At 59.9% G+C, this 115343-nt stretch carries 98 protein-coding genes and 3 tRNA genes (1 of these 101 running past the window's edge); 62 read left to right on the top strand and 39 right to left on the bottom strand.

All coding sequences use genetic code 11. The features are described from left to right. On the bottom strand, positions 1 to 175 hold the 5' end (the start) of the coding sequence (locus C8D82_RS03825; protein WP_133245049.1) for a tyrosine-type recombinase/integrase. The gene continues 1121 nt to the left of window position 1, outside the view; 175 of the gene's 1296 nt are visible here — the first part of the coding sequence; the start codon lies at positions 173 to 175; its stop codon lies beyond the left edge, outside the window. A gap of 164 nt (positions 176 to 339) precedes the next feature. After that, positions 340 to 424 (bottom strand) — tRNA-Leu (locus tag C8D82_RS03820). Positions 425 to 599: 175 nt separating this feature from the next. Between C8D82_RS03820 and C8D82_RS03815 the strand changes: the two genes are divergently transcribed. The 17 genes from C8D82_RS03815 (at position 600) to C8D82_RS03735 (ending at position 17820) form a co-directional block, all read left to right on the top strand. Beyond that, the gene (locus tag C8D82_RS03815) at positions 600 to 1523 is read left to right on the top strand and encodes a hypothetical protein (protein ID WP_116882946.1); all 924 of its coding nucleotides are present in this window, start codon (positions 600 to 602) and stop codon (positions 1521 to 1523) included. A 14-nt stretch (positions 1524 to 1537) separates the two neighbouring features. Further along, the gene (locus C8D82_RS03810) at positions 1538 to 2767 is read left to right on the top strand and encodes a hypothetical protein (RefSeq protein WP_116882945.1); all 1230 of its coding nucleotides are present in this window, start codon (positions 1538 to 1540) and stop codon (positions 2765 to 2767) included. Further along, positions 2764 to 3378 (top strand): hypothetical protein, encoded by a 615-nt coding sequence (locus C8D82_RS03805; RefSeq protein WP_116882944.1) that lies wholly within the window; start codon positions 2764 to 2766, stop codon positions 3376 to 3378. Before C8D82_RS03810 ends, C8D82_RS03805 begins: the two co-directional genes overlap by 4 nt. Continuing rightward, the gene (locus tag C8D82_RS03800; RefSeq protein ID WP_116882943.1) at positions 3375 to 4115 is read left to right on the top strand and encodes a hypothetical protein; all 741 of its coding nucleotides are present in this window, start codon (positions 3375 to 3377) and stop codon (positions 4113 to 4115) included. Before C8D82_RS03805 ends, C8D82_RS03800 begins: the two co-directional genes overlap by 4 nt. Positions 4116 to 4162: 47 nt before the next feature. Beyond that, entirely contained in the window at positions 4163 to 6547 is a 2385-nt protein-coding gene (locus tag C8D82_RS03795; RefSeq protein ID WP_116882942.1) for a secretin N-terminal domain-containing protein, read from the top strand. A gap of 1 nt (position 6548) precedes the next feature. Then, positions 6549 to 8153 carry a GspE/PulE family protein gene (locus C8D82_RS03790; RefSeq protein ID WP_116882941.1) on the top strand — a complete coding sequence of 535 codons (1605 nt, stop codon included), beginning with the start codon at positions 6549 to 6551 and terminating at the stop codon, positions 8151 to 8153. A gap of 15 nt (positions 8154 to 8168) precedes the next feature. After that, positions 8169 to 9371, top strand: coding sequence for a type II secretion system F family protein (locus C8D82_RS03785; RefSeq protein WP_116882940.1), 1203 nt, complete (start codon positions 8169 to 8171; stop codon positions 9369 to 9371). Between the two features lie 30 nt (positions 9372 to 9401). Further along, on the top strand, positions 9402 to 9818 hold the full coding sequence (gene gspG, locus C8D82_RS03780) for a type II secretion system major pseudopilin GspG (RefSeq protein WP_116882939.1): 417 nt from the start codon (positions 9402 to 9404) through the stop codon (positions 9816 to 9818). A 6-nt stretch (positions 9819 to 9824) separates the two neighbouring features. Then, a complete protein-coding gene (locus C8D82_RS03775; RefSeq protein ID WP_116882938.1) occupies positions 9825 to 10379 on the top strand; it encodes a pilus assembly FimT family protein in 555 nt (184 codons plus the stop codon). A gap of 1 nt (position 10380) precedes the next feature. Beyond that, positions 10381 to 10839, top strand: coding sequence for a type II secretion system protein (locus C8D82_RS03770; RefSeq protein ID WP_116882937.1), 459 nt, complete (start codon positions 10381 to 10383; stop codon positions 10837 to 10839). Beyond that, the gene (locus C8D82_RS03765) at positions 10811 to 11518 is read left to right on the top strand and encodes a PulJ/GspJ family protein (protein ID WP_165832811.1); all 708 of its coding nucleotides are present in this window, start codon (positions 10811 to 10813) and stop codon (positions 11516 to 11518) included. Before C8D82_RS03770 ends, C8D82_RS03765 begins: the two co-directional genes overlap by 29 nt. Next, positions 11518 to 12504: a hypothetical protein gene (locus C8D82_RS03760; RefSeq protein WP_116882935.1), complete on the top strand. Its 987-nt coding sequence runs from the start codon at positions 11518 to 11520 to the stop codon at positions 12502 to 12504. The genes C8D82_RS03765 and C8D82_RS03760 overlap by 1 nt, the downstream gene beginning before the upstream one ends. Before the next feature lie 11 nt (positions 12505 to 12515). Further along, complete coding sequence (locus C8D82_RS03755; RefSeq protein ID WP_116882934.1) at positions 12516 to 12884, top strand: hypothetical protein; 369 nt, start codon at positions 12516 to 12518, stop codon at positions 12882 to 12884. A gap of 74 nt (positions 12885 to 12958) precedes the next feature. Then, positions 12959 to 14671 (top strand): hypothetical protein, encoded by a 1713-nt coding sequence (locus tag C8D82_RS03750; protein ID WP_133245048.1) that lies wholly within the window; start codon positions 12959 to 12961, stop codon positions 14669 to 14671. Next, entirely contained in the window at positions 14668 to 16353 is a 1686-nt protein-coding gene (locus C8D82_RS03745) for a hypothetical protein (protein WP_116882932.1), read from the top strand. Before C8D82_RS03750 ends, C8D82_RS03745 begins: the two co-directional genes overlap by 4 nt. Further along, a complete protein-coding gene (locus C8D82_RS03740; RefSeq protein WP_116882931.1) occupies positions 16340 to 17092 on the top strand; it encodes a class I SAM-dependent methyltransferase in 753 nt (250 codons plus the stop codon). The genes C8D82_RS03745 and C8D82_RS03740 overlap by 14 nt, the downstream gene beginning before the upstream one ends. After that, a complete protein-coding gene (locus C8D82_RS03735; protein WP_116882930.1) occupies positions 17071 to 17820 on the top strand; it encodes a glycosyltransferase in 750 nt (249 codons plus the stop codon). The genes C8D82_RS03740 and C8D82_RS03735 overlap by 22 nt, the downstream gene beginning before the upstream one ends. 78 nt (positions 17821 to 17898) lie before the next feature. Here the strand turns inward: C8D82_RS03735 and C8D82_RS03730 are convergent, their stop codons facing one another. From C8D82_RS03730 to C8D82_RS03710, 5 genes are all read right to left on the bottom strand, one after another. Further along, positions 17899 to 20814, bottom strand: a complete 2916-nt coding sequence (locus C8D82_RS03730; RefSeq protein ID WP_165832810.1) for a GH39 family glycosyl hydrolase — start codon at positions 20812 to 20814, stop codon at positions 17899 to 17901. 17 nt (positions 20815 to 20831) lie between these two features. Then, positions 20832 to 21557, bottom strand: a complete 726-nt coding sequence (locus tag C8D82_RS03725; protein ID WP_116882928.1) for a DUF1559 family PulG-like putative transporter — start codon at positions 21555 to 21557, stop codon at positions 20832 to 20834. Positions 21558 to 21581: 24 nt separating this feature from the next. Continuing rightward, complete coding sequence (locus C8D82_RS03720; protein ID WP_116882927.1) at positions 21582 to 22907, bottom strand: FAD-dependent oxidoreductase; 1326 nt, start codon at positions 22905 to 22907, stop codon at positions 21582 to 21584. Beyond that, positions 22904 to 23962 (bottom strand): substrate-binding domain-containing protein, encoded by a 1059-nt coding sequence (locus tag C8D82_RS03715; RefSeq protein ID WP_116882926.1) that lies wholly within the window; start codon positions 23960 to 23962, stop codon positions 22904 to 22906. Before C8D82_RS03715 ends, C8D82_RS03720 begins: the two co-directional genes overlap by 4 nt. An 889-nt stretch (positions 23963 to 24851) precedes the next feature. Continuing rightward, on the bottom strand, positions 24852 to 25847 hold the full coding sequence (locus tag C8D82_RS03710; protein WP_116882925.1) for a glycoside hydrolase family 130 protein: 996 nt from the start codon (positions 25845 to 25847) through the stop codon (positions 24852 to 24854). A gap of 419 nt (positions 25848 to 26266) precedes the next feature. Between C8D82_RS03710 and ilvB the strand changes: the two genes are divergently transcribed. After that, positions 26267 to 27952, top strand: coding sequence for a biosynthetic-type acetolactate synthase large subunit (gene ilvB / locus C8D82_RS03705; protein ID WP_116882924.1), 1686 nt, complete (start codon positions 26267 to 26269; stop codon positions 27950 to 27952). Here the strand turns inward: ilvB and C8D82_RS03700 are convergent. Beyond that, a complete protein-coding gene (locus C8D82_RS03700; RefSeq protein ID WP_116882923.1) occupies positions 27942 to 30497 on the bottom strand; it encodes a GH116 family glycosyl-hydrolase in 2556 nt (851 codons plus the stop codon). The two genes, ilvB and C8D82_RS03700, sit on opposite strands and share 11 nt — an antisense overlap. A gap of 109 nt (positions 30498 to 30606) precedes the next feature. Between C8D82_RS03700 and C8D82_RS03695 the strand changes: the two genes are divergently transcribed. The 4 genes from C8D82_RS03695 (at position 30607) to C8D82_RS03680 (ending at position 34441) form a co-directional block, all read left to right on the top strand. After that, positions 30607 to 31428 carry a helix-turn-helix domain-containing protein gene (locus tag C8D82_RS03695; RefSeq protein WP_133245047.1) on the top strand — a complete coding sequence of 274 codons (822 nt, stop codon included), beginning with the start codon at positions 30607 to 30609 and terminating at the stop codon, positions 31426 to 31428. Between the two features lie 68 nt (positions 31429 to 31496). Then, the gene (locus C8D82_RS03690) at positions 31497 to 32045 is read left to right on the top strand and encodes a hypothetical protein (RefSeq protein ID WP_116882921.1); all 549 of its coding nucleotides are present in this window, start codon (positions 31497 to 31499) and stop codon (positions 32043 to 32045) included. Between the two features lie 211 nt (positions 32046 to 32256). After that, positions 32257 to 33687: a TolC family protein gene (locus C8D82_RS03685; RefSeq protein ID WP_116882920.1), complete on the top strand. Its 1431-nt coding sequence runs from the start codon at positions 32257 to 32259 to the stop codon at positions 33685 to 33687. 76 nt (positions 33688 to 33763) lie between these two features. Next, positions 33764 to 34441 carry a SanA/YdcF family protein gene (locus C8D82_RS03680; protein ID WP_116882919.1) on the top strand — a complete coding sequence of 226 codons (678 nt, stop codon included), beginning with the start codon at positions 33764 to 33766 and terminating at the stop codon, positions 34439 to 34441. Here C8D82_RS03680 and miaA read toward each other — a convergent pair. From miaA to C8D82_RS03655, 5 genes are all read right to left on the bottom strand, one after another. After that, positions 34432 to 35334, bottom strand: coding sequence for a tRNA (adenosine(37)-N6)-dimethylallyltransferase MiaA (gene miaA, locus C8D82_RS03675; protein ID WP_116882918.1), 903 nt, complete (start codon positions 35332 to 35334; stop codon positions 34432 to 34434). The two genes, C8D82_RS03680 and miaA, sit on opposite strands and share 10 nt — an antisense overlap. Next, the gene (locus tag C8D82_RS03670) at positions 35324 to 36769 is read right to left on the bottom strand and encodes a hypothetical protein (protein ID WP_116882917.1); all 1446 of its coding nucleotides are present in this window, start codon (positions 36767 to 36769) and stop codon (positions 35324 to 35326) included. The genes miaA and C8D82_RS03670 overlap by 11 nt, the downstream gene beginning before the upstream one ends. 106 nt (positions 36770 to 36875) lie before the next feature. Further along, complete coding sequence (locus tag C8D82_RS03665) at positions 36876 to 37046, bottom strand: 4Fe-4S binding protein (protein ID WP_116882916.1); 171 nt, start codon at positions 37044 to 37046, stop codon at positions 36876 to 36878. A gap of 124 nt (positions 37047 to 37170) precedes the next feature. Further along, positions 37171 to 39267 carry a glycoside hydrolase family 3 N-terminal domain-containing protein gene (locus C8D82_RS03660; protein WP_116882915.1) on the bottom strand — a complete coding sequence of 699 codons (2097 nt, stop codon included), beginning with the start codon at positions 39265 to 39267 and terminating at the stop codon, positions 37171 to 37173. A gap of 25 nt (positions 39268 to 39292) precedes the next feature. Next, on the bottom strand, positions 39293 to 39799 hold the full coding sequence (locus C8D82_RS03655; protein WP_116882914.1) for a phosphoribosyltransferase: 507 nt from the start codon (positions 39797 to 39799) through the stop codon (positions 39293 to 39295). Between the two features lie 136 nt (positions 39800 to 39935). Here C8D82_RS03655 and C8D82_RS03650 point away from each other — a divergent pair, with 136 nt between their 5' ends. Next, the gene (locus C8D82_RS03650; RefSeq protein ID WP_165832809.1) at positions 39936 to 40901 is read left to right on the top strand and encodes an RluA family pseudouridine synthase; all 966 of its coding nucleotides are present in this window, start codon (positions 39936 to 39938) and stop codon (positions 40899 to 40901) included. Positions 40902 to 40907: 6 nt separating this feature from the next. Here C8D82_RS03650 and C8D82_RS03645 read toward each other — a convergent pair whose 3' ends face one another. Further along, complete coding sequence (locus tag C8D82_RS03645; protein ID WP_116882912.1) at positions 40908 to 42074, bottom strand: helix-turn-helix domain-containing protein; 1167 nt, start codon at positions 42072 to 42074, stop codon at positions 40908 to 40910. A 121-nt stretch (positions 42075 to 42195) separates the two neighbouring features. Here C8D82_RS03645 and C8D82_RS03640 point away from each other — a divergent pair, with 121 nt between their 5' ends. The 3 genes from C8D82_RS03640 to C8D82_RS03630 are packed head-to-tail and all read left to right on the top strand — an operon-like array spanning position 42196 to position 46095. Continuing rightward, a complete protein-coding gene (locus tag C8D82_RS03640; RefSeq protein WP_116882911.1) occupies positions 42196 to 42927 on the top strand; it encodes a prepilin-type N-terminal cleavage/methylation domain-containing protein in 732 nt (243 codons plus the stop codon). Between the two features lie 10 nt (positions 42928 to 42937). After that, on the top strand, positions 42938 to 45058 hold the full coding sequence (locus C8D82_RS03635; RefSeq protein WP_116882910.1) for an alpha-amylase family protein: 2121 nt from the start codon (positions 42938 to 42940) through the stop codon (positions 45056 to 45058). Further along, complete coding sequence (locus C8D82_RS03630) at positions 45055 to 46095, top strand: DUF4434 domain-containing protein (protein ID WP_116882909.1); 1041 nt, start codon at positions 45055 to 45057, stop codon at positions 46093 to 46095. Before C8D82_RS03635 ends, C8D82_RS03630 begins: the two co-directional genes overlap by 4 nt. A gap of 92 nt (positions 46096 to 46187) precedes the next feature. Here the strand turns inward: C8D82_RS03630 and C8D82_RS03625 are convergent, their stop codons facing one another. Beyond that, the gene (locus C8D82_RS03625) at positions 46188 to 47555 is read right to left on the bottom strand and encodes a hypothetical protein (RefSeq protein WP_116882908.1); all 1368 of its coding nucleotides are present in this window, start codon (positions 47553 to 47555) and stop codon (positions 46188 to 46190) included. Between the two features lie 71 nt (positions 47556 to 47626). Then, positions 47627 to 48409 carry a YdcF family protein gene (locus C8D82_RS03620; RefSeq protein ID WP_165832808.1) on the bottom strand — a complete coding sequence of 261 codons (783 nt, stop codon included), beginning with the start codon at positions 48407 to 48409 and terminating at the stop codon, positions 47627 to 47629. A 252-nt stretch (positions 48410 to 48661) separates the two neighbouring features. Here C8D82_RS03620 and fusA point away from each other — a divergent pair, with 252 nt between their 5' ends. Next, a complete protein-coding gene (gene fusA, locus C8D82_RS03615; RefSeq protein ID WP_116882906.1) occupies positions 48662 to 50677 on the top strand; it encodes an elongation factor G in 2016 nt (671 codons plus the stop codon). Between the two features lie 52 nt (positions 50678 to 50729). On the opposite strand, the gene C8D82_RS03610 is transcribed toward fusA, so the two are convergent. Genes C8D82_RS03610 through C8D82_RS03595 form a run of 4 tightly spaced genes read right to left on the bottom strand, consistent with a single transcriptional unit; the run spans position 50730 to position 56190 of the window. Further along, a complete protein-coding gene (locus tag C8D82_RS03610; protein WP_116882905.1) occupies positions 50730 to 51482 on the bottom strand; it encodes a carbohydrate-binding family 9-like protein in 753 nt (250 codons plus the stop codon). Beyond that, positions 51479 to 54343, bottom strand: a complete 2865-nt coding sequence (locus tag C8D82_RS03605) for a DNRLRE domain-containing protein (protein WP_116882904.1) — start codon at positions 54341 to 54343, stop codon at positions 51479 to 51481. Before C8D82_RS03605 ends, C8D82_RS03610 begins: the two co-directional genes overlap by 4 nt. 19 nt (positions 54344 to 54362) lie before the next feature. Continuing rightward, the gene (locus C8D82_RS03600; protein WP_116882903.1) at positions 54363 to 55097 is read right to left on the bottom strand and encodes a type II secretion system protein; all 735 of its coding nucleotides are present in this window, start codon (positions 55095 to 55097) and stop codon (positions 54363 to 54365) included. Between the two features lie 13 nt (positions 55098 to 55110). After that, entirely contained in the window at positions 55111 to 56190 is a 1080-nt protein-coding gene (locus tag C8D82_RS03595) for a substrate-binding domain-containing protein (RefSeq protein ID WP_116882902.1), read from the bottom strand. A gap of 237 nt (positions 56191 to 56427) precedes the next feature. On the opposite strand from C8D82_RS03595, the gene C8D82_RS03590 reads away from it, so the two are divergent. After that, entirely contained in the window at positions 56428 to 56949 is a 522-nt protein-coding gene (locus C8D82_RS03590; RefSeq protein ID WP_116882901.1) for a DUF2062 domain-containing protein, read from the top strand. A 7-nt stretch (positions 56950 to 56956) separates the two neighbouring features. Here the strand turns inward: C8D82_RS03590 and C8D82_RS03585 are convergent, their stop codons facing one another. Continuing rightward, a complete protein-coding gene (locus C8D82_RS03585) occupies positions 56957 to 57427 on the bottom strand; it encodes a hypothetical protein (protein ID WP_116882900.1) in 471 nt (156 codons plus the stop codon). Positions 57428 to 58007: 580 nt separating this feature from the next. On the opposite strand from C8D82_RS03585, the gene C8D82_RS03580 reads away from it, so the two are divergent. From C8D82_RS03580 to C8D82_RS03545, 8 genes are all read left to right on the top strand, one after another. Further along, positions 58008 to 58460 carry an LA_2272 family surface repeat-containing protein gene (locus C8D82_RS03580; RefSeq protein WP_133245045.1) on the top strand — a complete coding sequence of 151 codons (453 nt, stop codon included), beginning with the start codon at positions 58008 to 58010 and terminating at the stop codon, positions 58458 to 58460. Positions 58461 to 58482: 22 nt separating this feature from the next. Continuing rightward, on the top strand, positions 58483 to 59220 hold the full coding sequence (locus C8D82_RS03575; protein ID WP_116882898.1) for an LA_2272 family surface repeat-containing protein: 738 nt from the start codon (positions 58483 to 58485) through the stop codon (positions 59218 to 59220). Between the two features lie 25 nt (positions 59221 to 59245). Beyond that, positions 59246 to 59521, top strand: coding sequence for a hypothetical protein (locus tag C8D82_RS03570; protein ID WP_116882897.1), 276 nt, complete (start codon positions 59246 to 59248; stop codon positions 59519 to 59521). Further along, a complete protein-coding gene (locus tag C8D82_RS03565) occupies positions 59521 to 60930 on the top strand; it encodes a DEAD/DEAH box helicase family protein (RefSeq protein ID WP_116882896.1) in 1410 nt (469 codons plus the stop codon). The genes C8D82_RS03570 and C8D82_RS03565 overlap by 1 nt, the downstream gene beginning before the upstream one ends. After that, complete coding sequence (locus C8D82_RS03560) at positions 60924 to 62156, top strand: DUF790 family protein (RefSeq protein WP_116882895.1); 1233 nt, start codon at positions 60924 to 60926, stop codon at positions 62154 to 62156. Before C8D82_RS03565 ends, C8D82_RS03560 begins: the two co-directional genes overlap by 7 nt. Beyond that, positions 62153 to 62965 carry an ABC transporter substrate-binding protein gene (locus tag C8D82_RS03555; protein WP_116882894.1) on the top strand — a complete coding sequence of 271 codons (813 nt, stop codon included), beginning with the start codon at positions 62153 to 62155 and terminating at the stop codon, positions 62963 to 62965. The genes C8D82_RS03560 and C8D82_RS03555 overlap by 4 nt, the downstream gene beginning before the upstream one ends. A 147-nt stretch (positions 62966 to 63112) precedes the next feature. Continuing rightward, positions 63113 to 63191: transfer RNA gene (locus C8D82_RS03550), tRNA-Pro, on the top strand. A gap of 355 nt (positions 63192 to 63546) precedes the next feature. After that, positions 63547 to 64818, top strand: coding sequence for an alpha-L-fucosidase (locus tag C8D82_RS03545; protein WP_116882893.1), 1272 nt, complete (start codon positions 63547 to 63549; stop codon positions 64816 to 64818). Between the two features lie 6 nt (positions 64819 to 64824). On the opposite strand, the gene C8D82_RS03540 is transcribed toward C8D82_RS03545, so the two are convergent. Beyond that, complete coding sequence (locus C8D82_RS03540) at positions 64825 to 65706, bottom strand: PocR ligand-binding domain-containing protein (protein WP_116882892.1); 882 nt, start codon at positions 65704 to 65706, stop codon at positions 64825 to 64827. A gap of 158 nt (positions 65707 to 65864) precedes the next feature. Here C8D82_RS03540 and C8D82_RS03535 point away from each other — a divergent pair, with 158 nt between their 5' ends. Beyond that, positions 65865 to 66968 carry a phosphotransferase enzyme family protein gene (locus C8D82_RS03535; RefSeq protein ID WP_116882891.1) on the top strand — a complete coding sequence of 368 codons (1104 nt, stop codon included), beginning with the start codon at positions 65865 to 65867 and terminating at the stop codon, positions 66966 to 66968. A gap of 2 nt (positions 66969 to 66970) precedes the next feature. Here the strand turns inward: C8D82_RS03535 and C8D82_RS03530 are convergent, their stop codons facing one another. After that, a complete protein-coding gene (locus C8D82_RS03530; RefSeq protein ID WP_116882890.1) occupies positions 66971 to 67879 on the bottom strand; it encodes a sulfite exporter TauE/SafE family protein in 909 nt (302 codons plus the stop codon). Next, complete coding sequence (locus C8D82_RS03525; protein ID WP_116882889.1) at positions 67876 to 68649, bottom strand: alpha/beta hydrolase; 774 nt, start codon at positions 68647 to 68649, stop codon at positions 67876 to 67878. The genes C8D82_RS03530 and C8D82_RS03525 overlap by 4 nt, the downstream gene beginning before the upstream one ends. A gap of 89 nt (positions 68650 to 68738) precedes the next feature. Between C8D82_RS03525 and C8D82_RS03520 the strand changes: the two genes are divergently transcribed. Next, positions 68739 to 69365, top strand: coding sequence for a GntR family transcriptional regulator (locus C8D82_RS03520; RefSeq protein WP_165832807.1), 627 nt, complete (start codon positions 68739 to 68741; stop codon positions 69363 to 69365). On the opposite strand, the gene C8D82_RS03515 is transcribed toward C8D82_RS03520, so the two are convergent. Further along, complete coding sequence (locus C8D82_RS03515) at positions 69352 to 69708, bottom strand: LITAF-like zinc ribbon domain-containing protein (protein WP_116882887.1); 357 nt, start codon at positions 69706 to 69708, stop codon at positions 69352 to 69354. The two genes, C8D82_RS03520 and C8D82_RS03515, sit on opposite strands and share 14 nt — an antisense overlap. 165 nt (positions 69709 to 69873) lie before the next feature. Here C8D82_RS03515 and C8D82_RS03510 point away from each other — a divergent pair, with 165 nt between their 5' ends. Next, complete coding sequence (locus C8D82_RS03510) at positions 69874 to 71244, top strand: cation:proton antiporter (RefSeq protein ID WP_116882886.1); 1371 nt, start codon at positions 69874 to 69876, stop codon at positions 71242 to 71244. Positions 71245 to 71249: 5 nt separating this feature from the next. Here C8D82_RS03510 and C8D82_RS03505 read toward each other — a convergent pair whose 3' ends face one another. The 3 genes from C8D82_RS03505 to C8D82_RS03495 form a co-directional block, all read right to left on the bottom strand. Next, entirely contained in the window at positions 71250 to 72410 is a 1161-nt protein-coding gene (locus C8D82_RS03505; RefSeq protein WP_165832806.1) for a glycoside hydrolase family 130 protein, read from the bottom strand. A gap of 104 nt (positions 72411 to 72514) precedes the next feature. Further along, positions 72515 to 72751, bottom strand: coding sequence for a flagellar basal body-associated FliL family protein (locus C8D82_RS03500; RefSeq protein WP_116882884.1), 237 nt, complete (start codon positions 72749 to 72751; stop codon positions 72515 to 72517). Then, positions 72748 to 73236 (bottom strand): division/cell wall cluster transcriptional repressor MraZ, encoded by a 489-nt coding sequence (locus C8D82_RS03495; protein WP_206212587.1) that lies wholly within the window; start codon positions 73234 to 73236, stop codon positions 72748 to 72750. Before C8D82_RS03495 ends, C8D82_RS03500 begins: the two co-directional genes overlap by 4 nt. A 406-nt stretch (positions 73237 to 73642) precedes the next feature. Here C8D82_RS03495 and hflK point away from each other — a divergent pair, with 406 nt between their 5' ends. The 9 genes from hflK to C8D82_RS03450 all read left to right on the top strand — a co-directional run bounded on the left by hflK (position 73643) and on the right by C8D82_RS03450 (position 86155). Then, entirely contained in the window at positions 73643 to 75622 is a 1980-nt protein-coding gene (gene hflK, locus C8D82_RS03490; protein WP_133245044.1) for a protease modulator HflK, read from the top strand. 50 nt (positions 75623 to 75672) lie between these two features. Further along, on the top strand, positions 75673 to 76605 hold the full coding sequence (gene hflC / locus C8D82_RS03485) for a protease modulator HflC (protein ID WP_116882882.1): 933 nt from the start codon (positions 75673 to 75675) through the stop codon (positions 76603 to 76605). Positions 76606 to 76627: 22 nt separating this feature from the next. Then, a complete protein-coding gene (locus C8D82_RS03480) occupies positions 76628 to 77770 on the top strand; it encodes an SPFH domain-containing protein (protein ID WP_116882881.1) in 1143 nt (380 codons plus the stop codon). A gap of 3 nt (positions 77771 to 77773) precedes the next feature. Then, entirely contained in the window at positions 77774 to 79849 is a 2076-nt protein-coding gene (locus C8D82_RS03475; protein ID WP_116882880.1) for a heavy metal translocating P-type ATPase, read from the top strand. Positions 79850 to 79910: 61 nt separating this feature from the next. After that, positions 79911 to 81101, top strand: a complete 1191-nt coding sequence (locus C8D82_RS03470; protein WP_116882879.1) for an ABC transporter ATP-binding protein — start codon at positions 79911 to 79913, stop codon at positions 81099 to 81101. Continuing rightward, positions 81098 to 82531 carry a hypothetical protein gene (locus C8D82_RS03465; protein ID WP_116882878.1) on the top strand — a complete coding sequence of 478 codons (1434 nt, stop codon included), beginning with the start codon at positions 81098 to 81100 and terminating at the stop codon, positions 82529 to 82531. The genes C8D82_RS03470 and C8D82_RS03465 overlap by 4 nt, the downstream gene beginning before the upstream one ends. Beyond that, a complete protein-coding gene (locus C8D82_RS03460) occupies positions 82528 to 84144 on the top strand; it encodes a hypothetical protein (RefSeq protein ID WP_133245043.1) in 1617 nt (538 codons plus the stop codon). The genes C8D82_RS03465 and C8D82_RS03460 overlap by 4 nt, the downstream gene beginning before the upstream one ends. A gap of 11 nt (positions 84145 to 84155) precedes the next feature. Further along, positions 84156 to 85508 carry a hemolysin family protein gene (locus C8D82_RS03455; RefSeq protein WP_116882876.1) on the top strand — a complete coding sequence of 451 codons (1353 nt, stop codon included), beginning with the start codon at positions 84156 to 84158 and terminating at the stop codon, positions 85506 to 85508. Then, positions 85505 to 86155, top strand: a complete 651-nt coding sequence (locus C8D82_RS03450) for a hypothetical protein (RefSeq protein WP_116882875.1) — start codon at positions 85505 to 85507, stop codon at positions 86153 to 86155. Before C8D82_RS03455 ends, C8D82_RS03450 begins: the two co-directional genes overlap by 4 nt. Before the next feature lie 2 nt (positions 86156 to 86157). On the opposite strand, the gene C8D82_RS03445 is transcribed toward C8D82_RS03450, so the two are convergent. Beyond that, positions 86158 to 86883, bottom strand: a complete 726-nt coding sequence (locus C8D82_RS03445) for a pseudouridine synthase (RefSeq protein WP_116882874.1) — start codon at positions 86881 to 86883, stop codon at positions 86158 to 86160. A gap of 52 nt (positions 86884 to 86935) precedes the next feature. On the opposite strand from C8D82_RS03445, the gene rsmI reads away from it, so the two are divergent. The 4 genes from rsmI (at position 86936) to C8D82_RS03425 (ending at position 91342) form a co-directional block, all read left to right on the top strand. Further along, complete coding sequence (gene rsmI / locus C8D82_RS03440) at positions 86936 to 87676, top strand: 16S rRNA (cytidine(1402)-2'-O)-methyltransferase (protein WP_207776061.1); 741 nt, start codon at positions 86936 to 86938, stop codon at positions 87674 to 87676. A gap of 73 nt (positions 87677 to 87749) precedes the next feature. Beyond that, positions 87750 to 87824 (top strand) — tRNA-Asn (locus C8D82_RS03435). Between the two features lie 180 nt (positions 87825 to 88004). Further along, positions 88005 to 89846 carry an nSTAND3 domain-containing NTPase gene (locus tag C8D82_RS03430; protein ID WP_133245042.1) on the top strand — a complete coding sequence of 614 codons (1842 nt, stop codon included), beginning with the start codon at positions 88005 to 88007 and terminating at the stop codon, positions 89844 to 89846. A gap of 530 nt (positions 89847 to 90376) precedes the next feature. Next, positions 90377 to 91342: an amidoligase family protein gene (locus tag C8D82_RS03425; RefSeq protein WP_207776060.1), complete on the top strand. Its 966-nt coding sequence runs from the start codon at positions 90377 to 90379 to the stop codon at positions 91340 to 91342. A 108-nt stretch (positions 91343 to 91450) separates the two neighbouring features. On the opposite strand, the gene C8D82_RS03420 is transcribed toward C8D82_RS03425, so the two are convergent. Further along, the gene (locus C8D82_RS03420; protein ID WP_116882871.1) at positions 91451 to 91639 is read right to left on the bottom strand and encodes a hypothetical protein; all 189 of its coding nucleotides are present in this window, start codon (positions 91637 to 91639) and stop codon (positions 91451 to 91453) included. A 250-nt stretch (positions 91640 to 91889) separates the two neighbouring features. Continuing rightward, the gene (locus tag C8D82_RS03415) at positions 91890 to 93263 is read right to left on the bottom strand and encodes a tyrosine-type recombinase/integrase (RefSeq protein WP_116882870.1); all 1374 of its coding nucleotides are present in this window, start codon (positions 93261 to 93263) and stop codon (positions 91890 to 91892) included. 230 nt (positions 93264 to 93493) lie between these two features. Between C8D82_RS03415 and C8D82_RS20535 the strand changes: the two genes are divergently transcribed. After that, positions 93494 to 93934 (top strand): hypothetical protein, encoded by a 441-nt coding sequence (locus C8D82_RS20535; RefSeq protein WP_133245041.1) that lies wholly within the window; start codon positions 93494 to 93496, stop codon positions 93932 to 93934. Between the two features lie 217 nt (positions 93935 to 94151). Here C8D82_RS20535 and C8D82_RS03410 read toward each other — a convergent pair whose 3' ends face one another. From C8D82_RS03410 to C8D82_RS03395, 4 genes are read right to left on the bottom strand one after another with little or no spacing between them, the layout of a single operon-like run. After that, positions 94152 to 96008, bottom strand: a complete 1857-nt coding sequence (locus C8D82_RS03410; RefSeq protein ID WP_116882869.1) for a beta-galactosidase — start codon at positions 96006 to 96008, stop codon at positions 94152 to 94154. Next, positions 96005 to 97873: a beta-galactosidase gene (locus C8D82_RS03405; RefSeq protein ID WP_116882868.1), complete on the bottom strand. Its 1869-nt coding sequence runs from the start codon at positions 97871 to 97873 to the stop codon at positions 96005 to 96007. The genes C8D82_RS03410 and C8D82_RS03405 overlap by 4 nt, the downstream gene beginning before the upstream one ends. Positions 97874 to 97886: 13 nt before the next feature. After that, positions 97887 to 98657, bottom strand: a complete 771-nt coding sequence (locus C8D82_RS21020) for a prepilin-type N-terminal cleavage/methylation domain-containing protein (RefSeq protein WP_147835506.1) — start codon at positions 98655 to 98657, stop codon at positions 97887 to 97889. Next, positions 98654 to 99895: a hypothetical protein gene (locus C8D82_RS03395; protein ID WP_116882867.1), complete on the bottom strand. Its 1242-nt coding sequence runs from the start codon at positions 99893 to 99895 to the stop codon at positions 98654 to 98656. Before C8D82_RS03395 ends, C8D82_RS21020 begins: the two co-directional genes overlap by 4 nt. A gap of 129 nt (positions 99896 to 100024) precedes the next feature. Between C8D82_RS03395 and C8D82_RS03390 the strand changes: the two genes are divergently transcribed. The 8 genes from C8D82_RS03390 to C8D82_RS03350 all read left to right on the top strand — a co-directional run bounded on the left by C8D82_RS03390 (position 100025) and on the right by C8D82_RS03350 (position 110730). After that, a complete protein-coding gene (locus C8D82_RS03390) occupies positions 100025 to 100933 on the top strand; it encodes an AraC family transcriptional regulator (RefSeq protein WP_116882866.1) in 909 nt (302 codons plus the stop codon). 106 nt (positions 100934 to 101039) lie between these two features. Continuing rightward, positions 101040 to 102182, top strand: a complete 1143-nt coding sequence (locus C8D82_RS03385) for a metallophosphoesterase (RefSeq protein ID WP_116882865.1) — start codon at positions 101040 to 101042, stop codon at positions 102180 to 102182. 158 nt (positions 102183 to 102340) lie between these two features. Then, a complete protein-coding gene (locus C8D82_RS03380) occupies positions 102341 to 103450 on the top strand; it encodes a type II secretion system protein (RefSeq protein ID WP_133245053.1) in 1110 nt (369 codons plus the stop codon). 10 nt (positions 103451 to 103460) lie between these two features. Then, positions 103461 to 104279: an ABC transporter substrate-binding protein gene (locus C8D82_RS03375; RefSeq protein ID WP_165832804.1), complete on the top strand. Its 819-nt coding sequence runs from the start codon at positions 103461 to 103463 to the stop codon at positions 104277 to 104279. Between the two features lies 1 nt (position 104280). Further along, positions 104281 to 105018, top strand: a complete 738-nt coding sequence (locus C8D82_RS03370; RefSeq protein ID WP_116882862.1) for a radical SAM protein — start codon at positions 104281 to 104283, stop codon at positions 105016 to 105018. Positions 105019 to 105222: 204 nt separating this feature from the next. Beyond that, on the top strand, positions 105223 to 109905 hold the full coding sequence (locus tag C8D82_RS03365; RefSeq protein ID WP_116882861.1) for a PAS domain-containing protein: 4683 nt from the start codon (positions 105223 to 105225) through the stop codon (positions 109903 to 109905). A 334-nt stretch (positions 109906 to 110239) separates the two neighbouring features. Next, positions 110240 to 110422, top strand: a complete 183-nt coding sequence (locus tag C8D82_RS03355; RefSeq protein WP_116882859.1) for a hypothetical protein — start codon at positions 110240 to 110242, stop codon at positions 110420 to 110422. A gap of 29 nt (positions 110423 to 110451) precedes the next feature. Next, positions 110452 to 110730, top strand: a complete 279-nt coding sequence (locus C8D82_RS03350; RefSeq protein ID WP_116882858.1) for a response regulator — start codon at positions 110452 to 110454, stop codon at positions 110728 to 110730. Positions 110731 to 110748: 18 nt separating this feature from the next. On the opposite strand, the gene C8D82_RS03345 is transcribed toward C8D82_RS03350, so the two are convergent. Next, on the bottom strand, positions 110749 to 111720 hold the full coding sequence (locus tag C8D82_RS03345; protein WP_116882857.1) for a YeiH family protein: 972 nt from the start codon (positions 111718 to 111720) through the stop codon (positions 110749 to 110751). A gap of 127 nt (positions 111721 to 111847) precedes the next feature. On the opposite strand from C8D82_RS03345, the gene C8D82_RS03340 reads away from it, so the two are divergent. Next, positions 111848 to 112744: a LysR family transcriptional regulator gene (locus C8D82_RS03340; RefSeq protein WP_116882856.1), complete on the top strand. Its 897-nt coding sequence runs from the start codon at positions 111848 to 111850 to the stop codon at positions 112742 to 112744. On the opposite strand, the gene C8D82_RS21530 is transcribed toward C8D82_RS03340, so the two are convergent. From C8D82_RS21530 to C8D82_RS21015, 3 genes are all read right to left on the bottom strand, one after another. Continuing rightward, entirely contained in the window at positions 112717 to 113811 is a 1095-nt protein-coding gene (locus C8D82_RS21530; RefSeq protein WP_207776059.1) for a YkvA family protein, read from the bottom strand. The genes C8D82_RS03340 and C8D82_RS21530 overlap by 28 nt on opposite strands. A gap of 10 nt (positions 113812 to 113821) precedes the next feature. Continuing rightward, entirely contained in the window at positions 113822 to 114796 is a 975-nt protein-coding gene (locus C8D82_RS03330; RefSeq protein WP_116882855.1) for a hypothetical protein, read from the bottom strand. Between the two features lie 73 nt (positions 114797 to 114869). Then, a complete protein-coding gene (locus C8D82_RS21015) occupies positions 114870 to 115277 on the bottom strand; it encodes a sulfatase-like hydrolase/transferase (RefSeq protein ID WP_147835494.1) in 408 nt (135 codons plus the stop codon). Positions 115278 to 115343 lie beyond the last annotated feature (66 nt).

Below are 115343 nucleotides of genomic sequence, written 5' to 3'. Positions count from 1 at the left end.
TCGCCTTGATGATCGGCAGCAGAGCTTCGGCTTTTTTGACCGCCTCGGCACGATTGGTGGTTTGCAGACTGACGGTCTTGCGGTGCCCGTCGAGTTGATAACGGTAGAAGTAGATTTTGCCGGGACCTTTGGTGAAAATCGACCCGACGCTCAAGCGTAACGATTTCTTAGCCACAGAAGAACCTCTTTGTTAAAAGTTTCTGTGGCAAAGAATAACTGCAGAAAATGTGCCGGTAATTGCCGGTATCGTCCGAAGCCGGAGAAAGCCGAAAACAGGGGGATGAGAAATTTTCGAGTGGTACTCAGTGGTACCTCAAAGGGCGTTTCCGGGCGTAAAAGTGGTACCCGGGACGGGACTTGAACCCGTACACTCTATGAGTTGCAGATTTTAAGTCTGCTGCGTCTGCCATTCCGCCACCCGGGCCGGAGATGCTCTGATAAAATAGCGGATGTATCGTGAAAAATCCACCTCGTTTTTTAAAAAAATCCGATTACTTTCCGAATAATCCGCACTGACGGACAATAAACGATTTTTTTCCTGCGTTATTGAAGTGTGACTTTTCAGGCAGATTCATTCATAAACGACAGGGAAAACGATCATGTTCAGTCATCGATTTCTGACACTGGTGCCGGCGGTGCTTGCCGCGGCCATGCTGGCCTCCGCTGCCGAAAACGAGGCGCAGGAAAATACCGCTCCGGGCAGCGGCGAGCGCAGCGGGCGGAATTTCGGTTCGCGCCGCTCCGGCCCCGGAGGCATGGGCGGCGCGATGATGGAGAGTTTCCGCAAGGCGCAGGAGGAGATCAAGGCCAAGCTGCCTGCCGAATATGCCGAGTATGAAAAACTCCAGTCCTCCGACCGGCGCGCCGCGATGAGCAAATTCCGCGAACTCGCTTCCAAGGCCGGCGTCGAATTGCCGATGATGGGGCGCGGCGGCAATCGTCGCCGGGACAACGGCGGCGCCGATACGCAGGCCGCCGCCAACGCCGAATGGCAGAAAGTGTTTGAGCAGCTCAAAGCGAAGTTTCCGACCGAATTTGCCGAAATTGAAAAATTGCTTGAAACCGATTCCGCCGCCGCGCTGAAGAAATTGCAGGCGCTTGCCGCCAAGGCGGAAATCACCTTGCCGGAAGTTCCGCTGGAGACCGCCCGGAAGCGACTGGTTTCGATCCGCAACAGCAACCGGCTCTATATCCGGCGCGCCAACCGCATGTTGGAACGGCTCAACCCGGAAGCGTATGCCGAATTGGAAAAATTGCGCTCCGAGGATGAAGACGCCGCCCGCGAGAAGTTCCGCACCATGGTCAAACAGGCCGGAATCACCCTTGAGCAGCTTCGGGCGGGGGCTCCCGGCGAAGATGCCGGCGTCACCGTGATCAAGCAGGACGATTCCGCGGTGAATTCCACTGCGGTCTCCTCTTCGCGCCGTTCCTCAGGAAGCAGTTGGGGCGGGGGGCATCCGGGCGGCTTCCCGCCTCACGGTGATTTCGGAGGAGGAATGCCGCCGCCGCCCCCGGGCATGTGACGGAGGAAAGCGATATGCGTCTTTTTGGAGCGATGGAATACCTGATCGTGACGGTCGGCAACGACGGCACGTTGCACGGCATGCGCCTGCAGCGCCGTCACAAACGCCTGACCGTGATCCGTGCGCTGGAGGTGCCGCCTGATGAGCGGAGCGCGGCGGACCGGCTGGCTGATCTCTGCCGGAAGCTGGATCGCCGCCGCGACATGACGCTGGTGATCGGCGCGGCGTTTCCGGGGGCGGTTTTCTTCCGGAGCCGGATGCCGGAGATGTCGCCGCGGGAATTGGCGTCGGCGTTGCAGTTCGAGGTGCCGCAGCAGGTGTTGAAGCTCCCGCCGGAGTGGGCGTTGCAGTTCACCGCCGACCCCGCCGATGAGGAGGGAATGCTGAATGTCGGCGTACAGGTCACGCCGCGCGAAGAGTTGAACCGGTTCTGCGACCTGCTGGCGGAGTTGCGCCTCCAGGTGGACGATTGCATTTCGCCGTTTCTGGCGTTGCCGGAGCTTCCGGCGGGAAGCAGGGTGTTCCTGCCGCTTTTCGAACCGGATTTCTATTGGGCCGACGGTTCATTCCATCCGGCGGCCGCCGGAATTCACTGCAATGACGAGGCGGTGGAACTGCTGAAAAAGGAGTTCGATTTCTCCGATGGCTATCGCGAGGAGAATTTTCGCAAGTTCCTGCCGGAGCTGCTGATCGCGCGGTTTGTCGCCGCTCCCGGATTCCGGCACCGGAAGGCCGGGCTGGAGCTGCTGCCGAAGCAGTTGCGCCCGCAGCGGCTGCGCTCGCAGTTGCGGCTGGCGGTGATTCTGCTGGTGCTGCTGCTGGGCATGTGGCTGTGGAATGCCGGAGGAAATATCCTGTCGTTCCATTCGGAATATTCCTTGATCACTTCCCGCACGGCGGGATACAAGAGCCGTACCACTGAAATTCAGCGTCGGATGCGCAGCTGCGACAAGGAGCTCAAGGAGATGAACCGGGTGCTGGAGCAGAATTTCGGTGACCGGGAGATGCCGGTTACATTGGCGCGCATCGCGAATGTGATTCCTGCCGCGGTATTGGTCAGCAGTTTCCGGATCACCGACACCGGGATCGATCTGACGCTGCATACCACACAGGAGAATCTCGATATCGGCCCCGCGCTGCGCAAGGTGCCCGGCTTCAAGGTGGCGACGCTGCAGAGCCGCAAAGTCAACGATACGCTGAGCATGATCACCGTGAAACTGAACCGGACGGGAGAGGTGAAATGAGTCCGAAAAAGAGTCTGTTGAGCACCACCCGCTCTAAAATCATATTCTGCATCGGCGGGCTGTTGTTTTCGGCGATGGTGCTGCTGGTCAGCGCCGACGTGAGTCTGGCCGGGTTGTTCCCTAGTGAAAATACGCTGGAGAATGCGCGGCGCGAGCAGAAGAAGGCCGCCGCCGCGTTTGAGGAGGCGGAAGCGAAGCAGAAGGAGTTTGCCGCGGTTTCCGCGAAATTCAAAGAACTGACCGGGGAGTGCTGGGTTGAATCACGCGACGGGCTGCCCGACATCGAATTGCGCCGGAAGATCGAAACCGCCGCTCGCACTGCTGAATTGGAACAGGTCAACATCGGCGCAGCGCGGCGCAGCCGGCTCAACAACGATCTTTACTTTCTGGAGGTGGAAGTGAATACTGCGGCTCCTCTGGAGCTTTTGACCGTCTTCTGGCGTGAGCTGGGCAAGGTGAAGCCGCCGCTCGGATGGAAACGGGTCGACCTGAGGCCGGAACAGTCTCAGAACTCCGAACGGATCTTTTTCAGCGGCACTCTCAGGCTGCTCGGATGCGAGACGGTTCAGGAGGAGGCCGCAAAAGGTGAAAAACAGGGGGCGCGGCAATGAAAATCTGGTTGATTCTGTTGAATTTCCTGCTGGCCGGAGGCGTCGTGTATCAGGCGGCGGGCTTTTTCCGGGGCGGGACTTCCGAAGTGCAGTATGTCGCCGGGAAAGACCGTTCGGCAAAAAACGGGAAACCGGCGGCTGTGAAGCCGGCGCCCCCGAAGACGGCGCAGCTCGGCGGCAGCGAGGCCGCGCAGATCCTGCTGGCGAATAATATCTTCAATGTGGCGCGCTGTCCCGAGGCGCTGAACAGCCGCTGGGGCGGCGGTTCGGCCCAGATGGCGCTGCTCGGCATCTACCGGGTGGGGAACTTCGAGGGGGCGATCATCCAGCAGAAACGCAACCGCCGGGGCGGTCCGCCGCGCCGCACTGCCAATAACCGCAATGGAACCGCACAGCAGGTCACCGAGCCGCCGCTGAAGCAGTTTCTGCGGCTCGGCGAAGCGCTGGAAAACGGTTATGTGCTCAGTTCGATCGGCTCCGACAGCGTGACTTTGAGCCGGGGAGGCGGCAAGCTGGAATTGCAGCTGGAAACCGCTTCCAAGAATCTGCCTTCGACCGTGGCTGCCGCCGCGGCCGCCGCCCGGCAGAACCGGCCCAACGCGCAGCAGATGCAGCAGTTCATGATGATGCGGCAGATGCGCGTGATGGAGCAGCTGATCCGGCAGAACAGCCAGCAGAACCAGAACAACAATCGCCCGGCGGCTCCCGGACGCGGCAACAACCGCAACAACCGTTAATCGATGCAGGCATCATAAACTTATAATTGGGATCAGGAAAAAAGATTATGTCGCGTAAACTCTCTTACAATCAGCGCCGGTATCTGTCGATGGTGTGTTCGGCTTCGCTGCTGTTCGGACTGCTCTGCTCCGGCGGCTGCGAGTCGCTGATGGAGGCGGAACAGCGTTCCGAGGAGCAGAAGAACCGGGAGCCGGATGACAAGTTCGACTTCATCAGGCGCAACGAGGAGCGCAAGTTCACCGAAGCCGCGGAAAAGCTGCCCGATGCGGTCGGCGAAAAGCAGGTGAATCCCACTGATGCGGAGTTCGACAAGATGGCCGCCGCCGTCTCCCGCGACGGGGCGAAGCCGTCCCCGGAGCGGTCGCCCGGCCGGCCCGCCACGCCGCCGCCATACTATGAGGACCTGATGACGCTCGATGCGGACGAGATGCTCGACGTGGTGCTGGTTTTCAACAGTTCGCCGCTGGTGGATACGCTGCCGGCGTTCGCGGACATCCTCGGCTTCAACTTCACCGCCGACAGCGATCTCAAGAGCACCGTGACGCTGAATTTGAATTCGCGCATGACCCGCCGCGAACTGTGGGAAGCCTTCGACCAGACGCTGCAGCTTGCCGGAGCGGGCGCGATCCGCAACGGCCAGCTGCTCGAAATCATGCCCGCCGCCAAGCTCCCCGGGCGTTCCGCGCTGCGGAACCGGAACCGGCTGACCAGCGGGGCGGAGGTGATCTCGTATTCTTTGTTCAATGTGACCGCCAAGGACGCGGTCGCGCAGTTGAAGCCTTTCCTGAGTCCCGCCGGAGTGGCGGTCGAGGCGACCCGCTCCAATGTGATCGTGCTCTGCGACCGGCTGGAAAATATTCCGAAGCTCAAGGAGGTGCTCGAGCTGCTGGATCAGCCGGGAAGGCAGAACTGGCCGCGTGCGGTGGTCCACTGCCGCAATGTGAAGCCGTCGGCGATCGCGCAGGAGCTTTCGGAGGTGCTGCCGGTACTGGGGTTCCCGGTGGTGCTGGCGACCGATAAGACCGAAGTCCCCGGAGCGGTGCAGTTGACCGGCGTGGACCGGATTCAGATTCTCGCGGTCACCGCCGCGACGGAGGAGGCGATCAAAGAGGTGCGCAACTGGATCAGTATCCTCGATAACGCCGACTCCTCCACGCAGGAACGGATGTACGTGTACAAGGTCACCCACGACAAGGCGGAGTATTTGGCGCAGGCGCTGTCGGTGATCTTCTCCACGCAGGGAACTTCGCTGACGGTGGACACGAGCTTCAACCGCAGCAACAGCACCTCCGAGCAGACCCGGACTTCGCAGATCACCACGCAGCAGACCCGGAATCAGAACACCAATACCAACAGCCAGAACCGGTATTCGACCAACAATCAATCCAATACGGAACTGGATTTGGTTTCCAACGTGTTCAATACTCCGGTGCGGCTTTTCGCTGACGGTGTTCAGAACCGGCTGGTGATCCGCACCACGCCGCGCACCTATGCGATGATCAAGGCGCTGCTCGACCGGCTGGATGTGGTGCCGGCGCAGGTGCTGTTCCAGATTCTGATCGTGGAAATCACCCTGACCGACAGCAACGAATTCGGGCTTCAGTTCAACAACGTCAGTTACGGCGGCGGCACCGGCGTCTCCACCGGAACCAATTTCAACGACATCGGGATGAACGATTCCTCCTCCGAAGGGTTCAAGCTCGGTATCTTCGACAAGGACAACCCCGAAGAAAACTTCGGCTATCTGCGGGCATTGGCCGGGCGCGACAACATCAAGGTGATCTCCAGCCCGCAGCTGCTGGTCACCAGCAATACCACAGCGAAGATTCAGGTGGGGCAGGATGTGCCGATCCTGACTCAGGACCTGACGACTTCGGATTCCGCCACCGGCAATGTGACGCGCAGTTACACTTATGAGGAAACCGGCATCATCCTGAGCCTGATTCCGCAGGTGACCAGTACCGACCTGATTTCGATGCAGATCGAACAGAAGGTTTCCGAGGCGATAAAAAACACCATTACCAGTGCGACGGATACACCGGTCATCAGCACGCGCGTATTGAATACCGCTATGACCATCGCCAACGGAAAAACCATGGTGATCGGCGGCATGATTCAGGAAAAGAATAATGACAGGCTCCAGTCGGTGCCGATCATTGCGGATATCCCGTTTTTGAGGCGTTTCTTCGGCAATACCAACCAGTCGGTCGAGCGGACCGAGCTGCTGGTGCTGGTGACCGGCTATATCGTAAACGGGAAAAGTCCGGTCGAGGAGATGATCCGGCGCTATAACAGCTCGGTCAAGGCGCTGAGTCTCTTTGAAAGCGATATGGAAAAGAAGGATAAAGAGGACGCGGAGCGCCTCAAGGTGAAGGTCGAAGCCGTGCCGAAGCAGCCCGGCGTCACCGACCCCAAAACGGAGTTGAACTGAAATGGCGGATGCGGCAACTCACACTGATTTGGTGAAAACGCTCGCGGCGAAGCTGACTGAGCGTTTCCCGGACTACGCCGGTTTTCTCGCGGAATCCGGCAGCCGTGTCGCTGACCGGCGGCTGCTGGAAGCCGGGGCGGTTTCTGAGCCGGAGCTGCTGGCGCTCTACGGCGAGGTGTTCCACCTGCCGCTGGCGGACGAAGAAGAGTTGACCGAACCCGAAGTCTACCCCGGCCTCTCCGCCGAGTGTCTGAATGCGAATCTCTGTCTGCCCTTCGCCTGGGATGAAAATTCGATGCGCCTGCTGATCTGCGATCCCTACGATCTGGATAAACAGGTCTATTTGTTCAGCCGCGCGGTCGGGCTGCGCTGCGAGTTTGAACTGGTTCGCCGCCCCTTCCTGGAACGGCTGCTCGGCCGTCTCAGCCAGAATGAGCCGGAGGAGGACGAGCTTTCCGTGACCGGCGCCGAGGATGAAAACACCCTGCGCACGATGGCCGGCGAAGCGCGGATCGTGCGGTTGGTCAACGATGTGTTCAACCGCGCGATCGAGCTGGGAGCGTCGGACATCCACGTGGAACCGGGCGAGGATTCGGTGTCGATCCGCTGCCGGGTGGATGGCGTGCTGGCCGAAATCATGAATGTCCCGCGTTCCCAGTTCCCGGCGATCGCGTCGCGCATCAAGCTGATCGCGGGGCTGAACATCGCTGAAAGCCGCCTGCCGCAGGACGGCCGCACCAACTTTCAGGTCGGGCGGGTCAAGCTCGATATGCGCGTGAGCACCATCCCGATCCTGACCGGCGAGAGCATCGTGCTGCGTCTGCTGAACAACGACGCGGTCACTTTCGATCTGCGCACCCTCGGCATGTCCGACCGGGATCTGGAGCAGTTCAACGAACTGATTCAGATTCCGCACGGGATGATTCTGGTGGTCGGGCCGACCGGTTCCGGCAAAACCACCACTTTGTACAGCGTGATCGCGCAGCTGAACGACCACAGGAAGAAGATCATCACCGTCGAGGACCCGGTCGAATACAAGATGGCCGGACTCTGCCAGATGCAGGTGAATTCCAAGATCGGCGTGACGTTCGCTTCGGGACTGCGCTCGATCGTGCGCCAGGACCCCGACATCATTCTGGTCGGCGAGATCCGCGACCGCGAAACCGCCGACATCGCGATCAATGCGGCGCTGACCGGACACCTTGTGCTCTCGACGCTTCACACCAACGACGCGGTCGGCGCGGTGACCCGCCTGATCGATATGGGCATGGAAAGCTTTCTGGTCGCGTCGGCGCTCTACGGCGTGCTGTCGCAGCGGCTGGTGCGCAAGACCTGTACCGCCTGCCGCGGAACGGGCTCCGATGCCTCCGGCGGCAAATGCCGCCGCTGCAACGGCACCGGCTACAAGGGGCGGTGCGGCATTTTCGAGCTGCTGCGCATGAACGATGACATCCGGCAGGCGGTCAACAAAAACGTCCCCAGCTCCGAACTGGAACGGCTGGCGATTGCGAACGGCATGGTCACGCTGCGCGAGGACGGCATTGCGAAGGTCAGGGCCGGCGTCACGACCGCCGAGGAACTGGCCCGTTCGGCGCAGGAAGGATAAGGGAGGGACCCGCTTATGCCCCGTTATAAATATATCGCCGCAGCTCCCGGCAGGTCCGGCACGGAAATCGACATCGAAGCCGATTCCATGCAGGAGGCCGCCGCCAAGCTGCGCAGCCGGGGAATGACCCCGATCCGCTGCTGCGGCGAAGCCGACGGCGAGGAGGCGGGGCCGCGCCGCTGGCTGCCGTACCGCAAGGTGGACAGCTATGAATTCACCAGTCAGCTCGCTCCGCTGCTTTCGGCGAACATCCCGCTGGAGCGGTCGCTGGCGATCATCAGCGAAAGCGCGTCGGACGACGAACTGCGCGATCTGGCCAATACGCTGCGGCAGGGGTTGCACGAGGGCAAGAAGTTCTCGGATCTGGTGCGCTCCTACGGTTCGGTGTTCCCCGGCTTCTATGCGAACCTGATCGAAACCGGCGAGGAGACCGGCTGTCTGCCGGAGGTGGTCGAGGAGCTGCAGCGTTTCATGTCCGAGAGCAAAGAAATGCGTGAATTCGTGGTCTCCAGTTCGATCTACCCGGCGGTGGTGCTGAGCATCACGGTGATGGTCGCGATCCTGATGTTTACGGTGTTCGTGCCCCGTTTTGCGCAGATTTTCGCGGACATGGGGCGCGAGCAGCCCGGTTCGATGGTGTTCCTGACGACGGTCAGCACGGTGATCATGCACGCCTGCTGGATTGTTCCGGCGGCGCTGATCGGCGGCTGGCTGGTCCTGAAGTGGCGCTACGGCATCGCCCAGCTGCGCGAATGGCGCAGCCTGATCGCGACGCGGGTGCCGGTTTTCGGCAAGCTGCTTGTGGAGATGGAGATGGGAAAATTCATGCGGACGCTGGCGATTCTGGTCAGCAACCATGTCGACATCATCCGCACCGTGCGTATCGCGACGCGGGTGATCCAGAATCAGGTGATCCGCGCGAGCTTTTCCAATCTGGAAGGGCGGCTGCGCGGCGGCGAAAAGCTCTCCGCCGGCCTGAGCGGAAACCCCTTTGTGCCGCCCGGCCTGGCGGCGCGGATCCGGGTGGGCGAGGAGTCCGGCGCGGTCGGCGCGATGCTGACCAAGAGCGCCGCCCACCTTGAGGAGAATACCCGCCGCAAGGTGAAGCGGCTGCTGAGCCTCTTCGAACCGGTGGTGATCGTGTTTCTGGCGCTGATGGTGTTGGTGGTCGTGGTCTCCATCTTCATGGCGATCATGGAAATCAACGAGGTCAATTAAACGTTACTCAACCTTAAGGAGATTTGAACTATGAAACAGAACAAGAACTTCAAACGCGGCCGGTTTACCCTCATTGAGGTGGTCGTTGTGATCGTGATCCTGGTGATGCTCGCGTCGATTGCGACGCCGCTCTACTTCCGGCACGTGCGCAACGCGAAAATCAGCACCGCCAAAACCCAGATCAAGCTGATCGAACAGTCGCTGATGGACCTGAAGCTCGACACCGGCAGCTATCCGGAGTCGCTTGAAGCGCTGACTGAAAACGTCGATCAGGCCGAGAAGTGGGACGGCCCCTACATCAAGCCGAATGTGCCGAAAGACCCGTGGGGCAACGAATACGTCTACGTGTTCCCCGGCGAACACGGTGAATTCGACCTCTCCAGCTACGGCGGCGACGGCCAGCCCGGCGGCGAGGGCGAGAACGCCGATATCAACAACTGGGAATAAGAGCAAATGGCGTTGCGCCGGAACAACTTCACTCTGATTGAGCTGGTCGCCGTCGTCGCGATTATGACGCTGGTGCTGGGGATTTCGGTGTCGATGCTGCGGAAGCGTTCCGGTCCGGCGCAGTTTGAAAACAGCGTGCTGGCCTTCCGGCAGTTCTGCATGGCCGCGCGCGCGCAGGCCGCCGAGTTGGGACGGGATCGGGTCATCTGTTACCTGCCGGAGGACCGCTCCTTCCGCTCCGGCGATCCCGAACCGGTCGAAGTCGACCGCGACGCCGTGGTCCTGCTCGAACCGCCGGACCAGGAGCCGGAGAGTGAAGAATTTGACATTCCGGCCAGTTTCGCGGAGCTGAAGTGGCTGCTGCCCGAGGAGTTTGTGATGAATACCGAGACCGGGGAGCTGGGCAATGTCGGCGACCGGATTGAGGTTTTCCGTTTTTTCCCGGACGGCAGTGCCTCCGGTGTGCGCGAATTCCGGCTTCAGTTTCGTGACTGGAGCCGGGTCATGACCATCTCTCCATTGACCGGCCGCCTGATGGTCGAGGAAGGAATCGCGTTCTGATATGCCGCCGTACCGTCACAATTACTGCCGGGGCAGGGGGGAGGCCCGCGCCGTTTTCACCTTGATTGAGGTGGTGGTGGCGCTGGCGATTCTGTCGCTGGGGGTGGTCTCCTATCTGACGCTGGCGAATTCGGCGCAGCGGAGGCTGTTCAAGGCGAAGGAGAAGTGGACGAATTTCCACATGCTTTCGCAGGGGGTGGAGTACTACATGCTCCAGACTTCGGACAATCCGGAGCCTCCCACCGCGGAGTTCTTCGATTACCCCGGCTACCGGGTGACCTGCCGCTATGAGGATGCGGGGGGGCTGGAGGACGATTTTCTGAATGTGGCGGAAAATCAGGCGCAGCTTCGGGCGTGTGTGATTGAATTGGTTCGTGAGAGCGACGGGCAGGTGGTGGATTCCGTGACGATAGACAGGATCGATTATGAGAATGCGGCTTCTTCGACTTCAGCGCAGTAGGCGCGGCTTTTCGCTGCTGGAAATGATGGCGGCGATGGCGATTTTTTCGCTGGTGGGCCTGATCATCGGGACTTCGCTGGCGGCGTTTTCGCGGAGCTGGCGGCAGGCGCAGAAGATCGGCAGCGAATTGGAACGCAATCAGGCGATCGACCGGCTGGCGGAAACCGTGTTCCGGGGAGCGGTGCCGTTCCTGTGGCCGGACGAGGATAAGGGGGAGGATCGCTATGTGTTTCAGGGGAAAACGGATGAGCTTTACCTGACCGCGTTGGGCCGCACCCGCAGCGGCGGCGATGCTTTCCGTTTCGTGCGGCTGTACCGGTACGGGGACGAGCTACTGTGCGACTGGTCGACCGAACCGCTGCTGCCGTGGCTGGAGCTGGAAGCGCAGAAGTTCAAAACCGAAAAACTCGCCTCCGGCGTGCGGAATATCTATTTCAAATACGGCGCGGAGGGGCAGTCCGACGCGGCGGTCGACTGGTACGACGACTGGAACGAGGATGAACTGGAGGGGATTCCGATGGCGATCCAGCTGACGATCGAGTGGCAGGACGGCACGCGGGAACGCTGGCTGCGCCGTACCGCCGGAACCAGCGGCAATACCGCGCTGGCGGTTTCCGCCAGTTCGATTTCCGCAAATTCACTGCAGCAGAGCGGCGGCGGGGGAGGAGGCGGACGGTGATGAGAGTTCGGATACAGCCGGATCGTTCGCATGAAAGCGGCGCGGCGCTGGTCAGCGCGCTGGCGATGCTGGCCACCGCCGGACTGCTGGTGCTGGCGCTGGTCGCCGTGTCGCGGGTCAGCACGGTCGGAGTGGCGACGTATACCGACCTGATGCGTTCGGGCTACATCGCGGAGGGGGCGGGCAACCGGGTGCGTTACCTGATTGAAGCGGACCGGCAGCTCTACGGCACCAGCCGCGCCGAGGACATCAAGTATGAGGATTACGACACCGACCGCTATCTGGCCGACAGCATCGAGCATGAGATCGACTACTACGGAACTCCGGTGAAATTCGTGATCACCAGTGCGCTGAGCGGTGTTGCGATGACGAATGTGAATGCGCTGGACGTGTTTTCGTATGACCGCGATACCGAATCGGCGGTGACCGACCTGCTGGGGGAGTTCGCCGATCAGTTGAGCGATTACATCGACACTGATGACGAATCGCGTACCGACGGCTTCGAGGTGGCGGATTATGAGGGAATCGACATGAACGCGTTGCCGCGCAACGCTTCGCCGCAGTTCCGGGAGGAGCTGCTGTGGCTTCCGGCCGCGAAAACGCTGCTGCCGCTGGATAAGGACGGCCGGCTGACGCTGATCCGCCAGTTCGGGATTCCGTCAGGCAACCCGTCGATCTACACCGTGAACTACACGATGCTGCGGACGATGGCGCAGTTGGAGGAGGAGCAGGCCAAAGAGGTGCTGCGGGCGCTGGAACTGTGGCGCAAGGAGCGCACGCCGCTCGGCGACCAGCTCGATGAACTGGTGCTGCCGCAGTTGCAGCGGAGTTTCTCGTGGGATGAGCCGGAATACTATACGGTCACGGTCCGGCAGGCGGCTCCCGAAGGGCGTCCGACCTCGCGGCTGGTCTACTCCTTCCGTTCGGACGGAGTGACCGGCCCTTCCGACAAAATCGCAACCTATTATGAATATCTGAAGTTCTGAGGAGGCGGGATATGACGGCGCGTAAACTGTTGCTGCCGGTGCTGGTTGCCGGTTTTCTCTGCTTCCCGGCGAAGCGGGCGGAGGCGATCGATCCGGTGACCATTGCGATCCTGACTCCGATAGCGGTCAAGGCGGCGCGGCAGGCAAGCCCGTACATCATCCGCAGCATGCGTGCGGGCAGCGCGCATCTCCTTAAAACCGGGAAGCACATGCTGAATATTTTTCTGCTGCCGCTCGGCTGTGTGGAGATGACGCTGGGGGCGCCGCTGGGCATGTTCGGCAACGGCGTGGACCACGCGATCCACGGAGTCGGCGCGCCGTTTCTGCTGGTGTACGACGTGCTGTGCATGCCGCTGGCGTTCTGCGGGCTCAGTCCGTAGCCGGATTTGCGGAAAAAAACTTGCAATTCAGCCGGAAAACATGTACTTTATCCGAATCGGACAGGGAGAACTGGATGGAATCGGGTAGAATTTCCGGGTGGATGCAATCAGTGCGGCGTTTCCGGCGGTATTTTCCGCTGGTCGCGGCGGTTTGCGCCGTGCTGCCTTTCCTGCCGTCGCTCGGTTACGGTTTCCTGTACGAGTGGGACGACGGCGGCTTCGTGACCGAAAACGCACATATCGCGCTGAACTGGCCGAATCTGGTTCACGCCTTCACCACAACCCTGCAATCCGTCTATACGCCGCTGACTTCGGTATGGCTGATGGCCGACCATGTTCTGTTCGGCGACTGGGCGGGTGGTTATCATCTGGTCAATTTACTGTTGTACGGCGGCTGCGGTGCGCTGCTTTTCCTGATTATGCGCCGGCTGCGGATTCCGGCATCGGCGGCGCTGCTGCTGGCGGTGCTGTGGGCGTGGAATCCGGGCAAGTGCGAGAGCGTCGCGTGGATTGCGGAGCGCAAGGGACTGGCCAGTTCGTTTTTCGCGTTCGCCTCTTTCTGGTGCTTCATGCGGGACTGCCGCCGGGAGCGGGCGGGGTGGGCGGCCCCGGTGCTGATGCTGATCGCCTTTTTGTTCAAGCCGTGGGTGCTGCCGCTGCCCGGCGTGATGTGCCTCTACGCGTGGAGCCGTCATCCGGGAGAGTACCGGAAACTGCTGAAGCTGCTGTGGCCGGTCATGGCGGCGGGCTGCGCGGGCGCGCTGCTGGTGATGGGAATGACGTTCCGGGATTTGTCGGTTTCCGGCGGAGGCGGTGCGCCCGATTTCCGGTATGTGCTGCGTTACTTCGGGGCGGCGGTCTGGCCGTTTTCGCTGAATCCGATCCATCCGCGCCCCGTGTGGGGATCGCTGCTGCCGGAGCTGGCGTGGGGAGCGGTTCTGGCGGCGGGGCTGTGGTGCGCCGCCGGGCGTTCCCGGGAGCGGCTCCGGGTTTCACTGCTGTTCACGCTGGCGTTTCTGGGAACCGCGCTGCCGGTGCTGACCAGCGGGGGCTTCACCAACGCGGATTACTGCGACCGCTACAACTTCCTGCTTTCGGCGGTGGCGTGGTGCTGGATCGGCGTGGCAGGCGGGAGATATTTCCGCCGTTTCCCGCGCGTTTCCGCATGGGCGGCCGGTATTCTGCTGGCCGGCTGCCTGCTGACGGATCTGGTGTATCTGGAGACCTTTTCGGATACGCGGCTGCTGTTCGGAAGGGCCGCCGCGGCCGACCGCCCCGCGCCGAAGGCGCTGGAGGGGCTGGCGCTGGTTGCGGTGAACCGGAGCGATCCCGGGTTGCTGCATCAGGCGGGCGCGCTTTTTCTGGCGCAGCAGCCTTTTCAGCCGGAAAGTCGGCGCAAAACGTATTTCGACATGGGAACTTTGCTGACCCGGCTGGCCCGGAGCATGGCCGGAGAGGCCGCCGCCGGGCGGGAGTTGGCGGCATATCTGGCGGCCGACGTGCCGCGCGACTATTACACGCCGGAGGCGTTCCTGCCGCCGGCCTATTCGCTGGCGGCGGGGCGGCTGATTCAGGACGGCAACGCGGCGGAAGCGGCAGCTCTTCTTGAACTTCAGCTGAAGCGCAAGGCGGGCGACGCATACCAGCTGCATTTCTCTTCCGGGCTGGCCGGATTCCTGACGAAAGATTTTGAACGGGCGCGCCGGGAGTGGCGCGCCGCTCTGGAACTGCGTCCCGGCGATGCGAGGCTGCGCGAAAACCTGAAGCGGGCGGAGGCGATGCCATGAGCCGGCGCGGGGCCTGGCGCCCGGCAGTGGCGGCGCTGCTGGCGATTTTGCCTTTCCTGCCGTCGCTCAATTACGGCTTCCTGTATGAATGGGATGACGCGAACTTCATCCTCGACAATCCGTATATCGGCATGAGCTGGGCGAATCTGCTCCACAATTTCACCACCAATCTGCAGACGGTCTACACGCCGCTGACCACATTCTCGCTGATGATCGACCACGCCCTGTTCGGGACGTGGGCGCCGGGCTACCACGCGGTGCAGCTGCTGATGCTGGGCGGCTGCGCGGCGCTGCTGTTCCTGATCCTGCGCAAACTGCGGGTCCCGGCGTCGGCGGCGCTGCTGCTGACGCTGCTCTGGGCGTGGAATCCGGGCAAGTGCGAAACGGCCGCGTGGATCGCCGACCGCAAGGGGATGGGGTGCACCTTGTTCGCGCTGGCGGCGTTCCTGTCCTTTCTGCGCGATTGCCGACGGGAGAAGGCGGGGGCCGGAACGGTGCTGTTGATGTTCGCTGCGTTCCTGTTCAAGCCGTCGGCGCTGCCGCTGCCGGGCGTGATGGCGCTGTACGCATGGTGCCGCTTTCCCGGCGAGTGGGGAAAACTTTTCCGGCTGCTGTGGCCGGTCGGCGCAGCCGGAATTGCCGGAGGGGTGCTGGTCAGCGCGATGACGTTCAGTGAACTCTCCGGCTCGCACGCCTCCGGCATCGCCGATGCGGCGAATCTGCTGCGCTATTTCGGAGGGGCGGTCTGGCCGTTTTCACTGAATCCGATCCATCCGCGCCTGACGCTGCCGGAGATGCTTCCTGAGCTGCTGTGGGCGGCGGCGGTGCTGGCCGCCGTGATATGGGCCGGGCGGAAAAGCCGGGTGCCGAACCGCTTCCAGATGGCGTTCGCCGCCGGATTCGTGTTTCTTGCTCTGCCGCTGCTGTCGAGCGGGGCGCTGACCAATTCAAACTATGCGGAACGGTACAATTTTCTGCTGTCGGCGGCGGTGTGGTGCTGGATCGGAGTGGCGGGGCGGGGGCTGTTCCGCCGTTTGCCGCGTGTTTCCGCATGGACGGCGGGGATTCTGCTGGCCGGTTATCTGCTGACGGACTGGTTCTATCTGGAAACTTTTTCGGATACCCGGCTGCTGTTCGGGCGCGCGGCGGCGGTGGAGAATCCGGCGCAGCGCGCGCTGGAGGGGCTGGGCGAAGTGGCGATCAACCGGCAGCTGCCGGAGCTGCTCTACGAGACCGGCGAACTTTTCAACCGCGCCTCCTCCCGGCAGGAGCCTCCGCGCGATGCGCAGTTCAGGAATACCGCGGTGCTGCTGGCGGCCCACGCCCGGCTGATGGCCGGGATGGCGGCCACGGCGGAGGAGCTGGCCGGAGTGCTGCGCTCAAATGGACGGGATGCTTTTGTCGCGCCTGAAATTTTCCTGCCGCCAGCCTATTCGCTGGCGGCGGGGAAGCTGGCGGCGGTTGGAAAGGCCCCCGAAGCGGCGGCGCTGCTGGAAAAGCAGGTCGCGGACGGCAGCGGCGTGGAGTTCCAGCTCCACTTCGCGGCGGGATTGGCCGGTTATTTTTCCGGGGACCGGGAGCGGGCCGCGCGGGAGTGGCGGCGGGTGCTGGAACTGAAGCCGCGCGACGGGCAGACCCGGCGGAATCTGGAACTGGTGGAGGCGCAGCTTGGATCTCAATGAACAAGGAAGAACCGGAACGCCGGTTCAAACGCGCCACTTCTGGGAGCTGGCGCGCGCGGATTTCCTGATGCGGCTGCTCCGCAGGCGGATCGGGGGCGGGGAAGGGACGCTGCTGGACTTCGGCTGCGGTGACGGGTATCTGCTCAGGCGGATGGCTGCAGAGCTGCCGCGCTGGAGATTCCGGGCGGTGGACGCCGCGTTCGATGCCGGAACCATGCGGGAGCTGGAAACGGCGGCGCCGGGGCGGATCCGGGCGGAACGGGCGCTGGACGCCGCGATCCTGCCGGAGGTTTCCTGCGTGACGCTGTTCGATGTGCTCGAACACCTGGAGGATGATGCCGGGTTCCTGAAAATGCTGGCCGGCGGGCTTCCGCGCGGAGCCGTGCTGCTGATCACGGTTCCGGCCGGAAGCCGCCTGTATGGGGAACATGATCGGCGGCTGCGCCATTTCCGGCGCTACGACCGCGCCGATCTGGCGGCGGTGCTGGAGCGGAGCGGTTTGGAGGTGTTGGAATGCCGTTCGTTTTTCTGTTCGCTGTATCCGGTGCGGCTGCTGGAACTGGCGCGGGGATCGGCGGGCGGCGGGATCGGCGGCGGCGCGATTTCGCCCGGATGGCTGAATGCGCTGCTGCACCGGTTGTTTTATTGTGAAGCGGTGCTGGAGGGAGTTCCCGCGGCGTGCGGGCTCCATCTGCCCGGATTGTCATTGGAGGCGGTATGCCGGATATCTGTGTCGTGATTCCCTGTTACAATGAAGAGAAGCGGTTGAATGTGCCTGCGGTTTCGGCCTTCCTCTCCGAACAGCCGAAGCTGATGCTGGTTTTCGTCGACGACGGAAGCCGGGATGGGACCGGAGTGATGCTGGAGGAGCTGGTGAAGCGTTTCCCGTGGCAGATCCGCGTGGTGACGCTGGAGCGCAACGGAGGCAAGGCCGAAGCGGTGCGCGCCGGAATGGCGGCCGCCGTTGAGAGTGAAGCGCCGCTGGTCGGATACTGGGACGCCGACTTTTCGACCCCGTTGCGGCTGATTCCGGTGATGGCGGAGCTGTTCGAGGGGAAGCCGCGGCTGGAGATCGTGTGCGGCTGCCGGCTGCAGCGGCTCGGCGCGGATATCCGCCGCTCGGTGTTCCGCCATCTGGTCGGGCGCTGTTTTGCGACGCTGGCATCGCTCTTTCTGAGGCTGCCGGTTTACGACACGCAGTGCGGTGCGAAACTGCTGCGGGTTCGCACTGCGAAAATCCTGTTCCGGGAGCCGCTGGTCACGCGGTGGATTTTCGATGTGGAGCTTTTTTCGCGTTTCATCCAGTATTTCGGGCGGAGGGCGGCGCTGCGGCGGATTTACGAGTATCCGCTGCCGGAGTGGCGGGACGTTTCCGGTTCGACCCTGACAGTGTGGTGCGCGCCCCGGATTCTGCTGGAATTCTGGCGGATCGCCGCCGACACCCGCCGCCGTCTGCGCGACAAGTGAGTCTGCTGCCGATTTTCTCTTGAAAAAACAGGACCGCCTGCCGGAGTTATCGGCAGGCGGTCCCGCTGTCATGGGAAATTATTCAAAGACGATCAGCGGGAATTTCTCGAAGTTCTTCCATTCGCTGATTCCGGGGGCGATCTGGATGAAGCCTTCCCGGAGTTCACCGTCGTTGTCGTTGATCAGCAGATTGAAGCGGATGCCGTCGCGCAGTCTCTGTTCGGTGAGGCCGAAGGCGTCGAGCTTCAGCCTGGCGCGGTAGGCGGTGCGGTGCGCCTTGTCGTCGCGGAAGGTGGTCAGCCGGATCGCATCGGTGGCGGCCGCCGGATCGAATCCGGTCGGGGCTTCCCATACGAAAGTCTGCGCCCTGCCGTTCGCGAGGCGGGCCAATCCGATCTTCCAGGAGCCGTTCTGTCCGGGGATGGAGAGCGCGAACTGGATGCTGTCGCCCTGCCAGATGTCGGTGCCGGTCGCGGGCTGGACATGCACGTCGTCGGTGACGGCAGTGTAGATTTCCAGCTCTTCGGCGTCCTTGCGCAGATATACGCCCGCGCTGAGGTCCTCCGGTCCCTGCCAGACCAGATGACGCTTGCTCGGATCACCCTCGCAATAGGAAACCACCTGAGCGGGACGGTCCAGCCGGAAGTCCGGCTTCCGGCGGTAGTTGCCGTCACCGGCGGGAATGCGGGTCGCGGCCCGGAGCGGCACGTCGAATTCACCGTGGAACGGAGTCCCGGCGAGGCTGTAGGCAAGCCGTACCCGGTCCGGGCGGCTGTCAGCGGCGGCTTTCCCGTTCACGGTCACTACCTGCTTCTGCCCCGGAGCGGCATGTACCGTGGTTTCGGCCGGGGTCAGCGTGATGCCCTTTTTCGGCCGGAATGCGAGTTTGAAATCGGCGGCTTTGCCGGTCGGATTGGCGAGCGTCAGCGTCAACGCGAAAGGCTGGCCGGGCACGACGGCGCCGGATTCAAAGCTGATCAGCTCCGGCTTGAGTTCGGCCCGCTTCGCGTTTTCGAGCCGGAGAATCGCGGGCGCGGCGGTCAGGTCGAGCAGCGTCAGCCCGGCGGCGAGCGGCTGGTTGACGGCGTTGCCCATCAGGTCGATGCGTTCGGCGCGGCGGGCGTCGGTGAGTACCGGAATGGGGCCGGTCGCGGTATCGGCCTCGTTCCAGACCGCCAGCAGCCGGTCGGGGCCGTTGCTGAATTCAAAGCCGACGCACCCTTCGGGCAGTTCGAGGTTGCGCTCGAACCGCGCGCCCCGGAAACAGCGGGCCAGCGTATGATAGACGCTCAGCACCGGCTTGGCCTGAAAATCGTGGGTCAGGAGTCCGAAATGGTGTTCCGGGTCGGTGGCGGTGAAGCCGTCGTTGCGCAGGTCGTACCAGTTGTAGCCGATCGCGCCCCGGCTCCACGAAAAGAGCAGCTTCTTGAACAGCGCCGAAGCCTGTTCGCGCTCGGTGCCGCCGATCGCGCTGACCGCGGTTTCATTGGCGTACCACGGAATCGTGACGCCGGCCTTTTCCCGCAGCGGCAGCAGTCGCTCGTCGATCTGCCGGGCGTAGGTCGCGTAGTTGCTGTGGCCGTGATAGGCGTGCACGTCGAAATACTGCTTGCCGTCGCGCATCACTTTATACTGATAGTCCGGGTCGCGCCGCCCGGGATGGGGGCTGAGCCCCGCGAAACCGGCGGAGAATACGGTCAGGCCGGGATCGACCGCCTTGACCGTGGCGTGGGCCACCCGGGCGAGGTCGACGTAGTCGGCGGCGCTGAAGTGGCTGAACGCATGAAGATCGGGTTCGTTCCAGATCTCCCAGATGCGGATGCGTCCCTGAAAATGACGGGCGGTGGCCTCCACATAGCTTTTCCACGCGTCGAGGTCGGGTTTGGCGCGGTTCCACTCCTGCCACTTTGGGGCGTTGCGGGTGGATTCCGGCGCGGCCCAGCGGGCGCAGAAGCCGAACATGCCCTGCGTTTCGATGCCGTGCCGGGCGAACAGGTCGACGACCGAATCGAAGAGCCGGTAGTCCGGCGGGGCTGCGGTCGGCTGGATGTTGCTCCAGTCGACGCCGGTACGCACGTATGCCGCGCCGATACGGGCGGTCGCCTGCGCTTCAAGTTCGCGTTCCCCCTCCGCCCAGCGTCCGGGATGGGAGCAGACGCCGAACTTGAAGTCGTCCGGCTTCGCCTGATAGGCGGGCAGGGCGGGCAGGATCGCAAGTCCCGCCTTGCCGGTCGCGGCGTCGCTGCCGGAGCGGACGGTCCAGTCGAGCTGCCAGTGTCCGTTCAGGGCGGGCAGCTCCGGGACGGACACGGTGGCGCTTTGGCCCGGTGCGAGTTTCTGCTCCGCCCGGAAGGGAAGGGCTTTCCCGTAGAAGTGGGTCAGTTTGCCGTCGATCGTGAAGCTGATGGTTTCAGCGGTCGGATTGGTCACGCTGAGCCGTACCGGTTCGCCGGGATTCAGGATCGCCAGCCGGGAGGGGAGGGCGGGGGCGACCAGCAGCGCCTGTGCCGGATTCGTCGCGTATTCCAGTGCGGCGCGGCGGAGCGTCAGGTCGAGTTTGCCGCCCGGATTGAGGATTTCCAGCCCGGAAACGGCCAGAAGTCCCGGTTTGCCGAGTTCCACCCGGAGCTGCTTCATGCCGGGGCGGAGTTCGGCGGGAGCGCTGCGGAAGGGCTTGCCGTCGGCGGTGCCGGAGATCACGACCTTGACCGGGTTGGAGGAGGCCAGCTCGCAGTCGAACAGCGCCGCCTCCGGTGAATTATGGCTGTGGATCAGGAACTTCCGGTCCCGCAGCACGAAAGTGCGGGTGTCGCCGGTCAGGCGGACGCCGCCGGAGACGTTTTCCAGCTTTCCCTTGCCGGAATAGAAGGAGGGGCGGTATTGTTCATACCGGTCGAATGCGAGCCACGGGCGCGGGGCCGCCAGCTCCGCCGCCGGACAGGCCGTGGCGAGCAGCAGCGCGGAGACGGCATAGAGAGGTTGAAGATGCTTCATTGCGGTTTTCCTTATGTTCAATACAAGTAAAGTTCCCATGCGACCCGCTGGGGAGTGACCGCCGATTCGACATGAAGGTCGAGCTGCAGCGAGGTTTTACCGTCGTTGTGGCGGAAGGCGGGCAGGGTATCCCCCGCATTTCCGACATAGTAATCGCGGTTGCGGATTGCCGGATGGACGCCGCCGGTGGCGCTGCCGGGGTTGCGTCCGAGTTCGCTGATGAAGATGATCTTGCTCGGCGGGATCCCCGGCGCACGGCTTTCCGGCTTGATCATGTACGGTGAAGTCGTGGTCGGCGAACTGTCGGTGCAGACAGCCGGGCCGAATTTCTTATGCTGCGCGAGGTAGCTGAACGCATTCATCGCGTAGCTGACCGTGTCGGAGAGTCCGCTCGGGCCGTAAACCACTTCGGTGGACGGGCAGAAAAGCACTCCCTTCCGGGCCAGCTCCGTCGCCTGTTCCCAGCTGGTCGGCACCTCGGGGCTGCCGAGATAGGGGCGGATGCGGTGATACCAGTACTGCTGGTTGCGTCCCTCCACCACCGGAGAAGTCGCGGCGGGATAGACGCCGTGGTCGCCGCTGTAAAGCGAGAGGGCGGTGCCGATCTGCTTGAGATTGTTGACGCAACTGATCTTTTTGGCCGACTCCCGCGCTTTGTTCAGCGACGGAAGCAGCATGGCCGCGAGGATTGCGATGATGGCAATCACGACGAGCAGCTCAATTAAGGTGAATTTTTGTTTCATCCTGCAATTCTCCTTTGCCGTTGGTTATAGAATGGCTCCGTTTTGAATCAATTCGGTCCGTAATTCCTCTATGTTCAGTTTCCCGGAATCATCGATGTTGTCGCGAATCATCAGCGCGGCGGCGGTTCCGGCGGCTTCCCCGGTGGTGAATGCGTTCGGCATCACCCGCAGACTGCCGAAGACCGCCTTGTCGCAGCAGACGCAGCGGCCCGCCACGAGCAGGTTGTCCAGCTTTTCCGGCTGCAGTATGCGGAACGGAATTCCGTGGGACTCCCCCGGACCGCAGTTCCAGTCGGCGTTGGGCATTTCGCGCATGTAAGCCTGCCAGCCCTCGTAGGTGCGGCACTGTTTCTGCTTGTGCTTACCCTGGTGGACGTCCACATAGTAACAGTTGCGCCCGATCGAATCAGGGAAGTCGCGGCGGGCGCGGTAATCCGCCAGCGTGAGTTCGTAGCGCCCCCGGATGCGGCGCGATTCGCGCACTCCGGCGAGCGAAGCGGTCTGGGCGAGATGGGCCGCCGCGAAAGCCGCGCCGCCGCAGTCGTGCAGCGCCTCGGTGAGGCGGTTCGCCAGCTTGCGCCCCTGGAACATGGCCTGCGTGACCGATTCCGGGTCGGTCGCGTCGAAGTAGAGGTGCCCGGCGTTGAAGGCGGCGGTCGCGGGGCCGACCAGATTACTGGTCAGGTGCATCGATTCGATGTCGGCGTAGCGCGGATCGGCCATGATCGTCCAGATCGGGCTGGCCGGATTGCCGCCGAAGGTGCCGCGCGTGACGTGGGTGTAGCTGTAACTGTCGATGTTGGAGAGCACGAAGCAGAGCGAGCCGGGCATCGTCTCCTCGTCTGGCTGCGGTTCGATGAATTCCGCCCCGGCAAAGCCGGCGAGGTCGCCGTCGCCGGTACAGTCGATGTAACAGCGGGCCTCGAACTTGTGAATGCCGGATTTGTTGGCGGCGGTGACGCGGCGGAGCTTCCGGCCTTCGGTTTCGGCACCGGCGACGACGGTGTGGAACAGCACCTGCACGCCGGCGGACCGGACGAGCTCGTCGAGCACCAGCTTGAGGTATTCCGGGTCGAACGGGATGTGGCCGTGCGGAATTTCCGTGCTTTCCAGACAGGCGAGCTGCCGGGTGGTGCGCCGCACGACTTCCGCGCCGATTCCGCCGTGGAGCAGCCGCTTGCCGTCGGTAAAGGGGCACCAGGCGCCGACCAGCCCGGAAGTGCCCATGCCGCCGAGGCAGCCGGTGTGTTCGATCAGCAGCGTGTCGGCTCCGCCGCGCGCGGCGGCGACGGCGGCGGCGACTCCGGCCGGGCCGCCGCCGGCGACGATCAGGTCATAGGATTGTTTCATAGGATGTTTCCCGATAAATGTTGTACACTCTGGTATTCACGGATTTCCGGGGGGATATTGATCTGCCCCGGAAAGGAGAGATCGCCGGAAAGCTGGTGGTCGATGATGTCCAGCACCGCCTTCGCCTGTCTGGGGAGCGGCGCATCCACGGAACTGATGAACGGCGCTTCGTCCGGCACCGTGTCGAAACCGTAGCTGAGCAGACTGAGTTCCTCCGGTACGGCGACGTCGCGCGAGCGCAGGAAGGCGAGGGTTTCGCGGGCGGTCGCGTAGCTGCATACGAAAAGCGCGGTGAAATCCGGCTTGAACTCCCGTTCCAGAAACTCCCGGGTCTGGCGGCAGGAATCGACTCCGCGCCGGATGTTCGCGTCGAGCACCGTCACTTCGCAGCCGAGGGTCCGGGCGCACAGCAGCAGCGTGTCGACCACGGTGGTCATCGTGTAGGAGCGCCCTTCGCTGAAGAGGACGCCGATTTTGCGGTGTCCATTGCGGTATAAGTAATTGGCGGCGGTGATGCCGGTTTCCATCAGGTGGGAACCGACGCATTTGATATTGAATACCGGCAGCGTCGAACGGCAGAGCACCACCGGCCGCACCGAACTGGTCAGGATCTGGAGCTGTTCGGCGGTGAAGTGGTCGAATTGAATCGGGTCGAGAATCACCGCATCCGCCTCGAAACCGGGAAGCTGCCGGTAGATGTCCGCCGCAATATCGTATCGCAGGATTTCACAATGGTATCCCCGCGCGGCCGCTTCGCCGGTCATCGCTTCCTCCATCGCCTGAATGGAAAACGAGGGCCAGTCGGGGCGCAGATAGAGGATCGTGGCCCCGTGCCTGCGCCCGGCCGTGCGGGTGACGACGCTGCCGCGCCCGACATGCGACGCGATCAACCCCTTCTCCTGCAACCGCTTCAGGGCCGGAGCCGCGGTGAACTGGCTGACACGGTATTCCCTCATGATCTCACGCAGCGTGGGAAAGTTGTCGCCGTCCGAAAGCCGGGAAATTCTTTCCAGCAGCAGCCGGTACAGTTGATCCGATTTACTGGTTTTATTCATGTTTGAATCGTTTTCCGATGCAATTGGTTGAAATAAAAAATTGCATTGTTTTAAGATGCAATTTCTGTTATATTATGACCGAAAAAAGAGAAAATGTCAAGTGTCCGGAAAGAAAAAAATGAAAATTTGTGACAATTTGTGACATGCGTGAATCGTCAGGAAAGAGGTTCCGGGATTTCGCTCCTTTCGGAGCGACCAAGGCGCTTCGCCCTTGGAACCCGACCGGCAAGGTGCCGGCGCCGAATACTTGAGAGCCGGGAAAGGCGTACCGCCTTTCCCTCCGGGGAGGGGAGGCTCTACTGTGGACAGGCAGGCGGGTACCTGAGCGGCACACCGCTCCGGTCGGCGACCGCGTCGGCTTTTTTGCCGACGCCGGGCACTCCCTGCACCTGCTGCCGCCGGAGGTCACGCGCGGAACCTCCAGATGCTGACCGGATGATGTGAAGTTACACTCATGGAGGCTGAACTCTCCCTACCTTTTTATACAGGTAAGGTTCAGTAAGGCTCGTACTCAAAGATATGCTTGCCTGTGATATGGTAATTGTATTGTTGCCTGACCTCGCCTTTCGTATATCGGCAGATAAACTCTTATCAGCCTCCATCAGGGTATCTGTCTATTACCCGGTCAGCATCTGGCCGTTCCGCGCGTGGCCTCCGGCGGCAGCAGGCGCAGGGAGTGCCTAAAGCCTGCAAAAAAGCAGGCTTTGCGCCGACCGGAGCGGTGTGCCGCTCCTGTACGCTCCTTGCCTGTCTCCATCAGAGTTCCCCCACCCGGAGGGAAAACCGGAACGGTTTTCCCGGCTCTCAAGTATTCGGCACCGGCACCTTGCCGGTCGGGTTCCAAGGGCGAAGCGCCTTGGTCGCTCCGAAAGGAGCGAAATCCCGGAGGTCAGCGGGAGAAGGGTTTGATCAGGGCGAGGAGGTCGTCGACCGAGGCGGTGGCGAGACACTCGACGGTGTCGGCGCCGCCGTAATAGATCTTGACTTCGCCGTCGTCTTCGAGCAGCATGCCGCCGGGGAAGATCACGCTGCCGCGGAAACCTTCGAGTTCATACTTTTCGGTGGCTTTGAGAAGAGGTTCGGGGGCGAGGCCGATCACTTTCTGCGGGTCGTCGAGAGCGAGCAGCATCAGGCCGCCGAAGTACTCCTTGTTCCAGGTGACGTCGGGATTGTTGGCGTTTTCCCAGCCGAAGAGATTGCGGCTCATGTCCTTGTAGGTGGCGTGGAAGGTGCAGAGCCAGCCTTTCGGAGTCTTGATCGGCGGCGCGGCGGGGCCGATTTTGGCGTTGGCGTAGGGGACGTCCTCCATGCCGAGGACCAGCCGGGTGTCGCCCCAGTAGCGGCAGTCGGGGGACATGCTCGACCAGATGTCGAACTTCTCCTGATAGCCGCGGCTGTATTCGGGGAAGGGGCGTTCGAGGCGTACGAATTTGCCGTCGAACTTTTCGGGGAACAGCACCATGTTGCGGTTGTCGGGGGCGGACATCGACAGCACTTCAAAGTGGTCGAAGTCGTCCGTGACCGCGATGCCGCCGCGCACGCCGTGCATGGTGTCCACCGCGAAGCAGAGATAGCAGCGGCCGTCGATCACCGTCAGGCGCGGGTCGTAGAAGCGGCTGAGTTCCGGGTCGGCGGCGACGATATCGGCGGCGACTTTCCACGGCCGGGGCTGGACTTCCCATTTCACGCCGTCGCTGCTGTAGGCGATACCGAGGTTGGTGTAGGTTTTGCCGTAGCCGTTCGGGCCGAAGCCGACGTCGTTCCGGAACACCATCACATAGCGTCCGTTGAATTTGCAGACGCCCGCGTTGAAGATCAGCGACGCGTCGAACGGGATGTCCTTCGCCGAAAGGACCGGATTGGAAGGGTGACGAACCAGGGCCATGTCTTTGTTCCTTGATTTTTATGATGAAACGAACCTTGAAACCGTTTCAGCTTAATTTAATGTAACACTCCGTTGCGCCATTTCCAGTCATTTTCGGACTTTTTATGAAAAAATCGGTATGGGAACGCGCGGGAAACGGCTTGACAAAACCGGGCCGGGCGGCTATACTAAGCGCCAGCCATTCAGGTATGGCAATGGAACTTATCACAATGAATCACTTTGCAGGCAGATTTTCGGCGACGGCAGTCGTTGTTAGCCGCCCGGCCGCACCGGTCTCCCGGTAGTGCGTCCGGGCTGTATCTGCGCGGAGTGATCTTCGCTGTTTTTCCTCTTTCTTCTTCTTTCCGGGAGGCGTCTGTGCAGTCGTGCGACTGTGCCGTTTTGATCCGTAATAATTTTACCGTGAAAGATTTCCATATATGAATAAGCTTTTGAAAGGTGCTGAGATCACCATCAGAACTCTGGAGCGCCTCGGCATCGAACTGGTGTTCGCGTATCCGGGCGGCTCCGCGATCGAATTTCATCAGGCGCTGGCGGACTCCCCGATCCGGGTGATCCTGCCGCGCCACGAGCAGGGAGGCGCATTCGCCGCCTGCGGATACGCCCGCGCCACCGGCAGAACCGGTGTCTGCATGGCCACCAGCGGCCCCGGCGCGACCAATCTGCTGACCGGGATCGCCGACGCCTATATGGATTCGGTGCCGCTGGTGATCATCACCGGGCAGGTGGAGTCGAAGCTGATCGGCCGGAACGCGTTCCAGGAGACCGACATCATCGGCATGACCCGCCCGATCGTGAAGCACAGCTATCTGGTGATGAAGCCGGAGGAACTTTCGCAGACCGTCACGGATGCGTTTTACCTCGCGAACAGCGGCCGTCCCGGGCCGGTCTGGATCGACATTCCCAAAGATGTCCAACAGCGGCGGCTGGAGTTCCGGTTCTGCCCGGAGCCGTCGCCGGAGCTGATACGGAAGCCTCCGGCGGTGACGGAGCAGGATTGCGAAGCGGTGCTCGCCGCGATCGCCCGTTCGAGGCGCCCGTGCATTTACGCCGGGGGCGGTGTGATCGCCGCCGGGGCGGCGGAGGAGCTGACCCGGTTTGCGGAGGGTTTCAATATCCCGGTCGCCACCAGTCTGATGGGGATCGGCGCGTTCCCGGAGGATCATCCGCTGTCGCTGAAATGGCTCGGCATGCACGGCAGCTACTATGCGAATTACGCGGCGAACGAGTGCGATCTCCTGCTGGCGTTCGGCGCCCGTTTCGCGGACCGTTCGACCGGCAATCCGGATGAGTTTGCGCGTCCGGCCCGGATCATCCACATCGATATCGACCCGTCGGAGATCAACAAAAACGTGCGCGCCGACCTCGGCATCACCGCCGACATCCGGGAGTTTCTGGAGCGGCTGAACCGCACTCCCCGCTTCCGCGAATACGCCGAATGGCACAACCGCATCGCCGGCTGGAAGCGGGCGCATCCATTGGCATACCGCGACGAGCCGGGCAAGGTGCAGCCGCAGAGGGTGATCGAAACGATCTGCCGGATGGCGGGCGACGCGGTGATCGTGCCCGGCGTGGGGCAGCACCAGATGTGGAGCGCGCAGTTCTACACGTTCACCCAGCCGCGGCAGCTGCTGACTTCCGGCGGACTCGGTTCGATGGGGTTCGGCCTGCCTGCCGCGATGGGGGCGAAGCTGGCCCGGCCCGAAGCGACCGTGATCAATATCGACGGCGACGGCTCGTTCCAGATGAATATTCAGGAACTGGGCACGATCGCGACCGAGGAGATCGCGGTCAAGATGGTGATCCTGAACAACCAGCACCTCGGCATGGTCGCGCAGCTGGAGGACCGTTTCTACCACAGCCGCCGGGGCAACACCGATCTGCGGGTCAGGGGGGAGCGGCCTTTCCCGGATTTCGCCGGGATCGCCCGCTGCTACGGCATTCCGTCGCGCGAGGTGTACGATCCGGCGGAACTTGAGGACGCGATCCGGGAGATGCTCGAAACTCCCGGTCCCTTCCTGCTGGACTGCCACACCGTCTATCTCGACCACGTGCTCCCGATGATTCCCGGCGGCAAGAGCTACCGGGAGATCATTACGGAGTAGCACACTGCCGGAAGCAGGTCAGTTCGACGGCGGGGGTGAGCTCCGCCGGTTCGGCCAGCTCAATTCCGCTCTCGCACCGGGTGAAGCGCAGCTCCCGGCCGCCGAGCCGCACGGAGGCCGGTTCGAGCGGGAACTGCAGCGTATTCACCTTCAAGCTCCCGTACAGCACCCGGAGCGTGCAGGAGTCGTCGGTGATTTCGACGCTGCCCCAGCCGGTGCCGAGGCTCCAGAAAGAGCGGAAACATTCGCCGGGACGCCGGGCGGCGGGGGCGAAGCCGATCATCCCCGCCGCAAGGTCGAACCGGAAGCCGCCGTAGGCGTTCAGCAGCGAATAGCTGGACATGGAGCGGGCGTAGTTGCTGCCGCACTCGATTTCGCTCCACGGATTGCGCTTCACGCCGTCATAGCGGGCGCGGGCCGCTTCGACCACTTCGGTCCCTTCCGCGACCATGCCGTGCATCACCAGCTGGGCGGCGAAGTGGTATTCGTAGCCGGTGAACACCTCGGTCGCATACGGAATCGGGATCGCGGGCATGTCGCGGTGCGGCCAGCTGCAGATGATGGTTCCGGCCTCGTCGTTCAGCGCGTAGACCCGCCAGAAGTTCGCGTAGTCGCGGAAACTGCGCAGGAAGTTGTATCGGTGGATCGCCCGCAGGGCGGCCGGAATCCGCGCCGGGTCGAACACGTCGTCCAGCCCCGCCAGCGAGGCGTGCCACTGGGCGAGCAATTGATCGGTCAGGCAGCCGTTGCCGAGCTGGTATTTGATCTGGCGCGACTCCTCATTCCAGTAGCAGCGGCGGGCGTCGCGGAAGGGGGCCAGCACGGCGTCGTCGGCGAGGTCGAGCTTCTGGACATAATATTCGCCGTTGAAAAGCTGTTCCTCGACGAACTTGCGGCCCCGGGCGCGGATGCTCCGGTACAGCGCGGCGCTCTCCGGTTCACCGACGGCGTCGGCCATCCGGGCGGCGGCGTCAAGCGCGGCGTGATAGAACCCGGTCAGCCACGGATTCGGGCCGAAGAGTTCGACGTCCAGCGTGTGATGCTGGCGGCCGGTCAGCACGCCGGACTGTTCCGGGTCCCACCGGTCCGGGTTTTCCGGGCTCCACGCGTATTCCAGCGCCCGTCTGGCCTGCGGGAACCAGCGGCGCAGCCAGCCGGTGTCGCCGGAAATCTTCCACTCCCGGTACATCTTGATCACGCCGCCCATCTGCCCGTCGACGCAGGCGCGGAAGCCGGTGGCCTCGCGCCCCAGCGGCAGCTGCAACCGGAAGCCGAGCCCGCCGTCCGGCTGGAAGTTCCAGGTGTAGTCCAATTCCCGCATCGACCGCTCCAGCGCCGGAAACAGGAAAGGCAGCGCGTAGGCGTAGTTCCAGACGTGGGTGCAGCTTCCCTCGCAGCTGCCGTACAGACTGGAGGTTCCTTCGAAAGCGTAGAATTCGCCGTTCTCCAGCCGCAGGCAGGCCGCGCTCTTCAGCACCGCGAGATTGGCGGAAACGGCGTCGATCACCGCCTCCGGCAGGGTGGACGAGAACAGCGCGTCGTGGAAAAGCCGGGTCTCATTGAGCAGCCGGTCGTAGTTCGCCATGAAATAGTCCGCCACCTCCGCCGCGCTGCCGAACTGCGTGGCGTACCAGTTGCGCCAGCCGGGATACTCGCGTTCGCCCTCGTTCCAGAAGTTCCTGACGTTCGGCCAGTACCAGGCGAGGACGAAGCGGATCTTTCCGCGTCCGCCGGGCGGCAGCGTCAGATGGGCGGCGAGGGTGCCGGTGTCGTGCCGGTGCCGGCCGTTTTCCGCCGGGTAGTCGCGCGGTTTCAGTGCGCCGGGGCGGGCGAAATCGTTCCAGAACATATTGATGTCGTCCTGCCATTCGCCGCGGTACCAGCAGCTCTGGCCGGAGTACTCCTCCGCATCGGTGACGAGCGCGAGTTCGCCGTAGCGGGGTGAAGCGGCGTGGTGCTGCTTTTGCTTCATCTCCAGAAGCCGTCCCGTCAAAGTGTGGCAGGAACGTTCGACCGGATTGCGGACCGAAAGCGCGGCGGTATAGCGCAGTTCCCCGGCGGTATCGTTATGGAATTCGATTTCAAACGCCGCCGCCGGCAGCGAGGAGTCGAAGTCGTTCAGCGGAATCAGCGGGTTGAAGGCGCGCAGCACGACTTCGCCGGGGAAGGTTTCATTGCGGAAGGTCAGCCGGGCGAACGGAAACTCGCCGTCGAACTCCACTTCGCGGAAGTGCGGCAGGCCGGGCAGCAGGCATTTGTTTGCGCCGAAGCCGTATCCGGCGAAGCGGTTGCCGGCCTCGCCGAAGGAGGAGGTTCCGGTGTAAGGAGGGGCCATGTCGCCGTTCAGCACGCGCACGTCGACCAGCTCGCCGCCGCGTTCGGCCTTGACCGCCAGATGGCTGTAGCCGTTGTGGCTGCCTTTGTCCGGGCGGTTCATGATCTCCCAGTCGATCAGCTGCCCGGCGCCGGAAAGCCCGATGCTGCCGGTGCCGATGCCGCCCAACGGAAATGAAATCGCGCTGTTGTGACCATTCGGATACTTCATGATTCAAAATCTCCCTTTTCCGATCGTTGAAATTCCGGTGATACGGTATAAGTTATATGCCGTCAGAAGATTCTTCAAATTCAATAACAGTGCGGAAACATATACTTTCATGGGAATGACGCGACACGACGCGCTGGCGGCGCTGGCCGGGCAGCTGAATTGCCGGATCGCGGAGTTCGGCGAGGCCGAATTCCGCTGGCGCGGGCGGAACTGCTACAGCTTCAACCGGATTTTCCTGGTCACGGCCGGAACGGGTGAACTGGTCAACCATACCGGGAATCAGCGGTTCACCTTGGAGGCGGGGTACTGGTATTTCATGCCGACCGGACTCGACCTCGAATTCGATTTCGGCCCGCAGCTGGCGTTCTATTCGCTGCACTTCCAGCTTGAACTGCTGGCCGGATGCGACGTATTCGGGGAGTCGCGCCGCTGTTCGCGGCATCGGCTGGATGAGGAGCTGCGGAGGCGCTGCCGCGAGGCGGCGGCCCCGGCGGGAAGCTGGCGGGAGCTGTTCCGGCTGAAAGCGCTGATCTTCGAGCTGGCCGGGGAGCTGACGGAGCATCTGCCGGAGGAGTTGGAACGGCATCTGGCGGTGCGCCGCCGCTACGGCGTCTTGCTGGATTACATGGCCCGCACCCTCTCCGCACGCACCCGGCTCGACGAGTTGGCCGGAGTTGCCTGCCGCAGCCGGGACCGCCTGAGCCGGGAGTTCAGCCGCGATTTCGGAGTCCCGCTGAAGGAGTTCATCGGCCGGGAGCTGGGGCGGCGCGCCGAATTTGAACTGCTCTCCGGTTGTCGGAGCATCAAGGAGATTGCGGACCGGCTGGGCTTTGCGAATGAATTTTATTTTTCGCGTTTTTTCCGGCGGCGGACCGGCTATTCTCCGCGCGAGTTCCGCCGGCTCCGGCCAGGCGGCAGATCAGAAATTTGACAAAGGAAGGGAATTGCATTATATTGCGGATGTCGTCTTGAAAAGATTCACCAAACAGGAGAATTACCATGAAGACTCTGATGATCCCCGCCCTCGCCGCCCTGACCCTGCCGCTGTTTGCCGGTCCCGCCGCCATCCGGGTGGATGTCGATGCGACCAAACAGCTGATTCCGATCAAGAAGACAGCCGGAGAAGGCAAACTCAGCAAGGGACATTGGTTGCCGGCGGAAAAGCAGAACTGTTATTTGTACCTCTCCAAGCCGGTTACGGACGAATGGAGTGATTTCATCTTTACTGTCGTACCGGAGAAATCCGGCGATATCCGGCTCAATATCGGCGGCGAGTGGAGCAAGGAACCCGGCGACCGCGAATTCGTACTGATCGACGATGTGACCGTGAACGGCGAGCCGGTCGCCAACGGCAGCTTCGAGGAAAACGACGGCAAGAAGGCTAAAAACTGGTATTTCAGCGGTAAATCCGTCACACTCAGCGATGATGCGAAAACCGGCAAGGCTTCCGTGAAGGTCAACCACGATAACCGTGCTTGCCTGACATTGAAGGCGGAGGCCGGAAAAAACTATGAAATCAAGATTTCCGCCAAAAAAGCTGAAAAGTGATTCCAACCCATCGGAAGCGTTCCCGTCCCGGAGACGGGGGCGCTTTTTTTTTACCCGGAGATAACTTCTCCGGCGGCTGTACCACGGGTAAAGATGATGAGCTTCTCTTGTTTGTAATGTGATAAAATGGTTTTGAATTTGCCTTTTTATGTGAAGTGATTATATTATTTTCAGAGGAGAATTGCTGTTTTTTGGTTTATGGAGGGAGAATATGTCCATTTTATGCAGTCGATGCTGGCTGGTTCCGGTTGCGCTCCTGCTGCTGTCAGGTGGGTGTTATACCTACAAGCCGCCGGAGGCGGTGCTGGAGGGAACGGTTTTCGACGAGGCCAACCGGGAAGCGTCGCGGCGGCGGCTGGAAGGGATCAAGGTGTTGACGCTCCGGCTGGCGCAGAGGATCGCGGAGGAGAACAACCAGAGCTTTCTGGCCACCTATCACGCGGTCAATGCCGCCCGGATGCGCTACTACCAGTCGCTCGGCGCTTACGCTCCCGAGATCACCGCCGGAACCGGAGTCGGCCAGACGCTGGAGTGGAACAATCATCTGGTCAACCCGATGCCGCATACGCCCGCCCGGAATTTCCGCTTCGACAGCACCACCAACGTGACGGCCAGCTATCTGATCTTTGACGGCTTGGCGCGTGAGCTCAATGTATTGATCCAGAAACGTGAAATCGAGCGGGAAAAGGCGGTCCGCATGAGGGTGATCTGCATGGTCAGGCAGGCGGTGGCCTATGCGTTCGACGACATGCAGCTCGCGGCCCGGCTCGGGGAGATCGCACAGCAGAACCGGGAGTTCCAGCTGAAGCTGCACGGGATCGTGGAGCCGGAGGCGCAGAGAAATCTGCGCCCGGAGGATGAGGTGCTCAACTTTCAGGTGCTGGCCGGCTATGCCGACGCTTCCCGGATCGCGGCGGTCTACCAGCTTGAGGTGTCGGATTTCGCATTGGCACAGTTGCTGGGATTGCCGGAGGGACGGCTGCCCGGTCCCCCCGAATTGCCGCCGGCCGATACCCGAATCCGTCCGCTGCCGTTCAGCATGGAGGCCACGATCGACCTGGCGCTCTCCAACAATCCGCAGATGCACATCATGCAGCAGACGCTGAAGATCGCCGAGTACAACAAGTTCAAAAGCTACAGTTCCTACGCTCCGACCGTGACCGCCCATGCCCGCTTTTCCTATAATGTGATGAGTTCCCGATACCGGGATTATATGTATTCGCACGGTTCGCAGGATACTCCCTCGTTCGAGTACGGGATTCAGGCGAACTACCTGATCTTCAACGGACTGAGCCGCTACAACCGGATGCGGGAGATGCAGGCGATGTATGCGATGGCGCAGTACGGCATGGCCGAAACCTATCTGCAGCTGGTGAACGATGTCCGCGCCGCCTGCGCCAACTATCAGAACCATGCGCGGCAGGCCCGGGTCTACCGCGATCTGCTTGCCGCCGCCCGGCGTCAGCGCGATCTGGTGTACGACCGCTATCTGAAACGGGAGGCTTCGGTGGACCGGATCGACAAGGTGCAGACCTATTACATCGATACCGAAGTGCGGTACGCCACCGAGATCAATCTGCTGAACAAAGCGCTGGCGCAGATCGAAGCGATCCTGATGGTGGAACTTTTTCCGGAAGATTGAGCGATACGGCGCTTGATTCCTGGAGTGGAACGTGATATTTTTCCTTCATCGCCAAATCGGAAGGAAACTGCCGTTCATGAAATTCGTCGGATTCAAAACAATATTCAAATTCAGAAAACGCCTGATGATTGCGGCCGGATTCTGCCTGATTGCGGGAGTGCTGTTCCTGTGGGGAGCCGACCGGGCGGTGGCGGCCGCACGGGGACGGATTTTCTCCGCGCCGGAGCTGATTCCGCCGCGCGACGTCGCTCTGGTGCTCGGCACCAGCAAACAGGCGAAATACGGCCCCAATCTGTACTTCCGGTATCGTATGGATGCGGCGGCGCGGCTCTACCATGCCGGAAAGGTCCGCAAGCTGATCGTCTCCGGCGACAACCGCCGCCGCGACTATAACGAGCCGGAGGACATGCGCGCGGCGCTGATCGAACGCGGCGTCGCCCCGGAGGATATCTACGCCGACTATGCCGGATTGCGCACGCTCGATTCGGTGATCCGGGCGAAGAAGATTTTCGGACAGACGCGCATTACGGTGGTTTCGCAGAAGGATCACTGCGAACGCGCGTTGTACATCGCGCGGAATCACGGGATCGATGCGGTCGGCTTTGCGGCGCGGGATGTGAGCTTGCGCCGTTTCCGGCTGAAACAGCGGTGGCGGGAAGCGTTTGCCCGCGTGCTTGCGGTGGTTGACGTGAAACTGCTGCACCGCGCTCCGCGTCATCTCGGGCCGCCGGTGCCGATCGAGTTTCAGGAGTGAAAGACCAGCGGGGCGGCGGGCGGCATCGTGAGCGGCTGCGCTTCCGGATGCTGGTGGCGGAACCAGGTGCGCTGGCGGCGGGCCAGCTGCCAGGTGGCGGTGGAAATCCGTTCGTGAAGCTGTTCGCGCGTGAGGTTGCCTGCCAGATGCTCCGCGATCAGCTTGTAGCCGAGTGCCTGATGGGCGGTCGGCGATTCGAGCAGCCCGGCGGCGATGGCGCGGCGCGCCTCCTCGATCCAGCCGGAATCCAGCATCGCGGCGGCACGGTCGCTGATGCGCTTGCGCAGGATTTCCGTCGGGGTTTCCAACTTCCAGGCGATGACCGGATAGCGGAGGCGGTCCATCGGATTCTGCTGCAGTTCGAGAATGGATTTGCCGGTCAGCAGCCTGACCTCAAGGGCGCGGATCAGCCGGCGGCGGCAGGCGTGCCAGCGGTCGAACGCCGCCGGATCGAGCTTCGCCATCTTTTCAAGCAACGCCGGTTCCCCCGCGTCGTGGTCGAATTCGGCGTCCAGCCGTTTGCGCAGTTCGGGATCGGCGGGCAGGTCGTCGATCCCGTAGAGCAGCGCGCGCAGATACATGCCGGTCCCTCCGGCCAGAATCGGCCGCCGCCCCCGCGCCCGGATCTCCGCGATGGCCCGGTCGGCGAGCTTCCGGAATTGGAACACATCGATTTTGTGATGAAAATCGAAGCAGCCGACCAGATGGTGCGGGATTTCGGCCTGTTCAGCTGCGGTCGGCTGCGCTGTGCCGATTTCCAGCCCCCGGTAGAGCTGCATGGAGTCGACGGAGACGATTTCGCCGTTGAGTTGCCGGGCCGCTTCAAGCGCCAGCGCGCTTTTGCCGGATGCGGTCGGCCCCATGAAAACCGGCAGGGGGGCATCATTCGACACGGTACACCCCGTGGTTGGGAGTGCGGAAAAGCTCTTTCAGCCGGACGTGGAAACGCTGCCCGAGCGCAAGTGCGGATTCGTCGTCGCGCAGGATCGCCAGGCTGCCGCGCGGGATCGAACCGACGATGCCGCGCGGCCCGTCGAAACGGTAGTTGGCCGGATCGGTCAGGCCGTTCAGGTTGCCGTAGAACATCACGGCCCACGGATCGGCGGAAAAGCTCAGGTAGATGGGCGGAGTGCCGTTTGGATAACGTTTCTTCAGTTCGGCGACGGTCTTGTCCGGCGTATGTTCATTCCGCAGGTAGTAGCCGAAGAAGTAGTCGTCGGAACCGTTGCCGCCGTTGCGGCGGGAGAATGCGAGCCGCAGCTCCGGCCACTGCGCCAGCCATCCCCACAACAGCACTGCGGCGGTCAGCGCGGCGATCCAGACGGCGGGCTGCCAGCGGCGGCGCCAGCGGCAGTTCAGGGCGCTCAGGTCGCGCAGCCCCCCCGCCAGCAGCAGCGCCCAGAGCGGCCAGAAGGGAAAGAACACGCGCGGGAAGGGGGCCACCTTGAGCAGCAGCGCCATCGGGATGGGCAGCAGCCAGATCGCGGCCCGCGCGGACCAGAGCCAGTTGTATCTGCGCCGGTCGAAGGCGAGCAGCGAACCGGTCGCCGGAATCAGCAGCATCGCAAAGCTGTAGCTGAATGCGGCCAGGACCGCGAGCAGCACCTTGCCGCCGCTGTTCCACCCTTCGCCGAGGTTGACCACCCCGATGAATTGGCGCATGACCGGCAGATAAAAAAAGAGCAGCATGGCCGGCGGCGTGAAAAACATCAGCCAGAAGCTCCGTTTGCGGTAGAAATCGGCCTGAAAGAGCGGCAGGGCATAGAGCACGACTCCGGCCAGCATCACCAGATTGCTGGGGATGGTGCCGACGGTCAGCAGTGAACCGGCTGCGTAGCAGAGCCAGCTTTTCCACTCGCGGCACCTGGCGAAGCGCAGTGCGAAATGCAGCGTCAGGGTGACCAGCAGCGCGCTGAGCATGTAACCGCGCAGTGCGGTCGCATAGATCAGGAAGGGTACGGATATTCCGAGCGCGACCAGCACGGGCAGCAGGAGCCTGCCGTTGCCGAACCGGGTGCGGAACAGCAAATAAAGTGCGGAAAGCGTTCCTGCTCCAAGCAATACGGAGAGGAGCCGCAGCCAGACGGTGGTGTCGAGAAAGGCGGGCTGGAATTCGATCCAGAGACGCAGCAGGAACGTATAGCAGATCTGGTTGTTTGGGATGGAATAATTGAGGTAGATCGCCGCCGGATTCGGGGCCAGCGCGAAATTGAGTACCGTGAGCGCTTCATCGAACCAGAGGGGACGGAACAGGAAACCGCGGACGAACCACATGTACGCCCCGAGAATGATCAGCAGCGGCAAAAAGTGATTCCGCTTTTTGGCCAACGTGGATTCCTCCCCCTGTCGAACTACCGGTGACTTCGGAAGAAAAAACCGGAACCGGTATGTACCGGCTCCGGCTTCCTGACTCCTGAAGAATCGCTCCGTCTGTTTAGAGGGAGATCGCTTCGCAGGGGCATTCGCCGACGCAGGCACCGCACTCGATGCAATCCGCCTCGTTGACAACCGCCTTGCCGTCGGCCATGGAAATCGCGCTCACCGGGCAGGAACCGACGCAGGTTTCGCAGCCGCTGCACGCATCCGTATTGACTTTCGCCGCCATTTTATACTCCTTGGTTGTGGATGATGACTTTAAGAAACGGGTATACGGCTAATATAACACACGTTTCCCAAATGTCAAGACGCCTGTTCCGCGTTGAAATCACGGAAAACGATCGCGGCCGTGTTCAGCGGATCACGAATTTGACGCGGTGCAGGATGTTCCGGCTGGATTTGCCGATCCGCAGCTCGAATTCGCCCGGTTCGACCACCCGCTCGCCGGCGGCGTTGACGATCGAGCAGGAGGAAGCCGGGATCACGATCACCGCCGTGCGGTTTTCTCCTGCCGGGATGCGGATTCGGGCATACCCTTTCAGCTCCTGGTCCACCCAGGTGGCGGAGGTTACCTCATCGCTGACGTAGGCCTGAACCACCTCGACGCCGTCCCGTTTCCCGGTGTTGCGCACCGAAACCAGCACCTTGATGAAATCCTCCGGCCCGTAGACGGTGCGGTCGGTGGTGACCGATTCGTATTCGAATTCGGAGTAGCCCAGGCCGTAGCCGAAGGGGTAGAGCGGCTGCTGGGTCAGGTCGGCGTACCGGTCGCCGTGCTGGCCGCGCGGCTGCATGTAGTAGATCGGCTGCTGGCCGACGTGGTACGGAATCGACACCGTCAGGCGGCCGGAGGGGTTCAGCTCTCCGGCCAGCGCTTCCGCCAGCGCCTGCCCGCCGAGCATTCCCGGCGAGAACTGCTGGATGATCGCGTTGGCCTTCTCCCGGACGGCGGCGGGCAGCAGCACGGGCTTGCTGGAGATCACCGCGATCACGAAAGGCTTGTTGGTGTCGGCGACTTCGGTGAGCAGCTGGTTCTGCCCGTCCTGAAGTTCGAGGGTCGCGGTGGATTTGAATTCGCCCCAGTATTTCGGCTGGTCCCCGACGGCGGCGACGATCATGTCGGCTTCGCCGGGGTTGTCGACGAGGATGAACTTCTCCGCGAGCGCGTCTTTCGGCGTGACGGTGCAGCGGCGCGGATGCTGTTTCGGGACGTTGGCCTGACCGGTGCCGAGGCTCCAGTCTCCGCACTGGTTGATCGGATTGTCGGCATTCGGCCCGACCAGGCAGACCTTGACCTGTTTCGCGTTGCGGACCGGCAGCAGCCCGTCGTTTTTGAGCAGGATCAGCGACTCGCGGGCGGCGGTCAGCGCGGCGGCGCGGTGTTCCGGCGTCCCGGCGGCGCGGTCGGCGGCGTCCGGATCGGGATAGCGGTCGTCCTCGAACAGGCCGAGCCGGAACTTGACCGACAGGATGCGGCGGACCGCCTCGTCGATCAGGGCTTCGTCGAGCATTCCCTCGCGGACCGCGTCGAGACAGCCCTGATAGAACTGCGGGGTGGACATGATGAGGTCGTTTCCGGCCTCGACCGCGATCTTGGCGGCGTGCTTGTAATCCGGGGCGATCTTCTGGCCGGTGACGAGGGTTCCGACGTTGTTCCAGTCGGTGACCAGCAGTCCCTCGAATCCCCACTCCTCTTTCAGCACTTTGCGCAGCAGGGTCCTGTTGGCGGTCATCGGCACGCCCTCCATCGACTGGTAGCCGGTCATGAAGGAGCCGACTCCGGCGCGCGCGGCCCGCTCGAAGGGCGGCAGGAAGTAGCTGCGCAGCTTGCGCATGGAGATATCCGCCTCGGAGGCGTCGCGGCCTCCCTGGGTTTCGGAGTAACCGGTGAAGTGCTTGGCGCAGGCGAGCACCTTGTCCGGGCTGCTCAGATTCTCGCCCTGAAGCCCGCGGATCAGCGCGATTGCGAAATCGCCGATCAGCAGCGGGTCCTCGCCGAAGGTTTCGCCGACCCGGCCCCAGCGCAGGTCGCGGGCGATGCAGAGCACGGGGGAGAAGGTCCAGGCGACGCCGGTGTTGCGCATTTCGCGGGCGGTCACGCGGCCCATTTCCTCGATCAGTTCGGCGTTCCAGCTGGAACTGATGCCGAGCTGGGTCGGGAAGATCGTGGCGCCCGGCCAGAACGAGTGGCCGTGGATCGCATCGACGCCGAGCAGCAGCGGGATGCCGAGGCGGGAGCTGCGGGCGAGTTCGATCGCCTTTTTGCAGTCCTCGCCGAGAATCTGGAGCAGCGAGCCGGGATGTTTCTCCTGAAACTCCTGTTCGAGATTGACGCGGCCGTCAAGCTGGCACATCTGGCCGACTTTTTCCTCAAGGGTCATCCGGCCGAGCAAGTCTTCAACCCGCCGCTCCACCGGGAGCGACGCATCCTGATAAGGGAACTTCTCCATACTGCAATTCCTCCATGATAATTCGCTAATTCAAGGCTGCGATATAAGGCAGATTCCGGTAATGCTCATCGGCGTCGAGTCCGTAGCCGACCAGATAGCGGTCAGGAGCGGTGAAGCCGGTCCAGTCGGCATGGGCGAGACCGTTCGGGCGCGGCAGCTCCTTTTCCACCATCACTACGGTCCGGACGCTCGCGGCGCCGCGGCGGCGGAAGTATTCGGCCACGCATTGCAGCGTCACGCCGCTGTCGAGCACCTCGTCGGCCAGCAGGATATGCCGCCCCGACGGGGGGATTTTCAGCGTGGAGCGGAACTCCGGTTCCCCGGTGCTGCGGCAGTTGCGGTAGCTGGCGACGCTGACGGTATCCACGTAGCAGTCGAGGCCGATGGCCCGGATCAGGTCGGCGGCGAAAGGCAGCGCCCCGTTCATCAGCGCGACCACGGTCAATTCTTCGCCCCGGTAAAATTCGGTGATTTCACGGCCGAGCTGCGCGATCCGGTTCGCGATTTCACCGGCGGAATAAATAATATCCATAGAAAATATGATTCCTCGTTCGATAGTCGCAATGGTTGAATATAGTTCTTTTTTTCTTGGAATGCAAATTGAATATTCGCGCCGCCGGAGTAAATTATGGGGCGTGATGTTGAGATTCAGCCGAAACGCGGGGTGTATGACGGTGAAAGAGGAGTATGAAAATCTGGAACGGCGGGTGATCCGCAGCTCGGTGGACTGGTCGGGGGCCGGTTTCACGCTGGCGGAATATCTGGCGGGGCGCTTCACCTACCGGGCCATCGATGAGTGGCGCGACCGGATCGCGGCGGGCGAGATCATGCTGAACGGCGAACTTTCCGACCCGGAACGCAGGCTCGAACTCCACGACCGCATCGAATACTTCCCCGCCGACATCGCCGAACCGGAGGCCGACCTGGATTACCGGATCGCCTACGAGGACGACGCGCTGCTGGTCGTGGACAAGCCGGGCAACCTCTGCGTCCACCCGTCCGGGCCGTTTTTCAAGCATACGCTGTGGCACCTTTTGTCCTCGAAGTACGGGAAAATCCACCTGGTGAACCGGCTCGACCGCGAAACCTCCGGGCTGCTGGTCGCCGCGAAGAATCCGAAAGCCGCCGCGAAACTGGGCAAGCCCGGCTGGCCGATGCGAAAGGAGTATCTGGCGCTGGTGTTCGGGAACTTTGCGGATCGGATCGAGGCATACGGCTTCCTGGTCCCGGACCTTGCCAGCGTGGTGCGCAAGAAGCGGCGTTTCGTGGCCGGAGAGCGGCCGCCGGAGGGGGCGGTCCGCCCCGAATCCGCCCGCACGGTGCTGCTGCCGGCGCGGAGCGGCGAACGGTATTCGCTGGTGCGGGCGCTGCCGGAGACGGGGCGGCTCCACCAGATTCGCGCGACGCTGTTTTCACTCGGCTTCCCGCTGCTCGGCGACAAGCTCTACGGGCCGGACGACGGAATCTTCCTGAAAATCCGTTCCAACGCGATCACCGCCGCCGACCGGGAGCGGCTGATCCTGCTGAGGCAGGCGCTGCACTCGGCGAAACTGGCGTTCCGTCACCCGGACACCGGCGAGACGGTCGCGGTCGAATCTCCTCTGCCGCCGGATTTCAGGCTGCCCGGTGTGTGACCGGATTCACCATTGATCCGGCGGCGGCAGATCGGAATTTTTCCGGCGGCGGGTGCGGCGGTATTCTCCCGGAGCGATGCCGTACTCCCGGCGGAAAGCGATTGAAAGCGACATCGCCGAGCCGTATCCCGTCCGCCGCGCGATCTCCGGGAGCGGCAGATCGCTTTTATCCAGAAAATGGCGGATCCGGTTGAAGCGCAATCCGCGCAGGAACTCCGACGGACTCTTGCGCAGGTGTTTCCGGAAGAGCCGGACCAGCATGGACGGCGAAAGCCCCGCCGCCGCCGCCGCATCCTCGACGCTGATGAAATTCATGAAATTCCCGAGAAAGAAGTCGACTGCCGCCGCCAGTTTCGGGTTGGAAATTGCCAGCACGTCGGTGCTGCGGCTGGAGACGATCGACGCGGGGGGCACCCATACGGGGGCTTCCGGCACCGTCTCTGCGTTCATCATCCGCTCCAGCAGTTCGGCGCTCATGCGGCCCAGTTTGAGCGGTTCGCCGCTGATGTGCGTGGTCGGAATCGAGGCGTTTTCGGTGAAAAACGGTTCATCGGTGTTGCAGAGCACCGCGAACTCCTCCGGTACCCGGATGCCCAGTTGATGGATGACCCGGTAGGCCACCGTCAGGTGACGGCCGTTGGGGATGAAGAGTGCGAGGGGACGCGGCATTTCCGAAAAGAATTCGGCAAGCCGGGCGAGTACGCTTCCGTAGTCCGCCAGTTCCTCCGGGCGGAGGTCCTCCTTCCAGTGGCAGACTTCCAGCCGGAAGCCGCGCCGCTCCAGTTCTTCCCGGAGCGATACCACCGGGTCGATGCCGTGGATGCATCCCTGCCGGTTCCAGTCGCGGGCGTCGATCGCGGCGAAGTTGCGGAATCCCCGGTCCAGAAAATAGTCCGCAATCATCTCCGCTATCCTCCGGGTATCCCCCGCCACGGTGCGGACGTTGCCGCCCGGCGTCAGCGTATGGGAGACGACCGGGGTGCGTTCAAAGTTGCGGATTTTCTTCAATTCCTCCAGCGGGAGGCAGTCGGTCAGCACGCCGTCGCCGGACCAGCCGGGCGGGATGCGTCCGCCGCAGAGTTCGACCTGCCAGTCGTGATCGCGGCCGAACCGGTGGATTTCCCGCACGATCTGATCGTTCGGCGACATCATTGCACAGAGTATCTGGCGCATCGGCCCTCCATGAAGTTCAGAAAATATATGTAATATTCTTCGTTTAATATATTTTCAATCATGCCGAAATCAAGTATAATTAATACAGTTTCAAAACTTTCAACGCGAAAGGAGTTAAAACGTGAAAGAAAAACAAAGATTTCGCCGGATTTGCAACTCATTTACTTTGATTGAGTTGCTCGTTGTGATCGCGATTATCGCGATTCTGGCCGGCATGTTGCTGCCGACTCTCAACAAGGCCCGTTCGAAGGCGCGGGAAATCACATGTGTGAACAATCTCAAGCAGATCGGGATGGCGCAAACGCAATATTCCGGCGATTTCAACGGCATGATGACCCCGATGCATTCCTACATCGGCGGGGATGCCAAGCCTTGGGCGGAGATTTTATACCGTGCCGGCTATGTCGCCGAACCGGCATACGGTTCCAAAGCGCTGTTAGTTTGCCCGGATACGCCGAAGATCAAAGGAGTTTGGACAAATTCATGGTGTACCTATTCCTATAATGATTACGACTCCGTCAATGATCGCCCGCGCGGTTATCACTACTACCCGGGGTGGGATGGAACTTACGGGAGTTATTGGAATCTTGTCGAACTTCGGAATCCGTCCCGCCAAATTGTGATCGGGGAGGGAGTTGAGAAGGACTGGGATAACCCTGCTTTTGCTGTCCGTATTGTGGGGACAGGCGGCAACTGGCCTTGCTTCTCCCATAATGGGGCACAGAATATGACCGCGCTGCTCGGAGATGCCCACGTCGAGTCGTTCAGTCGCACATCGCTGTTGGCCAGCCTTGACGGGGTAGTGGCGGATGGGGATGTGCACAAGGAGAGATTTTATCATTATGTACCTTAAGGCAGTTAATATGAAGTATCTTTGGGTTTTGAGCGCTTTCGTCATGGGGATGGCTGTCTCTGCGGCGGAGCCGCTGTTCGACATTGCCCGCAGCAGGCCGGAACATTATCAGCCGCTCGGCACGGGAAAGACCGCTTATGAAATCCGCGGCGACAAACTGCTTGTCACCATTCCGCCCGCCGTCGACACTCCCTGGCCCGGCATCATCGTGAAGCCGCAGAAGGGACGCTGCTTCGATTTTTCCGGCGGTTCGGTTGTCGCGGTTGACGTCCGCAATCTGAGCAACCGGCCGACCCGGCTTCAGGTTGAAGCAGTTACGCTCAGCAACCGTCCGGGCCGGGAGTTCGAGTATCAGGTTCCCGGCGGCATCGCGCTCAACCCTGGCGAAACCGCCACGCTGCGGCTTCCTTACCTCCGGGCCGGAAATTTCGGGGCCGGCTGGGCGCCTGCCGGGCTGATGGCGACATTTGACGGTTTCGACGAACGGCTTCACCATCTGGATGTCACTAAGGTCGAACAACTTCGCTTTTTCATTCACAATAACGAATTTGAGCAGAAATTCGAGCTTTCCGGCTTCCGGCTTGAGGAACCGTCCGCTCCGTTGCCGGCCGCTCTCGCGAGCGCTGCGGCTTTTTATCCCTGCATCGACCGTTTCGGCCAGTACAAGCATGCCGACTGGCCCGGAAAGCTGAAGAACGAATCCGACTTGCAAAAGGGCGCGGCGGAGGAAGCCGCCGAACTCGACGCCCAACCGAAGATCTCCGGGCGTACCGTCTACGGCGGCTGGGCCGACGGGCCGACGCTGCGCGCGACCGGCCATTTCTATCCGGCCAGATACAAAGGGAAATGGTATCTGGTGGACCCCTCCGGGAAGCTGTTCTGGTCGTTCGGACTCAACTGCATCACCTACCGGTATGACACCGGGCTGGACCTGCGGGAGCGTTATTTTGAATGGCTGCCGGGCAGGGATGATCCGCGTTTCGGCACCCTTTATGACATCGGCAACCCTGCTGCCCGTTTCTACAAGGAACGCGGGCTTCGCCCGAAGACCTTTGATTTCTACCGTGCCAACCTGATTCGCAAATATGGGGACCGCTACATCGAAAAATGGACCGAACGGACGAACCGCCGCCTCGAAAGCTGGGGATTCAACACGCTCGGCGGCTGGAGCTGCGATGAGATCGTTCGAGAAAGCCGCATTCCGTATGTCGCACAGGTTTATGCTTACGGAGCGCCGCATCTGGAAGGGGATGATGGATTCTGGTACAAGTTCCATGAAGTGTTCAGCCCGGATTTCCAGAAAGCGATCGAGGAAAATCTGCGTCGGAATGTGGAGATGCTCGACGACCCTTATTGCATCGGTTTCTTTGTCGACAACGAAATCAGTTGGGGCGGTGAAACCGGCTTGAGCCGTAGCGTACTGCTCTCTCCGGCAAAGCAGCCCTCCAAAATCGCTTTCATGCGGTTCCTGAAGGAGACGCACGGCTCCGTCAGCAAGTTGAATCTGGTGTGGAAAACCGATTTCAGGAGTTGGGACGACCTGTTGGAAAGCACCGTCCTGCCTGATGTAAGATTCGCCGGGAAGGATATGCGCGAATTCAACAATATGCTGGTGGACCGCTATTTCAAACTCTGCCGCGATGCGGTTAAAGCGGTTGCGCCGGGAAAACTCTATCTCGGTTGCCGTTTCGCTTTCGGCGGCCATCCCGTCGCCGTTCGCCATGCGGCGAAATATGCCGATGTGCTGAGTTTCAATCATTACCTTTATTCGGTCGGCAATATCACGCTGCCGGAGGGGATCGACAAACCGATCATCATCGGAGAGTTTCACTTCGGCGTTCCCGGCTACGGGCCGCCCCATCCCGGACTCTGCGCCGTCGCCAGTCAGGCGGATCGTGTCCGCGCTCTCGAACGTTATGTCGAAAGCGCCCTCTATAATCCACTGATCGTCGGCGCCCATTACTTCCGGTTCGCCGACGAGATGGCGACCGGCCGCTCTTTCGACTGCGAGAACATGCAGACCGGCCTCGTGACCGTCACTGATACGCCTTACCGGGAGATGGTCGAGGGAATCCGCGAACTGAGCAGCCGCCTTTACGAAATCCGCGCCGGGGAAGGGAGGGGACAATGAACGCAGCCGTTTCGGATACCCGCCTGATCAGCGGGACTTTTCTGCAGCTCGATCACTGGGATGACCGGGAGGGGGAGCGATTCCAGCGGGAACTGCGTTCGCTCACTCCGGATCACTGGCGGCAGATGCTTCATGATATGGCGGCGATCGGCATCGATACGCTGGTTTTCCAGCAGGCGGCGGATGCGCGCGGCGGTCTGGATGATGTGAGAGTTTATTATCCGGGCAGTTCCCTGCCGGTTCCCGAATGGATGAAGGGCAAGCCGGACCTTTACACCGAAGTCGTCGATGAAGCCGACCGGCTGGGCATGAAGATCTTTCATGCGGTCTACGGCATGCACCTGCCCAATCCGGCGGAACGGCTTGACGAAGCGATCGGGTGGGGAAGGCGGCTTCTGGCGGAGCTGCTCGAACGGTATGGCGGCCGTCCCAGCTTTGCGGGATGGTACTGGACTTACGAATATCCGCCGTCAACACCCGCCGGACGCGACTCGCTGCGCCGGATCGTTCCCGCCCTGCGGGAGCTTTCCGACGCGCCCTTGCTGATCGCTCCCAATTGCGACCGGGGGATGAGCGCCACCCTCCTGCAGGATATCGACGTCGACATCATCGCTTATCAGGACACGGTCGGCCTCGGCGTGGAACCGGATATTTTCGGGCGGTATGCGCGCGCCGACCGGTTTCGCAGCCTGGCGCGGCTGCCGTTTGTCTACGAGGAGCTGAGCTATGCTCATGACGCCTGGAAATCCGGCAATCCGTGGAACCAGTATGTCCGGCCCCGCGGCCGCACCCGTCTGTGGAATGACCTTGAAATCTGGGAGTTCGATCACCGGGGCGTTCTGCAGCCCGCCGAATTTTCACGGATCACCGCCCAGCTTGATCTGACCGCTCCGTTTGTGGAGAAACAGATCATCTATCAGTATCCCGGACTGATGCACAATCCCCGCCATCCGGTTCCGGTCGGAGGGGAGCGCGCGGCGGCGCTTTACGAAAATTATGCGATTTACCGGGAAGCTATGCTAAACGGCGGCAGGTAACGCAACGCAAGTACATCATGCAAACGGGGTGCGGAAGGGCCGATCGCTCTCCGCACCCCGTATTTCCGGCGCTTATCCGGTTTGAGGATTTGTCAGTCGGCGATCACGAAAAGCCAGCCGCTCTTGTAGTTCTTGAGGTTCTGCGAGAAGGTCCAGTCCGGGTGCCGTCCGGGCCGGTTGCCGATTCCCGCGTCGGAGTTGGCTCCGGCTGAGAAGTTGTTGTAGGCGAATACGGTCTGCTTTTCGGCGGTGTTGTGAACCTGCATCGAACCGTAGCCGCCGCCGGGGTTGACCTGATCGCCGAAATCGAACTGATCATCGGAGGCCCCTTCGACGCCCGTGTTATTCTGCGGTTTGTAGTCGTTCGGCCAGAATTCGATGTTTCCGGCGGGGAAGCTGCCGGTCTTGACGGAATCCACATTCGACTTGACCGCGAGGTTGGCCACCGGCTGCTGGAATCTGGCTCCGGCGGATTTGACCGGAACGCCCAGCTGGCGGACGTTTTCGGCGAAGTTGTCCATCTCCGCATACACCCAGTTCTCCTTGCCGCTCTTGTCGGTCAGCACCATCAGGTAGCCGACCCGCGCCGGCCTGGCGGTGAACTGCGCGGAGTTGTCGACCTGGTAGTTGACCCGGCTCTTGTCGCCGAAGCCGGAGCCGGTGCGCAGATTGTAGGCGTAGAGCAGCTTCTTTCCGGTGGTTTCGGGGACGAGGGACGCGGCTTTTTCCATCACGGTTTTCTCATCGTAACGGAACGGCGTGACGGTTTTCATATTGTCGATCTGCGCGACGACGAGGAGCTCGGCGTTTTTGTATTTGTTGGCGCTCTTGGAAAAGGTCCAGTCCGGATTCCCGGAAGGGTTGTTGCCGATGCCGAGGTCGCAGTTCGCACCGGCCCGGAGATTGCTGAAGGAGAACACGGTCTGCTTTTCCGGATAGTTGTGCAGTTGCATGGAACCGTAGGAGCCGTCGGCGCTTTTCCGGTCGCCGAAGTCGAAAGTTTTGTCGCTGGCGCCGGGAATCTGTTTCGCATTGGCCGCCACATAGTTGGTGGCCCAGAATTCGATGTTTCCCTTTTCAAATTTTCCGGTCTTCACGCCGGGGACGTTGCTGAACACCTCAAGGTTGTTGACGTAATCCTGAAAGGCGTTGCCGCCGCTCGCGGGGACTGCGATATCGGCGATCGCATCGGTGAAGGGGTCCATCGCGGCGAACACCCACGAGAGATTGCCCTCCTGATCGGTCAGCTTCAGCAGATAACCGACGCGCTTCAGGTCTCCGGCGAGCGTTTCGGTGTTGTCGGTCCGGTAACCGGTCTTGGCCCAGGTGCGCGGGTCGCACCTGGCGATCAGCTCGTAGCCGGTTGCTTCGGGGACCAGAGCCGTCAGCTCAGGGACTTCGGCATAGCCTGCTGCGGTCAAAGTCAGTGAGGCGGCGGTCAGAAAACGGTGAATTCGCATAAGAACCTCCTCGTTGGAAAGTTAAAACTGACGATACTATAAGTCGGATTGCGGAAATTTTCAAGTGCGGCTTACTTCGTTGCGGGGAGCAGAAAGGCTTCGGCGATGCCGAGATATTCGTAGACGGTCCGCTCAGTGTGGGCGAAACTCTCGGCGTTGGGGAGAAAGTCGAGCGGCGAACCACCGAAAGGGCCTTCGATATTGCCGGCGGGGGCGGGAATCGCATCGAGCCGGTATTTCCGGGCCAGCAGCATCAGCCGGGGCAGGTGGTAGGCCTCCGAAATCAGGATTTTGCAGCCGGGCAGTTGGGAGAAGGCGATTACTTCCTGCCGGGAGTTGGCGGCTCCTTCGATGGGGATGAGCCGCTCCGGCGCGATCCCGTAAGGGGCGAAAAAAGCGGCGAGCGCCCGGTGTTTGAGTTCCCACTGCCCGTCCGAAGGGTGGATTCCGGCGGCGATGGAGCAGCCGATGCCGCGTTTCCGCAGCGCGGCGGCGATCCTGCCCGCCTCGTGCAGCCGGATTCGCATCGCGTCGTTGAAGCGCAGTTCAGGAGCCAGTCCCGGCGCGCCGGAGAAGCCGCTGCCGGCGACCACGAGCGTGTACTCCTCCGGCGGCAGCAGGGCCGGATCGAGCGGCGGATACCGTCCAGTCAGCGTTTCCCGGAATACCTGGCCGAAGATTCCGGCGACCAGAAACAGCGCGATCGCCGCGACCAGCAGGATTTTCCCCCACTTCCGGCAGCGCGCGCCGCCTTTCGGATGCAGCAGCAGGATGGCCGCCGCAACCAGCAGCATCAGCAGCAGAGGCGCCGGGAACAGAAGCCGGGCGAGCAGTTTTTTCAGCAGCAGAATCATGGCATTCGCGGTGATTGCGGGCGGAAAGTGATACGGCTTGCTTCGGCATTCCGCGATATGCCTGACTGTAAGTTGAGCAGCATTTCTGCCTCCGAGTTGATGGTTGTGCGGGAAGATTCCTGTTAAATATAGTGCGAAAACCGGAATTGTCCACTTGCAAAACGAAAACGGCGGTGCTATTATCCATATCAGGAGCTGATACCGAGGTTCAAGTTTCATAGTTCAACTTTCAACATAAAGAAGGGGAATCATATGACCAGAGCAACCGAGTGCAGGAATTTCGTGATCGCGGGCCACGCCGGCAGCGGCAAAAGCACCCTCTCCGAACTGATGCTCTACAAGGCGGGCGCCATCGGCCGCCCCGGAACGGTCGACGCGAAGAACACCGTCTCCGACTTCATGGCGGACGAGCAGGAACGGCGCGCGAGCATCTACTCCACGTGCATGAACTGCATGTGGAAAAACAATCAGTTCTTTTTCGTGGACACTCCCGGATACGGCGAATTCATCGGACAGGCCGCCGCCGCCGTCCGCGCCGCCGACGCCGCGCTGGTGGTGATCGACGCGATCGACGGCCCGCAGGTCGGCACCGCCCGCGCCTGGAAGATGACCAAGGAGCGCCGGATTCCCCGCTTCGCTCTGGTGAACCGCCTCGACAAGGAGCGCGCCGACTTCAAGGCGACTCTCGAAGTGATGCGCGGCAACCACGGCAGATCGGTGATCATCCCCCTTTACTGGCCGGTCGGTTCGGGCGACTCGTTCAACCGCGTGGTGAACGTGCTTTTCGACAGGGATATTCCGGCGGAAATCGCCGACGACGTCGCCGAATGCCGCGGGTTGTGGCTCGACGCGATCGCCGAAACCGACGACGAACTGATGATGCGTTACCTCGACGGCGAACAGCTCGGCGACGAGGAGGTGCTCGCGGGCCTCAAGAAGTCGATCAAGCTCGGCCATACGATTCCGGTATTCGCGGGCAGCTCGGTCAAAGATGTCGGCATCACCGAACTGATGGATGCGATCATCGAGCTTTTCCCGACTCCGCTCAGCTACGTGACCGTCGACGGCGCCAAGCGCAAGATCAGCGAAGACGCCGACGCGATCGGCATCGTCTTTAAGAGCATCAATGACCCGTTTATCGGCCAGCTTACTTTCGTAAGGGTGGTTTCCGGCATTTTCAAGGGGGATTCCGACGTCTGGAACCTCTCGCGTCCCGGCGTGAAGGAGCGCATCGGCTCGATGTTCTTCATGAACGGCAAGAGCCAGACCGCCGTTCACGAGGCCGGGCCGGGCAGCATTTTTGCGATCGCCAAACTCAAGGACACCCACGTCGGCGACACCATTTCGGCGAACCAGAATGAAAAGGCGCTGCCGGGAATCACGTTCCCCGCCCCCGTGATGTCCTATGCGGTTTCGGCGCAGAAATCCGGCGACGACGAGAAGATCGCCGCCGGGCTGCACAAGATCATCGAGTGCATTCCGACCGTCCGGCTCGGGCGCGACGAGCAGACCCACGAAGTGCTGCTCTCCGGCATGGGCGACCAGCAGCTGGCGATCGTCGCGAAGCGGCTCAAGGACCAGTTCAAGGTCGAGGCGGTGCTCTCCACGCCGCGCGTGCCCTACCGTGAAACCATCACCGGCGCGGGCGACGGCCATTACCGCCATAAAAAGCAGACCGGCGGCGCCGGGCAGTTCGCCGAAGTCAGCCTGAAAATCTCCTACAACGATTCCGGTTACGAGTTTTCCAACGACGTGGTCGGCGGAGCGATTCCGAAGAACTTCATTCCGGCGGTGGAAAAGGGGATCAACGACATGCTCGAACGCGGGCCGCTGGTCGGCTGTCCGGTCGAACGGGTCAGGGTTTCCGTGTACGACGGCAAGTACCATCCGGTCGACTCCAACGAAATGGCGTTCCGCATCGCCGGGCGCATGGCGTTCAAGGAGGCGATGGGCAAGGCCAGCCCGGTGTTGCTGGAGCCGATCATGCGCGTGAATATCCATATCCCCGATACCTACATGGGCGACATCACCGGCGATCTGAACCACAAGCGCGGCCGCATCCTCGGGATGGAGGTGGAGGAGGGCATGCAGGTCGTTCAGGCGGAAGTCCCGCTGGCCGAAATGCACAAGTACGCCACCGAACTGCGCAGCATGACGCAGGGGCGCGGCTCCTTCGATATGAACTTCGTGCGTTACGAACCGGTTCCGCCGAATCTCGCGGCCGAAATCTCCGCAAAACATCAGGCGGAATCCGCCGAGGAACAGTAACCGGAAACCGGGATTTCGCTCCGGCGGGAGCGAAATCTCCGGGTAAGCATGACTATTCAGTCAGGCGCAGGGGGCCGAGACTGGAGGGGGCGGCGGCCCAGCCCCGGACTTGAGTGGGGAAAAGGGAGAGCGGCAAATAGGCGGGATCGCCGGTGCCGGCTGCGGGAACGTTCCGCGAGCGAAGCTCCGGATCGGAGAGCCGCTCGTAGCGGAGCAGGTTGCCGCGCAGGAGTTTGCCGTTGCCGGGGCGGAACGGCGCAAGGGCTTTCCACGGAATCGCCAGTTCGGCGGTCCAGACCAGCCGGCCGGGAGCGGACTGCCGGAGGGAAACGGCGGATTTGAGGCCGTGAATGTCGTATGAAGCGTCGGCTTCGATGCGGTTGTCCCGGTTCCAGCGCACGAGCGCGTCGTAGATCACGCCATTGGGCGCGATGGAGAGTTCGAGCAGGCGGCTGCCGCCGGGAAAGGCGAGCATCAGTTCGCAAAGCTCGCTTTCGTAGAGCGGATCATCGCGTTTGGCAAAGCGGGTTTCGACCGCGTCGGTGGAACAGACGAAGGCGGCGTAGAGGTACTCTTCATCCCACAGCAGCCGCACGATCGTCAGGTAGTTTTCGACGATCAGGTTGTTGAGCTTGCCGTTGTGGTCGCCGAGGTTGTACGGTACGGCGCGGTCAAACCACAGGGCTTCGAGTTGGCCGTCGATGGCCGGCGGAACGGCGGTGCGGCGCAGTTCCGCCTCCTCGAAGAGCCGCGCGCCCGAAACCGTGGCGGCGCAGAACAGCAATAGCAAAAACAGATTTTTCACGGCCGCTTCTCCACGGCGAACCGGATCGACTGTTCCGCTCCGGGAGCGGCGAAGCGGAAACTGCCGTCTCCGGCAGCTTCGACCGGATAGGGGCGGTGGGAGGGCAGGGCTTCGGCGTTGCCGGTTACGCCCGGCAGCCGGACGCTCCACGGTTCGGCGGAAGCCCCGCCGTTCGGATTGGCGAGTCCCGCCTTGCCGACGAAGCCGTAGCTTGCGGCGGTGACGCCGCGCCGGTTGGCGACGAGGATCGAATCGGGATTGGAGACGGCGGCCAGCAGTTTCCCGTCGAGCTTCAGCTCCCTGCCGCCCCAGAGAATCCATTTGCCGGAACGGGTGACCGCGGCGAAACCGTCGGGACGCAGTGCTTTGACCTCGACTTTCATGCCGTTCGGCGCGTCAAAGGCGATGTCGAGCGGGCGGCCGGAATCGGTGTTGCCGATCACGACGACGGAGGGCCACACGCTGGCGCGGAATCCGATCGGATCGATCCGGTGGTGGAGCATCCGCTCGGTTGCGGCTTCGCCGATCACGTCGTTGGCCTCAAACTCCTGCTGAAGCAGCGGCCAGTAGGGCAGTTCGCCGCGCATCGTGTACCCCTGACTGGTTCCGTAGAGCCGGCGCATCACGCGCATACTGTCGAAAGTCAGGCGGTTGTTGCCGTCGATGCCCATCAGGTTGAAGAACTTGTCGCCGTAGACCAGTTCGTTCAGCGGAATGTAGGTGGCGCCTTTGCCGAGCTTGAGGTTTTCGGCGTCGGAGAAGCCGCGCGGATAGGCTTCGGCGAAGTCGTAGCTGTCGAGATACTGCTCCTGCCCGTCCTCGGTGCCGATCATCCACGCGGGGTCTTCGGCGCGGATTTGCCGGAACGCCTCCTTGCAGGCGCGGGAGTTGCTGTCCTTGCCGTAATATTCATACCCGGCGAGGTCGTTGAAGTCGAGATAGGGGCTGGAGCCGCCGATCTGGTCGACGAAAACGCCGCCGTAGATCGCGTATTTCTTGAAGTGGTCGAAGGTGTTCCGATTGCCCGGCAGGATGAACTGCGGCGAAACCATCCGCAGCCGCGAACCGCTCCAGAAGCTGAAGGGCTGGATTTCGCCGTTGAGCTGGCGGACCGACTGGGTGATCCGGTAGGTGTCGGACTCCTCGTCGAAGTTGATCGGATTCATATAGTAGGTGACCGGGCTGCGGTTGGCGCGGGTGAACGCCGCGAACTTTTCAAAGGCCGCGTTGCCGCCGTTGCGTTCCGAGACCGGGAAAAGATCCGGGTAACCGACGTCGAAGGCCCCCCACCAGCCGTCGTAACGGTAGGCGGGTTTCACACCGTACTGGGTTTCGAGGCTGCGGATGAATTTCTCCGCGTCAGCGAAGCCGACGGAGAGTTTGGCCCGCTCTTTTTTGACCGCCAGCGGCACATGTTTATTGCCGCCGAACGCTTCAAATCCGGCGATTTTGACTTTGCCGTCGAAGACCGCGTTGGCGAGGGCGGGGCGGGCGGCGAGCTTTTCCGCGGCGGAAACCTGCGCCCACGGCTGTTGGCGCGCCCAGTCGGCGTAGACCGCCGCGAAGTCGTGGTAGTCGCATTTGCCGAACGGGACGAATACGTAGGGGAAGGGCAGTTCGTAGCGCCCGGAGCCGTCGAGCCAGGGCCTTTCGCGCCAGCCCAGCACGAGTTTGCCGTCGCGTTCTTTGCCGTGGGAGGCGAATTTCAAAAAGCCGAGCGCATCCTCCACATACCAGAGCAATCCGGCGTCGGGCGTGTAATGGCCCATGAACTGCATCCACATATGGCCGGGGGCGGGGCGTTCCACATAGTTTTTGACGAGGTCGCCGCGCAGCAGTTGCCCGTAGCGGTAGGGCCAGACGATCCGGCTGTCCGGAGTGGCGGCCAGTCCTCCGATGCGGCCGATCACCAGATTCGGCGTACCGGTCCAACCTTTCGGCGATTCGATCGTGTAGGTAAGGTTCAGCCGGTCGCCGGATTCGGGAATCGCATAGCGGAACGTGATGTTCGCCTTGCCGCACTGATAGGTGCGGGTGGCGGAGTCGGCGGTCTCCGAGCTTTCGATCGGGGCGGCATTGGCGGCGCTGTAGGTTTTGCCGTCGAACTGGAACTCCCAGAACCGGGCGGAGGGAATCCGGATGGCCGCGCCGTCGCGTTCCAGAAATTCCGGATTGCCGTCGGCGGCAAAGCCGACCCGGATCGATTTTCCCTGCAGCACCGTTTGTTTCGGCCGGTTGTTCACGCTCAGCTCCGGCGGGGCGAAGGTGCCGTGCTCTTTGGCGGCGAAAGCCTGCAACTGCGAACTTTCAGTCCGGCGCACCAGCAGAAAAGTGACCGCCTTGCCCCGGTTGGCGTTCAGGAACTCCGTCAGGGCGGCGGAGTCGAATTGCAGCTTGTCGCCCGGCCTGGCTTTGGCCGGGAGTGTGGCGTCTCCGACCGGAACCACACCCGCCGGGGGAGGAGCGTCGCGGCCGACCGGGAAGTTGTGTTTGACGCCGGGAGCGGTTGCGAAGGTCACGGCATTTTCCTGCCAGTCCGGCGTACCGACGGCGTAGAGCCGGAAGTCGTATTTCCAGCGGGCGCTCTGTTCGCCCTGGCTGGAGAGCGTCAGCGTGATCCGGGCGTCGCTCACCGGTTCGGCGAGCCTGGCGAGGTCGAAGCGGAAGAGCGCGCAGCGGGTCAGCGCCGGTGCGGAATTCCGGTCGCGCTTGACCATCATCTCCGGCTGTCCGCCGAAATTCCGGTCGCGCTTGCCGAAGTCGATTCCGGCGTCGGCCCCGCCATCGGCGGTGGTGAGTACCGTGGCCGCGGCCAGTGCCGATCCGAAGCTGAGCAGTGAAGTGTAAAGCAGTTTTTTCATCGGGAAACCTTTCCTGAAATCAGTTGGTAAAGCCGGGGATGGTCCAGCGCACGCCGTACATGCCGACCTCCGGCTGGCCGAGACTGCGGACGCTGTTGTCCGCAAAGACGATGTTGGCCCGTTTGGCATGGCGCAGGATGATCGATTTCGGAGCGCCGCCGTACGCCATATCCTGATATTTGTCCACTTCGCCGTTGCGGTCGAGGTAGTGGCACTGGCGGTAGTTGGCGGTGGTCCAGCCCGCCCGCTGCGAATCGGCGACCAGCACCCAGCGGGAGGGATGTTTGATCTGGCTGAGCTTCTGCCGCAGCCCGTTGGCGTCGCGGCCGGGGGCGAGATTTCTGATTCGTTCGATATCCACCTGCGCCATGCCGTAGACCTCATGAAGCTGGGAGTTGTCGGAGATATCGCGGAATACAAACGGCTCCGACGCGGGGCAGACGAAAACCGACGCCTTGCCGTCCACCGGTTTCGGCAGGTAGTTCTGCCCGATTTTGACATCCCACCCGGAGATCATCATCCACCATTTGCCGTAATTTTTCTGGTTGCCCGCCCACTGGATCGGCGGCAGCCAGTCGTTGAAATCCCCTGCGTAGAGCATCAGCCCGTTGCCGACCTGTTTAAGATTGTTGACGCAGGTGGTTGCCCGGGCCTTCTCCCGCGCGGAGTTCAGGGCCGGAAGCAGCATCGAGGCGAGAATCGCAATGATTGCAATTACGACCAGCAACTCAATAAGTGTGAATTTCTTTTGCATCTTTTCTGCCTTTCTATTTTGAGGGATGGTTTGTAAGATTGCGTTCTTGTACGGATTCTCCGGCGAGGATCACGTTGGAGGCGGCGGTGCGGTAGAGCAGGCGGCCGGGCTGCGGACGGATTCCGAGATCGTGTTCAAAAATCTGGCGGACCAGCGGCGCCGGATCGGGCGTGTCCACCGTGGTCAGGGATGGAATGGCCATCCGGGCCTCCTCGGTTTCACCCCAGCTGACCACTGAAATGTCCTCCGGCACCCGGATCGCGTGTTCGTGGAAGCAGCGCAGCGCGGCGCGGGCGATCGGCGTGGCCAGGCAGAACAGCGCATCGGCGTCGAGTTCGCCGCGCGCGATCACGCCGTTGAGCACGTTGTAGGCGTGGGGCATCGACCACACGAAAGGCGCAACCGGATCGTTGTGGAGCCGCCCGGTGCAGCCGTATTTTTTCAGCGACGCGCGCCACTGGGCGATGCGGGCGTCCACGGTGGAGCTGGCGGGCTGCGTGTTGAGGCAGTCGATCCGGCGGTGCCCGCGTTCGTACAGATACCGGATGAGGTCGTCGATGGCGGCGGGGTTGAGTCCGTCCAGACAGCGGATGCCGTACCGGGTCAGGTCGTGGAACAGCGTGACCAGCCGGTCGGACTGCTTTTTCAGCTTTTCCAGAAACAGGGGATCGGCGCCGTCGAACCGCAGGAAGATCAGGTCGAATCCGCCGTCCAGCCCGTCGTACAACAGCGGATCGTCGTTGTGACAGTAGACGATCTCGCGGAAACTGCATTCAAACTCGCCCGCCGTTTTGCAGATCGAGTTGCGCCAGACGGAGTTGGGGATTACGTCGAGCGGATGGATGAATGCCACCTTGAAGGAGTTTCGCCGGGAGCCGGGGCGGTTGCAGATTTCAAGCCGGCTGTTGTCGGCGCGGCGCAATACGCCGTCGGCGATCAGTTTCTGCACCGCCTGCCGGGCGGTCAGGTAGCTGACGCCGATCTCCGCCGCGAGCTTCGGAACTCCGGGCATCGCGCAGAAATTGTAATCGCCGTTTTCGATCCGCCGTTTCAGCTGTTCGGCGATCTGGACGTATTTGAGTTGCGGGGCCATCAGATTATCTCCAGTTTTTTGTATATACAGTTAATTATATATAAAAGTCGATGAAAAAGCAAGAGGAAAACCGAAAAAAATCGAATTATTTTTGATTTTCCCGGTTATCGGCATGTTTTCCGGTATTGCGGAGTGATCGGCGGGACTGTTTTTTGTGTTAGAATTCTGTCAGCATATTGTAAAGAGGGCGAAAACTGATATATTACCGGATATGGGTTATCGAAAAGGGGAGTTGCAATGAGAAGTTTCCACTGGAAGCGCAAGCTGATCTATTATTACGGGAAGATCGTCCGCGACGACGGCACTCCGCAGTATATCGCCCGGGGCTGGGGAATCGGTATGTTCATCGGCTGCGTGATTCCGATGTCGTTTCAGCTGCTGATCTCCGTGCCGCTGTCGTTCCTGCTGCGCGGTTCGAAAATCGGCGCGACGCTTGGTACACTGATCACCAATCCGGTCACGGTGGTGTTCATCTATCCGGTCCAGTGCTGGGTGGGCAACAAATTGATCGGCGGCGACCTCTCCTATCAGGCGATCCGGCAGGCGTGCAGGGCAGTGATCGAGCATCAGGATTGGAGTACGCTCATGCAGATGGGCGGCGAACTGATCGCATCATTTTTTGCGGGCGGGCTGCTGCTGGGCGTCGTGATGACGCCGATCACCTACTTCGCCGTCTATTTGCTGGTGGTGCGCTACCGGCGTCTGAAGGCCGCCCTGAAGGCCCGCCGGGAAGCCGCAAAGCAGGCAAAGCAGCCGTAAGCGGCGTTCAGTGACGGATGCTGCGGAGCAGTGGGCGGGGACACCGGAAGCCCTGCTTTTGCAGCACCTGTACGAATACCCGCCACGCCTCTTCGTCGGGAAAATCATTGCGGCGCAGAAAAGTCCATTCATTCTTCCGCTCATCATGAAAAAACAGCGTATCATGCAGGTGGTAGAGCTTTATTTCTTCAACGTTGACCAGCTTGTTCGGTGTGAAGGTCACGTCATCGTCGGTGAGATGGACGGTTACGCTCGAAGGCAGTTCGTCGGGATTGCCGCCATGTTTTCGGAGAAACCACCGGAAGCGCAAAGAGGCAGGCAGGTAGAACAAGCAGACCGCCACGATCCACATTCCCGCACAATACGGGAATGCGGCGACATCCGACGCGATGAAGGCGAATATAGCGATCGCCGGGAGCGGGGACAGAATCCGCCACAGGAACACGGTACGCCAGTACAGCACATCGATAAGCCGCATAGTCCGGGCGGCTTCCGGCGGCGTAATGGTTATTGTGAAGGTGATATCCGTGAGATTCTCCGGTTTATTCGAATGAGTTTTCAGAACCCGTGAAGTTACTGTTGCAACCGTCATCGGACCACTTGTGCGAAATCTCTGAAATTTTCCGCCGGGAGTCGGGATGCGCCGGCTGAAAAATTATTCATATTTCTTAAATTTGCTATTCTCATGGTAAAATAGCATCGAAGTTCAGGTTTGCAAATATTTTTGGGCTGGTTCATGGGGGGCATTGCCTGTTATACTTTTGAGCGTTTCCCCATGTCTCGATGATACTGTCGAACTCAATGATTCCCCTGAAGGTGAAACACGTAAAGGTATTGAGAATGTGGTTTCTCGTGACAGTGATACCATCCGTATTGAAAAAATCCCAGGCATACCGCCTGGACGGCGTGTCTGAAGTTTGCCGAACGGGCCCGGTTTCTATGGTTGGATAGGAGGGAGCTGTTGCGGAACTTGCAAAAATCACCGGAGCATATATATTATTAGATTAATGAGGTTCGCCTCTGGATTGCGTAAGGTATTTTTATCGGAAAGGATGGAGATGATGAGAAAGAAACTGTTGACGGGAATGGCGCTTGCGGTGTTCGCCGCGATCGGGGCCGTCGGCGCCGAACCGGTGCCGAACGATGACTGGAGCTTTATCACGCTGGCGTTCACTCCGACCCAGCCGGCGGCGGCCGCCACGACGACGGTCTGCGGCGTGAAGGTCGGGTTGCCGATGAGCGGCGGGCCGGCTCCGGTGTACGGTGTGGAGGCATCGGTGTTCAATGCGGGTACCGACAAGGTGGTCGGCATCCAGACCAGTTTGATTTCCACGGTATCGGAGGAGACGACCGGACTTCAGTTTTCGCTGGTGAATTTTTCGGTCAAGGTGGCCGGTGTGCAGCTCGGCATCGTGAATGTCGCCGACGACGAGTCGCTCCAGATCGGACTGCTGAATTTCATCAAGAACAGCCCGGTTTTCTGCCTGCCCATTGTGAATGTCCGTCTGTAAGAGCAAGAGGAGAAGAGGAATCATGAATAAATTGTTTGTTTCATTGTTCGCCGCGTCCGCGGCGGTCTGTTCGCTGTGTGCCGCCGAGCCGGTCAAGGTCGAAAATACACCTGCTCCGGCGCAGAATCCGGCCGGTGCGGGCGCCTATGACGGCATGAAGGCGTATGAGGATTGGTCACTGTTCCAGTTCTCGGTGATTCCGCAGTGGCCGTCGTCGGCCTATAATGCGAATGTGTACGGTCTCAAGACCGGCTGGCCCGCTTCCGGCGGCATCGGCCGGGTGTTCGGCGCGGAAATTTCCTGGGGTATGGCCGGAACCTCCACGATCAAGGGATTGCAGGTCAGCTGGACTTACTGCCAGAACCATGAGATGAACGGCATTCAGGCATCGTTTCTGGTCTGTCTGAACTTCGTGCAGTTCAAGGGGCTTCAGGCGAGCTGCCTCTACTCTCAGGCCGGAGATTTTTACGGAATCCAGGCCAGCACCGTGAATTTGTCGAAGAACGCGACCGGCCTTCAGGCGGCGCTGGGCGTGAATGTGACTGACAGTGTGAGCGGTTTTCAGGCGGCGCCGGTCAATGTGGTGTCCGGTCCGATGAACGGTATGCAGTGCGGAGTTTACAGTCAGGTCAAGGAGTGCAACGGCGTCCAGCTCGGCGTGGTGAATGTCTCCGAAAGCAAGGGACTCCAGTTCGGCTTGGTCAATTACATCAAGGATGCCTGGCTGCCGGTGTTTCCGATTGTCAATTTCAAGTTCTAATTCATAACGTACCGGGGGCGGAACCATGTCGGAGTCGGAGAGAGAAGCGCGGCTGAAAGAGTTGCTGAAAGAGGTGGAGTCCGTCCAGATACCGGACTATCCCGATTATCAGCGCGGCAGGAAGTGGGCGGTTTATACCGGGGTTCCACTGCTGGTGATCCTGCTGGCCGTGATGCTGTTCTCCGGGCCGATCACCCGGTTGCATGTGCGGCTGTGGGATAATATCTGGACGTTTGCAAGCGCGGCATTGGTCGTGCTGGTTGTCTGGGCGTTCGGTGCGTTCCGCCCCCAGAAGTTCTGATGGAGCCGATTCTGGAATTTGACTCCGGGACGGTGACGCTGACCGGCGCCGCGCCGGAGTCGCTTCCTGCCGGCGCGGCGCGTCTGCTCCGCAATGACGAGCGTACCCGGAATCTGCGCGGGCGCGCCTGCGACTATGCCGATATCGTGATCGCATTGCAGATGGCGAAGTTTCCATTTGTCGACAAGGCGCGTTCTTTTGCGCCGCTGGACGATCTGAAGCTTGCGGTGGAACTGATTCCGCGCCCTCACCAGCGCCAGGCGTTCGATGCGTGGCGGGTGGCGATGTTCCGCGGCGTGGCGGCGCTGCCGACCGGCAGCGGCAAGACGATTCTTGCGGTGATGGCGGCGGCTTACCTGAAACGCCCTGCGATTTTCCTGGTGCCGACCATCGACTTGCTCGGACAGTGGGCCGGAGTGCTGGAGCACTTTTTCGGCCGTCCGGTCGGAATGCTCGGGGGAGGGGAGCGCGACATCCGCGAGCTGACCGTCAGCACCTACGACTCGGCGGTGCTGAATATGGAGTTCATCGGCAACCGTTTCGCACTGCTGGTCGCGGACGAGTGCCACCACCTCCCCGGCCCCGAAACCCGGCTGGCCGCGGCGATGTCGATCGCACCCTTCCGGCTCGGCCTTTCCGCGACGCCCGAACTGCCCGACGACCGGGCCAAGGTGCTGGAAGACCTGCTCGGACCGGTGGTCTGTCAGGTCAACATCGACGAGCTTGAAGGCAAGGTGCTGTCTCCCTATGTGACGCGGCAGATTCCGGTGCCGCTGGACGACGACGAAGCGGCGGCTTATGAGGAAAATCGCAAAATCTATGTGAATTTCCTGCGCGCGAACCAGTTGAATTTCCGCTTTCAGTCGGAATGGGGGCGTTTTCTCGGTCTCTGCGCCCGGCTTCCGGAAGGACGCAAGGTGTTCCGGGCTTTTCTGGAGCAGCGCCGCATCGCGCGCGGCGGCGAAGCGAAAATCCGCAAGGTCTGGGAGCTGGTCGGCGAACACGCCGGGGAGCGGATCATCATTTTCACCGCCGACAACGAGACCGCCTATGCGATCGGCCGCCGCTTCGGCTGGCCGGTGATCACCCACCGCACCAAACCGGGGGAGCGCAAGGAGTTTCTGGCGCGTTTCCGCGAAGGCGTCTACACCGTGCTGGTGACCAGCAAGGTATTGAACGAGGGGGTGGACGTGCCCGCGGTGGCGGTCGGGATCATCCTTTCCGGCTCCGGCAGCGTGCGTGAGCATGTGCAGCGGCTCGGCCGCATCCTGCGTCCCGCTCCCGGCAAGGAGCAGGCGGTGCTGTACGAGCTGGTCAGCTCCGGCACCAGTGAGGAGAATGTCAGCGCCCGCCGCCGCGAACACCGCGCCTATAAGAACCACGAGGACGGCGAGGTGGACGCATGTTGACCAAAGAGTTGCTGAAATTCCGGCGCAGCGGCGGCTTCAAGCCGGTGTTCATCAATCCGGCCGAACCGGAGCGGCAGAAGCTGGCTTCGGAGCTGATCGGTGTATATCAGGGAGCGTTCGACTCCCGGATGGGGCGCGGAGAGATCGAGGAACTGACCGATGTGCTGATCAAAGGCACGCGCGATCAGATTTTTGCATCCGGGCTGAATAAACTGCTGCTGGATCATACCGATTTCGACCCGGTCCGGGAGATCGACTATCCGGCGCTGCGCGGGGAGCTTTTCGCATTCGCGTCGGAAAAGCTGGTGGAGGCGCAGGGGGATGTCGCCCGTTACCGGGAGCTGCTGGCGACCCGTCCCGGACTGATTGAATTCATGGCGGGCGACATCTACGGCGACCTGTCGGATAACGAGCGGATCTCCGCCGCTCCGAAGTTGACCGCGACGGAGCTGCTGAACCGCTACAATCTCGCGCAGGTGCAGGGGCTGTTGATCTATGCGGAGTCGATCGAGCTGGAGGTGCGCGACGAGCATCCCGCCGAGCTGCGCCGGCTTTTCAAATACCTGAAATTCTTCCGGCTGCTGGCGGAAATCCGGAGAAAGGGACGCGGCAAAAGTGTTGCTTATGAACTTTCGATCAGCGGGCCGTTTTCGCTGTTTGCCAACACGCGCAAATACGCATTGCAGTTGGCGGCTTTCTTTCCTGCCGTGGTGAATCTGGCTCAATGGAAACTGAAAGCGAAAATCCGTCTCGGCAAGCTCTCCGGCGATTTGAAGCTTGACCAGGAGGCGGGGCTGGTTTCGCACTACCGGAATTTTTCCAGCTACGTTCCGGAAGAGATCAGGATGTTTCATTCGCTGTTCAAAAAGGATGTGGAGAGCTGGCGGATTATCGGCGAGTCGCCGTTCATCGACGGCGGCAAACAGTCGGTGGTGTTCCCGGACCTCAGCTTCGAACGGATCGGGGACGGCGTGCGGGTGCATCTGGAACTGTTCCACCGCTGGCATAGGGGGCAGCTGGAAGGGAGGCTGGAGTTGCTGCGGGAGCATCCCGAACTGCCGCTGGTGCTCGGCATCGACCGGGCGTTGGCGGACGACGAGGCTTTTGCGGAGTTGGAACGGCGTTATCCGGAGTTGGTTGACCGCATTTACCGCTTCCGCGATTTTCCCGGTGTGGACCGGACTTTGCGGGTGCTGGAGCGTTTCGCGGGGGAGAGAAAGGGATGAAGCGGTTCTTACTGCTGCTGTTGACCGGGTGGACCCTGCTGATCCCGGCGGGGGAACTCCGGGTGGTGTCGCTCGCTCCCAACCTGACCGAATGTATTTTCCTGCTTGGAGCGGAGCAATTGCTGGTTGGCCGCAGCGGTTACTGCAATTACCCGTCGGAGGCGAAAAAACTCCCGGTGGTCGGTGGGTTCGGCCGTCCGTATTCGGAAGCATTGGCGGCGGTCCGTCCGACGCTGGTGGTGATGGAAAAGATGTTCGATCCGGGTGTTTTGAAACAACTGAAGCAATTGGGAATCCCATACCGGGAACTTCCGGCCCGCTCGCTGAACGATTATCTGGAAAACCTGGAAACGCTTGGTAAATTGCTGAATATTCCGCAAAAGGCCGCATCGGTGGTGACGGAACAGCGAAGCCGACTGGAAGAATTCCGCCGGCAGGCGTCTGAAATCCCGTATGACCGGCGTCCTCGGGTGCTGGTGCTGTTAAGCGCGTCGCCACTGATGGCGGCGGGGCAGGGGAGTTTTCTGCATGAAATCATTGAGCTGGCGGGGGGGCGCAATGCGGCGGAGTCGGTTTCCGGGGATTACTTTATTCTGTCGGCGGAACAATTGTTGCTGTGGCAGCCGGAACTGATCCTGCTGCCGGGCTTTACGCCGGAGCAGTTGAAGCGGCTGGAGGGCCAGCCGGTCTGGGAGGAGTTGAAAGCGAAGAAAATAATTCGGGTTGACAGTACGATTGATCCGGATTTGCTGTTGCGCCTTGGTCCGCGCAGTTTCGATGCGATTGAAGCGATAAGGCGCCGGCTCTGACTTTTCCCTGCTCAAGTCTCCCGGAATTCCACAACTTCGGGTGAATTACCGGATATTTTGTTTAAAAAAACGGGATATTCAAAAGCGGGAACCTTGCATTTGAGCTGAAAGTGTGTATATTAAAAATACTTTCCCAAAGAAAGTTGTCGGGATATAGCGCAGCCTGGTCTAGCGCGTTTGACTGGGGGTCAAAAGGTCGAGAGTTCAAATCTCTCTATCCCGACCATTTTTATTGCTTAAAAATCAACGAGTTATGAAAAATTTCCCGTTGATTTTCTTTTTTATGAATTAGCATGGATATTCTATATTTCTTCTCATTTCCGGTCATTTCTTGTCCTTATTCTGTTCCTGGTTTTCAGGTCTCATCCGAATGCGAGGGGCTATTGAGAGTTGATGGGGAATTTTCCGGTATTCTAATGAAAATACAACTCGTTTATTATCAAATAAAAAGATACAATATTAATGTGAAAAGATACAAAAAGTGAAATTTATCAAAAAAGTGGCGGCCGCCGGAATGAATTGATTTGATATCCGGTTGCGGCCGGATATATTAACCGCCGGAACAACCGGAGGAATACAGGATGGATATGATCGATTTTTTCACGCGGTCCCGGTTCGGAATGTTCGTCCATTTCGGGCTTTACAGCATTCCGGCGGGAGTCTGGAAGGGCCGGGAGCAGGGACGCAACCATTATGCCGAGTGGATCAGATACCAGGCGCTATGGCCGGACGGCGGCGCGATTCCAGACGGGGAATACCGCGCACTCGCAAGTGAGTTCAACCCGGCGGCTTTCGACGCGGACGCATGGGCTGAGGAAATCCGGAACGCCGGGATGAAGTATGTGGTGATCACCGCCAAGCATCACGACGGATTCGCGTTGTGGGATTCCAGGGTATCCGGTTTCAATATCGTGAAAGCCACCCCGTTCAGGCGCGACCTGATCCGGGAGCTGAAGGAGGCGTGCGACCGGCGCGGCATCGTGCTGGGCGCTTACTATTCGCACTGGCTGGATTGGGAGTTCCCCGGCGGCGGCCTGCCGCTCTGGCCGGAGATCCCGGAAGATCCGCCGCTTGAGCAGCCCTCCGATGCGGAATTTGAACACTACTTTACCGCGAAATGTCTGCCGCAGGTCACCGAACTGCTCGACGGGTACGGAATCCGGCTCTTCTGGTTCGACAACTGGTGCAAATGCTCTTTGCTCACCGAGGCGCGGCTGGAGAAGCTGATCGATCTGGTGCATTCGCGCGGCGGCATCGTCAACAGCCGCATCGGCGTCACCTGGAATCATTCCGGAGGGGACGCCGCCGGAATCGATTATCTGTCGATGGGCGACAACCAGTTTCCGGACAAGGCCATCCCGCGCCCGTGGGAAACCAGCGGCACCTTCAATGAATCCTGGGGATATCACCGCCTTGATTATCGCTGGAAAACCACGGATTTCCTGCTGAAGTGTCTGATCTCCAATGCCAGCCGCAACGGTAATTATCAGTTGAACATCGGGCCGCGCGCCGACGGCTCGATTCCGGCTCCCTCTGTTCGGCGGCTGCGTGAAATCGGCGCATGGCTGGCAGTCAACGGCGAATCCGTCTACAATACAGCCTGCGCCCCGCAGCCGGAGCCGGGCTGGGGACGGCTGACGCTGGGGAAGGACGGGGCGCTGTACGCCCATGTATTTGAGAACCATCCGGCCTGCCAACTGGTGATCGAAGCGGTTTCTGCCGCTCCCCGTTCCGCCCGGATTCTGGAGACGGATCAGCGGGTGCCGTTCCATCACGGAGAGGGCCGTCTCACACTGCAGATGCCGCCGGAAAGCGTGAATTCCCCGCTGAATGTGGTCAAAATCGAGTTCTGACCGCCGTTACTCGGCTGTGCCGGCGCCGCCGGAGTTGGCGGTTTGCCGGCGGCGCCGGTCGCGGTATTGGCCGGGCGGGAGGCCGCGGCGGCGGCGGAAAACGCGCGAGAAATAGAACTGGTCGCTGAAACCGGCGGCGAATGCGGCTTCGCCGACGGTCGCATTCGGGTTGGCCTGCCAGAAGGCTTCCGCCCGCTGCAGGCGGCGTTCGAGCAGCAGCTCCTTGAAGCTGGTCTGGTAGTTGCGGCGGAGGAACTGGGAAATGGTCGAAACGCTCCGCCCCAGTTTTCTGGCCATCTCCGGCAGCCGGATGTCTTCGGTGCAGTGCTGCTCCAGATAGCGGTCGATGTCGGTCCGCAGCCGGTCGCCCTGCAGGACGGCCAGTTCGCGCACTACGATATAATCGATCAGCATTTTGAACAGCCCGAGCACGTTTTCGAGCTTTTCGACTGAAATGCGGGGCAGGGCGTTGAAGGCTTCGGTCAGGGCTTTCCGGCGCTCCGGAGAATCGCACCGCTCCAGAATACAGGCCGGAGGAGAATTGCTGATCCGGAACTGGCCGATCATCAGGTAACCGGCCAGTTGGTCGTGGATATGGACCGGGGCGATCGCCTCGCGCAACCCAGCGTGGCACTGATAGTCGATGATGCCGCGCTTTCGCATCGCCTCCTTCTGTTTGTCGGCGTCCAGTTCGACGCATCGCCGCAGATTGTGCGGCTCCGCCTGGATCAGGCGGCAGTAGTCGGTGTTGCTCATCTGGCGGCCGCGGCGCAGCATGCGCCCGTCGGCGGAGTAGAAGGTGACGCGGATGTCCAGCAGCGAGGCGAAGTTGTCCAGCAGCGACTGAACCTCATCGCTCAGAAAGAGTTCGAACGGTGTGACCGGCATATCTTTTCAACCTGTTGTTGCAACTTTTACGTACTATATCTTTACTTTGCCGAAAAGTCCATAGGTGTTGTGAAAAATTCCATTTATAAAACGGTTCCGACCGGCTATATTCACCGGTGGAACAGGAATACGACGGATCAACAGAAGGAAAAATGGTTATGAAATTCGATTTCCGGCAGCTCACCTCCCACTTCCAGCTCTACGGCAACTTCGTGGTCGCGGTCCCGTATGGAACCGGCCACATCAACGACACCTTTCAGGTCACGTTCGACCAGGGCGGCACGCTGCTGCACTACATCATCCAGCGGGTGAACACCAACGTGTTCAAGGCGCCGGAGGAGCTGATGGACAACTTTCTGCGGGTGACCCGCCACATCGGCGCGAAAATCCGGGACGAGCGCGCCGTCAACCCCGCCACCCGCCGCCGCACCCTCGAAGTGGTCAACTCCATCTACGGCAAACCGTACTGGCGCGACCCGGCGGGGAATTTCTTCCGCTGCTATGTGTTTGTGGAGAATGCGCGCTCGTACGACATCCTTGAAACGAAGGCTCAGGCTTATCAGGCGGCGGCGGCGTTCAGCAACTTCCAGGCGGACCTCGCGGACCTGCCGCAGCGGCTGAATGAGACGATCCCGGACTTTCACAACACCCCGTCCCGCCTCGCGAATCTGGAAAAGGCGGCGAAGGAGGATAAGCTGGGCCGCCTGAAATCGGTTTCGCGCGAGTTCGATTTCATCATGGCGCGCGGCAAAGAGTGCGGCGTGCTGATCGACCTGCAGAAGGAGGGCGAACTGGTCGAACGGGTCACTCACAACGACACCAAGCTCAACAATGTGCTGATCGACGACCTGACCGGCAGCGGCTGCTGCGTGATCGACCTTGACACGGTGATGCCGGGGCTGCCCCATTACGACTTCGGGGATATGGTGCGGACCGGCACCAGCCCGGCGGCGGAGGACGAAACCGACCTCGGCAAGGTCACGATGCGTTTCCCGATGTACGAGGCGCTGTTGCGCGGCTACCTTTCCGGAGCGGGCGGCTTCCTGAATGCGACGGAGAAATCGCTGCTGCCGTTCTCCGGCAAGCTGATCACGCTGGAGATCGGCATCCGTTTCCTGACCGATTATCTGGAAGGGGATGTGTACTTCAAGATCCGCCGCCCGGACCACAACCTCGACCGCTGCCGCACCCAGCTCAAGCTGGTCGCTTCGATCGAGGAACAGTACGACGCGATGCGCAAACTTGCCGACGAACTGGCGTAGTTTCAGCGCCGGACGCGGCGCGCATAGAGGGAGAAGCCGGCCAGATAGCAGGTCAGCCCCGCGCCGATCAGCAGCATGGAAACACGGCTGAGCGCGGTGAGTCCGGCGAGGTTGAACACGGTGTTCAGCAGCAGCGCAAAGGCGATGAAGGCGAAGCTCTTGTGGATGTGCTGGGCATAGCCGGCCTCGTAGACGATCCGGTGCATCTTCACTCCGAGCGGAAAACCGAACATGCCGCCCGCCGCGACCAGCATCGACGCGAGAAAGATGGTCCGGTCGAATTTCCCCGACTGTACAAGATAGGTCGCTCCGCCGGTCACGGTGGTCAGCAGCACCAGCAGCCGCACCAGACGGCTGGTGAAGTATTCGGGCAGCTTGAAACCGCCGGTCAGCAGCGGGCGGATCAGGATGCCGCCGCCGACGCCGAGCATGGAGCTCAACAACCCGGTGGCCAGCCCGGTTCCGAAAGCGATCCGCCCCATCCGGGGAGTCAGCGGCGGCAGTTCGTCGTCGTAGCACCGGGTGCGGCTGCACAGCGTCTGCACCGCGATCGCCAGGATCACCGCGCAGAGCATGAGGCTCAAAGGGGCCGCGCCGAAGCGGTCGAAGAGCCGGGCGTTGATCGATTTGCCGGCCAGCGAGGTCAGCATCGCACCGGTTCCGAGCGGCAGTGCGAGACAGCGTCCCGCCGAACCCGGCCCCCAGCCGATTTCAGGAAACTGCCGGATCACGGTCGGCAGCGTGGAGGGAGCCATCTGCAGCAGGCCGATCCCGACCGCTTCAAACGGTGAGAAGCCGAGAATCAGCATCGTCGGCACCACGATCCAGCCGCAGCCGACTCCCCAGTAGCCGCCGGACATCATGCCGATAAAACCGATCAGCGGGCCGACGATCCAGAGTTCCAGACTCATTTCTGCGCTTCCGCGATCCGGTTGATGAATTTCAGCAGCAGGTGGTCGCAGCTGTCGAATGCGCCGCCGTGGTCGTGGCCGGGCAGGGCGTAATGGTGCGCGTCCGGGTGTCCGAGCGCCCGTAACGAAGCGGCCATGAAGGCGTTTTCCTCGGGGCGGCCCGGCATGTCGAGGCCGGATTCTCCGGTGATCAGGAGCACCGGAGGCAGATCGGCCGAAAGATGTCCCATCGGGGCAAGAGCGTCGATCACCGGCGACTCCGGCAAGCCGAGTTCCGCCTTGACCTGAAAGTGGGTGGTCATCTGGCCGCTGACCGGCATCAGCCCGGCGATCCGGCGGTGGTCGATCCCGTAAGGCGCGAGCCGGGAGGCGTCCATGCCGGTCAGAGCGGCGAGGTAGGCGCCCGCCGACATGCCGCCGACGAAAATCGATGTCTCCCTGCGGCCGAGCCGTCCGATATGGCGGAAGCACCACGCGACGGCCGCCGCCGCGTCTTCGATGATGGCAAGGGTGCTGACGGCGGGGTAGACCGGGTAGCGGACTTCGACGACGGTGTTGACGCCGTTGTAAAGCTCCGCCGGACACTCCCGGCCGTCACCGGTGAGGCCGCCGCCGTGAAACCAGACGATTGTGGGGCCGGGATGGTCCGAAAGCGGGCGGGAGATCGCGAGGCGGTTGAATTCGCCGCCGTTCTCTTTGTAAAGCTCCAGCTCCACCGGATGGTAATCCGGAGTGATCTGCCGGGGAAAATGCTGCCAGTCACCGCGCATAATGGAATAATTCTCCTTGAAAATAAATGAAATACAGATTATTGTATACTGTATACAGAAAAACGGGAATTGCAAGCGGAGTGGAGAAGATGGTGTTGAAAAAAGTTTCGCTGGCTGAACTGGCCTACCGGGAACTGGTCCGGGCGGTGATCGACGGTTCGCTGGCGGCGGGCGAACGGCTCGCGGAGGAGCAGCTCGCGGAACGGTTCGGGATCAGTCGCACGCCGGTGCGTGAGGCGCTGCGGCGGCTGAATGAGGAGGGGCTGGTGGAGACGGTGCCGCGCTGCGGTTTCCGGGTCTGCCGCCCGGAACCGGCGGAAATCGGAGCGCTGTTCGACTGCAGGGCACGGATCGAACCGCTGGCGCTGGAACTGGCCTGGGGGAAAATTCCGGCGGACCGGCTGCGGGAATTGGCGTGGGCGCTGGAACAGGCGGAACGCAGTTCCGACCGGGCCGGCGCGCTGGAGGTGGACGAAGCGTTGCATGGGACGATCGCGGAGTCCTGCCCGAACCGGCCGCTGGCGGAGATCGTGGAGCGGCTGATCCGCCGCACCGCGCCGTTTCGGAACTGGCGCGGTTTTGAAGGAGACTGCGGCGGACTGTTTCAGGAACGCCGCGAGCTGATTCAAGCCCTGGCCGGAAATTCCGCCGCGCGGGCGATGGAACTGCTGGCTGCCCATATCCGCCGGGGAGCGGCGGCGGTCACCAGAAAATAAGCGAGCAGAGCAGGTAAATCAGCAAAAGCAGCAGCAGCAACCCGCAGCAGCCGAGCCCGTTCCGGGCGTCGGAAGGCTTGCCCGCCGGCCAGCGGGCGCCGCAGCGGTTGCAGACCAGCTCGACATCGCCCGCGCCGAGCAGCCCGAGCAGCATGCCCCACCAGCCGAAGATCAGCAGTCCGAGACAGCCGCAGCCCGGATCGTAGGTTTTGCGGACTGCGCTGATCTGGGCGGAGCCGCACTCCGGGCAGCGGACCTGCTGTTCGCCGTCCGTTCCCAGTCCGCAGTTCGGGCATTGCGGGGCGCTCGCATCGGTTTCCCGGTTGCACTTGGCACATTTCATCGTCGATTCTCCTCACTTCCTTTTACACAATAGCATTTTTACCGCAAAGATCAAGCCGGGAAGGGAGATTCGCCGGAAAAACTTCCGTATTCCGCTTGAAAAAACAAATTCCGTGAATTAGCTTACAAAAGAGATCCGGTCCGGCTTATTAAGAAAAGGCTTTCGATGAATAATGACGCATTTCTGATTTTGTTCATCGCGTTTATCGCGATGATGGGAGTGGGACCGCTGCTGTTGCGGAGGCTCGGCATTCCCGCGGTGATTTCACTCTTGATTGTCGGGATGCTGGTCGGTCCGAACTGTCTGGATGTCGTCGGGATGTTGTCGCGGATGCTCGGATTTCTGGGCGGTTCGAGTGAGGTGGTCGCGGGGCATTTCAACTCGCTGATCGATTCGCTGGGCTCGCTCGGGTTGGTATTTCTGATGGCGCTGGCGGGGATGGAGGCGGATTTCAAGTTGATCCGGGCGGCCCGGACCCCGGTGATCGCGCTGTCGCTGCTGACGTTCCTGCTGCCGGCAATTGCCGGATTTTTTGTGTATGCCCATTTCCGGCCGGAGGACTTTCCGGGCAAGCTGCTTTACGCGTCGCTGTTCGCTTCGCACTCGGTCGGCATCGTGTTCCCGGTGATCCGGGAGCTGAAGCTCAGCAAAAGCCGCTTCGGAGCGGCGGTGCTGATCTCGACGGTGATCACCGATATCGCGAGCATCATCCTGCTGGCGGTCAGCGTCCAGCTGAAACGCCAGAGCATCGGTGCGGCGGCGGGAGCCAGGCGGACGCTGTCGATCTTCGACTATGTGGACCCGGCGATGTTCGGCAGCTGGTTCACTCCGGTCTTTCTGCTGATCGTGCTGCTCTATCTGGCGGCGGCGGTGTTCGTGGTGTACCATCTCGGGCGCAAGCTGCTGAAAATCTGCAATCCGGGTGAGGATATGCTGATCACGATCCTGCTGCTGGTGATTCTGGCGACGGTGCTGGTCGGGGAGTTCCTCGGAGTGAACCTGGTGGTCGGCGCCTTTATCGCGGGCCTGGCGCTGTCGCGGCTGGTGCAGCAGCGGATCAGCGAGCACGGCGGTTCTCTGATCGGGCGCTTTGAAAGCATCGGCTACGGGCTGCTGATCCCGTTTCTGTTCGTTTCGATCGGGATGGATACGGATTTCAAGGCGTTCGGCGCGGCGGGCAATCTGGAAATCATCCTGCTGACGGTGGCCGGACTGGTCGTCAGCAAGGTGGCGTCGGGATGGCTGGCGATGCGGCTGGCAGGCTTCAACAACTGGCACGGAGTGGCGGCGGGGCTGATGACGGTGCCGCAACTCTCCGCGACGCTGGCCGCCGCCGCGATTGGCAAGGAGCTGGGGATGCTGGACAATCAGTTTTTCAACGCGATCATCATCCTGTCGATCGTGACGACGCTGCCGGTGCCGTCGCTGGTGCGCTGGATCATTTCGCGCCGTTCGGCGGCGTTCCACGAAAGCGAGGATGAGGAATCCTATCCCGATCCGATGCCGAACGCCGCCGCGCAGGAGGACCTGCTGTAGGAGTTTCAGGGCCGGAGAACGGCGAGCAGCTCCTCCAGCCGGATGGAGGCGAGCCCGACTTTGCGGTCGGCGGCTCCGTAGCCCATCAGCAGCGTTCCGTCGGGGCGGAGCAACCCGGAGCAGGTGAAAAGGCACGGTATGGTGAACTCGCCTTCCAGCTCCCACGGTTCCGTTGCGTACAGCAGCCGTTCGGCGGGACGCGCGATGATATCGGGGGCTTGTCTGCCGTTTTCCCGCAGCAGCATGAAGTTCTGGGTATAGCCGACCCGGTCGTCCTGTTTGCCGTGATAGGGGAGCAGCCAGAGGCCCGGTTCGAGTTCGAGCGGCGCCCAGCTGGCGCCGACCCGGTTCGCCTCGTGCGCGAAGGCGGGGCCGGCGAAAAGTTGCGTCCGGGCTTTCCCGGTATGGAAGTCGGAGAGTTCGTCGCCGAATGCGAGGAAAATGGACGGCGCCGCCGCCTCCTTGCCGCAGGCGTAGTTCCACGGCTGTTTCGGGCGGTGCAGACAGGCGATCTTCCGTTTTCCGCCGATCTCAAGCCGCCGGGGGAACAGCATTGCGTCGCGGTCGTCGCTGAGGTCGGGATCGTGCAATGGCCCGACCGGTGAAAAAGCCTCCGCGTAACGCCCCGCCGCCAGCGCGGCGAGGTCGACCCGGTAGAGCATGGTGACGGTGCTGTTTTCGCGCACGGCGGGATTGAGCTTGAAGGCCCACTCCGGCATGCACTGCACCGGGTCGTCTTTTTCCCAGTAGGGGCCGGGCGGAAATGCACGGCAGGCGACGCTCAGGTACAGTTGTTCTTCAAAGTAAAAGAGGCGCGGGTCCTCGATACAGCCGTTCGCGTAGTCGAACATCACGCCGTCGCGCATGCCGCGGGCCAGGAAGCGGTCGCGGTCGAATTCGAGGCGCGGCGCCATCGCCGGGCGGGAGAGGTCGAACTGCCAGTCGGCGCCGCCGTTGCAGGAGACGCCGTAGCCGAGGAAGATCGGGTAGGGCAGGGGGCGTTCCGGCAGCCGGGCCTGCGGCCACGGGCCGGTGGCGCGAAAAAGCATATGGATTTTTTCCGGATCCTCCGGATCGGCGATCATGGCCGGATTCAGGACCATTTTCCCTGCCCACGGCGAACCGGGCACCGGCGACAGGATACAACGTTTTTCAACGGACAGCATCAGCGTTCTCCCATAGTTTGGAAATGGATAAAGGTCGGGAGAAAGAATACCGCCGTTTCCGGGCAAATGCAACCCGGTTTTGTCAAAAAAATGACGGAACGGCTCTACCGGCCGGATTCCGAGACGGCTTCCAGCAGCCAGAGCGGATTGGTCCGGGCCGCTTCCTGCCATTCGCCGCGCCGGTCGGCGGGAAGCTCGGAGGCCATGGCGGTCGCAGTGACGGTTTCGGGTGCGGCTGCCGCCGCCTCTTTGCGATGCTCCGACCCGATCAGGAGCAGCGTGAAGAGGGCGAGTACGGCGAACAGCGTCGTTCTTGTGCAGCGTTCACGATCGATTTTCATACTCTGTTCTCCCCGGTTATCTGCAGGTCCGCGAGCATTTCACGCTCGCGCTTCTGCCGCAGATGTTCATTGATGGCGGCCATTTCCGCGGCGAACCGCTCGGCCGACCAGATTTCCACTCCGATTTCCACGCCCACCACACAGGCTTCGCAGCCCGGTTCCAGCCCCGCGTGCTCGCGGAACGCGGCGGGGAGGGTGATTCTCCCCTGCCGGGTGATGGTGTCGGGGCAGGTCAGGGCGCCGAAACGGCGCAGCGACCGGCGGGCGGCGAAACTCGAACCGATCGAATCGACCGCTTCCACCTCGCGTTCGCGCATTTCCCGGTACACCTCTTCCGGATAAAGCGCCACCGCCCCTTCGGGCAGTCCGTGCATCACGACTTCGCCGCCGCAGCGCAGCGTGAAATCATCGATGAAACGCTGCGGCAGTTTAAGGCGTCCGTTCGAATCGATCAGACAGTGTTCCTGCCCGCAAAAAATCAGCATCAGTCACCAGAATTCCGGAATTTTTCCATGTTTTTTGAAAAACGGAGGAATCAGGATGTTTTTTCTCTGTTTTTCCATTATTATCCACTATATTCCATTTTTTTCCAAAATCAACTGAAAAACGATGAAAAATGCGGTATTGTGTGATTTTTTATTGTCTTTTCCGGATCAGAAAAGATCCCGCCGGGAGAATGTTTGGCGGAGAAGTGAATGGTTCCCGGCCAAAAAAATATTAAAGTTGGAGAAAATAACTTGTTATTTCCGTTGGTGTGGTGTATTAATATGTAACAAACGAATCAGGAGTGATTGGGCAGAAGCCCGCTCGGAATCGCAGTTTTGCATTCGTGAGGGCCGTTGCTTTATTCGGAATTACAGAGTCATTTAATCATAGATGAGAGGTGCAACCGTGGCTAGTAAAGGCGACATCAGAGCAGCAATTGACAACTCCAGACTGACGACGCGTCTATCGATCATCGGCGGAATCACATCCCTGATTCTGCTGGTGCTGACGCTGGTTCTGGGAGCGGTGAAAGGGGAATTGGTCGGGGCGGATGTCTTTTCGCTGGCGGTGATTCCGTATTCGCTGGCGCTGCTGTTTTCGATATCTGCGCTGATTTACGGCATGCTGGGCACCGGCGCCGCAATTGAAAATGAGGAAAAAATGCTGCTGGCCGGGCGCGCCAGCACCAATGCGTTGAATGTGGAAGAGGACGTCCGTTTCACGGCAGGCCGCTCTTTCGAGAATTACAGGCGGTTCGCCCCGTATGTGCTGTCGGTGCTGGCGGCGCTGCTGGTGGCCGGGCTTCTGGGCTATTTCTTCCGGCACTGGGCGGGCCGCCCGGCCGACGCGATGCCGATCGGAGTGGACGTGGCGACGAAGTCGGCGCTTTTCTCCGCAATCCTGATGCTCGTGAGTGTATTTGCGGGGGCGTTTTTCGTCGGGCAGTCCCGCGGGCCGGCGTTCCGCTGGCTGCGTCCGGTCGGGGCGTGGCTGGTGACCGGGTTTGCGGTGATGTTCGTATCGACGGTCGCCGCGATTTTCGTGCGCAACAACATTCCGGCCGCGGATACCTACGCGGCGCGGGTGATCTTCTGGCTGTACGCGGTGCTGGGGCTTGAATTCATCACCAATTTCGTGATCGAGTTCTACCGGCCGCGGACCATGCGCGAAACCCGGCCGATCTTCGAGAGCCGGCTGCTGGCGCTGTTCACCGAACCCGGCGGCGTGATGCGCAATATCGCGGCCGCGCTGGACTACCAGTTCGGCTTCAAGGTCTCCGGCACCTGGCTTTACAGCTTCATGGAACGTTCCTTCTTCCCGCTGGTGATCATCTGGGCGGTGATCCTGTGGGGATTCACGATGATCCACGAAGTCGGTCCGAGCGAAGTCGGCGTCAAGGAGCGCCTCGGCAAGGTGGTGGAGACCGACCTTGAGCCGGGCATCTACTGGACTTTGCCGTGGCCGTTCGGCGAAATCCGGCAGTTCAGCTGCACCGATATCCATCAGGTCGTGATCGGCGAGCTGCATGATGAGAAGGAAGAAGAGGCCCCCGAGGATGACGGCCACGGTCACGGCCCTGCGCCGAAAGCCAAAAAGACCGCGCTGAGTCCGGTGGTGCTGTGGACCGCTGCCCACGGTGGTGAAGACAACAATTTCATCGTGGCGGTTCCGCCGATCGGGAAAGAGAGTTCCGGCCGCAACAGCGAGGCGTCGATCTCCTTCATCCGCATGGTGATTCCGATCGATTACCAGATCCGCCGCGACGGCGTGATGAATTACGGCTATAAGAACCTCGACCCGGAAAAGACCCTGACCCGGATCGGCGAACAGGCCGCCACCGAATATCTGGCCAGTTCCTCGATGATGGAGGTGATGTCCACCGACCGCCTGGGCGCGGAGGCGGCGATGAAAAAGCGGATTCAGGAGCTTGCCGACATGCATGAGCTCGGCATTCGCATCGTCGCGGTGACGATCCTTGACGCGCATCCGCCGGTGGAGAAGGTCGCGCCCGCCTATCAGAATGTGATCGGCGCGATGGAAGAACGCGAAACGATGATCTGGAAGGCGAAGGCGTATGCCGCCAAAACCCTGCCGGAGGCGGAGTCCAAAGCGCTGCAGATCACCTCGGATGCGGAGTCCTACCGCTATACGACCAAGACCGTGGCCGAGGCGGAAAGCGGCCGGTTCAATACCCAGTTGATCACCTACCGGGCGATGCCGAGCATGTTCCGGCTGAGGAGCTATCTGGATTTTCTGGAAAAGGACGCGAAGGATATCCGCAAGTTCGTGATCGCCTCCGGTCTCTCCAGCGAGGTCTATGAATTGAATTTCGAACAGAAAGAGCGGCTCGACCTGACAGATGCCGACATTACCAGCGTAAAGTAAATCATCGATCGGATTTTTCGATACAACATAAATTGGGAGGTTTTGGAGTTATGGCAACGGGTAAATTTTTCAAGCACTGGCCGACAATGTTGCTGGGGATCGTGGTCGCGGCGATTCTGCTGGTCGCGGTTTTCTCTTATCAGCTGAATCAGACCGAGAGCGCGGTGGTGACCACGTTCGGGCGTCCCGCCGAGGTCAACGAGCCGGGGCTGCACTTCCGCTGGCCGTTCCCGTTTCAGAAAATCCACCGTTTCGACCACCGCATCCGCTGTTTTGAAGGCGGCGCGGGCAAGCTGGAGGAGACGATGACCGCCGACGGGCAGAATATTCTGGTCGGCATCTATGTGAATTACCGGATCAGCAATGCCGAGCAGTTCTTCGTGCGGCTGGAGAATATCACCAAGGCGGAGGATCAGTTGAACTCCTGGATGCGCGGCTACAAGAATGCCGCATTCGGCCAGTTCCGGTTCAACCAGGTGGTCAACACCGATCCGAAGCTGATGAAGCTCAACGAGATTCAGGATCAGATCAAGACCCGCCTCGCGGAGAGCTGCAAAAATTACGGTCTTGAAATCGTCAGCGTCGGCGTGAATTCGATCAACGTTCCCAAGACGATCAGCGACAAGGTGTTCGACCGGATGATCAGCGAGCGCCAGAGCGTGGCCGCCGACTTCCTCGCGGAGGGCGAGCGCCGCGCCAAGGAGATCCGCATCGAGGCGGATACCAAGCGGGCGATTTCGCTGGCCGACGCCGAGGCCAAGGCCAAGGTGATCCGGGCGGAGGGCGATGCCGAAGCCGCCAAATATTACGCCGTGTTCAAGGAGAATCCGGAATTGGCCGAATTTCTCCGCAAGCTTGATTCGCTCCGCCTGATCATGAAGGGGCGCACCACTCTGGTGCTGGATACCAACGTCGCCCCGTTCGATCTGCTCAAGCCCGGTTCGGAAGTCCTGAACAGCGTGAAGCCGGCCGCGTCCAAGTAATCAACCAGGGAGCGAGAGAGTGATGGAACCCAAAAGTGTAATCAATCAGGATTTCGACCGCTCGGGGCAGTACGAGTCGGGCCTGAAATCACTGGTCAAGAGCCTGCAGTGGGCGTTCGGCCTGCTGCTGGTGGTCATCATCGGCATGCTGGTCTATTTCTTCACCGGCGGCGGTTATTTCGCGGTCGAGCCCCAGCGGGCGGTGATCGTGGTCAAGTTCGGCAAGATTCAGGAGACCTATACGACGGGCGGCCACTGGTTCCTGCCGTATCCGGTCAACCAGTTCATCCGCATCCAGACCAACCAGCAGTCGATGGACGTGAATTTCGTGGCGGCGGAGATGCCGGACGGTTCGGGGAGCGGGCAGTCGCTCGAACCCGGCCGCGACTCCTATTTGCTGACCGGCGATGCGAACATCATCCACACCATGTGGACGATCAACTATCAGGTGACCAATCCGGCCAAGTACTACGAAACGCTGACCATGCCCGCCAAGCCGGTCGACAACGACCGGGTGATGCCCGACGTCGTCGAAACCGACGCGAACGGCTTTACCGGGACGCGCGGACCGCAGACGCTGGTGCGGAACCTCTTCCGGCAGGCGGTGATTCAGGTCACCGCGGGCCGCAAGGTCGATGACATTCTGTACGACAAGCAGACCGAGTACAGCGATGAGGTCAGCCGTCTTTTCAGCAAGCTGCTCACCGATGCCGATTGCGGGATGGTGGTGGAGAGCGTCTCTCTGAACCGGGTGTTCCCGCCCCAGAAGACCAAGGCGGCGTTCGACGAGGTCGCTGCGGCGAACAACACCCAGTCCAGTCTGTACAGCAAGGCGCAGGAGTATCAGGTGCAGACCGCCAACGACGCGCTGGCGCGCCAGGCGGAGATTCTCGCCGCGGCGGAAACCTACCGCAAGGAAGCCGTTTCCACGATTCAGGCCGAGAGCAACTATTTCAGGAGCATCAACCAGGAATACGCGGTCAGTCCGAAGACGGTGCTGATGGCGCTTTACAACAGTACGCTGGCGGAGGTGCTGCAGGCCCAGGAGGAAAACAAGTTCATCCTCGGGACCGGCAACAGTGGAAAACGGGTTTGGATCAAGCTGAATCCGGAGCCTAAGACGGCGCAGAAAAAAGATGCCGACAAGACCGCGGAGGAGAAGTAAATCATGGCGGAAGAACTTGATATGAATAAGGCGAATGTTCAGGGCGGGGCCGCGGCGGCCGCAGCTCCCGCGAAGTGCGCCTGCGGACATGACCACGACCACGACCATGAGCATGAACATCATCATGACCATGACCATGAACCGGGCGGCTTTTGTCCGTGCGGCCACGATGCGGTTTCCGGCGGCGTGGGGCATGATCGGGCGATGGGGCGGATTTTCTTCGCGCTGCTGGGCGGCATCCTGACGGTGAACTCGTTCCTGCTGGAATGGGCGTTGCCGGAGCAGGCGTTCGCGGCGAGCATCAGCGCTCTCTTCGGCGCATTCGTGCTGGCGCTGCCGATCATCATTACCGCGATCAAGGACTTGGTCAACGGCAAGGTCTATATGAATGAGCTGGTGGCGCTGGCGATTCTGGCGGCGCTGGCGAGCGCCGACTTCCAGACGGCGGGCATCATCGCGTTTTTCCTGCTGCTGACGATCATCATCGAAACGCGGACCGCCAGCGGCGCGCAGCGTTCGATCGAGGAGCTGATCAAGCTGACGCCGAATACTGCCCGCAAGTTGTCCGGCGACGACAATTCCGAGCAGGAGGTGCAGGTGACCGAGCTGAAGATCGGCGACCGCATCCGGGTGCGGCCCGGCGAGAACTTCCCGGTGGACGCGCGGATCATCGCCGGCGAGAGCACGGTGAATCAGGCGTCGATCACCGGGGAATCGCTGCCGGTGGAGAAATCGGTCGGCAGCGACGTGTTCGCCGGCACCCAGAACCTGACCGGTCTGGTCGACCTCGAAGTGACCAAGGTCGGCGAGGATACTACGCTCGGCAAGGTCAAGGATATGATTCTGCAGGCGGAGTCGAGCCGCACCCCGGTGGTACGGATCATCGACCGCTACGCGGGCTATTATACGCCGACCGTGCTGATGCTGGCCTGCGTGACCTGGTGGTTCACCGAGGACATCAGCCGGGTGATCACGCTGATGGTGATCGCGTGTCCGTGCGCGGTGGTGCTGGCGACGCCGACTGCGGTGGTCGCGGCGGTTGCGGCGGCGGCGCGTCTCGGCATCTTCATCAAGAATGTCGCCCACCTGGAATTGGCCTCCAAAATCACCGCGTTCGTGTTCGACAAGACCGGTACGCTGACCGACGGGTTGCTGTCGGTGGTCAAACTCAATCCGTTCGGGGAGGTCACACCCGCCGAGCTGCTGATGGTGGCGGGTTCTGCGGAACGTTACAGCAACCATCCGACCGCGGTGGCGATCCAGAAATTGGCGGAAGAGGCCAAGCTGGAGTTGGACGAGGCGACCGAATTTCAGGAGGCGCCCGGCAAGGGCGTTTCGGCGAAGATCAACGGCGTCCCCTGCCTGATCGGCCGGGCGAACTGGATGAGCGACATGGGCGTGACGGTTCCGGAGCACAACGCCTCCGAAACCGAAGGCATGAGCGTGGTTTATGTGGCCCGCGACGGCAAAGTGCTCGGCTGGATCGGTTTCAAGGACAAGCTGCGCCGCGAAGCGCCGGCGATGATCGCCGACCTGCGCCGCCTCGGCGTCCGGTACTGCGCGATGGTGACCGGCGACCGCCAGTCGGTGGCGGAGAGCGTCGCCGCGCAGCTTCAGATCGATGAATTCAAGAGCGAGTGCCTGCCGGAAGGCAAGGTGGAGTTCGTGGAAAATGTGAAGAAGAATTCGCGGGTTGCGGTGGTCGGCGACGGCGTCAACGACGCTCCGGCGCTGGCGGAGGGCGACCTCGGCATCGCGATGGGGGCGATCGGTTCGGACATCGCGATCAACAGTGCGTCGATCGCGCTGATGACCAACGACCTGCGCCGGATTCCGATGCTGGTGTTCCTGTCGCGCAAATCGCGCATGATCATCAACCAGAATCTGTTGTTCGGCATGTTGTTCGTGTTCGGCGGCATGATCCTGTCGGTGTTCGGCTGGATGACCCCGATCTGGGCGGCGGTGCTCCATGCGGGCAGCACGCTGATCATCATCTTCAACAGTGCGCGCCTGGTGCGCACCGGCGAAGAGCTGACGCTGGAAGAGAATCTGGCCGCGGCCGAAACGGAGCAGCCGTAACTGAACTGCCGCGCCGGGCGGCGCGGCTGGAAATCATACAGAGTGAGGACTTTGAAATAAGATGGCGGAACAGCGCGAACCAATTGTCAGAGCGGTGGGCTTGACCAAGGTGTTTCGGGATTTCTGGGGGCGGCCGAAGGCGAAAGCCGTGAACGATATCGATTTCGAGATCGGGCAGGGGGAAGTCGTCGGTCTGCTGGGGCCGAACGGATCGGGCAAGTCGACCACAGTGAAGATGCTGCTGGGGTTGCTTTATCCGACCGGAGGACGGCTTACCGTGCTGGGGCGTTCCCCGCGCGCGGTGGAAACCAAACGCGAAATCGGGTATCTGCCGGAGGATTCCTACCTGTACAAATACCTGACGGCGGAGGAGACGCTGGATTTCTTCGGTTCGCTGTTCAGCCTTTCCCGGGCGGACCGCAGGAACCGGATCGACCAGCTGCTGGATATGGTCGGGATGTCGCATGCCCGCCACCGCCGGGTCGGAGAGTTTTCCAAGGGGATGGCGCGCCGGATTGGATTGGCGCAGGCGATGATCAACGACCCCGCGTTCCTGATTCTGGACGAGCCGACCAGCGGACTCGATCCATTGGGTTGCAAGGAGGTCAAGGATCTGATTCTGGCGCTGAAGAAGCGCGGTAAAACCGTGGTGATCACCAGCCATCTTCTGAGCGATATCGAGGATGTCTGCGACCGGGTCATCATCCTGTACGGCGGCAAGGTTCGCGCGACAGGCTGTCTCAACGATCTGTTGACCGTCACGGATGAAAACCGGATCGTGACTCCGGCGTTGCCTCCGGCAGCGATGGAAAAGGTTCTGGCGATTCTGCGTGAAAACCTGCATGGGGAGGACTTTACGGTCGACCATCCGCGGCGCAGTCTGGAGGAGTTTTTCCTCGACGTGATCGCACGCGCCAAATCCGACAGCGTGGAAACCGCCGGAGTGGTGGGCGGCGGCAGGATTGCCGATTATCTGACGCAGGGGGATGAGAAATCCGCCATCCTTGAACAGCTGGTGCAGGAGGTGGCTCCGCCGCCGCCTCCGCCGGAAGCGGTTGTCGAAGTTGCGGCGGAACCGGCCAGGCCGACCGTTCAGGAAGTTTCCAGAACACTGGAGGCTCTGACGGAAGAACCGAAAGCCGCTCCTGCCGCAGCGGAAGAGCCTGTCGCGGAAAAGAAGGCGGAACAAGAGAATAAGAAGTTGGAAGAGGCGAATGCCAAACTCAACGACCTGCTGGGTAATCGCAAATGAAACCATTCTGGGCAATCGTAAAACTGACTTTGCGGAACGCGGTCCGCTCGCACCTTTTTCAGCTGCTGCTGTTCCTGCTGCTGTTGTGCGTAGTGCTGATTCCGTCCACGATCAGCGGGGACGGGACGGCGGGGGGCTTTATCCGGATTTCCCTGTTGTACAGCCTGTCGGCGGTCAGCACGATTCTGGCACTCTCTTCCATCTGGCTCGGCTGCTTTGTGATGGCGCAGGATATTGACAACTACCAGCTTCACATGGTGGTCACCAAACCGGTGTCGCGCGTGAAGATCTGGCTGGCCAAATGGGTCGGCATCAATATATTGCATTTGTTTTTGCTGCTGGTTTCGGCTTTGGCGATCTATTTCATCATCATGGCCAAGTACAATCAGCAGAACTTCCCGGAAAAAGAGCGGGAAAAGATCCGCAATGAAGTACTGGTGGGGCGGCGGGTGTTCTGGCCGTACCGTCCCGATTATGACGAGCAGAGCCGGCGGCTGGTCACGCAGCGGATCAAGGAGCGCGAACAGCGCGGCATTGCTGTGGACCGCAGTCCGGAAGCGCAGGACAATCTGCTGCGCGATGCGCGCCGGGAGGTGATTTCGCAGGATACGCAGGCCCATTACGGGCAGCCGCGTACCTGGGTTTTTCCGTATATTCCCGACACCGGCAAGCCGATGTTCCTGCGTTACCGTCCCTATATCGGGAAAGTCGCCACCGAGGGGCAGCGCATGACCCGCGTCTGGTGGGAGATCGGCATGCCGCAGTTGCAGAATCCGTCCGCGGGAGGGAACAGTGTATTCGATCAGAACGCCAAGGCCGGATATGAAGTATATTTCGTACCGATGGCCGAATATCCGGAGCAGGTGATGTCCGGTGAATTTCATGAAAAGACGATTCCGGCCGGTGTGAAGGTGATCACGCCGGATCATCAGGTGGTCTTCCGTTACACCAATGCCGACGATGCCCAGGGCAGTCAGTTTTTCCAGCTGACGGACGGGCCGAAGCTGCTGATTGAGGTGGCCGGTTTCTTCGAGAACTATATGCGTGCGATTCTGGTGATTGCGATGGAACTGCTGATCCTCTCCGGGCTGGGGTGCGCGTTCGGCGGCTTCCTGACGATGCCTACGGCGGTATTTGTGGTGATCTCCTATTTGCTGTTCGGCAGCTTCGCGGTTTATATGACCGGTTTGTCGTACGTGAGCGGAGCGGCGGACCAGATCGGACAGTTTATCGCCAAGTTGCTGCTGGTGGTGGTGATTCCGCTTCAGGCATTTGAGGTGACCGGGATCGTCGCGAGCGGCGAGATCATCGAACTGGCGTTGATCTGGAAACTTTTCTGGTTCTATTTCCTGTGCCGGGCTCTGCCGCTTTTCGCACTGGGCATCTTCTTTTACTGGCGTCGTGAACTGGGGTTGGTGATACGCAAATGAATAAATTCCGTACAATTACGATGTATTTTGTGCTGGTGCTGGTGACGCTGGTGCTGTTGTTCGGCATCAACCGGATCGAGAACCGGCTCGACAGTCAGGTGGCTGAACATAACCTGCGTTTTACCGGCCAGATCAAAAACGCTCCTCCCGTGGTGGTTTTCACCACGGTGGCGCTGGGCAGCTTCCGCGGCCTTGTGGCCGACCTGCTGTGGCTGCGCGCCGGCGCGTTGCAGGAAAAAGGGAATTACTTTGAAATGGTGCAGCTGGCGCGCTGGATCACGGATCTGCAGCCGACATTTTCCGGTGCGACTGCTTATCTGGCCTGGAACATGGCGTATAATATCTCGGTGACCTGCTCCAGTTTCGCCGACCGGTGGCGCTGGGTCAACGAAGGGATCAAGCTGATTCGCGACCAGGCGATCGAGTACAACCCGGAGGATCCGGTCCTGTACAAGGAGCTGGCTTGGATTTTCCAGCACAAGCTCGGCAACATCATGGACGACGCGAATCTGTACTACAAGAATCAGCTGGCGATCCAGATGATCGGCATTGTCGGCGGTGAACCGGACTGGAAAGGGATGGCCGAAGCGCCGGAAAACGAAAAAGCGTTCATGAAAGCCTATCCGGAAGGGCACCGTTTCTGGAAAGCGGCGCAGGCGGCCGGTCTGGCTGATTATCAGGCCGTCTATCAGGCGTTCAAGTCGGTCTCGCCCGCCGCGCTTCCGGCGGGAATCCGGAACCGGCTGGCGGATGATGAGAAGTTGCTGGCGGCATTGACGGACTATTTCCGGGCGCAGTATCTGTACGAGCAGTTGAAGCTGGATTCCAAGGTGATTGTCGAGATCAACGAGAAGTACGGTATGATGGATTGGCGCGTGCCGGAGTCGCAGGCGATTTACTGGGCGACGATGGGGCTTAAACGGACTCCGGGGCATGTCGACCTGAATTGCCAGCGGGTGATCACCCAGTCGCTGTACGAGGCTTTCCGGGCGGGCAGGCTGCTGCTGATCGACGAGCAGAAATTCGAAAGCGTGATGATCGTGCCGAATCTGGCTCTGGTGGACGCCGTCTACGAGACGTTTACCGAGGCGCAGAAGACGTTCGAGAAAGGCAACAGCTATTCGACTTTCCGCAGCGCCAAGATCAACTTCATGAAGGAAGCGATCACGATTCTGTATAATTACGGCAAATTCTCGAAATCGGCCGAGTATTACGAACTGCTGCGCAAGGAAGAGCCGGGAAGCCACCGGCAGTCGCTGGAGAGCTTCGTGATGGATCAGTGGCTGGAAGACGTGCGCGATGCGGCGGTGAAGAAGGCGAGTGAAGTCATTTCCGGGTTGATCTTCCGCAGTATCAACTATATGGTGTACAATGATCAGGATGCCGCGGTTGCAAATGAACGGATTGCGCGTTATATTTATACGAAATATGCCGCGGATCTGGGGCGTGAGGAGCGGACCAAGCTGCTGCCCTATGCGGATATGAAAAAAGCGGTGGTGGAACAGTGCATCAAGGTGTTTCCGCCGGCGATGGTCGAAATTCTGAAGGCGAAGGTCGCGGCGGAACAGGCTGAGGCTGCGGCGGAAAAGAAGAATTCGGCAGAAGAAAAATAACAATCGGGAAGATGGAAACGCCGCCGGCAACGGGACCGGCGGCTGTTTTTCTGATTCGCCCGTTCAATCAGTGTCCGGCAGGGACGAAAGAGAGACAAACTTTGGAGGCGTGGTTTATTTTTTTCGGAAGCATCGCAGCGGCGATGATTCTGTCCAATTTATGTTCCTTGATGGAGGCGGCGATTTTGAGCCTTACTCCGAGCCAGCTGGCGGAGCTGCGGCAGAAGTCGCCGCAGGCCGGAAAAATCTGTCAGGCGCTGAAAAAGGATATCGACAAGCCGATCGCGGTGATTCTGATTATCAATACCGCGGCTCACACCATCGGCGCGGCCGTGGCCGGCGGCAGTCTGGATAAGACTTTCGGCAGTCAGTATATGTGGGTGTTTTCGCTGGTTTTCACACTGCTGATGGTGCAGTATACGGAGATTCTGCCGAAGACGCTGGGGGTAAGGTTCAACCGCAAAGTGATGCAGTATGCGGCCCGGCCGCTTCAAGTCGCGGTTGTGTTGTTTCTGCCGTTGATCAAGCTGACCCACCTGATCAACCGGCCGTTCGAGCGGCGCCGGCCGGAACAGCCGAGCACGGCGGATGAAATCTCCGCATTGGCGGCGCTGGCGCGCAGCAGCCAGGTGATTTCAACCCGGCAGGAGCGGATCATCAAGGCGGTGCCGCGCTTGTCGGAACGGACGGCCCGGGTGGTGATGCTGCCGGCGGAGAATATCTCTTTCCTGTCGTCGGATCAGTCGGTGACCGATGCGATCAATTCGGTGGGCAACGATTTTCACACCCGTTATCCGGTCTGTGAACACGGCAACCGCAACAAGGTGCTCGGCTATGTGAATTTCAAGGAACTGGTGGCGACTTTCCGGGCGCATCCGGGGGCGGTGAGCCTGACGGATATCCTGCGGCCGATCGCGGTTGCGGAGCCGGACGACACCGCTTCGGAGCTTTTGGAGCGTTTCGCTTCGCAGCATTGTCATATGACGATCGTGCGCGATCCGGATTCCGGGCAGACGCTCGGGCTGGTGACGCTGGAGGACATCGTCGAGGAACTGCTGGGGGATCTGGATGACGAATTCGACCCGCTGCCGCGCACGTTCTATTCGCCGAGTGAATTTTTCTGGGTGGTGGGCGGCGGCGTGCCGATGACGCTGCTGGCGCGCGATACGCATCTGAACCTGCCGCGTCGGGCGGAGCCGGTTTCCGTCTGGCTGGCTCGGATGCTGAAGCGTCCGCCGAAAGTCGGCGATGTGCTGCGACACCGGAATGCGGAGTTCTACGTCCGCAAGATCCGGCGCGGCCAGGTGTGGGAATTTAATCTGAAGCGGTTGAAAGAGGAAAATCCGGGAGAACAAGTACCGTGAAAAAAATAGTGACCGGGGCGTTGGCCCTGCTGCTTGCCGGAGTGTTGAGCGGCTGCATGAGTTTCGATTATGTCGGGCAGGAGTTCGCGCCGACTCCCGAATCGCAGAGCGTCGATTATTATGTGAATCGGAGCATGGTTCCGCCCGGCAAATATCAGATCATCGGCCGGGCGACGGTGGATGGCCCGGATGGCATCGACACCTACGATATTCAGGAGCTGCTGCTCCGGAAAGCGCGGGCCTGCGGTGCGGATGCCGTGGTGATTACCGGTGTGAAGAAAGTGAAGGTCGGCACCTATCAGGCCAGTGAAGATGTTTTCAACGGGCCGAACACCGACCTGACGCCGATTTCATTCGGGCCGGATGGAGAGCCGGTTTCGATCAATACCTTTGGAGATGAGGTCGTGCCGCTTCGCGGAGAAACCTATTACCGGGAAGATGTGAAGGTGCAGGCGCTGTTCCTGAAGGACCGGGCGGAGGTTCGCAAACTCCTGGCCGAGCGCGGCCGGGAGCTGGATGAACTGCTGGCGCAGCCTGTGGTGGAGCCGGCGCGCCCGGAAGAACCGCTTGAAGCGGAGGAACTGGTCGAACCTGCCGCGAAAGAATCGGCACAGACTGCGGAACCGGAGAAGGCTGAGCGGAAATAAGTTTATGGCTGCTCGCCGCTTCGGAGCGTAAGTGCGATCTCTGCCGGAGTAAGTTCCCGCCAGTTGCCGACGGGCAGGCCGCCGAGCCGGAGCGCGCCGATCTGGAGGCGCTTCAAACGGCGGGTCGGGGAACCGAGCGCGGCGGTCAGGCGGCGGATTTCCCGGTTTTTCCCCTCGTTCAGGGTGATGAGATAAGTGCAGTCGCCGCAGCGGGAAACTGCGTGGACTTTCAGGAGTTCGCCGCGTTCAAGCACCCCCCGGCGCATCTGTTCGAGTTCCGCCGGTTTGAATTCGCGGCGGACGCGGACCTGATAGACTTTGAGGATTTCATGGCGGGGATGGGTGAGGCGTGCCACATAATCGCCGTCGTTGGAGAACAGAATCAGCCCTTCGCTGTCTTTGTCGAGCCTTCCCGCTGAGAAGAGGCGCAGCGGAGGGGTGAGCCGGATCAGGTCGACCGCCTTGAGGTCGGCGTGCGGATCGGCGTTGGTGCATACATAGCCGCGCGGCTTGTTGAGCATGATATAGACTTTGCGCTCTTCGGCGAGAACGGGGACGCCGTCATATTCGACCCGGTCGCCGGGGGCGACCCGGAATCCCGGTTCGAATACGGTTTCGCCGTTGACGGTAACGCGGCCGGCCTTGATCAGGTCTCCGGCGCCGCGCCGGGAGGCGATCCCGGCGGCACTTAAAATTTTAACCAGACGTTCGCGGTTGTCGTTTTCCAAGATAGCTGCCTCGTTGTTTTTTATAGTTTACACCCCGGAGTGGATTTTTGCAATGAATAATGAAGTACAAATGAGTGATTGCGGCGGTAAACTTTATCTGGTCAGTACGCCGATCGGCAATTTGGAAGATATCACGCTTCGGGCGCTGAATGTCCTGAAAAGCGTCGACCTGATCGCAGCGGAAGATACCCGGCATACCCGGCAGTTGTTGACGCATTTTGATATTCATACGAAGCTGGAGAGTTTTCATGCGTTCAACGAGCACCGGAAAACGGCCGGCCTGATTGAGCAGATCCGGAATGGATTGAAGGTAGCCTCGGTATCGGATGCCGGAACGCCTTCGATTGCCGATCCGGGGTTCTTTCTGGTACGTGAAGCGGTAAGAGCCGGAATTCGTCCGGAGGTCATTCCCGGAGTTTCGGCATTGACCTTTGCGGCGACTGCGTCCGCTCTGCCGGTGGATAAATTTGCGTTTCTGGCGTTTCCCCCGGTGAAGTCCGGTCGTCGCCGAAAATTTTTCGAGGAAATCCGGCATGAGGGGAAAACGGTATTTTTCTTCGAGTCTCCACACCGGATTGCCAAAACGCTGCCGGAGATTTCTGAAATTGTAGGGCCGGGGGCGCAGGTGGCGGTGATTCGCGAGGCAACCAAATTGCACGAGGAAGTCATTCGTGGAACAGCGGCGGAATTGGCGGCCTTGGCGGGGGTGCGGGATTGGCGCGGTGAATTCGTGATTGGAGTTTACGCAGGGAAAGAGGCGGATGGGCAGGATATTGAGGAGGAAAGCTGCTAAAAAAGTTGATTTTTTTTAGCGTGACGCCTTGCCTTTTAAGCAATGGTGATTATATTAAGAAGCATTGAAACGCTCCGGCATAGCTCAGCGGTAGAGTAGGTGGCTGTTAACCACTTGGTCGCTGGTTCGAATCCAGCTGCCGGAGCCATTTTTTTGCCTTTTTTCCGACTTATTCAGCTCAAGTCTCTTTTTTTGATGAAATCGCACTTAAGGAGAAATACCGTTCTTCCCATTGGATAAACTAACGATAGCCTAACAATAAATTAACCGCTCTTTGCGTCATTTCAAGTTTTATCAGCCACGCTATATCTTAAAAAAGCACTATAAGTTGTGGTTTACCAGTACTGCCGTTCTGGATAAGATATTAAACAATGCTATTATTGGGCGAAGCCAGTCCGAACTTGAAACAATAATCAGAGATTCACCAAAATATATTTTGACTGATGATTTTAATAATGCCTTGAATCGTTTAAAAGAAACACACACAGCGATTCTAACGGGTGCCCCTGGAATCGGCAAGACGACTCTGGCACGCTTGTTAGCAATAAATTATGTAGTACAACAAGATTTTGAGTTTTATATAATATACAATAATATTGCCGAAATAGAAGCCGTTTGGAAAAACGAAAAGAAGCAACTTTTTTACTTTGATGATTTTTTAGGGAAAAATTACCTTGAAGCGATAGAAAAAAATCTTGATACCCATATCATGGCTTTTATCAATCGAGTAAGAAATGCAGATAATAAACGCTTTATTTTAACGTCCAGGACCCATATTATCAATCGAGGATTTGTTTTATCACAGATTTTTCAAGATGGGAATATACGCCGTAATGAATATGAAGTGAAACTTGAAAATCTGTCACTTACTACTAAAGCGAAAATTTTTTACAGTCATGTTTTTCACTCCTTATTGAAGAAGGAGTTCATTGATAAAATTTATGATAACAAGAAATACCTTTCCATCGTTCATCATGAGAATTATAATCCTCGATTGATTTCCTATATAACGGATTCTTTTAAAGTAGAAAATGATCAGAAAATAACGCCAAATTCTTATGTCGCATTCATTGATAAATCATTAAAAGAACCTGCAAATATTTGGGAAAACTCTTTTTCTATCCAGTTGACAGAATTGCAGCGCTTCCTTGTTATCCTTGTCTTTTGGAATAAATCAGAATGTGCGGAAAATATCCTACGAAATGCTTTTGAATATATTAAGCTTAAATTACCACATTTACTTATGTCTAATTCTCAGCAGGAATTTTTCATTAATATTAGAGTCGCTATACGAGCAGTGCTCAATAAGAATATAGATATTTCAAGGAAAACAATAACTTACTCACTATTTAATCCTTCAATTGGTGATTATTTGCTATCAAAATACCTTGATGACATTCAACACGTTTTATATCCGCTTATGGCGTTAAAAACAATACAGTCGTTGACACTGTTTTTATCTTTAGGTAACTCCAAATATCGGTTCAACGAGATTTGGAATTCGGTTTCAGAACAGATATTTGCCAATTTTCAAAGAGAAGCATATACCGCCGACTACATTTTTCAGTTTTGCTATTTTATTTTAACTAATAAAACCAGTATAAACACCGAGCGCATTATTCGCTATATTCAAGGATTTGATTTTTTTAATATTGATACTGAAAATGCGGAATATTTTTTAAGTACCATTGAATGGTTTGTTAATCACAACTTGGAATTGGACTTATCATGCTTTTCTGATGATGATTATATTGCTTATATATCAGAACATTGTCAAAGTCTCGAGGCAACCTTGATTCTGAACCAAATAATCCTTACCCAAAAAGCAACATATCCAGAAGATTTTTTCAGAGCCGTAGAGCGTAATATGCAAGAAAAAGCAAGTGAGATTGCACAAGAAATTGATACTACGGACTCATATGGTTGCCCTATTAAAGAAAGTGATTTTGATTATGAATTAGAAAAAAATATTACTGTCTTTTTAGAAGAAAATGATTTGCCAGCAGACTGCATTGATATTGGAGAATGTGCTTCAAATGTTTCTGCAATGGAATATATCAATAAGGATTCAGACACTTTCGATTATGAGGAGTATATAAGAGAAAAGAAAGATGAGGAAAAAATTATTGATAATGAGATAGAAAGTATTTTTTATCGTGATGACTCTTAATGATTTAAATTGCTTTTTACAAAAAAGCAACTTCCTACGCTTTTATTCTTAAGGCTCATCGCCAGGGATCATCATGTGCTTGTGTTAGCATTTCTGGAGTAACTGTTGTCTGTTCTTTGTTTTGTATTTTTTCATAATGTTTCAGATTTCAAATTTGAAAATTTTCTAAAAAAATTCCTCCGACTTAAGCTGGTAAATTATCTAAAATTAAGATTTTGCCTAGTAGGCGACGCATTCTTGATCCATTTCCTATGAATCATCGGATTCTTTCCGCCCTCCGAAGATGCATCAAAACGGCTCCATTATTCCATTCTGAAATCCTTTCATTTCTTCGTTTTCCAATTCTTTCGATCTGATCCATTTTCTGTCTTTTTTAACTCCTAAAACTGGATCGTTTTTTGTATATTATTATCGATAAAAATAGAAATAATACTAATAAAATTATCTGTTTTTAGGCTTGATTTTTCTTGTTTTGGATCTATCTTAAGCATTAGAAAATAAACGAGTTGCACAAAAAACAAGAGGTAAAAATGGACGAAAGAGCGCAACTTACCGGAATGCACTTCGGAATCGAAATTGAAACCGTAAATCTGAACAGGAAAGACACCGCAGAGGCGATTCAGAGTGTCATTGGGGGGACTGTAGAGCATGAAGGAGGAAGCTATGATAAATGGCGCTGCACAGCTCCCGACGGTCGGCAATGGAAAGCCGTTTCCGATGCAAGTATCGGTCGCAGCAATGCGGAAGTCGTGAGCCCCATTCTTACCTATCCCGATGACGTTCCGGTATTACAGAATATCGTCAGAGCGATTCGTAAGGCGGGAGGTCGGGTTAATTCCAGTTGCGGGATTCATGTACATGTTGACGCAAGTACGCTTGACGGTCGGCAACTTGGCAACTTGGCAAAAATTGTGTATAAGCAGGAACCCTTGATTCTGCATTCGCTGAACATATCGCAAGGACGTTTGGAAACCTATACCCGTCCCACAGAGGAATCTTTTATCAATGATGTGAACAAATACCGTCCTAAAAATTTACATCAATTAAGTTGTTTATGGTATCAGCAATCAAATACGGATGAAGCAAGGCTCCAGCATTACCACAATTCCCGCTATCATGGTGTCAACTTTCATAGTTTGTTTTACAGGGGAACGGTAGAATTTCGGTGGTTTGAGGCTACGCTTCACGCCGGAAAGGTCAAATCCTATATTCAATACTGCCTTGAGCGTGATTTATATCAAGCCATCATGCGTGGCTGTATCAGAGAACATTCCGATGCCGAATACCATGTAATCGCCTTGGTCAACATTCCGCAGGTAGTCAATCTATTGAAACTTGATCTGCCGGAATGTCATATCCATTTCCTTGAAAATGAAGTTCTCAACCTCCATTTTCAAGGCTACTCAGAAGCTGAAATAGCCAGAGAAATCGGAATCGCCACAAGAACGGTCAGAGATCAAATCCTCAAGGTATCCGAATATTGCCGCTTGGACTGATATTCTCAATAAAAAAGAGTGGTTTACCTTAAGAATATCTATAGGTATTCCACTCTTTTCTTTGCTGTTTGTGTATCCACCGGTTCAAGCGGATAAGAATTCAAACTTTTATGCCGACTCTAAAATTTCTGCCAAGTTGTCATTCATCCATTCCTCATAGTCTTCCTTCATAGGTTCCAACTGACTGAAACAATCCATGCAACAGATCATGTCATTACCGACTCCATAAGCGACTTTTTCGTTTTCGGCGATGAGTTTGAAACAAATCCAACAAAATTTACTATTTTTATTTTCCATTTATTACTCTCCTGTTTGAGAGCACAAAAAAAGGGCACTCTGAACAAATATACCAATGCTACCGCCGAGGCGATAAGCAATTCGGTGTGGTTGTTCAGAGCACCCCTTGTGCTCTGTGAATTACTTTTTTTGTGTCATATTAATTATAACACACTAAATAATATAGTATTATATTTTCAAAAATCAAATTTTTATAAAAATAATTCACACATAGGAACATAATAAAAATTACATTGCACTTTGCTCATACTTAGAATGATTCTACCAGTAACTCTAAGATTTCTCTTTTCTGCTTATCCGACAAGTTCCTTTCCAAATAGTTAATTACCTTGGCAAGAGCTTCTGTGTCCGCTTGTTGAAATGCCGTTATCAAGGGAATTTCTGCGCTGATCCTTGGAGAATTTGTCATGACAGCTAAAGGAATCGACTCGATTACACTCTTCTTGGCTTCAAGAGTATAATGCGTATAATGTTCCGTCATAGCGACATTGCTGTGTCCGACAATGGATCTGATCAGCGATAAATCTTTTCCTGAACTCGCCGCAATCGTACAGAATGTATGCCGGAACGAATGAAAAGAATACCGTCCGATCCGACGTTGTTTCGTCTCGCCTTGAGAATTTATGTAGAACATTCTCCGGGTTTCAACAGGCTGTTCTTTGGTTTGTATTCCTGCCGAACGTAAGAGTTTGTCTACATCAGTGCTGATCCCCGAACTATTGTAGCCATACCGTTCCGCAACATCGGGCAGTATGTATTCATTACGTTTCCACGTTTCCGCAATTTTGAATTGTTCCTCCAGAATCGACGGTATCGGAAGCACAATATACTGTTTCATGGTTTTTATTGTTTTCCTCGCCTTGAATTTGACCGTGCCATCGCCTTGTATATAGTCCCAGCGAAAGCATGCGGCATCATGCATTCTCAATCCGAAGCACAGCCCCAGAAGAAAGAGGATTCGCATTTGCGGTTTGTGGAGAATATGGTAGTTTTCGTCATCCAAGGTTTTGAAAATAGCACTTACCTGTTCCGGCGTAAAAGGTTTTCTGCTTTCGGTTGTGGCTGTTTTAGCTTTTATGTTCCTGAAAGGGGAATCGTCCTGAAGTAAGGTTTTGAAGACCAATTTCAAGGTTTGCAAGTAATAGTTATAGGTTTTCGGAGAGATTCCTGTGCTCCATAAATTCGTCATGAATGTTGCGGCGGTATCGAAAGTTATATCATCAATTGAATCAATCTTTTTCTCCTCCAAAAAAGAGAGAAACTTTCGGCAGTACAATTCATTCCGTTTTAGGGTCAGCCTGCCACTGTCAGGACGATTGGGGTTGCGAAGATACGTTTCCCATAATTCGGACAATTTGATTCTGGAGCGTTGAATGATTTTCCTGCTTCCGGCAACTTGAGCCATATACTCAAGCCGATTTTCAATAAATTCGATTTTCTGCCGTTCTCTGGTCAACTCCGCTACGATTGCATCAGCTTTCGCTCTGAGCGTTACAGGCTTACCGCATTCATCTTTCAACGTGATTGTTTTTACCTTTCCGTCAATATCGGAATACTGATGAACAAATTTGCCATTCCTTTTAAAAATCGTTCCAGTTCCTTTTAATCGCCGATCTTTTGCCATTTCCGCACCATCATTCTAAACGCCAACTAACGATTAGCTAACAATGAGTGCTTTTTCTGCTCAAAAGACAATGCTGTTAACCACTTGGTCGCTGGTTCGAATCCAGCTGCCGGAGCCATTTTATTTTATTGACAATCAAAGAGTTGTGATTTATATTAAATCACGCTTACAGGAAAATGTCTTGGAATTTTTTTCGTTTTGCCATAATCGATTGCGGCTCAGGCGATTGAGTGGTGGAAAAAAAGCACGGAAAACTCTCCTCCTTGAGGATTGAAGAAATCCTCGAACCGTTTGAAATACATCTTGATACCGGGGGAAATATCCATGTCAATAATACAGAAAATAGTGGCGAGCTGGCGGGGATATCGAGGCCTGCGTGTTTAATGTTCCTGAATAATCCGGATCCCCCGCATCTGTCGGCGGCCAAGAAAGAGGAATTGGCCGCATTGATACATCGATACCAGTATCGTTCCAATTGGGCGGCGCGCAGTCTGCGTGGCAAAAAGCTTCAGCTCGCTAGGGCGGCTGTGGGAAAACGGCTACCAGACCTTGCTGGGAGGGAGATTTCCCGGATGGCGCGGATGCCGGGCGGCGCCGGTTTCGTCGGGCCGGTCATCCGGATTACCGAAAATCACGATACATTCGACATCTGCACTGAACGGCATGAATGAGGCGTTGAGGAAGAGTGGGGGGGGATTCGGTCCAGCCTGCTGTGTTCATTCCGTATGATGTGGAGTCAGCCGGGTATCTGCGGGCACTGGGCGTGGAGCGGATCGCCGCGTATGCCGTGGAGCTGATGCACGCGAAACTGGCGGAGGAAGAAATCCCCCCCGGAAAGTGCGCTGGTTTGAGCCGGAACTGGTTGTGCGCCAAAGCTGTATTCCTGCCTCACATTGATGGCGCGTGGTACTGCCGGCCGGTTCCGATGAGGTAGAGGATTGACGGGGTGACACGCAACGGTCCCTTGCCGGGAAGCTGCGGAGCGCCGTCCCATGTTTCCACCCGGTATGGAATGCCGCCTTCTGGCTGGAACGTCTGAATGCCGTGAACGGTCCAGAGCGCGGTTACCTCGACTCCGTCCGGGCGGCTCCAGCGGGCCTGCCGGATATTTCCGTATGAGGTGATTTCGGGACGGCTGGAGCCGGGGGGGCAGTTGCGGATCAGCGCGGCGTATGCCTTCTGCGCCGGTTTGTCCGAGAAATCGCGCCGGACAATACCGAAGTGCGCTTCCCGACCCCGGTTCCATTCTCCGGCCCGGAACCGGTAGTTGAACACCTTTTGCACCCCTTCGGAAAGAGCGAGCAGATATTCGCGCGGCAGAAGCTGCGCTTGTTCCTTTTCGGTGACGCTGTCCGTTCCGGCGGCGTCCACCGCGACGATGATGTTGCCCCGAAGGTTGCTGTCTAAGCGGTAGAGTGCGGCGATTGGCATGCGGTAATTTCCGTTGACTCCATAGGCGATCGGGATCAGCCGGTCATTCCCTTTCAGATTGGCCCCGTTCAGGAAGCGCATGCCGGGGCGGTGGGTGAGGACGAGGCCGGGAAACTCTTCGCCCGCCTCGGTGGCGGCCGTCGTGCGGGGAACCCCCGGCTTGAGCCAGAACGCCTCCTGGCCCAGGTGGAGCTGCGGCAGCAGTTGGCCGTCGATCTGTACGGTGCGGAACAATCCGGGAGTTTCCGATTCGCGGAAGTCGAAATAGAACGGGAAGCCGCCCGGCAGGATCAAGGTTCCGCCCCGGCGGACATACTCCGCGACCGCTCCGATTTGAGAGGCCGGAAAGCCTTCGCGCCCCGGCAGCGCCAGGATCGGGCAGTCGGCGACCGGCACGGTGCGAAGCTCGTCGAAGGTGAGCTGCCGCCGCCGTTTCCACTCCGGCAGGTAGTCGTCAATTCTGCCGGTATGGAACAAAGTGCGGTCATCCGCGATCACTCCGACCGTATCCCGCTCCGGGCTGAAGCCGAGTTTTTTCAGGGCAGGGGGGACCGTTTCGCGGGCGAGGAGAAAGCGGTCGGGGGCACTGGAGTTGCCGATTTCGGTGATCCAGACCGGCTTGTCGATCCCGTATTTTTTCATCAGGGCCTTGAGGTCGCGGATGCGCAGCGGCAGTTGCGACTCCGGCACGTTGCGCCACTGGTAGGGGTGAAAGTTCATCACGTCGAAGCTGTCGCCCGCCCCGGCGCGGAACACTCCCTCCACGAACTCCATCGGCCTGCCGAAGTCGGAGACGCCGGTGAAAAGCACCCGGGCCCGCGGATCGGCTTTTTTGATGGTCCGGTACGTCGCCTGCAGCAGCGCGGCATAATTAGCCGGATCGGGCTTTTCACCCCACGGGCGGTCGCAGTCGGCTTCGTTGATCACCTCATAGCAGTCGATCCTGCCTTTGTAGCGGCTGACGCAGCGCTCCACATAGTTGAGCCAGCGTTCGAGGTTGCGGAACGGGGGCTTGCCGTGGGCGGGCAGTTCGCCGCCGAGGATCGGCAGGACCTTGACCCCTTGCCGGCCGGCCTCCCCGACCAGCGCATCCCAGCGGGTGAAGTTCCATTTGCCCGGCTCCGGCTCCACCTGCGACCAGTCGAGGTCGGTACGGACGAAACCGATGCCGGTCCGGGCGATGCCCGCAAGCTCCTGCTTCATCTCCTCCGGCGGCATCCGGTTCAGATGGGCGCAGACGCCGTAAGGGGAGTCCGCCGCGGTCAGCGTCAGCGTGGCGGCGGCCAGCAGTCCGGAAAAGAGTAGACGTTTCATTGTGCCTTGAACTCCGGTTGAGCGCCGGGGGCGGTGCGGAAGTACAGGATTCCGGGCGTGGCGTCGAATACGCCGTTTTCAAGTTTCACCTCGTTGCCGAGGAAATCCGTGACGGTTTCAAATGCTCCGGCAATCCGCATTTTCCGGGTGCCGGAGGTTGACCAGACCGCATGAATCCGCGCGCCGTCCGGCAGCGGCCACACCGCGGCCTGAACACCGGGAGCCGGAGTGGAAAGCTCCACCGGGCCGGAACCTTCAGGACGGAGCCGGGTCAGCGTTTCAAACGCGCGGGCGGCGGGTTTCGGCGAAAAGTCACGCCGGACGATGCCGAAGTGCGCCTCGCGGCTCCTGTTCCACTCTCCCGCCCGGAACCGGTAGTAACAGATGCCTTCGACCCCTTCGGCGAGCAGCAGCAGATATTGGCGCGGCAGCAGTTGCGCCTGCATCTCCTCCGAGGAACATTCGTTCTGGATCCCCGGCATCAGCACGAGGTTGCCCTTGAGGTCGCTGTCGAGGCGGTAGAGTGCGGCGACCGGAGCTTTGTATTCACCCTGAACGCCGTAGAAGATCGGGATCATCCGGTCATTCTCCTTGAGATTTTCGGCGGTCAGGAAGCGGCCGGTCCAGAACTGGCGCGAATTGAGGCCGGGAAAATTTTCACCGGGAACGATCTTCGTCGCATTGGCGGGGACGCCCTGCCGGGTCCATGAGGCCTCCCAGCCGTAGTGGAGTTCGCCGGAGCACTGGCGGGTGAGCCAGGCGTTGGTGAACATGCCGTCAGGCTGTTTTTCCACATTGAAATAGAACGGGATGCCGCCGGGGATGATCAGCGTGCCGCCCCGCTTCACATAGTCGCGCACGAAACCGAACTGGCGGATCGGGAATCCTTCCACGCCGGGCAGGATCACCGCCGGGCAATCTTCGACCTTGAGCGCGGCCAGTTCGATGAACTTCAGAGGCCGCACTTTCTTCGCTTCCGGCAGGAACTCGTTGACCTGCAGGTGGATGCCGTCGGCGTAGCAGAAATTTTCATCGTCGCGGATCACGCCGATGGTGCGGGATGCCGGATCGATCGCCAGTTCCTTCAACGCGGCGGCGGTCGCATCATGGACGAATTGCACTTGCTGTTCCCCCGAGGAGTTGCCGATTTCGGTGACCCAAACCGGTTTGTTGAAATTGTATTTCTTCATCAGTTCGCGCAGTTCGGCGACTTTGTGGCGCAACTGCGCCTCCGGCACGTATTTCCACTGATAGGGGTGGAAGTTGACGCCGTCGCAGTAGTCGCCCGCTCCCGCCGTGAACGCCTTTTCGAGGTATCCGTAGGGATTCCGCACGAAGGAGACGCCGGAAAACAGCACCTTCGCCGCCGGATCAATGGCCTTGATTGTTTCACAGGTCTTTTTCAGCAGTTCGGCGTAGTGTTCCGGATTCGGCGTTTCGCCCCACGGGCGGTCGCAGTCGGCTTCGTTGATCACCTCGTAGGCGGCGATTTTTCCTTTGTAGCGTCTGACGCTCTCGGCGACGTACCGCAGGAAATCCTGCTGGTTGCGGTAAGGCGGGCGGACCGGCTTGTGGAGTTCGCCGCCCAGAATCGCGATCACGGCGACGCCCTGTTTGCCGGCCTCCTCGACCAGCGCGTCCCAACGGGTGAAATCCCATTTGCCCGGCTCCGGTTCCACCTGCGACCAGTCGAGATCGACCCGGACCATCCGGGCGCCCAGTCCGGCCATATCTGCCAGCTCCCGGCGCATTTCCTCCGGCGGCATCCGGTTCAGGTGCGCACACATGCCGAACGGCGAAGCCGCGGCGGTCAGGCCGAGGGCGGCCGCCCCCAGCGTACAGAAAAACAGTTGATTCAATTTCATAATCCTGAACCTTTCAATTGGTGCTTCCGGTGGCTTTGTAGTAATGGGTTACGCCCATCGGGGAGGCTTCCAGTTCGGAAGCCCCGGAGCTTTTGACGTGGCCGTCCATATAAGCGGCGTTGGCCCGCCCGCTGTGAATCAGGTGAATCCGCGACTGCTCGACTTCGCCGCGCGGCGAAAAGATGAAGAAGGTTCCCTGATCGCTCAGCCGAAATGTATCGGCCAGCATGATGAATTCCGTCGGTTTCCTGTTCCGGACGGTATTGTAAAAATAATTGGAAGAGTAGAGCGTCGGGTCGCCGCCATCCGGCCGGTGCAGGAAGTCGCCGAACTCCTTCTTGATCCGGATCGCGTAATCCCAGCCGTCGGTACTGGCGTTGCCGAGGTAGGAACCGTAGGTGCGCGTCTCCCAGATGCCGCTTTCGTTGTTCATCGCCCGCGCGGAATTTTCACTCGGGTTGGAGGGGCAGCTCAGCATTTTCCAGCCCGGCAGATAGCGGTTGTTGTACAGAACGCGCCCGAAAATCTTGTTGTCGGAGCGGCCGACCATCAGCCCCCGGTAGTCGTTGCCGTAGAAAATCTGCGCTTTGATGATCTGTCCGAGTCCGTTCAGGCAGCTGGCGCTTCGTGCTTTCTCCCGCGCCTGATTCAGCGCCGGGAGCAGCATTCCCGCGAGTATCGCAATAATGGCTATTACTACGAGCAGCTCAATAAGGGTGAATTTGCAGGAACATTCCGTCACACGACCGCGGCATTTCGCCGTTGAAATGAATTTCCGTCTCATGCTTCTTCTCCTTGCAGTTGAAATTTATGGTATGTAACAGCGGTATATCCGTAGAGCAGCGGCAGGATTCCCACTCCGGCGCAGCGGGAGAAATCGATCCGGCGGAGGAGCCGGGCGGTCCGCTCAAGGAGTGTTTCAGGGAATGGGAAGTCGTCGCTGTGGGCGATGGTGGCCAGATAGTTGCCGATGCCGCGCAGCAGCGCGTTGGGGCGGGCGTATTCGTCGCGGAAAACCGGGTTCAGGTAGCTTTTGCCGCCGAACAGCGCGGAACCGCCGTCCGGGGCGAGCGTCACGGGCGTTACCTTCATCGGCAGTTGCCGCCAGTTGTCGTAGAGCATTCCCCAGTCGCCGTCGAACTCCTCGGCCTCGCGCAGCAGCGCCAGCAGCCGGGGGCAGGCGATCGCAGCCGCCGTGTGCATCGCACGTCGCACACCGGATTCCAGCTCCGGGGCGATGCCGCTTTCGGCAAAGAAATTCAGAGACAATTGCATCTGGATGACCGGCATGTCCCACCAGTCCGCTTCCGGATTCATCGTCAGGGTTTCCCGCAGCCCTGCTGCGGCGTAGCGGCGCATCAGTTCGTAATAACGCGGTTCGCCGGTCACGCTTGCGGCGATGCCGTAAATCATCGGCAGCCGCAGCGCCTCGTGCGGGGCGCAATTCCACATTGTCGAAACGATCGCGGGCCGGCCATCCAGCCGCATCAGGTTGCAGGCGTTGGCTGGAGTGACGATCCGTTCGCAGTAGTCCGCGACGGAACGCAGGAATGTCACGCCCCGTTGCCGCAGCCGCTCCGGGATCACCCCGCCGCCTGAGAGAAAACGCCACATCCCGTAAGTCGCCAGCGTGAATTGGTCGCGTGAGGAGTTGCCGTAGCAGCTGCGTCCGTCGCGCGGGGAAATGCCGCGCGCGACAAAGCCCGGCGTACCGTGGACTTCCGCGCACCGGATCAGCCCTTCCGCCGCGAGCCGGGCGAAGTCGGAATCCTCCTCCCGGCGGAAGCGCAGCAGATCGAGCAGAAAGCCGCCGTTGAGCGCGCAATCTTCCATGCCGGTACTCCAGCCGCACGGATTCGGGAAACCGAGGGCAATCTCCTCCGGCGAGGGCAGATGGGCGAACCGCCGGGAATGGTCACGGCTGGTCACATAGTCGTATACCAGACCGGTTTCCTCGCAGAACAGCGTGTGCCGGATGCGGCGCCACGCACTTTCCTGCCAGGTGTGTTCATCGAAATTCATAGAGGGCTCCGTGTATGGAAACTTGTATTTTCTTCTGCAGTATAGTATAGTGAAAAAATATTTAAAAACAACACCTGATTCTGATTTGATGTTTGAAAAAACGGCAATTATATTTGAAATCGGAACATTATGAAAATTCTTGAAGACATTTCGGCGTTCCGCTGGGAACCGCTGCCTCCTCCCTGTTATTTTCAGGGAATGGAATTCTTCCACCGCCGTTCCCGCCGCTCCTACCGGATGCGGGCGCTGCCCGCCGGTATTGCGGATGACCTGTTGCGGATCGATTGCATCTGTGAAGTCGATCTGCTGCGGCAGGCCCATTATATGCGGCGTTGCGCTCCCTTTCTGTCGATCGAATATGTGAAGCAGGGATCGCTGCTGGTGCGGCAGCGGGGGAGGGCGTATGAGCTGGAAAAGGGCGAAATTTTCCTGATGCAGCCGCAGATGGAGAATGAGTTTCTGTCGGGAGAAGGCGGCTGCCGGAAGATTTCGGTGATGATTGTCGGAAAATTGCTGGAATCTTTTCTGGCGGAAAGCGGATTGGGGATGCGGGATGTCGCCGCCGGTCTGGACAGCCGCCACATCGAACGGCTGTTCCAGGAGATCGAGGAGTTGGCCGACGAGACGCCGGATGACGCTTCCTGCCGCAACTCCCGGCTGACCTTCGAGTTTTTGCAGTCGCTCCGGATTCCATCCGGTATTCATGAGTTGCCGGAATTGCTGGCGGAGCTTCGGGAAGAGCTGGAGCTTCACCCGGAATGCGACTGGTCGCAGCACCGGATGGCCGGGCGGTGCGGCTGCTCCTGTACCCATCTGGTGCGGCTTTTCCGGAAATATTTCGATACGACTCCCCGGCAGTATCTGCTGGAATTGCGCATGCGCCGCGCCAAGCAGCTGCTCGCCGATGAAAAACTTTCGGTCAAGGAGATTTCGGCCCGGGTCGGCTATGACAATGCGCTGAACTTCTCGACGGGATTCCGCAAAAGGTTCGGCATCTCTCCGAGTGAATACCGGAAGCAGCTCTCGATTTTTTCGTAATTTCGCGGGGGGATTGGAAAAAATAACGTTTTTTACCGGAACGGCTGTTGACTTACAGTAACTCTAAGGATTAGATTGGAATTGCAGGATATAAGGAGTGCAAGCAATGCTGTTGTTCGGATTCATTCTGCTGAGTTATATCATCTGCCGGGCGATATTGCCGCTGCGGCTGCACTGGGGCTGGAAAGCGGGACTGGTGCTGGCGGCGGCGCTGGCCGCCTTCAAGTTCCATATCCTGCACTGGTTCGGCGGAGAAATGTTCTTCGCGCCGGAGCTGCCGGTGCCGGTACTGCTGGGGGCGGCGTGGTATTATGCAGTCTTTTTCCTGTTTTTCTTTCTGCTGGCGGGGGCGGATATCGGCCGGGGAATTGTGCTGGCCTGGATGTTCTGCCGGGGCAGGAAGCGGACGGAACGGTTCCGGGTTGTCGGGAACCGGGTCAATCTGGCGCTGCTGGCGGGGGCCATGATGCTGGCTGCAATCGGAATTGCCGCCGGGACCGCGGTACCGGAGGTCCGGGAGGAACGGATCGAACTGGAGCGGCTGCCACAGGAACTGGAGGGCTTCACGATCGCGGTGCTGGCGGACCTGCATGCCGATACCCTGACCCGGGCCGGCCGCATCCGGGCGATTGTCGAACGGGCCAACGCCTGCAGCCCGGACCTGACCGTGATCGCCGGGGATTTCGTGGATGGAAGGGTTGTGGAGCGCGGCGCGGAGCTGCGTCCGCTTGAAGAGCTGCGCGCAAAATACGGTGTGTTCGGGGTGCCCGGAAATCATGAATATTACTCCGGTTACCGGGAGTGGATGCGGTTTCTGCCCACGCTTGGAATCAGGATGCTGGAAAATACCGGTGAAACAATCGCCGGCGGCCGGTTGACGCTGGCCGGAGTCACCGATCCGGCCGCCGTCCGTTTCGGGCTGGAAGCGCCCGACATCCGGGGCGCATTCGCCGGAACTCCGGCCGAAACCGTCAAAGTTCTTCTGGCCCACCAGCCGAAGCTGGCGCCTGAAGCCGCCGCGGAGGGGGCGGATTTACAGATTTCGGGGCATACGCACGGCGGGCTGATCCTCGGCTTCGACCGGCTGGTCGCCCGCTTCAACGCCGGATTCGTCTCCGGCTTCTACCGGGTTGGCGCCATGGCGCTGTATGTGACGCGGGGCAGCGGAATGTGGAACGGGTTCCCGGTCCGGCTCGGCGTTCCCTCCGAAATCACCCTGCTGCGCCTGACGCGGGGCGGAGGCGGATGAGTCCGCTTACAACCGGGGGCAATTGAAAAACAGACCGGAACGGGATATATTAAAAATATTGCTTTTTTATTGTTTCCCCTGTTGACTTGGAGTAACTCTGAACTCTATATTGAAGTGACGGAGCGGAAAATTTGCTTTAAATGATTCCGGGGGATGCCATGAGGAAGAAACTGAGGTCGGACTTGAAGCCGGCACCTCCTTGCCGGACGCAGGGGGCGCGGCATGAGGCGGATGCGTCCTGCGCATTCCGCTGTTCAAGGCCGTTCACCCTCATTGAGCTGCTCGTGAATATTACTCATAAAATATACAATCAGTCCCCGTATGCCGTTCAGCGTAAAAGAGAGGGGGGCGGGGGAGAGAAAGCGGCGATTTGCGCCGCGTCTCTCCCCGTACCAAGCAATCCCAGCTTTTCGCTTACTTCCGGCAAGCTCTCACGCCTTTGCCAATGCTCTGCAAGCGGCGAGCCGGAGCAAAAACGTGAAGTTGCCTTTCCGCAGAAAAGCGGGAAGACAACTTCACGTTATTGCGGCTCTTCCTTCCCCGCCGGCCGACTGCGCCTCCGCCTGTCGACCGCCCCGTACCCGGCACCGGCACCTTGCCGGACGCAGGGGGTGCGGGGGGCGGCGGATACGCCCCCCGCATACCGCCATATAAGGCAGTTTACCCTCATTGAGCTGCTCGTGGTGATAGCCGTTATCGCGGTACTGGCGGGGATGATGCTGCCGGCATTGAACAAGGCGCGGATGAGGACGCTTTCGATCAACTGTACGGGCAATTTGAAACAGATCGGGACGGGGATGCAGAGCTATGCGGCCGACTGCGATTACTTTCCGGGGGCCTACCTTTCGGGGAGCGGGGCGCACTGGTACGAACAATTGAAGAACTACCTGCCGGATCATACGCCGGTCTACCGCTGTCCGGCGGAACCGGAGTCAAAAGCCTATGGGACGCGGGATGTGCTGATCAGCTACGGGGTGAATTCGTGCAACTTCTCCGAACCGTATGACAGCGGCTATCCCTACCGCTTCTGGAACCCGATCAAGACTTCCCGGATCAGGCACGCCTCCCGGACGGTGATTATGGCGGATACGCCGGGGGGAATCTACTATTTCGGCAGTACGCGGGATTTCCGCCGGAATCTGGCGGTGCGCCATCCCGGCAACAGCTTTAACGGACTCTTCTGCGACGGCCATGCGGAGACGCTGCATTCGGAAGGGGCGGATTCGCGCCTCTTCGATGCGGCTGGAATCGGCGTGCCTGAGCTGTGAAGGAGTGGATATGAGGCGCGGTTTACTCCATCTTGCGGCATTGGCGGCATGCCTGGCGGCAGGCTGCGGGCGCGAAGCCCCGAAGGATGCCGCGCCGCTGCGGATCGTATCGACTTCGGCGGCGGCCACGCATATCCTGCTGGCGCTCGGTGCGGAGGAGGAGCTTGCGGCGATCGATTCGCACGGCTCGATCGTTCCCGGAGCGGAACGCATCCCGGTCGCCGGACGCGGCAGCGTGCTGTCGCTGGAGGAACTGACCCGGCTCAGGGTGAACCGGGCGGTGCTGTGGTATTATCAGCGGGAACTGGCCGCTTCGCTGCGCGACCGCGGCATCGCGGTCACGACGGTGCCGCCGCTGCGGCTCGGCAATTACGCGGAGTTGGTGCAACGCCTCGGGGAGTTGACCGACCGGAAGCGGGAAGCGCAGAGGCTGGTCGGGAAATTTCAGGCCGCGCTGCCGGCGGCTTCGGAAAAGACGGGGCCGAAAGTTTACTGGGAGCTGTACGGCCCCGGCCGGGCGGTCGGGGAGGAGTCCTATTTCGGGGACCTGCTCCGGCTGGCCGGAGCTGAGAACTGCGCCGCCGGATCTGCCGGAGGCGGCAGCGTCAGCCTGGAGGCGGTGGTGGCGCGTTCGCCCGAAGTGATCCTGTTTATGGAAGGCTCCGGCTCGGCGGCGGAGATCGCCGCACGGCCCGGCCTGGCGGGAACGCCGGCGGTGAAATCCGGCAGAATCCATCCGGTCGACCGCGTCCGGGTGCTGGAGGGAGTCGATCCCGCCGGAGCCGTCCGCTATCTGCATGAATTGATCCATCGGAAGGAAAGAAAATAGAATGGCCTTTTTCAAAATCACGTATCACGATACTCTGCATTTTGCGACGCTTCACAACTACGGATGCACTTTTCACTGCTCGTTCTGCAGCTACAAGCTGCGCAGCGGCGCGGAGGGACGGCCGGGGTTTTCCTGGCCGAAGCCGGAGCGCTTCCCGACGGTGGAGGAACTGAAGGAGGCGCTGCGTTCCGTCGCCCCGGAAAAAGTGTTTTTCATGGGGGGCGAGCCGACCGTCGCGAAGGAGCTGCCCGAACTGCTGGCGTTTGCCAAACAGGAGCTTGGCGCGGTGACCCGGCTGGGGCACACCAACGGCAGCCGCCTGCCGCTGGAATTTCTCGACGGGGCCAATGTCGGCTTCAAGGCGTGGAGCCCCGAACTGCACCGCCGGATTACCGGCCGCGACAAGAACCTGATCTACGACAACTTTGCCGCGGCATGCGACGCCGGGCTGGAGATGGCCGCGAACATGGTCTATGTGCCGGGACTGGTGGAGCTGGATGAATTCGCGGGGACGGTGCAATTCCTGAGCCGGATTTCGCCGGAGATTCCGTTTCATATCATGGGGTATATCCCGGTTCCGGGCGAGCCGTACCGCCGTCCGACTGACGCGGAGATGGAGCAGGCGGAGGCGCTCTGCCGGACGTATCTGCGTCACGTGGCCTCCTCCCACCTGACCGACGCCGAAGCGCTCGACCTGACCTGCCGGGATCACCGGTTCCGGGTGAGAACGGTTCTGTGAGACCGGGCGTCTCGGTATATTCCTGTTTTCAATATAAGTATTCTTGAAAAAAACAGTTCCGCATGATATAGTTGATATGAAAACATTTTTTTGTCACAGGGAATTCGCGAAAAGCGGCATTCCCGCTTTTTGTTTATAATTGTCCGGTCATTACAGGCTCTGCGAGCCGATTTCCTGTCTTATGCGGTTCTGAATATGAGGAAAATGAAGAGATATATCGGCGTTCTGCTGTTGCCCCTGCTGATGTTGTCGGGGATGTCTGAAGTTTATGCGGGCGGAGGTTCGAAGACGGTCCGGGTAAAACGGATTCTGCTGATCGATTCTCATTCCTCGTCGGATGTTTGGACTGAAGATTTGCGTAACGGTCTCCAGCACTGCCTGACCGAGCAGGGAGTGATGGCCAATTATGAGAATTTCGAATTGGGAGTGCGTTACCGCCCCGGCATCGTGCCGTCCTCCGGCGATATCGAGGCGCTCCGAACCAAGCTGGCCTCGACCCGTTACGACCTGATCGTAACCAGTAACAATGCCGCGACCGATCTTTTCCTGGCGGGAGAGTTGCCGGTGCCTGCCGGAACTCCGCTTCTGGCGAGTTCCTACAACGGACCGCTGGCGGAGCGAATTCCGGCGGGCATGAATCTGACGGGAATCGAAACCGCTCGGACACTGCCTGAAACTATTGCGCTGGGGCGGCGGCTGAAGCCCGAAGTCCGCAGCATGGTCGTAGTGGTGGATGCCTCGGCGGACGGTCGCTTTCTGGGAGGGGATGAGCTGCCGGAACTGCTGAAGAAGCTCCGGACCGACTTCCGGGTGCTCAGGGGCTCGGATTATACGACTGACGAGCTGCTTGAGCAGATCAGTGCTTTGCCGAAGAATACCGTCCTGCTGTTTCATTCCTGGGCGTCTTCCCGGGAGGAGGAGCCGGAGAACAGCTATACGGCGCTGCCTCAGATCCGGCAGCGTTTCTCAGGCCTGATTCTCGGGCGGTTCGACTGCTATATGCAGTTCGGTTCCGCCGGCGGGCACGTGGTGGACGGTGAAATGCAGGGCAGGCAGGCCGGAGCGATTGCGCTCCGGTTGCTTGCCGGGGAACGTGCGTCCGGGATTCCTGTGCAGAAGGGCGGAAGCCTGCTGCTGCTCGACGAGCCGGAACTGGTGCGGTCCGGAGTTCAGCTCGAAAAGGTGCCGCCGGATGCGACGCTGCTCAATGTGCCGCCGGGTTTCCTGATCCGGTACCGGGTCGAATTGGCTTATGCGGCATTGGCGGCCTGTTTCCTGTTTCTGCTGGGATTGGCGGCGGTATTGTTCCGGCGTCAGGCGCAGCGGAAGATGGAAGTGCTTTTCCGAAACCTGCCGATGCGCATTGCGGTGGTCGATGAAGAGGAACGGGTTCTTTACGCGCATATCCCGGACGACGCCGCCGGCGATTTCAGCGGAGGCTTTGAAAGGCTTGAGCAACTGCCTGACGAGAGCCGTGAACAGTTCGTTGCCGCAGTGGTGCGGACTTTCCGGACGGGGGAGCGGTGCGGAGTCGATTATACGGCGCATCGCCGGGCGCGTCATGCGGAGTTTGTGCTCCTGCCTCGGCGCAACCCTTTCCATACCAATGCCGTGATGTGGATTTCGGGCGATATGACCGAATTGCACGAGGCGCATCTTGAGGTGGCACAGACCGCGGAGCGGTTCCGGCTGACATTGGAGGCGATCGGGGACGGAGTGATCGTGACCGATCCCGGTCTGCGTGTCACGTTGGTCAATCCGGTGGCGGCGGAGCTGACCGGCTATTCCGCGGAGGACGCCTCGGGCCGGAAGCTGGAGGAAATTTTCGACATCGTCAGTTATCTGGATGGATCCAAAGTCGAATCTCCGCTTAAAAAAGCGCTGGCCACCGATTCCGTGGTGGCGTTGGCCAACCATACGGACCTGATCGCCAGGGACGGAATGCGCCGGCATATCGCCGACAGCGCGGCTCCGATCCGGGATGCGGCGGGGCGGATCACCGGCGGCGTGCTGGTGTTCCGCGATGTGACCGAGGAGTATGAAAAGCGCGACCGGCTGCGGTTGAACGGCGTGATTCTGAAGAATGCCGCCAAGCTCGCGAAATTCATCTATTTCTGCTGCGATGAGCAACAGACCTTTTTCGTTTCGGAGGAGGACAGCGGCTTCTGGCCGAAGCGGGACGGGAAGCCCGTTCCGGCGAAGGAGTGGATATTGCCGGAGTACCTGGAGGAGTTTGAAGAAGGATGGCGCCGGCTGCGGAGTGGAGAAGTTGAAACGCTGAACCTGCTTTATGCCGCCGGCTTTTCCGGCGAAAAGAGATATTTCGAATTGCGCATGGAGCGCTCCGTCAATGAAATCAGCGGACGGCGGGAATTCTGCGGCATTATCCAGGTGGTCACCGAGGCGCGCGAGAACGATCTGCGTTGCCGCGACAGCCTGAAATTGCTGGAGAGCATCCGCGACAATCTGCCCGGCTATCTTTTCGTGAAGGAGGCGGACAATGAATTCCGCTATCTGATGTGCAACCACGGCTTCGAGGAGCTGACCGGCATGTCCTCCGCGCAGATTCTGGGCAAAATCGATCCGGAAGTGTTTCCGATGGATGAGGCGGCCGCCGCCAAGTTCCGTGACGACGATGTGCGGCTGGTCGAATCGGGCGGCCAGATGGATATGCAGGAGTTCGCGACCAACGCGCAGGGACGGCGGTTGATCGTGAGAACCATCAAGAATGTGATCACCCGTTCGGACGGCACACGGCTGCTGATCGGCATGGGGATCGATATCTCCCGCCAGTATCATCTGGAGCAGGAGCAGAAGCGGACTATCAACACCCTGAACGACTATGTCAACAGTGAGCGCATCATCAACCAGTCCCTGACCCGGATCACGCTTGAGGAAGATTTCGACCGGGCCGTCAACGGCATTTTGCGGATCATCGGCGAGAATGCCGGAGCCGACCGCTGCTATATATTCCGCTACACCGACGCGGAACTGACCCGCTGCAGCAATGAATACGAGTGGGTGCGGGACGGAGTCGAACCGGCGATCGACATGCTTCAGAATGTCGATATGACGCGGTTTTCGGCGTGGACTGCGGAGCTGGCCGCCGGGCGGGATATCGTGGTGCCGGATATGACCGAGCCGCCGGAGAAGCTGAGCAGGGAAGTAAAGTTCCTCGAATTCCAGCACATCCGTTCGCTGCTGGTGACGGGGATTCAGTGCGACGGGAAGCTGTACGGATACGTCGGGTTGGATTTCGTCCGGGAGCGGAAGGAGTTTTCCGATTGCGATATCCATACGGTGCACAGCATTGTGAATCTTTTCCTGCTGGCGCAGGAGCGTTTCCGGCAGCTTGAACGGATTGCCGACAGTGTGGCGCTGCAGCGGCAGATTGTGGAGAGCATCACCATCCCGATTACGATCGTCGACCCGGAATACCGCATTATTTCGGCCAATCCCAGCGTCAGCAGGGAGTGCGGCCGCACTCCGGCGGAGCTGGCCGGTACGAAATGCTATGAAACGGTCTGCCGCAATCCGGAGCCGCCGCCGTGGTGTCCGGTGCGTCTGACTCTGCTGGACGGTCAGGAGCACCGGACCGAGAACGAATTGAACAACCGCCGTATCATTTCCACTGCCCAGCCGCTGCTTGACCGGCAGGGCAAACTGATGTACGTGTTGACTTCGGATATCGATATCACGGAGTTGAGCCGCCAGAAGCAGGAGCTTCAGAAGGCGATGGAACAGGCGCAGGCCGCCGACCGTGCCAAAAGCTACTTCCTGGCCACGGTAAGTCATGAGTTGCGTACGCCTTTGAATGCGGTGATCGGTTTCAGTGAGCTTCTGCAGGGAGGGGATGTCGCGGCGGCGGAGCAGCTTGAGTATCTGCGTTCGATCAGTTTCGCCGGCAACGCGCTGCTGAACCTGATCTACGACGTGCTGGACCTCTCCAAACTGGAGGCCGACCAGTTGAATCTGGTGCTGGCCGATACGGACGCCGGTCAGCTGGTTCAGGAAGTGGTTGCGGTATTCCGGCTGAAGGCGATGGAAAAAGATCTGAAGCTGACCGTGGAGTGCGTGAATCTGGAGCAGCCTCTCCGTCTGGACAATCTGCGGCTGCGTCAGGTGGTGCTCAACCTGGTGGGAAACGCGGTCAAATTCACTTCCGCCGGAAGCGTGTCGGTGCGTGCGGTGTTCCAGCCTGATCCGGGCGGTGAAACCGGAATGCTGATCATCCGGGTGGCGGATACCGGGCCGGGGATTTCTCCGGAGAGCCGGAAGAAAATTTTCGATCCGTTCGTTCAGGGAGAATCCACCCGCGGAACCCACAGCTATGAGGGGTCGGGCCTCGGGCTGGCGATTTCACAGCGGCTGGTCAACCGCATGGGCGGGGAGATCCGGCTGGAGAGTGAGCTTGGCAGCGGGAGTGTTTTCACGGTCCGTATCAATCAGGTTCAGCGTTCGCAGCCCGGTTCCGCCGGTCTCGCGGTCTGCCGGTCCGCCGGCGGCGGCAGCATGGCGGGAAGCGCTTTGCGGGTGCTTCTGGTGGATGACGTGCCGATGAACCTGAAGGTGCTTGGAGCGATGTTGAAAAAGCTGAATATCAGGAGCGTTTCCGCCAATTCCGGGCCGGAGGCGCTGCGGCTGCTGGATGAAGGCGATTCATTCGACCTGGTGCTGACTGACCTGTGGATGCCGGAAATGAGCGGTTCGGAGTTGGCGGAGATTCTGGCCGGCGACGAGCGGTTCCGGTCGGTTCCGGTCGTCGCGGTGACGGCGGATACGCAGGCTGTTTCGGAAGCGCCGAAGCGGTTTCAGGGAATCCTCCTCAAGCCGATTACTCCGGAAAGCCTGGAAAAGATCATCCGGGAAGTTCTGGAGCGGAAATAGAGAATAACTGTTGCTCCGATCGTCGGGAAAGGCGAGGTGAGACGATGACAATTGACATTCGTTTGCGGATTGTTGCGGTGCTGGGAACGGCCGTTGCGGCATTCGCGGCGGAAGGAGCCGAAGGGGCCGCGGAGCGGTTTTCCTACCTGCCCGGAATTTGCGGGCTGGCAGTCGGTCTGGCCGGCGTGGCCGTCGCAAGAGGATTACCGCCGCATCCGCAACGCATGCAACTTCTGCTTGCCGGCTTTTGAACGGGAGCGCCACCTGAAGGAGATCAGGAACTGCGTGATACTGCAGAAACAGATTTTCGACAACATACGGCAGAATTACCCACGTGGCGGAGAGCGCCATTGATCTCACCGAGATCAACGAAGGCAAACGGAAGCTGGAGGTCGCGATGCATGCGGCGCAGGCCGCCGATCGGGCCAAAAGCTATTTTCTGGCCGTCGGCCCGCAGCAAGAACCTGACGTTCCGGCTGGAGCTTTCGCCGGGGTTGCCGGAGTTGGTGAAATTTGACCGCAAACGGTTGCGGCAGGTGATCGTGAATATTCTCGGCTTCCGGGGCCGCCGCGCTGGAAATTCTGAAGCGGGAACAGCCCCGAGTGATTCTGACCGACCTGTGGATGCCCGGCATGAGCGGCATCGAACTGGTGGAGCACCTGACGGAAGATCTCCGCTGGAAGCAAATACCGGTGATCGCCGTGACTGCCGACGTGCAGATCGCCGCGGAGAAGCGGGCATTGTTCACCGATCTGCTGCTGAAGCCGATCACCTTGGATTCCCTGCGCGAAGTGCTGGGGCGTACCCTGAGAGTTTATCCCTGAAGGACGCCCCGGGACGGTTCAGACCAGTTTGAAGTAGACCGCGCCGCCCCACAGCGTGCCGAGGATCACCCAGAGGATCACGCCGTGCAGGACCGGCTTGAGGCCCAGTTCGCGTATTCTGGCAAAATCCAGATTGGTGCCGATCAGGAACAGTGTCAGCAGCATCAGGTGCTTGGAGATGTCCTGCAGCACCAGACCGGTTCCCTTGAGCGCCGGTATCACCGTGATCAGCGCCGCGGCGAGAATAAAGCCGGGGATGAACCACGGAACCTTGATTTTAAGTTTGCGCTTTTGCCCTTCGGCAACCGGAGTGTCGCGGTGGACCAGGTAAGCCAGAAACAGCGATACCGGAATGATCCAGAGGGCGCGGGCGAGCTTGACGGTGGTGCCGATCTCCAGTGCGGTTTCGCCGTACTGCATGGTGGCGCCCACCACCGAACTGGTGTCGTGAATCGCCAGTGCCGACCAGATGCCGAACTGGGTCTGCCCGAGGCCGAGCAGGTGGCCGAGCGGCGGAAAAATGAGCAGGGCGGCCGCATTCAGCAGAAACACGATCGCGGTTGCCAGCGCGATGTCGTGCGCTTTGGCCTTCAGGACCGGAGCCGCCGCCGCGATGGCGCTGCCGCCGCAGATGGAGGTGCCGACGCTGATCAGCAGCGTGGTGTCCCGGTTGAGCTTCAGCTTCCTGCCGAGCAGGATGCCGAGGCCGAGGCCGAGTGAGATGCCGACGAAGGTGTAGAGCAGTCCCTCCGCTCCCGCTTCGAGCACGCGCGGCAGGTCCATGCCGAACCCCATGCCGACGATGGCCAGCCCGAGAAAGGTCGGCACCAGCCGGTGGGAGTGTTCCTGAAAGGGATTTTTCAGGAACCAGGAGAAAAGCGCGCCGGTCAGCACCGCCGCCCCCGATGCGTAATTGCTGAGGGCCGGGACAAACCATGTCGCCGCGAAAAATACCGTTGCGAGAATCAGATAACTTGCTTTGATCAACATAGGGAACCTCCTTGTATGGTGGATAAAATAGTATTCTTTAATGCTAATTTGAAATTATCGTTTATTATTGATTGATAATTAAAAATTATCTGTTATATTGATCAGGGCAGGACAGGAGGAAAAGGAAATGCTGGATGCGAAGTGGAAGATTTTCCAGATGGCGGCGGCGACGTGCAATTTCACGCAGACCGCCGCCGCATTGGGAATGAGCCAGCCGAATGTGACCGGGCAGATCAGGAAGCTGGAACAGGAGTTGGGGGTGGCGCTGTTTATCCGGGATGGCCGGCAGCTGCGCCTGACCCGTCCGGGACGGGTGTTGCTTCTGGAGGCGGAGTCACTGCTGGCGCTGTCGGAAAACGCGGTGCGGATGGCGCGGAATGCGGCGGCGGACGTGTTGAGCTTTCAGTTGGGCGCGACGATGACGGCCGGCGGTTATGTGCTGCCGCCGCTGGCCGCGGAGTTCATGCGCGAGCACGCGAACCGGCGTATTCATCTGTGCATCGCGAATACGGAGGAGATTTCGGACAAGCTGAAAAAACGGTTCTTTGACCTGGCGCTGGTGGAGGGGGCTTTCGACCGGGAGCTTTTCCTGTCGCGGACGCTGTTGGCCGACGAATTGCTGCTGGCCGGTTCGCCCCGGCTGCCGTTTTTCCGCGGCGGCAAAGTGGAGCTGGCGGAGCTGGCAAAGTCGAATCTGCCGCTGCTGCTGCGGGAGAAGGGGTCCGGAACGCGGTTTTACACGGACCGGTTTTTCCGGGAACACGGCTTCCGGCCCGAGCGTTCGGGGCGGATTCTGGAGCTGAACAGCCCCGACGCGATCAAGTCGATGCTGCGGACCGGGTTCGGGGTCACGGTGATTTCGGAGCTGGCGGTGCGGGATGAATTGAAAGCGGGGACGCTGGCGGCGGCCCGGTTCGCGGAGGGGGAGGTCCGGCGGGAGATGAACTTCATCTATCTGCCGAACGATTCACTGAAATTCAACGAGGAGTTCATCGCCTACTGCCGCCGGAAATACCGGCCGTAAATCTGGCCGAAAGCGAGAATCGCCACAGTCGCGTCGTCGAGCGCGCCGAAAAAGGGGATCGCATCCGGGATCAGGTCGAGCGGTGAGATGATCCAGAGGATCGCGAACAGCGTCACGAAGATCAGCCGGGGGACGACGGCGATTCCGGCGAGGGGGGAGTCGACTTCGGTGAGTTCCGCGGCGGGTTCGAGCCGGACGCCGTTGCGGTCCGCCCTGAAGATCAGGATGCGCCGATGCTCGACCAGGTCGGCGAGAAGCCGGGAGGCGGCGGCGCGCAGCGCGTCAGGGGAGAGCTGCGGGAACTCTTCGCGCAGGATCGCCAGTACTCCGGCTTCGCGGAGGCTTCCCCGGCGGCAGGCCGTCAGCGCGATCCGGAAAGCGGCGCGGAACCGGGCGCGCCCGGCGACGGAGCCGAGCGCGTCGAGGATGTTCCGCGTCTCCATCAGCCTGCGGCAGGGATGCCACTGCAGCATGGCGGCCCCGGCCAGTGCGATCACGGCGGGGATGAAGCAGCGGTTGCTGCCTTCGGCGGAGAAGAGCGCGGTGAAGGTGAAGCCGCCGAGGATCAGTCCGACCACGCCGAGCCGGATCGCCGTTTTCCGGAAACACATTCCGGTCAGCAGCAACAGCAGGATCACGAGCAGGGCAGGGTTGCTGAAGATGTCGCGCAACAGGGCCGGCACCAGCCGGGCGATTCCGGTCAGGTCCAGAGCGGAATGGGTCCAGCCGGCGAGGGTTTCCACCAGCGAGCCGCCGGTCCGGGCCGCCGGGGATTTTTCGGTGATCCGGCAGAGATACAGGGTGAACGGCGCCAGAAAGATGACCTGAAGCAGCAAATTGACGCCCCGGACCGGGCCGAACAGCAATCCCTCCCACGCCAGCGACGCGACGATCAGCACCGCGATGGCCGGAACCAGCAGGTTGGGTTCCAGCCGGAAACCGTACCGGCCGAACCATGGGTCGGCGAGCAGGAAAAACAGCGCGGCGCACTGCAGGACGGTGGCGGGATACCATTTCCAGTCGCGGATTCCCGAGATGCCGGGGTGCGGATAAAACGGTTGAAGCATCGCGGTCCTCCTATTGTTCCAATCGGCGTTCAAGGTCGTCGATTTCGCGCTTGAGATCGCGGTGGTGCGTGGGGCGGCCGTCTACGGTCTGGAAGTTCCAGAAGTACCATTTGGCCGACCAGATCCGGTAGAGAATATCGCAGCGCAGCCGGGCGAACCGGCGGCTGTCCAGCCGGGAACGGCACAGGGCCAGCGCCGCTTCCCGCTCGGCAAAGCCGGGTTCGTCCGGAAAGGCAGCGGCTCCGGCGGCGAGCCAGCAGCCGGTCGCCGCCAGCGCGTATTGCCACGCGATTTCGCTTTGCTGGTCGGCGGTGACCGCCGAAGCGCCGAGCAGCGGGCGTAACATGGCGAGGCGTTCTTCCGACATCTCTCGCAACAGCTGCGGCGCTTTTTCCTGCAATCCGGCAAGGGCGGGAAAACTCTGCGGCTGGAGCCGGGCCAGTGTGAGCTTGGCGACCAGATGGTCCGGGGAACAGCCGAGAATCCGGCGGCACTCGGCGGCGACGCGCACCGGTGCGACCGGCATCCGCCACTCCCAGAACTGGGCCAGCAGCGCCTGGGCATTTTCGGCCTGTACAGGATCGGAGGATTCCAGCACCCGGCGCACCGCGGGGGCCAGCAATGTGAGGGCTTCTCGGATTTTGCCGTGATTGTGGAGTTCGCGTGCCCGGCGGAGCAGCTTCCGGTCGGAGTCGGGCAGCGGTTTTTCCTCGGCGATCGCAATCGGCGTCTCTTTCGGCGCGGCAAAGCGGCTGTGCGGAAAGAACAGATACATCGCAGCGCACATCGCCGCCAGCGCCGGAACGGTCAGCAGCAGAGAACGCCATGAAAAGGGGGCGGAGGCATGCAGTTCGCGCTGCAGTTCGCGGAATTCGGCGGGAGGCAGCAGGTCGCGGACCGCCTCCTCCCGTTCAGCGGATGAAAGGGGGCGGACGCTCTCTTCGGGCAGTTGTTCATCGCCGCGGGGCGTGAGCCATGGTTCCATCGGTGTTCCTCCCTCCTAATATAGTACAACTGTGGCGGAATGCAACAAGGACGGCAATTGGAGAGTTGGCAAATTATGGAAATATGGTTGATTGACGCGGGAGAGTTTTGTGATAAACTTTTTTCCCTTCGTGCGTATAGCGTGTCCGGGGGCGGTAATGGGGAGAAAACAGGTTGTCTTCGTGCGGAAATCCCCGGTATGTGATGCCGCAGAGGTCCAATATTCCGTAAAGCAGCCGGTCGGTCTGGTGAGGGCGGGAACGGTTGTTCTTCAGTTGCTCCGCGAAACCGGGGCGGAGTCGCCGGTATTCCGGAGAGAGCCAGACAAACAGCGGAACTTCATAACAGGCATTGGCATCCGGGTCACGCGCCCGCCAGTCTGCCATTCCTGGATAAATGGCTTCACCGTGATCCGAAAAGTATAATAAAAAAGAAGGATGTTTTTGAATTTTCGTTATTGTCCCAAATTTTGTGAAACACACTTGTAGTTTCCAACGCCGATAACGACGTTGCCGATAATTTGCATACGTTTTTGCCAGTAGTCCTCC

Source organism: Victivallis vadensis (genome assembly GCF_003096415.1).
Classification (GTDB): domain Bacteria; phylum Verrucomicrobiota; class Lentisphaeria; order Victivallales; family Victivallaceae; genus Victivallis; species Victivallis vadensis.
Note: the sequence above shows the minus strand (reverse complement) of the source record. Positions and strands in the feature narration are given on the sequence as shown.

Coding starts and splice junctions, on each gene's coding strand:
- fusA (WP_116882906.1), top strand. CDS start 48,662: ATGACCAGAGCAACCGAGTGCAGGAATTTCGTGATCGCGGGCCACGCC.
- C8D82_RS03655 (WP_116882914.1), bottom strand. CDS start 39,799: ATGGATATTATTTATTCCGCCGGTGAAATCGCGAACCGGATCGCGCAG.
- C8D82_RS03395 (WP_116882867.1), bottom strand. CDS start 99,895: ATGAATTTCGATGAACACACCTGGCAGGAAAGTGCGTGGCGCCGCATC.
- C8D82_RS03635 (WP_116882910.1), top strand. CDS start 42,938: ATGAAGTATCTTTGGGTTTTGAGCGCTTTCGTCATGGGGATGGCTGTC.
- C8D82_RS03595 (WP_116882902.1), bottom strand. CDS start 56,190: ATGGCCCCGCAACTCAAATACGTCCAGATCGCCGAACAGCTGAAACGG.
- C8D82_RS03475 (WP_116882880.1), top strand. CDS start 77,774: ATGGCGGAAGAACTTGATATGAATAAGGCGAATGTTCAGGGCGGGGCC.
- C8D82_RS03340 (WP_116882856.1), top strand. CDS start 111,848: ATGCTGGATGCGAAGTGGAAGATTTTCCAGATGGCGGCGGCGACGTGC.
- C8D82_RS03415 (WP_116882870.1), bottom strand. CDS start 93,263: ATGGCAAAAGATCGGCGATTAAAAGGAACTGGAACGATTTTTAAAAGG.
- C8D82_RS03495 (WP_206212587.1), bottom strand. CDS start 73,236: ATGCTGATTTTTTGCGGGCAGGAACACTGTCTGATCGATTCGAACGGA.
- C8D82_RS03505 (WP_165832806.1), bottom strand. CDS start 72,410: ATGCTGTCCGTTGAAAAACGTTGTATCCTGTCGCCGGTGCCCGGTTCG.
- C8D82_RS03625 (WP_116882908.1), bottom strand. CDS start 47,555: ATGCGAATTCACCGTTTTCTGACCGCCGCCTCACTGACTTTGACCGCA.
- C8D82_RS03650 (WP_165832809.1), top strand. CDS start 39,936: ATGACGGTGAAAGAGGAGTATGAAAATCTGGAACGGCGGGTGATCCGC.
- C8D82_RS03660 (WP_116882915.1), bottom strand. CDS start 39,267: ATGGAGAAGTTCCCTTATCAGGATGCGTCGCTCCCGGTGGAGCGGCGG.
- C8D82_RS03630 (WP_116882909.1), top strand. CDS start 45,055: ATGAACGCAGCCGTTTCGGATACCCGCCTGATCAGCGGGACTTTTCTG.
- C8D82_RS03720 (WP_116882927.1), bottom strand. CDS start 22,907: ATGAAACAATCCTATGACCTGATCGTCGCCGGCGGCGGCCCGGCCGGA.
- C8D82_RS03575 (WP_116882898.1), top strand. CDS start 58,483: ATGAATAAATTGTTTGTTTCATTGTTCGCCGCGTCCGCGGCGGTCTGT.
- C8D82_RS03735 (WP_116882930.1), top strand. CDS start 17,071: ATGCCGGATATCTGTGTCGTGATTCCCTGTTACAATGAAGAGAAGCGG.
- C8D82_RS03690 (WP_116882921.1), top strand. CDS start 31,497: ATGAAGACTCTGATGATCCCCGCCCTCGCCGCCCTGACCCTGCCGCTG.
- C8D82_RS03425 (WP_207776060.1), top strand. CDS start 90,377: ATGGACGAAAGAGCGCAACTTACCGGAATGCACTTCGGAATCGAAATT.
- C8D82_RS03800 (WP_116882943.1), top strand. CDS start 3,375: ATGAAAATCTGGTTGATTCTGTTGAATTTCCTGCTGGCCGGAGGCGTC.
- C8D82_RS03700 (WP_116882923.1), bottom strand. CDS start 30,497: ATGAAGTATCCGAATGGTCACAACAGCGCGATTTCATTTCCGTTGGGC.
- C8D82_RS03715 (WP_116882926.1), bottom strand. CDS start 23,962: ATGAATAAAACCAGTAAATCGGATCAACTGTACCGGCTGCTGCTGGAA.
- C8D82_RS03760 (WP_116882935.1), top strand. CDS start 11,518: ATGAGAGTTCGGATACAGCCGGATCGTTCGCATGAAAGCGGCGCGGCG.
- C8D82_RS03410 (WP_116882869.1), bottom strand. CDS start 96,008: ATGAAACGTCTACTCTTTTCCGGACTGCTGGCCGCCGCCACGCTGACG.
- C8D82_RS03785 (WP_116882940.1), top strand. CDS start 8,169: ATGCCCCGTTATAAATATATCGCCGCAGCTCCCGGCAGGTCCGGCACG.
- C8D82_RS03345 (WP_116882857.1), bottom strand. CDS start 111,720: ATGTTGATCAAAGCAAGTTATCTGATTCTCGCAACGGTATTTTTCGCG.
- C8D82_RS03810 (WP_116882945.1), top strand. CDS start 1,538: ATGCGTCTTTTTGGAGCGATGGAATACCTGATCGTGACGGTCGGCAAC.
- C8D82_RS03580 (WP_133245045.1), top strand. CDS start 58,008: ATGATGAGAAAGAAACTGTTGACGGGAATGGCGCTTGCGGTGTTCGCC.
- C8D82_RS03365 (WP_116882861.1), top strand. CDS start 105,223: ATGAAGAGATATATCGGCGTTCTGCTGTTGCCCCTGCTGATGTTGTCG.
- C8D82_RS03510 (WP_116882886.1), top strand. CDS start 69,874: ATGAATAATGACGCATTTCTGATTTTGTTCATCGCGTTTATCGCGATG.
- C8D82_RS03685 (WP_116882920.1), top strand. CDS start 32,257: ATGTCCATTTTATGCAGTCGATGCTGGCTGGTTCCGGTTGCGCTCCTG.
- C8D82_RS03725 (WP_116882928.1), bottom strand. CDS start 21,557: ATGAAACAAAAATTCACCTTAATTGAGCTGCTCGTCGTGATTGCCATC.
- C8D82_RS03770 (WP_116882937.1), top strand. CDS start 10,381: ATGCCGCCGTACCGTCACAATTACTGCCGGGGCAGGGGGGAGGCCCGC.
- C8D82_RS03525 (WP_116882889.1), bottom strand. CDS start 68,649: ATGCGCGGTGACTGGCAGCATTTTCCCCGGCAGATCACTCCGGATTAC.
- C8D82_RS03555 (WP_116882894.1), top strand. CDS start 62,153: ATGAAGCGGTTCTTACTGCTGCTGTTGACCGGGTGGACCCTGCTGATC.
- C8D82_RS03405 (WP_116882868.1), bottom strand. CDS start 97,873: ATGAAATTGAATCAACTGTTTTTCTGTACGCTGGGGGCGGCCGCCCTC.
- C8D82_RS03375 (WP_165832804.1), top strand. CDS start 103,461: ATGAGGCGCGGTTTACTCCATCTTGCGGCATTGGCGGCATGCCTGGCG.
- C8D82_RS03590 (WP_116882901.1), top strand. CDS start 56,428: ATGAGAAGTTTCCACTGGAAGCGCAAGCTGATCTATTATTACGGGAAG.
- C8D82_RS03665 (WP_116882916.1), bottom strand. CDS start 37,046: ATGGCGGCGAAAGTCAATACGGATGCGTGCAGCGGCTGCGAAACCTGC.
- C8D82_RS03795 (WP_116882942.1), top strand. CDS start 4,163: ATGTCGCGTAAACTCTCTTACAATCAGCGCCGGTATCTGTCGATGGTG.
- C8D82_RS03545 (WP_116882893.1), top strand. CDS start 63,547: ATGGATATGATCGATTTTTTCACGCGGTCCCGGTTCGGAATGTTCGTC.
- C8D82_RS03765 (WP_165832811.1), top strand. CDS start 10,811: ATGCGGCTTCTTCGACTTCAGCGCAGTAGGCGCGGCTTTTCGCTGCTG.
- hflC (WP_116882882.1), top strand. CDS start 75,673: ATGGCAACGGGTAAATTTTTCAAGCACTGGCCGACAATGTTGCTGGGG.
- C8D82_RS03460 (WP_133245043.1), top strand. CDS start 82,528: ATGAATAAATTCCGTACAATTACGATGTATTTTGTGCTGGTGCTGGTG.
- C8D82_RS03755 (WP_116882934.1), top strand. CDS start 12,516: ATGACGGCGCGTAAACTGTTGCTGCCGGTGCTGGTTGCCGGTTTTCTC.
- C8D82_RS03535 (WP_116882891.1), top strand. CDS start 65,865: ATGAAATTCGATTTCCGGCAGCTCACCTCCCACTTCCAGCTCTACGGC.
- C8D82_RS03605 (WP_116882904.1), bottom strand. CDS start 54,343: ATGAAAAAACTGCTTTACACTTCACTGCTCAGCTTCGGATCGGCACTG.
- C8D82_RS03385 (WP_116882865.1), top strand. CDS start 101,040: ATGCTGTTGTTCGGATTCATTCTGCTGAGTTATATCATCTGCCGGGCG.
- C8D82_RS21530 (WP_207776059.1), bottom strand. CDS start 113,811: ATGCTTCAACCGTTTTATCCGCACCCCGGCATCTCGGGAATCCGCGAC.
- C8D82_RS03465 (WP_116882878.1), top strand. CDS start 81,098: ATGAAACCATTCTGGGCAATCGTAAAACTGACTTTGCGGAACGCGGTC.
- C8D82_RS03530 (WP_116882890.1), bottom strand. CDS start 67,879: ATGAGTCTGGAACTCTGGATCGTCGGCCCGCTGATCGGTTTTATCGGC.
- C8D82_RS03380 (WP_133245053.1), top strand. CDS start 102,341: ATGAGGAAGAAACTGAGGTCGGACTTGAAGCCGGCACCTCCTTGCCGG.
- C8D82_RS03730 (WP_165832810.1), bottom strand. CDS start 20,814: ATGAAGCATCTTCAACCTCTCTATGCCGTCTCCGCGCTGCTGCTCGCC.
- C8D82_RS03750 (WP_133245048.1), top strand. CDS start 12,959: ATGGAATCGGGTAGAATTTCCGGGTGGATGCAATCAGTGCGGCGTTTC.
- C8D82_RS03515 (WP_116882887.1), bottom strand. CDS start 69,708: ATGAAATGTGCCAAGTGCAACCGGGAAACCGATGCGAGCGCCCCGCAA.
- C8D82_RS03585 (WP_116882900.1), bottom strand. CDS start 57,427: ATGCGGCTTATCGATGTGCTGTACTGGCGTACCGTGTTCCTGTGGCGG.
- C8D82_RS03805 (WP_116882944.1), top strand. CDS start 2,764: ATGAGTCCGAAAAAGAGTCTGTTGAGCACCACCCGCTCTAAAATCATA.
- C8D82_RS21020 (WP_147835506.1), bottom strand. CDS start 98,657: ATGAGACGGAAATTCATTTCAACGGCGAAATGCCGCGGTCGTGTGACG.
- C8D82_RS03815 (WP_116882946.1), top strand. CDS start 600: ATGTTCAGTCATCGATTTCTGACACTGGTGCCGGCGGTGCTTGCCGCG.
- gspG (WP_116882939.1), top strand. CDS start 9,402: ATGAAACAGAACAAGAACTTCAAACGCGGCCGGTTTACCCTCATTGAG.
- C8D82_RS03540 (WP_116882892.1), bottom strand. CDS start 65,706: ATGCCGGTCACACCGTTCGAACTCTTTCTGAGCGATGAGGTTCAGTCG.
- C8D82_RS03695 (WP_133245047.1), top strand. CDS start 30,607: ATGGGAATGACGCGACACGACGCGCTGGCGGCGCTGGCCGGGCAGCTG.
- C8D82_RS03500 (WP_116882884.1), bottom strand. CDS start 72,751: ATGAAAATCGATCGTGAACGCTGCACAAGAACGACGCTGTTCGCCGTA.
- C8D82_RS03390 (WP_116882866.1), top strand. CDS start 100,025: ATGAAAATTCTTGAAGACATTTCGGCGTTCCGCTGGGAACCGCTGCCT.
- C8D82_RS03645 (WP_116882912.1), bottom strand. CDS start 42,074: ATGCGCCAGATACTCTGTGCAATGATGTCGCCGAACGATCAGATCGTG.
- C8D82_RS03680 (WP_116882919.1), top strand. CDS start 33,764: ATGAAATTCGTCGGATTCAAAACAATATTCAAATTCAGAAAACGCCTG.
- C8D82_RS03620 (WP_165832808.1), bottom strand. CDS start 48,409: ATGATTCTGCTGCTGAAAAAACTGCTCGCCCGGCTTCTGTTCCCGGCG.
- C8D82_RS03775 (WP_116882938.1), top strand. CDS start 9,825: ATGGCGTTGCGCCGGAACAACTTCACTCTGATTGAGCTGGTCGCCGTC.
- C8D82_RS03745 (WP_116882932.1), top strand. CDS start 14,668: ATGAGCCGGCGCGGGGCCTGGCGCCCGGCAGTGGCGGCGCTGCTGGCG.
- C8D82_RS03455 (WP_116882876.1), top strand. CDS start 84,156: ATGGAAACGCCGCCGGCAACGGGACCGGCGGCTGTTTTTCTGATTCGC.
- C8D82_RS03520 (WP_165832807.1), top strand. CDS start 68,739: ATGGTGTTGAAAAAAGTTTCGCTGGCTGAACTGGCCTACCGGGAACTG.
- C8D82_RS03470 (WP_116882879.1), top strand. CDS start 79,911: ATGGCGGAACAGCGCGAACCAATTGTCAGAGCGGTGGGCTTGACCAAG.
- C8D82_RS03560 (WP_116882895.1), top strand. CDS start 60,924: ATGTTGACCAAAGAGTTGCTGAAATTCCGGCGCAGCGGCGGCTTCAAG.
- C8D82_RS03570 (WP_116882897.1), top strand. CDS start 59,246: ATGTCGGAGTCGGAGAGAGAAGCGCGGCTGAAAGAGTTGCTGAAAGAG.
- C8D82_RS03710 (WP_116882925.1), bottom strand. CDS start 25,847: ATGGCCCTGGTTCGTCACCCTTCCAATCCGGTCCTTTCGGCGAAGGAC.
- C8D82_RS03370 (WP_116882862.1), top strand. CDS start 104,281: ATGGCCTTTTTCAAAATCACGTATCACGATACTCTGCATTTTGCGACG.
- C8D82_RS03790 (WP_116882941.1), top strand. CDS start 6,549: ATGGCGGATGCGGCAACTCACACTGATTTGGTGAAAACGCTCGCGGCG.
- C8D82_RS03565 (WP_116882896.1), top strand. CDS start 59,521: ATGGAGCCGATTCTGGAATTTGACTCCGGGACGGTGACGCTGACCGGC.
- rsmI (WP_207776061.1), top strand. CDS start 86,936: ATGAATAATGAAGTACAAATGAGTGATTGCGGCGGTAAACTTTATCTG.
- C8D82_RS03330 (WP_116882855.1), bottom strand. CDS start 114,796: ATGGAACCATGGCTCACGCCCCGCGGCGATGAACAACTGCCCGAAGAG.
- C8D82_RS03420 (WP_116882871.1), bottom strand. CDS start 91,639: ATGGAAAATAAAAATAGTAAATTTTGTTGGATTTGTTTCAAACTCATC.
- ilvB (WP_116882924.1), top strand. CDS start 26,267: ATGAATAAGCTTTTGAAAGGTGCTGAGATCACCATCAGAACTCTGGAG.
- C8D82_RS03480 (WP_116882881.1), top strand. CDS start 76,628: ATGGAACCCAAAAGTGTAATCAATCAGGATTTCGACCGCTCGGGGCAG.
- C8D82_RS03600 (WP_116882903.1), bottom strand. CDS start 55,097: ATGCAAAAGAAATTCACACTTATTGAGTTGCTGGTCGTAATTGCAATC.